General features: G+C 47.6%; 100 protein-coding genes, 3 tRNA genes, 1 other RNA gene and 2 pseudogenes (2 of these 106 only partly in view). 37 read left to right on the plus strand and 69 right to left on the minus strand.

The window, feature by feature from the left end; translation table 11 throughout:
• From coaE to mpl, 14 genes are all read right to left on the minus strand, one after another.
• Positions 1-573: the 5' portion of a dephospho-CoA kinase gene (gene coaE / locus AKN87_RS06460; RefSeq protein WP_053102855.1), read on the minus strand. 42 nt of this gene lie to the left of the window's left edge; 573 of the gene's 615 nt are visible here — the first part of the coding sequence; its start codon is at positions 571-573; its stop codon lies off the left edge, out of view.
• Positions 574-1,252: 679 nt separating this feature from the next.
• On the minus strand, positions 1,253-2,056 hold the full coding sequence (trpC, locus tag AKN87_RS06465) for an indole-3-glycerol phosphate synthase TrpC (protein ID WP_053102856.1): 804 nt from the start codon (positions 2,054-2,056) through the stop codon (positions 1,253-1,255).
• A gap of 7 nt (positions 2,057-2,063) precedes the next feature.
• Complete coding sequence (trpD, locus tag AKN87_RS06470; RefSeq protein WP_053100438.1) at positions 2,064-3,098, minus strand: anthranilate phosphoribosyltransferase; 1,035 nt, start codon at positions 3,096-3,098, stop codon at positions 2,064-2,066.
• Positions 3,095-3,691: an anthranilate synthase component II gene (locus AKN87_RS06475; RefSeq protein ID WP_053102857.1), complete on the minus strand. Its 597-nt coding sequence runs from the start codon at positions 3,689-3,691 to the stop codon at positions 3,095-3,097. The genes trpD and AKN87_RS06475 overlap by 4 nt, the downstream gene beginning before the upstream one ends.
• 46 nt (positions 3,692-3,737) lie before the next feature.
• Positions 3,738-4,724, minus strand: coding sequence for a diaminopimelate dehydrogenase (locus AKN87_RS06480; RefSeq protein WP_053102858.1), 987 nt, complete (start codon positions 4,722-4,724; stop codon positions 3,738-3,740).
• An 82-nt stretch (positions 4,725-4,806) separates the two neighbouring features.
• Positions 4,807-6,285 carry an anthranilate synthase component I gene (gene trpE, locus AKN87_RS06485; RefSeq protein ID WP_053102859.1) on the minus strand — a complete coding sequence of 493 codons (1,479 nt, stop codon included), beginning with the start codon at positions 6,283-6,285 and terminating at the stop codon, positions 4,807-4,809.
• A gap of 307 nt (positions 6,286-6,592) precedes the next feature.
• Positions 6,593-7,228 carry a phosphoglycolate phosphatase gene (locus AKN87_RS06490; protein WP_053103638.1) on the minus strand — a complete coding sequence of 212 codons (636 nt, stop codon included), beginning with the start codon at positions 7,226-7,228 and terminating at the stop codon, positions 6,593-6,595.
• 53 nt (positions 7,229-7,281) lie between these two features.
• Positions 7,282-7,953 (minus strand): ribulose-phosphate 3-epimerase, encoded by a 672-nt coding sequence (rpe, locus tag AKN87_RS06495; protein ID WP_053102860.1) that lies wholly within the window; start codon positions 7,951-7,953, stop codon positions 7,282-7,284.
• A 71-nt stretch (positions 7,954-8,024) separates the two neighbouring features.
• On the minus strand, positions 8,025-8,567 hold the full coding sequence (locus AKN87_RS06500) for a DUF3299 domain-containing protein (RefSeq protein WP_053103639.1): 543 nt from the start codon (positions 8,565-8,567) through the stop codon (positions 8,025-8,027).
• Between the two features lie 32 nt (positions 8,568-8,599).
• Positions 8,600-8,845 carry a GlsB/YeaQ/YmgE family stress response membrane protein gene (locus AKN87_RS06505; RefSeq protein WP_053102861.1) on the minus strand — a complete coding sequence of 82 codons (246 nt, stop codon included), beginning with the start codon at positions 8,843-8,845 and terminating at the stop codon, positions 8,600-8,602.
• Positions 8,846-8,912: 67 nt separating this feature from the next.
• Positions 8,913-9,995, minus strand: coding sequence for a 5-(carboxyamino)imidazole ribonucleotide synthase (locus AKN87_RS06510; protein ID WP_053102862.1), 1,083 nt, complete (start codon positions 9,993-9,995; stop codon positions 8,913-8,915).
• A 2-nt stretch (positions 9,996-9,997) separates the two neighbouring features.
• The gene (purE, locus tag AKN87_RS06515; RefSeq protein ID WP_053100455.1) at positions 9,998-10,489 is read right to left on the minus strand and encodes a 5-(carboxyamino)imidazole ribonucleotide mutase; all 492 of its coding nucleotides are present in this window, start codon (positions 10,487-10,489) and stop codon (positions 9,998-10,000) included.
• Positions 10,490-10,681: 192 nt separating this feature from the next.
• Positions 10,682-11,314: a flavin prenyltransferase UbiX gene (gene ubiX / locus AKN87_RS06520; RefSeq protein WP_053100456.1), complete on the minus strand. Its 633-nt coding sequence runs from the start codon at positions 11,312-11,314 to the stop codon at positions 10,682-10,684.
• Positions 11,311-12,666, minus strand: a complete 1,356-nt coding sequence (mpl, locus tag AKN87_RS06525; RefSeq protein WP_053102863.1) for a UDP-N-acetylmuramate:L-alanyl-gamma-D-glutamyl-meso-diaminopimelate ligase — start codon at positions 12,664-12,666, stop codon at positions 11,311-11,313. The genes ubiX and mpl overlap by 4 nt, the downstream gene beginning before the upstream one ends.
• Positions 12,667-12,816: 150 nt before the next feature.
• On the opposite strand from mpl, the gene AKN87_RS06530 reads away from it, so the two are divergent.
• The 4 genes from AKN87_RS06530 to ispA all read left to right on the plus strand — a co-directional run bounded on the left by AKN87_RS06530 (position 12,817) and on the right by ispA (position 15,148).
• Positions 12,817-13,266, plus strand: coding sequence for a GNAT family N-acetyltransferase (locus AKN87_RS06530; RefSeq protein WP_053100458.1), 450 nt, complete (start codon positions 12,817-12,819; stop codon positions 13,264-13,266).
• An 82-nt stretch (positions 13,267-13,348) separates the two neighbouring features.
• Positions 13,349-13,876 carry an inorganic diphosphatase gene (gene ppa, locus AKN87_RS06535; protein WP_053100459.1) on the plus strand — a complete coding sequence of 176 codons (528 nt, stop codon included), beginning with the start codon at positions 13,349-13,351 and terminating at the stop codon, positions 13,874-13,876.
• Positions 13,877-14,012: 136 nt separating this feature from the next.
• Positions 14,013-14,258, plus strand: coding sequence for an exodeoxyribonuclease VII small subunit (locus AKN87_RS06540; RefSeq protein ID WP_053102864.1), 246 nt, complete (start codon positions 14,013-14,015; stop codon positions 14,256-14,258).
• Positions 14,255-15,148, plus strand: a complete 894-nt coding sequence (gene ispA, locus AKN87_RS06545; protein ID WP_053102865.1) for a (2E,6E)-farnesyl diphosphate synthase — start codon at positions 14,255-14,257, stop codon at positions 15,146-15,148. Before AKN87_RS06540 ends, ispA begins: the two co-directional genes overlap by 4 nt.
• Positions 15,149-15,294: 146 nt before the next feature.
• Here the strand turns inward: ispA and AKN87_RS06550 are convergent.
• The 4 genes from AKN87_RS06550 to AKN87_RS06565 form a co-directional block, all read right to left on the minus strand.
• Positions 15,295-15,369 (minus strand) — tRNA-Lys (locus tag AKN87_RS06550).
• 5 nt (positions 15,370-15,374) lie between these two features.
• Positions 15,375-15,451 (minus strand) — tRNA-Pro (locus tag AKN87_RS06555).
• A gap of 2 nt (positions 15,452-15,453) precedes the next feature.
• A tRNA-Asn gene (locus AKN87_RS06560) sits at positions 15,454-15,529 on the minus strand.
• Positions 15,530-15,754: 225 nt separating this feature from the next.
• Positions 15,755-16,126 carry a glutaredoxin domain-containing protein gene (locus AKN87_RS06565; RefSeq protein ID WP_053100462.1) on the minus strand — a complete coding sequence of 124 codons (372 nt, stop codon included), beginning with the start codon at positions 16,124-16,126 and terminating at the stop codon, positions 15,755-15,757.
• 110 nt (positions 16,127-16,236) lie between these two features.
• On the opposite strand from AKN87_RS06565, the gene AKN87_RS06570 reads away from it, so the two are divergent.
• Positions 16,237-16,458 (plus strand): DUF3820 family protein, encoded by a 222-nt coding sequence (locus AKN87_RS06570; RefSeq protein WP_053100463.1) that lies wholly within the window; start codon positions 16,237-16,239, stop codon positions 16,456-16,458.
• Here AKN87_RS06570 and dbpA read toward each other — a convergent pair.
• Positions 16,435-17,772, minus strand: a complete 1,338-nt coding sequence (dbpA, locus tag AKN87_RS06575) for an ATP-dependent RNA helicase DbpA (RefSeq protein WP_053103640.1) — start codon at positions 17,770-17,772, stop codon at positions 16,435-16,437. The genes AKN87_RS06570 and dbpA overlap by 24 nt on opposite strands.
• Before the next feature lie 118 nt (positions 17,773-17,890).
• Positions 17,891-18,907 carry an EF-P beta-lysylation protein EpmB gene (epmB, locus tag AKN87_RS06580; RefSeq protein ID WP_053100464.1) on the minus strand — a complete coding sequence of 339 codons (1,017 nt, stop codon included), beginning with the start codon at positions 18,905-18,907 and terminating at the stop codon, positions 17,891-17,893.
• Between the two features lie 29 nt (positions 18,908-18,936).
• Here epmB and efp point away from each other — a divergent pair, with 29 nt between their 5' ends.
• The 3 genes from efp (at position 18,937) to AKN87_RS06595 (ending at position 23,389) form a co-directional block, all read left to right on the plus strand.
• Entirely contained in the window at positions 18,937-19,503 is a 567-nt protein-coding gene (gene efp / locus AKN87_RS06585; RefSeq protein ID WP_053100465.1) for an elongation factor P, read from the plus strand.
• Between the two features lie 74 nt (positions 19,504-19,577).
• Positions 19,578-20,504 carry an EF-P lysine aminoacylase EpmA gene (gene epmA / locus AKN87_RS06590; protein WP_053102866.1) on the plus strand — a complete coding sequence of 309 codons (927 nt, stop codon included), beginning with the start codon at positions 19,578-19,580 and terminating at the stop codon, positions 20,502-20,504.
• A 77-nt stretch (positions 20,505-20,581) separates the two neighbouring features.
• Positions 20,582-23,389 carry an FAD-binding and (Fe-S)-binding domain-containing protein gene (locus AKN87_RS06595; protein ID WP_053102867.1) on the plus strand — a complete coding sequence of 936 codons (2,808 nt, stop codon included), beginning with the start codon at positions 20,582-20,584 and terminating at the stop codon, positions 23,387-23,389.
• On the opposite strand, the gene AKN87_RS06600 is transcribed toward AKN87_RS06595, so the two are convergent.
• Positions 23,373-23,834 carry a MaoC family dehydratase gene (locus AKN87_RS06600; protein WP_053102868.1) on the minus strand — a complete coding sequence of 154 codons (462 nt, stop codon included), beginning with the start codon at positions 23,832-23,834 and terminating at the stop codon, positions 23,373-23,375. The genes AKN87_RS06595 and AKN87_RS06600 overlap by 17 nt on opposite strands.
• A 228-nt stretch (positions 23,835-24,062) precedes the next feature.
• On the opposite strand from AKN87_RS06600, the gene AKN87_RS06605 reads away from it, so the two are divergent.
• On the plus strand, positions 24,063-25,259 hold the full coding sequence (locus AKN87_RS06605; RefSeq protein WP_053102869.1) for an aminotransferase-like domain-containing protein: 1,197 nt from the start codon (positions 24,063-24,065) through the stop codon (positions 25,257-25,259).
• Between the two features lie 77 nt (positions 25,260-25,336).
• On the opposite strand, the gene AKN87_RS06610 is transcribed toward AKN87_RS06605, so the two are convergent.
• The 3 genes from AKN87_RS06610 to aceE all read right to left on the minus strand — a co-directional run bounded on the left by AKN87_RS06610 (position 25,337) and on the right by aceE (position 30,235).
• Positions 25,337-25,789: an OsmC family protein gene (locus AKN87_RS06610; RefSeq protein WP_053102870.1), complete on the minus strand. Its 453-nt coding sequence runs from the start codon at positions 25,787-25,789 to the stop codon at positions 25,337-25,339.
• Positions 25,790-25,925: 136 nt separating this feature from the next.
• The gene (aceF, locus tag AKN87_RS06615; protein WP_053102871.1) at positions 25,926-27,566 is read right to left on the minus strand and encodes a dihydrolipoyllysine-residue acetyltransferase; all 1,641 of its coding nucleotides are present in this window, start codon (positions 27,564-27,566) and stop codon (positions 25,926-25,928) included.
• A 14-nt stretch (positions 27,567-27,580) separates the two neighbouring features.
• On the minus strand, positions 27,581-30,235 hold the full coding sequence (gene aceE, locus AKN87_RS06620; RefSeq protein WP_053102872.1) for a pyruvate dehydrogenase (acetyl-transferring), homodimeric type: 2,655 nt from the start codon (positions 30,233-30,235) through the stop codon (positions 27,581-27,583).
• Between the two features lie 276 nt (positions 30,236-30,511).
• Here aceE and glnE point away from each other — a divergent pair, with 276 nt between their 5' ends.
• Positions 30,512-33,436 (plus strand): bifunctional [glutamate--ammonia ligase]-adenylyl-L-tyrosine phosphorylase/[glutamate--ammonia-ligase] adenylyltransferase, encoded by a 2,925-nt coding sequence (gene glnE / locus AKN87_RS06625; RefSeq protein ID WP_053102873.1) that lies wholly within the window; start codon positions 30,512-30,514, stop codon positions 33,434-33,436.
• Positions 33,437-33,644: 208 nt separating this feature from the next.
• Entirely contained in the window at positions 33,645-34,229 is a 585-nt protein-coding gene (locus AKN87_RS06630) for a tetratricopeptide repeat protein (protein WP_053102874.1), read from the plus strand.
• Here AKN87_RS06630 and AKN87_RS06635 read toward each other — a convergent pair.
• From AKN87_RS06635 to AKN87_RS06645, 3 genes are read right to left on the minus strand one after another with little or no spacing between them, the layout of a single operon-like run.
• A complete protein-coding gene (locus AKN87_RS06635) occupies positions 34,226-34,879 on the minus strand; it encodes a DnaJ domain-containing protein (protein ID WP_053102875.1) in 654 nt (217 codons plus the stop codon). The two genes, AKN87_RS06630 and AKN87_RS06635, sit on opposite strands and share 4 nt — an antisense overlap.
• A gap of 10 nt (positions 34,880-34,889) precedes the next feature.
• Positions 34,890-35,558, minus strand: coding sequence for an N-acetylmuramate alpha-1-phosphate uridylyltransferase MurU (murU, locus tag AKN87_RS06640; protein ID WP_053102876.1), 669 nt, complete (start codon positions 35,556-35,558; stop codon positions 34,890-34,892).
• Between the two features lie 23 nt (positions 35,559-35,581).
• Positions 35,582-36,604 (minus strand): aminoglycoside phosphotransferase family protein, encoded by a 1,023-nt coding sequence (locus tag AKN87_RS06645; protein ID WP_053102877.1) that lies wholly within the window; start codon positions 36,602-36,604, stop codon positions 35,582-35,584.
• A gap of 126 nt (positions 36,605-36,730) precedes the next feature.
• Between AKN87_RS06645 and AKN87_RS06650 the strand changes: the two genes are divergently transcribed.
• The 4 genes from AKN87_RS06650 (at position 36,731) to AKN87_RS06665 (ending at position 42,803) form a co-directional block, all read left to right on the plus strand.
• Positions 36,731-39,526 (plus strand): LPS-assembly protein LptD, encoded by a 2,796-nt coding sequence (locus AKN87_RS06650; RefSeq protein ID WP_053102878.1) that lies wholly within the window; start codon positions 36,731-36,733, stop codon positions 39,524-39,526.
• The gene (locus AKN87_RS06655; protein WP_053102879.1) at positions 39,501-40,817 is read left to right on the plus strand and encodes a peptidylprolyl isomerase; all 1,317 of its coding nucleotides are present in this window, start codon (positions 39,501-39,503) and stop codon (positions 40,815-40,817) included. Before AKN87_RS06650 ends, AKN87_RS06655 begins: the two co-directional genes overlap by 26 nt.
• Entirely contained in the window at positions 40,817-41,806 is a 990-nt protein-coding gene (gene pdxA, locus AKN87_RS06660; RefSeq protein WP_053102880.1) for a 4-hydroxythreonine-4-phosphate dehydrogenase PdxA, read from the plus strand. The genes AKN87_RS06655 and pdxA overlap by 1 nt, the downstream gene beginning before the upstream one ends.
• Before the next feature lie 109 nt (positions 41,807-41,915).
• Positions 41,916-42,803 (plus strand): lysophospholipid acyltransferase, encoded by an 888-nt coding sequence (locus AKN87_RS06665; RefSeq protein WP_053102881.1) that lies wholly within the window; start codon positions 41,916-41,918, stop codon positions 42,801-42,803.
• A 19-nt stretch (positions 42,804-42,822) separates the two neighbouring features.
• Here AKN87_RS06665 and AKN87_RS06670 read toward each other — a convergent pair whose 3' ends face one another.
• Genes AKN87_RS06670 through AKN87_RS06680 form a run of 3 tightly spaced genes read right to left on the minus strand, consistent with a single transcriptional unit; the run spans position 42,823 to position 47,698 of the window.
• Positions 42,823-43,929 carry an ABC transporter permease gene (locus tag AKN87_RS06670; RefSeq protein ID WP_053102882.1) on the minus strand — a complete coding sequence of 369 codons (1,107 nt, stop codon included), beginning with the start codon at positions 43,927-43,929 and terminating at the stop codon, positions 42,823-42,825.
• Between the two features lies 1 nt (position 43,930).
• Complete coding sequence (gene rbbA, locus AKN87_RS06675; RefSeq protein WP_053102883.1) at positions 43,931-46,681, minus strand: ribosome-associated ATPase/putative transporter RbbA; 2,751 nt, start codon at positions 46,679-46,681, stop codon at positions 43,931-43,933.
• Between the two features lie 51 nt (positions 46,682-46,732).
• A complete protein-coding gene (locus tag AKN87_RS06680) occupies positions 46,733-47,698 on the minus strand; it encodes an HlyD family secretion protein (RefSeq protein WP_053100484.1) in 966 nt (321 codons plus the stop codon).
• Positions 47,699-47,970: 272 nt separating this feature from the next.
• Here AKN87_RS06680 and AKN87_RS12360 point away from each other — a divergent pair, with 272 nt between their 5' ends.
• Positions 47,971-48,117, plus strand: coding sequence for a hypothetical protein (locus AKN87_RS12360; RefSeq protein ID WP_199532718.1), 147 nt, complete (start codon positions 47,971-47,973; stop codon positions 48,115-48,117).
• Here the strand turns inward: AKN87_RS12360 and AKN87_RS06685 are convergent, their stop codons facing one another.
• The 4 genes from AKN87_RS06685 to AKN87_RS06695 form a co-directional block, all read right to left on the minus strand.
• Positions 48,118-48,765 (minus strand): 5-formyltetrahydrofolate cyclo-ligase, encoded by a 648-nt coding sequence (locus tag AKN87_RS06685; RefSeq protein WP_231692596.1) that lies wholly within the window; start codon positions 48,763-48,765, stop codon positions 48,118-48,120.
• 8 nt (positions 48,766-48,773) lie between these two features.
• Positions 48,774-48,950, minus strand: a non-coding RNA gene (gene ssrS, locus AKN87_RS12115) — 6S RNA.
• 28 nt (positions 48,951-48,978) lie between these two features.
• Complete coding sequence (locus tag AKN87_RS06690) at positions 48,979-49,299, minus strand: cell division protein ZapA (protein WP_053100486.1); 321 nt, start codon at positions 49,297-49,299, stop codon at positions 48,979-48,981.
• On the minus strand, positions 49,289-49,483 hold the full coding sequence (locus tag AKN87_RS06695) for a hypothetical protein (RefSeq protein ID WP_053100487.1): 195 nt from the start codon (positions 49,481-49,483) through the stop codon (positions 49,289-49,291). The genes AKN87_RS06690 and AKN87_RS06695 overlap by 11 nt, the downstream gene beginning before the upstream one ends.
• Positions 49,484-49,809: 326 nt before the next feature.
• On the opposite strand from AKN87_RS06695, the gene AKN87_RS06700 reads away from it, so the two are divergent.
• The 6 genes from AKN87_RS06700 to AKN87_RS06725 all read left to right on the plus strand — a co-directional run bounded on the left by AKN87_RS06700 (position 49,810) and on the right by AKN87_RS06725 (position 55,799).
• The gene (locus AKN87_RS06700) at positions 49,810-50,376 is read left to right on the plus strand and encodes a UPF0149 family protein (RefSeq protein WP_053102884.1); all 567 of its coding nucleotides are present in this window, start codon (positions 49,810-49,812) and stop codon (positions 50,374-50,376) included.
• 25 nt (positions 50,377-50,401) lie between these two features.
• Positions 50,402-51,718 carry a Xaa-Pro aminopeptidase gene (pepP, locus tag AKN87_RS06705; RefSeq protein WP_053102885.1) on the plus strand — a complete coding sequence of 439 codons (1,317 nt, stop codon included), beginning with the start codon at positions 50,402-50,404 and terminating at the stop codon, positions 51,716-51,718.
• A 33-nt stretch (positions 51,719-51,751) separates the two neighbouring features.
• On the plus strand, positions 51,752-52,963 hold the full coding sequence (gene ubiH, locus AKN87_RS06710) for a 2-octaprenyl-6-methoxyphenyl hydroxylase (RefSeq protein WP_053102886.1): 1,212 nt from the start codon (positions 51,752-51,754) through the stop codon (positions 52,961-52,963).
• Positions 52,956-53,462: a DUF4442 domain-containing protein gene (locus AKN87_RS06715; RefSeq protein WP_053102887.1), complete on the plus strand. Its 507-nt coding sequence runs from the start codon at positions 52,956-52,958 to the stop codon at positions 53,460-53,462. The genes ubiH and AKN87_RS06715 overlap by 8 nt, the downstream gene beginning before the upstream one ends.
• An 8-nt stretch (positions 53,463-53,470) precedes the next feature.
• Positions 53,471-54,700 (plus strand): FAD-dependent monooxygenase, encoded by a 1,230-nt coding sequence (locus AKN87_RS06720; RefSeq protein WP_053102888.1) that lies wholly within the window; start codon positions 53,471-53,473, stop codon positions 54,698-54,700.
• 94 nt (positions 54,701-54,794) lie between these two features.
• Entirely contained in the window at positions 54,795-55,799 is a 1,005-nt protein-coding gene (locus tag AKN87_RS06725) for a Fe(3+) ABC transporter substrate-binding protein (RefSeq protein ID WP_053102889.1), read from the plus strand.
• Between the two features lie 87 nt (positions 55,800-55,886).
• Here AKN87_RS06725 and AKN87_RS06730 read toward each other — a convergent pair whose 3' ends face one another.
• Positions 55,887-56,231 carry a hypothetical protein gene (locus tag AKN87_RS06730; protein WP_053102890.1) on the minus strand — a complete coding sequence of 115 codons (345 nt, stop codon included), beginning with the start codon at positions 56,229-56,231 and terminating at the stop codon, positions 55,887-55,889.
• A 62-nt stretch (positions 56,232-56,293) separates the two neighbouring features.
• Here AKN87_RS06730 and AKN87_RS06735 point away from each other — a divergent pair, with 62 nt between their 5' ends.
• Together AKN87_RS06735 and AKN87_RS06740 are read left to right on the plus strand one after the other, a co-directional pair.
• Positions 56,294-56,662, plus strand: coding sequence for a ribonuclease domain-containing protein (locus AKN87_RS06735; protein ID WP_080995521.1), 369 nt, complete (start codon positions 56,294-56,296; stop codon positions 56,660-56,662).
• The gene (locus tag AKN87_RS06740; protein WP_053102891.1) at positions 56,659-56,997 is read left to right on the plus strand and encodes a barstar family protein; all 339 of its coding nucleotides are present in this window, start codon (positions 56,659-56,661) and stop codon (positions 56,995-56,997) included. Before AKN87_RS06735 ends, AKN87_RS06740 begins: the two co-directional genes overlap by 4 nt.
• A gap of 57 nt (positions 56,998-57,054) precedes the next feature.
• Here the strand turns inward: AKN87_RS06740 and serB are convergent, their stop codons facing one another.
• The 12 genes from serB to rluD form a co-directional block, all read right to left on the minus strand.
• Positions 57,055-58,272 carry a phosphoserine phosphatase SerB gene (gene serB, locus AKN87_RS06745; RefSeq protein WP_053102892.1) on the minus strand — a complete coding sequence of 406 codons (1,218 nt, stop codon included), beginning with the start codon at positions 58,270-58,272 and terminating at the stop codon, positions 57,055-57,057.
• 29 nt (positions 58,273-58,301) lie between these two features.
• Complete coding sequence (locus tag AKN87_RS06750) at positions 58,302-59,060, minus strand: PqiC family protein (RefSeq protein WP_053102893.1); 759 nt, start codon at positions 59,058-59,060, stop codon at positions 58,302-58,304.
• On the minus strand, positions 59,057-60,016 hold the full coding sequence (locus AKN87_RS06755) for an MlaD family protein (protein WP_053102894.1): 960 nt from the start codon (positions 60,014-60,016) through the stop codon (positions 59,057-59,059). Before AKN87_RS06755 ends, AKN87_RS06750 begins: the two co-directional genes overlap by 4 nt.
• A complete protein-coding gene (locus AKN87_RS06760) occupies positions 60,013-60,780 on the minus strand; it encodes an ABC transporter ATP-binding protein (RefSeq protein ID WP_053100499.1) in 768 nt (255 codons plus the stop codon). The genes AKN87_RS06755 and AKN87_RS06760 overlap by 4 nt, the downstream gene beginning before the upstream one ends.
• A 1-nt stretch (position 60,781) precedes the next feature.
• Positions 60,782-61,906, minus strand: a complete 1,125-nt coding sequence (locus AKN87_RS06765) for an ABC transporter permease (protein ID WP_053102895.1) — start codon at positions 61,904-61,906, stop codon at positions 60,782-60,784.
• Positions 61,907-61,922: 16 nt separating this feature from the next.
• Positions 61,923-64,184, minus strand: a complete 2,262-nt coding sequence (parC, locus tag AKN87_RS06770; protein WP_053102896.1) for a DNA topoisomerase IV subunit A — start codon at positions 64,182-64,184, stop codon at positions 61,923-61,925.
• Between the two features lie 59 nt (positions 64,185-64,243).
• The gene (locus AKN87_RS06775; RefSeq protein ID WP_053102897.1) at positions 64,244-65,188 is read right to left on the minus strand and encodes an esterase-like activity of phytase family protein; all 945 of its coding nucleotides are present in this window, start codon (positions 65,186-65,188) and stop codon (positions 64,244-64,246) included.
• 38 nt (positions 65,189-65,226) lie between these two features.
• A complete protein-coding gene (gene parE, locus AKN87_RS06780) occupies positions 65,227-67,122 on the minus strand; it encodes a DNA topoisomerase IV subunit B (protein ID WP_053102898.1) in 1,896 nt (631 codons plus the stop codon).
• Between the two features lie 55 nt (positions 67,123-67,177).
• Positions 67,178-67,759: a YqiA/YcfP family alpha/beta fold hydrolase gene (locus AKN87_RS06785; protein WP_053102899.1), complete on the minus strand. Its 582-nt coding sequence runs from the start codon at positions 67,757-67,759 to the stop codon at positions 67,178-67,180.
• 102 nt (positions 67,760-67,861) lie between these two features.
• A complete protein-coding gene (gene cpdA / locus AKN87_RS06790) occupies positions 67,862-68,677 on the minus strand; it encodes a 3',5'-cyclic-AMP phosphodiesterase (protein ID WP_053102900.1) in 816 nt (271 codons plus the stop codon).
• A 316-nt stretch (positions 68,678-68,993) separates the two neighbouring features.
• Positions 68,994-69,719, minus strand: coding sequence for a peptidoglycan editing factor PgeF (gene pgeF, locus AKN87_RS06795; RefSeq protein ID WP_053103643.1), 726 nt, complete (start codon positions 69,717-69,719; stop codon positions 68,994-68,996).
• 2 nt (positions 69,720-69,721) lie between these two features.
• A complete protein-coding gene (gene rluD / locus AKN87_RS06800) occupies positions 69,722-70,693 on the minus strand; it encodes a 23S rRNA pseudouridine(1911/1915/1917) synthase RluD (RefSeq protein WP_053102901.1) in 972 nt (323 codons plus the stop codon).
• 158 nt (positions 70,694-70,851) lie between these two features.
• Between rluD and AKN87_RS06805 the strand changes: the two genes are divergently transcribed.
• Positions 70,852-71,838 carry an outer membrane protein assembly factor BamD gene (locus AKN87_RS06805; RefSeq protein WP_053100508.1) on the plus strand — a complete coding sequence of 329 codons (987 nt, stop codon included), beginning with the start codon at positions 70,852-70,854 and terminating at the stop codon, positions 71,836-71,838.
• A gap of 69 nt (positions 71,839-71,907) precedes the next feature.
• On the opposite strand, the gene AKN87_RS06810 is transcribed toward AKN87_RS06805, so the two are convergent.
• Positions 71,908-72,390 (minus strand): FKBP-type peptidyl-prolyl cis-trans isomerase, encoded by a 483-nt coding sequence (locus AKN87_RS06810; protein ID WP_053100509.1) that lies wholly within the window; start codon positions 72,388-72,390, stop codon positions 71,908-71,910.
• 267 nt (positions 72,391-72,657) lie between these two features.
• Here AKN87_RS06810 and AKN87_RS06815 point away from each other — a divergent pair, with 267 nt between their 5' ends.
• The 5 genes from AKN87_RS06815 to AKN87_RS06835 all read left to right on the plus strand — a co-directional run bounded on the left by AKN87_RS06815 (position 72,658) and on the right by AKN87_RS06835 (position 79,228).
• Complete coding sequence (locus tag AKN87_RS06815; protein ID WP_053100510.1) at positions 72,658-73,845, plus strand: acetate kinase; 1,188 nt, start codon at positions 72,658-72,660, stop codon at positions 73,843-73,845.
• A gap of 15 nt (positions 73,846-73,860) precedes the next feature.
• The gene (gene pta / locus AKN87_RS06820) at positions 73,861-75,945 is read left to right on the plus strand and encodes a phosphate acetyltransferase (RefSeq protein ID WP_053102902.1); all 2,085 of its coding nucleotides are present in this window, start codon (positions 73,861-73,863) and stop codon (positions 75,943-75,945) included.
• A 118-nt stretch (positions 75,946-76,063) separates the two neighbouring features.
• Entirely contained in the window at positions 76,064-76,978 is a 915-nt protein-coding gene (locus AKN87_RS06825) for an acyltransferase (RefSeq protein ID WP_053102903.1), read from the plus strand.
• An 87-nt stretch (positions 76,979-77,065) separates the two neighbouring features.
• Positions 77,066-78,589 (plus strand): fumarate hydratase, encoded by a 1,524-nt coding sequence (locus tag AKN87_RS06830; RefSeq protein WP_053100513.1) that lies wholly within the window; start codon positions 77,066-77,068, stop codon positions 78,587-78,589.
• Between the two features lie 141 nt (positions 78,590-78,730).
• Positions 78,731-79,228, plus strand: a complete 498-nt coding sequence (locus AKN87_RS06835; protein WP_053100514.1) for an RDD family protein — start codon at positions 78,731-78,733, stop codon at positions 79,226-79,228.
• Positions 79,229-79,801: 573 nt separating this feature from the next.
• Here the strand turns inward: AKN87_RS06835 and AKN87_RS06840 are convergent.
• The 3 genes from AKN87_RS06840 to mrcB are packed head-to-tail and all read right to left on the minus strand — an operon-like array spanning position 79,802 to position 83,179.
• A complete protein-coding gene (locus AKN87_RS06840; RefSeq protein ID WP_053102904.1) occupies positions 79,802-80,134 on the minus strand; it encodes a YqcC family protein in 333 nt (110 codons plus the stop codon).
• Complete coding sequence (locus tag AKN87_RS06845; protein ID WP_053102905.1) at positions 80,131-80,835, minus strand: tetratricopeptide repeat protein; 705 nt, start codon at positions 80,833-80,835, stop codon at positions 80,131-80,133. The genes AKN87_RS06840 and AKN87_RS06845 overlap by 4 nt, the downstream gene beginning before the upstream one ends.
• Positions 80,836-80,848: 13 nt before the next feature.
• The gene (mrcB, locus tag AKN87_RS06850; RefSeq protein ID WP_064496082.1) at positions 80,849-83,179 is read right to left on the minus strand and encodes a penicillin-binding protein 1B; all 2,331 of its coding nucleotides are present in this window, start codon (positions 83,177-83,179) and stop codon (positions 80,849-80,851) included.
• 114 nt (positions 83,180-83,293) lie between these two features.
• On the opposite strand from mrcB, the gene AKN87_RS06855 reads away from it, so the two are divergent.
• On the plus strand, positions 83,294-84,856 hold the full coding sequence (locus tag AKN87_RS06855; RefSeq protein WP_053102906.1) for a bifunctional aminoglycoside phosphotransferase/ATP-binding protein: 1,563 nt from the start codon (positions 83,294-83,296) through the stop codon (positions 84,854-84,856).
• Positions 84,857-84,920: 64 nt separating this feature from the next.
• Here the strand turns inward: AKN87_RS06855 and AKN87_RS06860 are convergent, their stop codons facing one another.
• Positions 84,921-85,541, minus strand: a complete 621-nt coding sequence (locus AKN87_RS06860) for an NUDIX domain-containing protein (protein ID WP_053100518.1) — start codon at positions 85,539-85,541, stop codon at positions 84,921-84,923.
• 123 nt (positions 85,542-85,664) lie between these two features.
• Between AKN87_RS06860 and AKN87_RS06865 the strand changes: the two genes are divergently transcribed.
• Entirely contained in the window at positions 85,665-86,396 is a 732-nt protein-coding gene (locus AKN87_RS06865) for a DUF3298 and DUF4163 domain-containing protein (protein ID WP_053102907.1), read from the plus strand.
• Between the two features lie 60 nt (positions 86,397-86,456).
• On the opposite strand, the gene typA is transcribed toward AKN87_RS06865, so the two are convergent.
• The 3 genes from typA to glnA all read right to left on the minus strand — a co-directional run bounded on the left by typA (position 86,457) and on the right by glnA (position 91,416).
• On the minus strand, positions 86,457-88,274 hold the full coding sequence (gene typA, locus AKN87_RS06870) for a translational GTPase TypA (protein ID WP_053100520.1): 1,818 nt from the start codon (positions 88,272-88,274) through the stop codon (positions 86,457-86,459).
• Positions 88,275-88,410: 136 nt separating this feature from the next.
• Positions 88,411-89,877 (minus strand): tRNA uracil 4-sulfurtransferase ThiI, encoded by a 1,467-nt coding sequence (thiI, locus tag AKN87_RS06875; protein ID WP_053102908.1) that lies wholly within the window; start codon positions 89,875-89,877, stop codon positions 88,411-88,413.
• Positions 89,878-90,009: 132 nt separating this feature from the next.
• Positions 90,010-91,416 carry a type I glutamate--ammonia ligase gene (gene glnA / locus AKN87_RS06880; protein WP_199532921.1) on the minus strand — a complete coding sequence of 469 codons (1,407 nt, stop codon included), beginning with the start codon at positions 91,414-91,416 and terminating at the stop codon, positions 90,010-90,012.
• A 263-nt stretch (positions 91,417-91,679) separates the two neighbouring features.
• Between glnA and AKN87_RS06885 the strand changes: the two genes are divergently transcribed.
• Positions 91,680-92,186 carry a DUF4124 domain-containing protein gene (locus AKN87_RS06885; protein ID WP_053102910.1) on the plus strand — a complete coding sequence of 169 codons (507 nt, stop codon included), beginning with the start codon at positions 91,680-91,682 and terminating at the stop codon, positions 92,184-92,186.
• Between the two features lie 562 nt (positions 92,187-92,748).
• On the opposite strand, the gene betA is transcribed toward AKN87_RS06885, so the two are convergent.
• Positions 92,749-94,467, minus strand: a complete 1,719-nt coding sequence (gene betA, locus AKN87_RS06890; RefSeq protein ID WP_053102911.1) for a choline dehydrogenase — start codon at positions 94,465-94,467, stop codon at positions 92,749-92,751.
• 41 nt (positions 94,468-94,508) lie between these two features.
• Complete coding sequence (gene betB / locus AKN87_RS06895; protein WP_053102912.1) at positions 94,509-95,978, minus strand: betaine-aldehyde dehydrogenase; 1,470 nt, start codon at positions 95,976-95,978, stop codon at positions 94,509-94,511.
• 443 nt (positions 95,979-96,421) lie between these two features.
• Here betB and AKN87_RS06900 point away from each other — a divergent pair, with 443 nt between their 5' ends.
• Positions 96,422-98,464, plus strand: a complete 2,043-nt coding sequence (locus tag AKN87_RS06900; protein ID WP_053102913.1) for a choline transporter — start codon at positions 96,422-96,424, stop codon at positions 98,462-98,464.
• Positions 98,465-98,533: 69 nt separating this feature from the next.
• Here the strand turns inward: AKN87_RS06900 and phoU are convergent, their stop codons facing one another.
• The 9 genes and pseudogenes from phoU to AKN87_RS12235 form a co-directional block, all read right to left on the minus strand.
• On the minus strand, positions 98,534-99,208 hold the full coding sequence (phoU, locus tag AKN87_RS06905; RefSeq protein ID WP_053100528.1) for a phosphate signaling complex protein PhoU: 675 nt from the start codon (positions 99,206-99,208) through the stop codon (positions 98,534-98,536).
• Between the two features lie 44 nt (positions 99,209-99,252).
• The gene (pstB, locus tag AKN87_RS06910; protein ID WP_053100529.1) at positions 99,253-100,089 is read right to left on the minus strand and encodes a phosphate ABC transporter ATP-binding protein PstB; all 837 of its coding nucleotides are present in this window, start codon (positions 100,087-100,089) and stop codon (positions 99,253-99,255) included.
• A gap of 55 nt (positions 100,090-100,144) precedes the next feature.
• A complete protein-coding gene (pstA, locus tag AKN87_RS06915) occupies positions 100,145-101,815 on the minus strand; it encodes a phosphate ABC transporter permease PstA (RefSeq protein WP_053102914.1) in 1,671 nt (556 codons plus the stop codon).
• An 11-nt stretch (positions 101,816-101,826) separates the two neighbouring features.
• Positions 101,827-104,079: an ABC transporter permease subunit gene (locus AKN87_RS06920; RefSeq protein WP_053102915.1), complete on the minus strand. Its 2,253-nt coding sequence runs from the start codon at positions 104,077-104,079 to the stop codon at positions 101,827-101,829.
• A gap of 170 nt (positions 104,080-104,249) precedes the next feature.
• Positions 104,250-105,221 (minus strand): phosphate ABC transporter substrate-binding protein PstS family protein, encoded by a 972-nt coding sequence (locus tag AKN87_RS06925; protein ID WP_053100532.1) that lies wholly within the window; start codon positions 105,219-105,221, stop codon positions 104,250-104,252.
• Between the two features lie 106 nt (positions 105,222-105,327).
• Complete coding sequence (locus AKN87_RS06930; RefSeq protein ID WP_053100533.1) at positions 105,328-106,503, minus strand: SPOR domain-containing protein; 1,176 nt, start codon at positions 106,501-106,503, stop codon at positions 105,328-105,330.
• A gap of 3 nt (positions 106,504-106,506) precedes the next feature.
• Positions 106,507-107,619, minus strand: coding sequence for a 3-dehydroquinate synthase (gene aroB / locus AKN87_RS06935; protein WP_053103644.1), 1,113 nt, complete (start codon positions 107,617-107,619; stop codon positions 106,507-106,509).
• 50 nt (positions 107,620-107,669) lie between these two features.
• The gene (gene aroK / locus AKN87_RS06940) at positions 107,670-108,194 is read right to left on the minus strand and encodes a shikimate kinase AroK (protein WP_080995523.1); all 525 of its coding nucleotides are present in this window, start codon (positions 108,192-108,194) and stop codon (positions 107,670-107,672) included.
• Positions 108,195-108,199: 5 nt separating this feature from the next.
• Positions 108,200-108,322, minus strand: a pseudogene (locus AKN87_RS12235) (hypothetical protein); the annotation flags it as partial.
• Positions 108,323-108,384: 62 nt separating this feature from the next.
• Here AKN87_RS12235 and AKN87_RS06950 point away from each other — a divergent pair.
• Positions 108,385-109,468, plus strand: a pseudogene (locus AKN87_RS06950) (IS3 family transposase).
• Here AKN87_RS06950 and pilM read toward each other — a convergent pair.
• A complete protein-coding gene (pilM, locus tag AKN87_RS06955) occupies positions 109,465-110,031 on the minus strand; it encodes a type IV pilus biogenesis protein PilM (protein WP_080995524.1) in 567 nt (188 codons plus the stop codon). The pseudogene AKN87_RS06950 and the gene pilM overlap by 4 nt on opposite strands.
• Before the next feature lie 296 nt (positions 110,032-110,327).
• Here pilM and AKN87_RS06960 point away from each other — a divergent pair, with 296 nt between their 5' ends.
• Entirely contained in the window at positions 110,328-112,646 is a 2,319-nt protein-coding gene (locus AKN87_RS06960; protein ID WP_080995525.1) for a penicillin-binding protein 1A, read from the plus strand.
• Between the two features lie 79 nt (positions 112,647-112,725).
• Here AKN87_RS06960 and AKN87_RS06965 read toward each other — a convergent pair whose 3' ends face one another.
• Complete coding sequence (locus AKN87_RS06965) at positions 112,726-113,994, minus strand: malic enzyme-like NAD(P)-binding protein (protein WP_053100541.1); 1,269 nt, start codon at positions 113,992-113,994, stop codon at positions 112,726-112,728.
• A gap of 448 nt (positions 113,995-114,442) precedes the next feature.
• Positions 114,443-114,655: a 50S ribosomal protein L31 gene (rpmE, locus tag AKN87_RS06970; protein ID WP_053100542.1), complete on the minus strand. Its 213-nt coding sequence runs from the start codon at positions 114,653-114,655 to the stop codon at positions 114,443-114,445.
• A 206-nt stretch (positions 114,656-114,861) separates the two neighbouring features.
• On the opposite strand from rpmE, the gene ppk1 reads away from it, so the two are divergent.
• On the plus strand, positions 114,862-115,343 hold the beginning of the coding sequence (gene ppk1, locus AKN87_RS06975; protein ID WP_053102918.1) for a polyphosphate kinase 1. 1,696 nt of this gene lie beyond the right edge of the window; the window shows 482 of its 2,178 coding nt (coding positions 1-482); it begins with the start codon at positions 114,862-114,864; the stop codon falls past the right edge of the window.

Here is a 115,343-nt window from a genome sequence, read left to right on the forward strand (position 1 = left end):
TAACTGCTGCACTTGCTGCCGAATATGGGTTAGGTCTTGATCATTCACTAGCACATCATCGGCCTGTTCTAAACGCTGTAAACGCGAGAGCTGGGCCTGTAAAATTGCCCGCACTTGCGCTTCGGATACCCCATCACGCTGCATGGTGCGACTGATTTGTAACGCCTCTGGCACATCAATCACCAAGACCCGCTGACAAAGCTGGGTTTGCTGTGTCTCAATCAATAACGGCGAGACTAAAATCGCATAGGGCGATGTCGCTGTGGCTAAGTTAGCCACAATGCGCTGACGAATAATCGGATGCAATAATTGTTCTAGCCATTGGCGCTGTTCAGGTTGCTGAAAAATTATCGCCCGTAATGCTGCACGATCTAATTGCCCATCAGGCTGAATGACCGAAGGCCCAAAGTGTTGAGCTATCGCCACCAAGGCTGGCTCGCCTGGTTCTACCACCCAGCGTGCGGCATCATCGGCATCCACAGTGTGAACGCCAAGCTCTACAAAACAACTGGCAACCGCCGTTTTACCACTGCCAATACCACCGGTTAAACCGACAATCCAAGGTTTGTGCATACTGACCTTACCCTTAAGTTAAAGCTGTATAACTCACAGTCAACTGCTAGACTGCGCGCCTCTTGTTCCTGACTTTTGTGACTGATTTTTTGGCAAGGTTTCTAAATTTTTTCGTTCTTCATTGCTTACCCCAAGCCTTATTGGTGGTTTAATTGCTAGCCCATTTAGCCTTAGCTGCGTGCAGGCTAACCCGCTAGAGCCTATCCCCAGCACACCGGCCTTAATTAAAGCCAGCGAGCCCCATGCCGACTACTTGAATAAACTGAAGTAACTGTATCTGACTCAAGATGAGCGTCAAGCTCTGCAACGGCACCTCAATGACCCACTGGCAGCACAAGCGCTACGCGCTGAATACCAACTCAACCCAAAAAACCGCAACAGTTTAACCTACTCGGTGAGCTATACCGACAGTGCCCAGCTGAACATTTGTCGCGAAAAACGTTACATAGCAACGGGGGCAATCCAAGTTAACACTGAAAAAATTGCCGTATTTGGCATTGATCCAGCTGTGACTTATTGCTTGCCTACAGCAACACTCTACTCAGCACCCTGCGTGACCCAGCCAGCGCCCAAGAAATTAACAACGCCTTATCGGCATTAATCCGCAGCTTACAAAAAACTAAAATCCAAACTAAAAAAATAGGGAAGCCTAGGCTTCCCTTCATTCGAACTTAGCTGCTTATTTTTTAAAAAATAAACGTTGTAGCTCAGCACCCGGATCTTGTGCGCGCATAAAAGCCTCACCGACTAAAAAGGCATACACCTCGTTAATCTCCATGAGCTCAACATCCGCACGATTTAAAATACCGCTCTCGGTAATCACTAATCGATCGGCTGGTACTCGCGGCAATAAATCCATAGTAGTCTCTAACGACACTTCAAAGGTATGCAAGTTGCGGTTATTAATCCCCACCAATGGTGTATCTAGCGTAGTGAGTACCCGTTCTAACTCATCGACATCGTGCACTTCCGCCAACACATCAAGTTCTAACTCTTTGGCGCAGGCAGCTAACTCACTCATTTGCTGATCCGACAAACAAGCGGCAATTAATAAAATGCAATCAGCACCAATCGCTCGAGCTTCTATCACCTGGTAAGGATCAACCATAAAATCCTTACGGATAACTGGCAATTCACAGGCATTACGTGCTTCTTGCAAATAACGATCTGCACCTTGGAAGAAATCAATATCGGTCAACACAGATAAACAGGTCGCGCCACCTTGCTGATAGCTTTGCGCTATTTCTGCAGGATTAAACTCCTCACGCAGAACTCCTTTACTGGGCGAGGCTTTTTTAATCTCAGCGATCACCGCTGGCTTTTTTGCCGCCGCTTGCGCTTGCAGAGCAGCTGCAAATCCGCGCACTGGGCTTTGCTCTCGAATCTGCGCACGTAATTCGCTAAGGCTAACTAGCTGCTGACGCTGGGCTACTTCTTGATGCTTTCGCTGAACAATTTTTTCTAATACGGTTGGCAAACTCATAGCCGTACTACTCCTTAAACACATTAGTAAAGGCCACTAGCTCTTGCAGCTTTTCTAAAGCTAGGCCGGTATAGATGGTGTCATGGGCCAAAGCAATGCCCTGCTTTAAGCTGTCGGCAATATTAGCTGCGTAGAGCGCCGCCCCCGCATTTAAAGCAATCATCTCGGCGGCTTTGTGCGCGTGTTTTCCTTCACGTTTGCCGAGCGCATCTTTAATTAAGGCCGCTGAGGCAGCTGCATCTTCCACTTCAAAACCGATGAGTGATTGGCTATTAATGCCAAAATCTTCCGGTTGCACGCGGTACTCAGTGATTTCACCATCTTTCAGTTCAGCAATAAAGGTCGGCGCGCCCAAACTGATTTCATCCATGCCATCTTGGGCATGCACCACTAATACATGCTCACTGCCTAATCGACGCAGCACTTCGGCTAACGGCCGGCAAAGCTGCCGACTGAACACCCCTAACACCTGATTTTTAACTTGTGCGGGGTTAGCCATCGGTCCCAAGATATTAAATAAGGTACGCATGCCTAAGTCTTGGCGAGGTTTACTGGCATAACGCATGGCACCATGGTGCGCAGGGGCAAACATAAAGCCCACGCCTACATGCTCAATACAGCGCACCACTTGCTCGGCTGTTAACTCCAGATTAATACCAAAAGCTTCTAGCACATCGGCACTGCCACTTTTACCCGAGACTGCACGGTTACCGTGCTTAGCCACCTGGCCACCGGCTGCCGCCACCACAAAGGAAGCCGCAGTGGAGACGTTAAAAATGTTCATTCCATCGCCGCCCGTACCACAGGTGTCGACTAAATGCTCACCTTCAATCAGCACAGGCTCTGCCAGTTCACGCAATACCTGCACAGCGCCGACAATCTCTTCAATGCTTTCACTTTTCATACGCATGCCCATTAAAAAGGCACCAATTTGCGCATCACTGCATTGTCCGGTCATGATTAAACGCATCACTGACTGCATTTCTTCGGTGGATAAATCCAGGTTACTGGCGATACGATTCATCGCTTCCTTGATATTCACTGACGCATTCCCCCTTGTTGCTGTAAGAAGTTGGCCAGTAACTCATGACCTTGTTCGGTTAAAATCGACTCTGGGTGAAATTGCACCCCTTCAATCTGATACTGGGTATGACGCACGCCCATGATCGCCTCTAATTGCCCCTGCTCATCGCTAGTCCAAGCCGTTAACTCTAAGCTCTCAGGTAAGCTGGCCGGATCAATCACCAAAGAATGATAACGGGTCACACTTAGCGGGTTATTCAGACCCTGAAACACCCCCTGATTGACATGGGTTACCAGACTGGTTTTACCGTGCATTGGCTGCGCTGCGCGAACAATAGTGCCGCCAAATACTTGGCCGATGCTCTGATGACCAAGGCACACGCCCAAAATAGGACAAACACCGGCAAACGCTTTGATTACCTCCATCGAAACTCCCGCCTGATTCGGCGTGCAAGGGCCTGGCGATATAACGATGCGCTCCGGGTTTAGTTGCTCAATCGCGGCTAGGTCCAGTTGATCATTTCGTATCACCTGCACTTCTGCGCCTAATTCAGCAAAATACTGCACTAGATTCCAAGTAAAGGAATCATAGTTATCAATCATCAACAACATGGGCGTTCCTTAGTGCGCTGCCATGGTTAGGCAGCGCGATAGCCAATTACAACAGTTCTTTGCGCAGTTGCGCTGGACTCTTAGGCGATAGCAAACCAAAAGGAATATCAAATACCGTTTTAGCGCCAATATCCCCTACGTGATTTAACCGGTGCACAGCGCGGGCATAAGCAACCAACACACTGGAGGTAAACTCAGGGTTACTGCCAAGTGCTAACGAGAACTCAACATTTTGTTGGGTGCCTAAGCCACTTTTACCACTGCGAATCACAAAACCGCCATGCGGCATAGCACTGTGCTCACTAGCTAGCGTCTGCTCGTCAATAAAGTGCACAGTGGTGTCGTAGTCAGCAAAATAGTCAGGCATGGTGACAATCGCTTGCTTCACCGCCTCGGCATCGGCGCCTGCTTCTAGCACCACATAGCACTCACGGGTATGTTTTTCCCGAGTAGAGAGCTCTGGCTGTTCGCCGGCTCGCACGCGGTTCATTGCTTGCTCGGACGGCAAGGTATACTGCACCCCAGCTTTGACTCCCGGCACTCGTCGTACTGCATCGGAGTGACCTTGACTGAGACCTTTACCCCAAAAAGTATAGGTTTCTCCTACCGGTAGTACGCATTCACCGATCAGTCGATTCAGTGAGAATAAGCCTGGATCCCAGCCCACCGATAACAAGGCGGTTTTGCCATGTTCACGGGCGGGCTGATCGACTGCTTCAAAGTACTCAGGAATCTTAGCGTGGGTATCAAAGCTATCGACTGTATTAAACAATGCGGCCAACGCTGGGCCTTGCTCTGGCAGATCACTTTTTGAGCCACCACATAAAATCATCACATCAATTTGCTCGGTGTACTTGGCCACATCTTGCATCGCATATACCGGTACCTCAGCACTCAGCAACTGCACCGAAGCTGGATCGCGGCGACTAAATACCGCCACTAACTCCATATCTTCGTTTTGCCCGATGGCCGCTTCAACTCCACGACCTAGATTGCCGTAACCAGCAATTCCGATTCTGATTTTTTGTGTCATTTTGCTCTCCCGTTGTTTCACTGCACAGCAACAAACTGCGCACTCTAGCGACTACCCCGACTCTGCCTGGCTGGCTCGCTCATTACTTGTGTGGCTGACTGGCTAAAGCCACTGCTTTAAACATCGCACGGCGCTTATTTAAGGTTTCTTCCCACTCTAATTGCGGCTGTGAATCGCTGACAATCCCGGCACCCGCCTGAACATGCAGCTGTCCGTCTTGAATGACCGCGGTGCGAATCGCAATGGCGGTATCCATATTGCCATTCCACGCCAAATAGCCAACTGCTCCGCCATACACGCCACGCTTGACTGGCTCCAACTCATCAATAATTTCCATCGCCCGCACCTTAGGTGCGCCGGATAAGGTACCGGCCGGTAAAATAGAGCGCAGCGCATCCATTGCGTTCAGTTGTGGCTGAATTTGGCCAGTGACATTCGACACTATATGCATTACGTTGGAATAGCGTTCGATAATCATTTTTTCCGTGACCTTAACACTACCGGTTTGCGCCACCTGCCCCACATCATTACGGCCTAAATCGATTAGCATTAAATGCTCAGACAACTCTTTTTTATCGGACAGTAAGTCTTGCTCTAAAGCCAGGTCTTCTTCGTTAGTTGCCCCACGTGGCCGAGTGCCGGCAATTGGGCGCACGGTGACCAAGCCATCTTCAACACGCACTAAAACTTCAGGCGAACTACCCACTACATGGAAGTCACCAAAGTTAAAGAAGTACATATAGGGGGTTGGATTAGAGCTACGTAAAGCACGGTATAAATCAATCGGCGCAGCGGTAAACGGAATCGACATCCGCTGCGAGATCACCACCTGCATGCAGTCACCCGCGGCAATATAGTCCTTAATTTTATTCACCGAGTTTAAATAATCAGCCTGAGTAAAACTGGAAATAAACGCAGGTTCTGGCTGATTAGCTAACTGTGGATTTAATCCTGGGCGCGGCGTAATTGGCTGACGTAGTTGCTCCATCAGCTGATCCAGTTGTAATTGCGCCTGCTGATAGGCATCGTCTTGCTCGGGATCAGCCAATACGATTAAATGCAGTTTACCGGCCAAGTTATCAAACACCACAACAGCTTCTGAAACCAGTAGCAAGATATCAGGATTTTGTAGAGTGTCTTGGCTTGGCGCTGGTCCTAATTTAGGTTGCACATAGCGTACACAATCATAGCCAAAGTAGCCGACTAAGCCGCCATTAAAACGGGGTAAGCCAGCAATATGCGGCACCTGATAGCGCGCCTGAAAGTCTTCAACAAAGGCAAGCGGGTCGGTGGTTTCACATGATTCAATTAGCTCACCTTGGTGATGAATTTCCACTAACTCACCGCGGGCACTAAGAACAGTTTTAGCGGCCAAGCCGATAATCGAGTAACGCCCCCACTTTTCACCGCCCTGAACTGATTCCAAGAGATAACTATTGGGTGCATCGGCAAGTTTTAAATAAATCGATAACGGTGTGTCAAAGTCGGCGAGGGTTTCGCGGGACACAGGAATGCGGTTATAGCCTTGCTCGGCTAAGCATTGAAATTCTTCAAAATTCATAGCAACCTCGTGGTTTGAGGAGGGACAACAAAAATAAGTATGTGCAAACAGGCTCGGCAAAGTTGCCGATAGAATAAATTAGGCGCGCCAGCGCCAACGGCCATTAGCCGCTGGTACATATTTAGTCCACTGTTTGCAAATAACGACCACGAGATTCCCCTTGGTGAGCGGTATGCAGTAAAAGAATAACTAGAACACTAGCCGAAGCACCGACGCAGCGCAACTGCTTTTTTGTTCTAACAATATTATTTAACTTATTCAAAAAAAATGAGCCTTAATCGGCTCACTTTTTTATTTCAGCTAAACTTTATTGCACTAACTCAGCCAAGCTATCAATAATCCAGTCAGGATATTCTTGCTCAATCGGTAAACCATGGTTATAGCCATAGGTTAGCGCGACACTCAATACTCCAGCGGCTTTAGCCGCCAAAATATCATTTCGCGAATCGCCCACAAAGACTGCTTGCTCTGGCTGTACCTTAGCCTGCTGTAAGACCCAATTAATCCCGTAAGGATCAGGTTTACGCTGGGCAAACGTATCTCCACCCACCACCCAGTCAAAAAATTGAGTGAGTCCATGGCGCTCAAACAGCGCTGGCAAAAACTGCTCAGGCTTATTGGTTACTAAAGCCAAGGCAATCCCCTGCTGCTTGAGCGTCGTCAAGGTGGCTAGCACTTGAGGATACAGCACGGTTAAATCATGCTGCTGCTCATATAACTGTAAAAATAAAGTGAGCGCTGCCGCTGCTTCTGCGTTATCTACCGGACTTGCATCGAGCGCATCGGCCAATGCACGGCGCACTAACACCTCTGCACCATTTCCTACCCATAGGCGCACCTTATCGAGGCCCGCTGCCGGGCGTCCAAGCTGCAACAACATTTGATCAGTCGCTGCGGCTAAATCAGGTACCGAATCAACTAAGGTGCCATCTAGATCGAACATGATAAGCTGCGGTAGCTGTCCTGAAAATCGAGTAGTTAAGCCTTGCACAGCTTTTATTTCACCTCCGCTAACTCAGCGCGCATCTGCTGAATCACAGCCTGATAATCAGGCGCATTAAAAATAGCCGACCCAGCGACAAAGGTATCGGCACCGGCTTGGGCAATTTGACGAATGTTCTGCACGTTGACGCCACCATCAACTTCTAAACGAATGGCTTGGCCACTTTGATCAATTAACTGTCTTGCTTGACGCAGCTTTTCTAAGGTATGGGGAATAAATTTTTGCCCACCAAACCCTGGGTTTACGCTCATTAACAACACCATGTCAATTTTATCCATGACATGCTGTAATACATCTAATGACGTCGCTGGATTAAACACTAAACCTGCCTTGCAGCCGCCATCTTTAATCAATTGCAACGAACGATCAATATGCTCGGAAGCCTCAGGGTGAAAGGTAATGTAAGTGGCGCCAGCTTCAATGAAGTCACCAATGATCCGATCCACTGGCTTAACCATTAAGTGCACATCAATCGGCGCTGTCACACCATATTTACGCAACGCACTGCATACCATAGGCCCAATAGTTAGATTAGGCACATAGTGGTTGTCCATTACGTCAAAGTGCACAATATCTGCCCCGGCCGCTAACACACGGTCAACATCTTCACCTAAACGGGCAAAGTCAGCAGATAAAATGGATGGGGCAATAGCATAGGGTTGCATTGATTTTCCTCAAGGCGTGGGAGTCAAAAAAATTAGTTAAATGATAGCCTGAATTGATCGCCCAGCGGCAATTACTCATCATCAGTTAAGACTTGCACCTGTTTTGCGATAATTGCATAGGCAGCATCAGCCAGTTCATTACTGATCGGCTCAACCTTTAATGTACCTTCCACCCACAATGGCTCGTAGATATCGGGCAAGGCAATGCCTTTAGCATAGCGCACTAATACGATTTGATTAGGAGGCGGAGGAGGCACATGAATACATGCCCCAGGATAAGGCACTAAGAAAAACTCAATATAGTCACTTTGCTCATTGGTCTCTAAGGGCACAGGATATCCAGCAAGTGCGATTTGCTTACCATCAAGCGCAGGCACAGTTTTATTAGAAAACATGACCTCAGGCAGGTTTTTATCCTGATTTTTTAGGCCTCCAGGGCTATAAAAGCCACTCTCAGCCTCTGGGCCGGTATGCTCAATTTCTGGCATATTAAGCAACGCCTCAACATCTGAGGCAGGCATTAACTCTAACCAGTCTAATTCTTCAGCAGCCAAAACCCATTGTGCTGCGCTACTTATTAGTAGCACAGCACAAAGCAGCGATTTAAAATTTATTTGCTTAAGCACTGCATAACCATGTTACATCGTTATTTTTTACTGACCATGCCATACACCACCAGAATTACCACGGCACCTACTACAGCACCAATGAAACCTGCGCCTTCACCTGCGTGATAAATTCCCAATGCCTGACCACCATAGGTTGCAGCAAAAGAACCTGCAATACCTAAAATAATCGTCATGATCCAGCCCATAGGATCATCGCCTGGCTTAATAAAGCGTGCAATCAACCCCACTAAAAAGCCAATAACGATCGTGCCAATAATACCCATGATGTGCCTCCATTGATCTGTTTTTATATACGCTAATAAAGACTTATGGAGGCACTGATGGTTCAGATTAATTGGCAATTAACTGCTTAATTTGCTCAATACCCTGCTGTAATTGCGCCATATTGCTACTACGCAAGGTGGCATGCCCTACTTTACGTCCTGCTTTAAAAGCTTTGCCGTAATCGTGCAAATGACAATCTGCCACATTTAACACTTCTGCAGCAGCAGGTATTGAGCCAATAAAGTTAAACATAGCGCTTTCGCCCACTTTCGCCACCGAACCTAGGGGTAATCCGGCAACTGCGCGTAGGTGGTTTTCAAACTGACTGCACTCAGCGCCTTCAATGGTCCAGTGCCCCGAGTTATGAACGCGGGGCGCAATTTCATTGGCTTTAAGACCACCTTCCACTTCAAAGAACTCAAACGCTAACACCCCAACATAATCCAGAGCATCCAGCATGCGTTTGGCGTATTGCTCAGCTAATGCTTGCTGCGGATGATCAGTACTCGCCACCGATAAATACAGAATGCCATTGTGGTGCTCGTTATGGACCAGCGGATAGCAACGGGTTTCACCATCGCGGGCCCGCACAGCGATCAAAGACACTTCACCACTAAAATTGACAAAGCCCTCTAAAATACAGGGTACTTCGCCTAACTCAGCAAAAGCTCCCACCACATCAGCGGCTTCACGGAGTACCTTTTGCCCTTTACCGTCATAACCTAAGGTGCGTGTTTTTAACACCGCAGGCAAGCCAATTTGCGTCACTGCTTGCTCTAAATCAGCTTGGGATAACACATTAGCAAATTCGGTAGTAGGAATTTCCTGCTCTAAAAACAAAGACTTTTCAAACCAACGATCGCGTGCAATACGCAATGCTTCAGCACTTGGGTAAACAGGTAAAAACTGCTCAAGATAGGCAACCGTCTCTGCAGGTACGCTCTCAAACTCAAAGGTCACTAGATCAATAGATTCAGCCAACTCTTTCAGAGCAGCCTGATCACTGTAACCGGCAACGATATGCCGTCCTAAATTCGCTGCACAGGCATCCTTTGCCGGATCTAAAAAACTAAAACTCATTCCCAGTGGAGTACCTGCTAAAGCCAGCATACGACCTAACTGTCCACCACCAATCACACCCACTTTCATAATCAGGCCTCACGTGGATCGGGGTTAGCAAGCACTGTTTCCGTTTGCTCTAAACGGAATTTATTCAATGCCTCATGGTACTCAGGATAAGCCACACCTAAGATACTGGCAGCCATTAACGCAGCATTGACTGCGCCTGCTTTACCAATCGCCATCGTCCCAACCGGTACGCCACCTGGCATTTGCACAATCGATAGCAGTGAGTCAACGCCCGACAACATCGACGATTGCACCGGCACCCCTAATACTGGTAAATGTGTTTTTGACGCACACATACCAGGCAAGTGCGCAGCGCCACCTGCGCCCGCAATAATCACTTTTAAACCTTTATCGGCCGCCTGCTCTGCATAACTAAATAGCAGATCGGGTGTACGGTGTGCTGAAACTACTTGAACCTCATGGGGAATGCCTAATTGTTCTAGCATTTCCACTGTGTGACTCAAGGTGCTCCAGTCTGATTTGGAACCCATAATAACGCCAACCAATGCGCCCATGGTCTAGCCTCTTTTTCTGTGCAAGCGCGAATCCGCGCGGTATAAACAACAAGCCACGCAGTTAAGCGTGGCTAAAATGAATGTTTGTTTAAAAATCTGCTGGATACACTGCTCAAAACGTTCCGCTAAAAAACCAGCACATTTTTAAGGGTGAACAGTATACCTGATAATTTATTGTTTACGAAAAATCCGTTACTCCTGGGCCACTCCTGAGTAGCCACTCCCCCACTGCTTGAGCAAAGTTTGTGGGATGCCCAGTAAATTCAGTACCCGCGCCACAATAAAATCAACCATATCATCCACTGACTGTGGACGCTGATAAAAACCAGGGGACGCCGGTAAAATAACTGCGCCTAAATTTGATAATTTAAGCATGTGCTCAAGATGAATACTCGAGTATGGCGCCTCACGCGGCACAATAATTAGCTGCCGACGCTCTTTTAAGGTGACATCTGCGGCGCGCTCAATAAGGTTATTACAGGCACCACTGGCAATTGCCGAAAGAGTTCCGGTAGAACAAGGAATCACCACCATCGCCGCTGGTGCGCCGGAGCCAGAAGCCACGGGCGACATCCAGTCTTCTTTGCCAAACACCTTGATTTGACCTGGCTTTGCCCCCGTGTACTCAGTTAAAAAGGCTTGCATCGCTTGCGGCTTGGCCGGTAGCTGCACATCGGTTTCGGTCGCAAGTACCAACTGCGCTGCCTTGGAAATTAAAAAATACACCTCGCGCTGCTGCTCAACTAAGCATTGCAGTAAGCGTAAGCCATATTGCGCCCCAGAGGCGCCAGTCATGGCTAAGGTAATACGTTGCGGCCCACTCATGCTTCACCCAATGCTTTTAGCAATAACTGGTGCACTCCAGCAAAACCACCATTACTCATCACCACAATATGGGTATTGGGTTCGCTAGCCGTCACCACGGCATTAACCAGCTCAGACAAATTTTCGTGAACTTGGGTTGGATTAGTTGCATCGGCTACTGCACCAGCTAAATCCCAACCTAAATTGGCTGGCGCATACCAAAACACCTCATCGGCTAACGCTGCCGAAGGCGCCAAGCCTTCTCGGTGTGCACCCAACTTCATGGAGTTAGAGCGCGGCTCAATCACCGCAATAATTTTTGCCGCCCCCACTTGCTTACGCAAACCATCTAAAGTTAATTCGATCGCTGTCGGGTGATGGGCAAAGTCATCATAGACCGTGACCTGCTTAACCGTACCTAGATTTTCCATGCGCCGCTTAACATTCTGGAACTCACTTAAGCCTTCAGCGCCCTGGGCAATGTCAATCCCAACATGACGCGCCGCGGCTAAAGCAGCCAAAGCATTGGCTACGTTATGTAGGCCAGTTAAGGCCCATCTCACTTCACCTTGCACTTTACCCTCAAGCAGCACTTCAAAATGACTGCCATCTGCGGCTAATAAGTGCGCCTGCCACTGACCTTGCTCACCTGTGGTTTGCGTTGGTGTCCAACAGCCTTTGTCGATCACCCGCTGCAACGCAGTTTCTGCCTGTGGATAAATAATCAAACCTTGGCTTGGCACAGTGCGCACTACGTGGTGAAACTGCTTCTCAATATCCGCCAACGAGTCAAAAATATCGGCATGGTCAAATTCCAGGTTGTTTAACACCAAAGTGCGGGGGCGGTAATGGACAAACTTGGAGCGCTTATCAAAAAAGGCGCTGTCATATTCATCGGCTTCCACTACAAAGAAATCCGTCTCACCTAAACGCGCTGACACCCCAAAGTTTTGCGGCACACCGCCAATCAAAAAGCCCGGCTGCATGCCCGCCCACTCAAGTAACCAAGCCAACATACTACTCGTGGTAGTTTTTCCATGAGTACCGGCTACGGCTAACACCCAGCGCCCATGCAACACATGGTCGGCCAGCCACTGTGGACCTGAGGTGTAAGGCAAACCTTTATCTAGCACATATTCAACCGCCGGATTACCCCGCGACATGGCATTACCAATGACCACTAAATCAGGGGCTGGCTGCAAATGCTCCGGCAAATAACCTTGCTGCAACTCAATGCCTTGGGCCTCTAGTTGTGTGCTCATCGGTGGATACACATTGGCATCCGAACCGGTGACACGGTGTCCGAGCTGTTTCGCTAAAATCGCTAAAGAACCCATGAACGTGCCACAGATCCCAAGAATATGAATATGCATAACCACCTCATTAATAACTCTGGCAAAGATTACCACAAAGCAGCTGAAACAAGCCGCTTAAGCGTGGATTAAGGGCCGTGCTGTATTGCATATCTGCTAGTGATTAGGCAGGATGTGGACACTACTCCTAGCTGCATTAAGGGCGCTACCATGAGAATAATTCAAGCCACCCTCGAACATTTAGACGTGCTCACCCCAATGTTTATTCGTTACCGTGAGCTATATGGCGCGATGCCATTAGTTGAAGAATCCAGGGCTTTTCTTGAGCAATGCCTAAGCACCCAACAAGCAGTGGCCTTTCTAGCATTTGATGAAGCCACTGACAAGCTGATGGGCTTTAACCTGCTGTATTTAAGTCATTCGTCATTGTCACTGCGCCCAGTGTGGATTTTAAACGACATCTTTGTCTGCGAAGACTCGCGGCGTAAACAAGTGGCCCGCCATTTAGTGATTCGCGCCAAAGAAGAAGCGATTAAAAACAATGCCGTAAGAATTCGAGTGGCTACCAACAGTGCCAATGAAACCACCCGCAAAATGTACGAGTCGCTAGGCTTTTATGAGAATCATCAACTAACCAACTATATCCTGGCGCTTGAGTGAAGCATTGATTGCACACCCGCCCTGTTCAAGCTTTGTCGAAATAACCTATACTTTACGCACGTTTAACTGTGGATAAATAATCATGAGCTATAACAACATTCCTGCCGGAAAAGATTTACCTAACGATATTTATGTAGCAATCGAGATTCCAGCAAACTCATCGCCAATCAAGTACGAAATTGACACCGAACTCGACTGCTTAATGGTTGACCGCTTTATGGCAACCCCAATGTTCTATCCTGCAAACTATGGCTTTATTCCTAACACCTTAGCCGATGATGGCGACGCTTTAGATGTGCTAGTTGTTACTCCTTACCCAGTAGCTCCTGGTTCGGTGATCCGCGCTCGTCCGGTTGGTGTTCTGCACATGACTGACGAAGCGGGTGGCGATGCCAAGCTGATTGCCGTACCACACGAAAAATTGACCCAACTGTACAATGACGTACAGGAGTACACTGATTTGCCTGCCCTACTACTCGAGCAGATCAAACACTTCTTTGAAAATTACAAAGACTTAGAAAAAGGCAAATGGGTAAAAGTTGAAGGCTGGGGCGATGCAGAAGCTGCCCGCGCCGAGATCACTAAAGCAGTGGCTGCTTTTAACAAGTAAGCACTAACGAAACTGCTTGATCCCTTAAACAGCCGGCGCTCTTTTGCCGGCTGTTTGCATTTTAATGATCCGCCCCGCTTGGGTGTTAATTTAGACCTTAGCTAGCTCAAGGTCACTGCATTAGCGAGATGTTGTTATGGCCCGCAAAAAAGCCACTGCCTCTTTTGAAGAGTCACTTACCGAATTGACTGCTCTGGTAGAAAAAATTGAGCAAGGCGATTTACCCCTAGATAAAGCACTGCAAGTGTTTGAACAAGGAGTTGTACTCACCCGCCAGTGCCAAACCGCCCTCGCCCAAGCCGAGCAAAAAGTTTCTATTTTATTAGCTGATAAAGATCAGTCACCCACTGAGCAACCTTTTGTAGCGGATGAAAAAGCATGATTCAAGCCTATCAACAGCAGTGCCAAGCCTTAGTTGATCAAGCACTCAAGCAACTACTAAGCACTGACAAGCCTGAGCTGACTCGGCTCTATGAAGCCATGCGCTACAGCGTGATGAATGGCGGTAAACGGGTTCGCCCACTCTTGGTTTACGCAGCCTGTGAAGCCTTAGGTGGCGAGCTGAGCACTGCCCATGGTGCTGCCTGCGCAGTAGAGCTCATTCACGCCTATTCGCTGGTGCATGATGACTTGCCTGCAATGGATAACGATGAACTGCGCCGCGGCTTACCTACCACCCATATTGCCTTTGATGAGGCTTACGCGATTTTAGCCGGCGATGCCCTACAATCTTTGGCCTTTGCCGCCATTTGCAACCCTGAACTCTCACCACTTGAGAGCGATTTACGCTTAGCCATGACCCTTGAACTGGCTCAAGCAGCTGGCGCTGAAGGCATGGTCGGTGGACAAGCGATCGATTTAAGTGCAGTAGGCCAGCAACTGAACCAGTCCGCCTTAGAGAATATGCACCAACATAAAACCGGCGCACTGATTGCGGCCAGCATTCGCTTAGGCGCTCTCGCCAGCAACCAAGCCAACCAGCACAACCTCGCTATTCTAGATCAATACGCTAAAGCGATTGGCCTAGCCTTTCAGGTTCAAGATGACATCTTAGATGTAACCAGCGACACCGAAACCCTAGGCAAGCCCCAAGGCAGTGATTTAGAACAGCACAAACCCACCTACCCTAGCCTGATGGGATTGGAAACTGCTAAGCGCTATGCCCAAGAGCTACATCAGCAAGCAATCTCAGCCCTTGAGCAATTGCCAGAGCCGGAGCGTGCACAACCGCTGCGCTTAATTGCAGACTACATTGTGCAAAGAGCCAACTAAGCGACAACACGCACTGGTTAGCAATCCCTTCAAGCCCAGGATGATTCTCACTAAGCACTATTATTAACTTAATAAAGTGCTTAGCTGATGGCTGACATAAATGACAGGCATAAAAAAACGCCTAGCCTAAGCTAAGCGTTGTTTTATGGTGGGTCGTGTAGGGGTCGAACCTACGACCAATTGGTTAAAAGCCAACTGCTCTACCACTGAGCTAACGACCCAAAAATGGTCGGGGTAGGGGGATTCGAACTCCCGACATCCTGCTCCCAAAGCAGGCGCGCTACCGGACTGCGCTATACCCCGAGTGGCTCCGCGACCTGGGCTCGAACCAGGGACCCAATGATTAACAGTCATTTGCTCTGCCGACTGAGCTATCGCGGAACTTCAATCTAGCTTTAGGTTGCTTTCGCTTCCTCCGTGCTAGTGGCGGTGTATTTTATAGAGTTAATTCTCTTTGTCAACCTTTATTTTAACTATTTAAATTTCTTTAAACTTTGCAAAATAGTGGCAAGCAAACTTGCTGTGCTGACAGGGCGCATATACTATTAACACTACATTAACCTGTCAAGCTTTTATTTGTTTTTATTTGCTCCCACTGACTTACTATCAAGCAAACCGGTTTTCTAAAAACTCAACAATTGCCTTGGATTCATACAGCCAAGTCACTTCCCCAGTAGCAGAATCAAGCATCTTCAAGCAAGGTACCTGAATTTTACCGCCTTGCTGCTCTAGCTCTGCACGCGCCAGCGGATCATTTTTAGCATCTTTCAGCTCAATCGATACGTTTAACTCGTGCATTTTACGTCGCACCTTGACGCAAAAAGGACAAGCATGGAACTGATACAACTGGAAACCCTGTACTGCTTGATCCACTTGCTGCTGTTCAGCTGCAGAGCGTTGCTTCTTTTTCGGGCGCGTCACCCAATCAGCAAAAATAATGATTTGCCCCAACCCATTGCGTAATGCTTTAACTAACATCGACCTCACCTTACACTATTCGTTATTGTTAAACCCTAAGGAGGCGCGCAGTGTACCCTAACTAGGATTGACTGCCACACCCCTAGCCTATATCGCCTTTTGAGTGAACCATGCAACCTGCTGACTTAGAAAAACTTGTCACCCGCACTATGCCCTACGGCAAATACCAAGGTCGGCTGATTGCCGACTTACCTGGCCATTACCTTAACTGGTTTGCCCGCACTGGCTTTCCCAAAGGAGAAATTGGTGAACTATTACAGCTGATGCATGAGATTGATCATAACGGCCTCAGCAGCTTACTTATCCCGTTACGAGACAAAACGTACCGGTAAATTGCGCCCTTTAATTTTTCCCTCTTGTAACCGTTGCAGAGCCTTACGCGCCACTGCACGTTCAACCGCCACATAGGCCTGATGATCAAACAGTGAAATTTTTCCCACCTGCGCTCCTGACAATCCGGCATCACCAGTTAAGGCTCCCAAAATATCACCTGGACGTAATTTATGTTTACGCCCTGCCCCAATATTTAAACACTGCATAGCGGGTGTGTAATCTTGGTAGCTTGGTTTTAAAGCTGCTAATGAATACCACGCTAACGGCTCACTCTGCTGGGCTTCAATCGCTGCTGCACGATACGCTTCTTTAGGCGTGACCAAGCTCACGGCAATGCCACTCGCCCCTGCCCGCCCAGTACGACCAATACGGTGGGTGTGCACTTCAGGATCTCGAGCCAACTCAACATTGAGCACCATTGGCAAATCATCAATATCTAAACCACGTGCTGCAACATCTGTTGCCACTAATACCCGCGTACAACGACTGCTAAACAGAGTTAAGACTTTATCGCGATCGCGTTGTTCTAAATCGCCATGCAAGGCCACCGCAGCAATACCTTGTTGCTCAAGATGGGCGACCAACTCATTACACTGCTGTTTAGTTTGGCAAAATGCCACACAACTATCCGGAAGATAATGCCGTAGCAGCTGCTCCACAGCCGTTAAGCGCTGCTCTGGCTGCACCTCGTAAAAGTATTGTTGAATCTGGCTAGCTTGATGCTGACTTTCAACCTTAATCGTCACCGGCTGACGCAAAAATTCTGCCGCAAGCTGCTGAATGCCCACGGGGTAAGTGGCTGAAAATAATAGGGTTTGGCGCTTACTTGGGGTGGCTTGGATAATTTCTTGCATAATGTCAAAAAAACCCATATCCAGCATCCGGTCAGCTTCATCAAGTACTAAGGTTTTTAAACCATTAAAGCTCACCGTACCTTTGCGCAGATGATCCTGAATGCGCCCCGGTGTGCCCACAATAATGTGCGCACCATGCTCCAACGAGCCCACCTGCGGACCAAAAGGGACACCACCACAGAGCGTTAAAATTTTAATATTATCCTGCGCTCTAGCTAAACGGCGTAGCTCTTTAGCCACTTGATCCGCCAGCTCACGAGTTGGGCACAATACCAACGCCTGACAACCAAAATAACGTGGATTTAACTGCTGCAATACACCCAAACCAAAGGCTGCAGTTTTACCACTACCGGTTTTAGCCTGAGCAATAACATCTTGACCTTGCAAGATAGCAGGCAAACTGGCCTGCTGAATCGCTGTCATGGATTGATAGCCCAGCTGCTGAAGATTCTCCAGCATCGCGGGCGAAAGATTAAGAGTGGCAAATGCCGAAGATTGGGACACAAGTTTACCTATTAGATAAAGTATTTATTTAGCTTAACGCTGCTAGCTTTCTACTAGCAGCAACTAAACTGGATTACCCCTGTAAAGGGGTTTTATTTGGCTCACCCGCTATCTCACGCACCAATTTAGGCACCAAATAACCAGGTAAGTTAGCTAATAATTGTTGATGTAACTGTTTGGCTTGAGTTTCTGCCACTTCAAAGTGATGCGCACCCTGCACGCGATCTAAGACATGCAAATAGTACGGCAGCACATCCAGCTCAAATAAGCGTTCACTGAGTTCGATCAGCACCTCAGCGCAATCATTAATATCTTTCAGTAACACACTCTGATTTAACAAGTGAATTCCGCTGCGATGCCAAATAGGCAAACGTTTAGCATGCTCAGTCGATAACTCTTGGGGATGATTTACATGCAACACTAACGTAGTTTTTAAGCGGCTACGTTGCAATAGCGTTAACAGCTCATCGGTTAAGCGCTGCGGAATCACCACCGGCAAACGGCTATGAATTCGAAAACGCCGCACATGGGGAATCGCCGCGATTTGCTCAAGCAGCTCTGCTAAAGCACTATCACTCAGCATTAACGGATCTCCCCCGCTCAGAATCACCTCGCTAATGCTGGAATCCTCTGCAATATATTGCAATTGGTGCTGCCACTGCTCTCGTCCGACTCGATTTTCCTGGTAAGGAAAATGCCTTCTAAAACAATAACGACAATTAATTGCACAACCACTGGCAGCAATCAGTAGCACTCGGCCCCGATATTTGTGGATAATACCTTTCTGCACATTAGTGACTTGTTCACCTAGCGGATCAACGCCAAACCCCTCAACCTGCTGCAGCTCGTGCTGCACAGGCAGTATTTGACGCAGCAGTGGATCATTCCAATCCCCTTTTTGCATACGCGCGACAAAGGTTGGCGGCACCAATAAAGGAAACGCCAACTTTGTACGGAGCGTGCGCTCAATCTGGCTTGTATCAAGCGCTAACTGTGTGATTAGCTCGGCTACGGTTTTTACCGACTGAGCTAATATCTGCTGCCAACTCATGCCCTGATATTCATCATGAGTTTGCGTTATAATATGCATTTTGCAGGACCTTAAAACAGGACATTGGAATGGCTAACTATTCTACCAACGAATTCAAACCAGGACTTCGCGTACTGGTGGAAAACGAACCATGCATCATGATTGATGTTGAGTTTGTTAAACCAGGTAAAGGCCAAGCTTTTACTCGCGTTAAAATGCGTAACATCCGCACCGACCGTGTTTGGGAGCGTACGTTCAAATCAGGCGAGAGCGTAGAAAGCGCCGATATTAACGACCGCGATATGGAATACCTCTACACCGACGGTGAGTTCTGGCACTTTATGGCAACTGATGGTTCGTTTGAGCAAATCGCTGCGAGCGAGCAAGCCTTAGGCGACACCAAAAAATGGTTAAAAGAGCAGGAAGTATACAACATCATGCTGTTCAATGAATCAGTTGTTAGCGTCACTGCACCTAACTTTATTGAGTTAGAAGTGACTGAAACTGATCCAGGCCTAAAAGGCGATACAGCGCAAGGTGGTACTAAGCCTGCAACCTTAAGTACAGGCGCGGTGGTACGGGTTCCACTGTTTATTACTATCGGTGAAAAACTAAAAATTGATACCCGCTCTGGCGAATACGTCAGCCGCGCGTAAGCAGTTAGCCTTTCCCGTTTTTCCTAAAGGGAGTCTGTTGACTCCCTTTTTTGTGTCTTGAGTACGAGTTTTCTATGCACAACTGGCAACCCTCGGCCACTCGCGAAGCACTCTTCGCTCGCCAAGCCCTATATCAAACAATTCGCCATTTTTTTGCCCAGCGCAAGGTGTTAGAAGTCGAAACCCCACTGCTGACTTTAGCGCCAGTAGCTGATCCCAACATCACCCCAATGCACTGTGAAGGCCGCTGGCTACACACCTCCCCAGAGTATGCAATGAAGCGCTTACTTTGCGCTGGCTTTGGAGATATTTACCAAATTTGCAAAGTGTTTCGTCAGGGCGAAGCCGGCCGTCGCCATAACCCCGAATTTACTATGCTGGAATGGTACCGCGTCGACTGGTCATTAGCGCAACTTATTGAGGAAGTAGCAGAGCTTATGCAACGGCTACTCAAGCCACGCTTTACCGAGTTACCTATACTGCACCTGAGCTATGCAGAAGCCATGCAAGCCTATGCTGATCTAGATGTGCATCATACCGATGATCAAAACATTGCCTCATTGGGCCAGCAACTGGCCAATGCTGATTTAGCACTGAGCCGCGACGGCTGGCTGGATATCATTATGAGTCATCAGGTAGAGCCTAACCTTCCGGCCAATACCTTGGTCTTTATTGATTACTTTCCAGCCTCACAAGCAGCATTAGCCAAAGTTATTGAACGGGACGGCATCGCTGTTGCCGAGCGGTTTGAGCTGTTCTTTAATGGCATGGAATTGGCCAATGGTTACCATGAGCTGACTGATCCAAAAATCCAACGCCAGCGCTTTAACCAAGAATTACAAGGCACCGACCGGCCTTGCGATGAGCTGTTACTACAAGCCTTAGAAGTAGGCTTACCCGACAGTTCTGGCGTTGCCCTAGGTTTAGATCGGGTGCTGCTGCACCTATTAGATTGTAAAGAGATCGCCCAGGTACTCAGTTTTGACTGGAGCCGTGCCTAACTGTTAACCGATTGCAGCTTTTAGTCAGCGATTGTTTTACAGTGCAAGGACGCACCTATTGATTATGGAGCTGCACCATGAGCCTTCCTGCTGCCTTTCTAGCTGCTATTGAGCAACGTCTACCGCAACAGCGTCTATTTACTGACCCGTTAAGCACCCTCACCTTCGGTACCGATGCCAGTTTTTATCGACTGATTCCCAAGCTGGTCATTCGAGTTGAGAGCGAGGCAGAGGTGGTGTTTATTTTGCAGCAAGCCAGCTTACATCAAGTACCCGTAACCTTTCGGGCTGCGGGCACCAGCTTATCAGGGCAAGCGATCAGTGATTCAGTACTTATTGTGCTGGGTGATCACTGGAATGCTAAACAACTGCTAGAAGATGGCAGAAAAATCCGCCTACAGCCTGGCGTAATTGGCGCCCAAGCCAATGCCGCTCTGGCGCACTTGCAACGCAAAATAGGGCCTGATCCAGCATCGATTAATGCGGCTAAAATTGGCGGGATTGTCGCTAACAACTCCAGCGGCATGTGTTGTGGTACTGCACAAAACAGTTATCACACACTGGCTGGTATGCGCTTGGTACTAGCCGATGGCAGCATTTTGGATACGGAGTCAGAAACCAGTCGAAAACAGTTTCGCCAATCTCATCAAACATTATTAGACCAGCTTGCTCAATTAGCTACTGAGACTAAAAGCAATCAACAGCTGGCAAACAAAATTCGCCATAAATATCGGCTAAAAAACACCACCGGTTTGTCGCTCAATGCGCTCATCGACTTTACTGATCCGCTGGATATTTTAATGCACTTACTGGTGGGCTCTGAAGGCACCCTTGGTTTTGTCAGCTCAGTCACCTATCGCACCGTTCCCGACTACCCACATAAAGCCGTGGCGTTAGTGGTATTTCCTGATATTGATACCTGCTGCCAAGCGGTTGTTACACTAAAACAGCAACCCGTCTCCGCCGTTGAGTTATTGGATCGGCGCAGCTTACGTTCTGTGCAGTTTATGCAAGGGATGCCAACGTGGATTCAAGAACTGTCGGAGAGCGCTTGTGCCTTACTCATTGAATCCAATGCGCCCGATCAAGCCACCTTAAGCACACAACTGGAGCACATCACCGATAGCCTAGCTAGCTATCCACAAGAGCAGCAGGTTGCCTTTACTCAAGACCCCAGCACCTACCAATTATTGTGGCGGATGCGTAAAGATACCTTTCCTGCAGTCGGCGCGGTACGCGAAAATGGCACTACCGTCATTATCGAAGACGTTACTTTTCCACTAGAAGTCTTGGCCCAGGGGGTTAAGCGCCTACTCGCCTTACTCGATAAACATCAATATGACGAAGCGATTTTGTTCGGCCATGCGCTCGAAGGCAACCTACATTTTGTATTTACTCAGCGCTTTGATAGCCCAGAAGCTATCGCTCGCTACTCCGCCTTTATGCAAGAGGTCAGCCAGTTAGTGGCAGTGGAGTTTGGTGGCGCACTCAAAGCTGAGCATGGTACAGGACGTAATATGGCTCCTTTCGTTGAGCTGGAATGGGGGCATGATGCTTATCAACTGATGTGGAAAATTAAACATCTGCTCGACCCACTGGGAATTTTAAACCCAGACGTGGTGCTTTCTAAAGATCCACAGATTCACTTAAAGCATCTCAAGCCACTACCTGAAGCGGATCCGATAGTGGATAAGTGTATTGAATGTGGCTTTTGCGAGCCGGTATGCCCATCTAACGGACTCACGCTCACTCCGCGCCAGCGTATTGTTGCTTGGCGTGATATCCAACAGAAAAAACGCCAAGGACAGAACACCCAAGCCCTTGAAACGGCTTATCAATATCAGGCTATTGACAGCTGTGCAGCGACCGGATTATGCGCGCAGCGTTGTCCGGTAGGGATTAATACCGGTGAGTTAATGCGTCAATTGCGTACACAACAAACCCAAAGCCCGCGCCTTGCACAAACCCTTGCCCGTCACTTTAGCGCGACAGTTACGGCTACGCGCTGGCTATTAACTAGCGCTGAATTAGCTCGCAAGGTGCTTGGCGCACCACGGCTTAATCGCTGGACCACACAACTCCATCAGCGCTATGCTTCAGTCCCTGTATATTTAACTGCTATGCCCACGGCGGCTAAGTCTGTGCCGTTGGCGCGACCAACAACAGCTGATAGCGCACAGGATAAAGTGGTTTATTTTAGCTCGTGCGTTTCCAATAACATGGGACCTAGTCATTTAGATCCAGAACAAACTCCACTACGTGAAAAAACGCTACAGCTGCTCACTAAAGCAGGATTTGAGGTAATTATTCCAGAGCAGCCCGGCAGCCTGTGCTGTGGTCAACCCTTTGCCTCAAAGGGCTACCCTGAACAGGCCCAGCAGCATCTCAATCAACTGGCATTAGCCTTGCTGCATGCCAGCCAACAGGGCAAGTACCCGATTTACTGCGATACCAGTCCTTGCAGCTTACGCTTAATTCAGCAAGTGGCTGATCCACGCCTAGCCATTTATGACTCACCGGCTTTCTTGCAACAATTTGTTCTGCCTAGGTTAAAGATCACTCGGCAACAAGCCCCGATTAGCTTACACATCACCTGCAGCTCTCAACATTTAGCCCAAAGCAGCGATCTATTAGCCATTGCTCAGGCCTGCGCTGAGCAAGTGATCGTGCCTGAAGGGATTTATTGCTGCGGCTTTGCTGGCGATAAAGGCTTTACTGTGCCAGAACTCAATCAGCATGCACTGCGCAACTTGGCACCCCAAGTGCAAGGCTGCCAGCAGGGTTTTAGTAGCAGCCGAACCTGTGAAATTGGCTTATCTAGTTACAGCGGACTGAGTTATCAGCACTTAGTGTATTTGCTAGATAAGATTAGTCAGCCGCTGTAGAGCGGCGAAATACCACGATCTTGGTGGTGTTTTTTTGCACCACTTGATCGTGCTGATTTTTAGTTTCGCTCTGATAGGTCACAATTCCCATCTCGGGTTTAGAGGCGGAAGGCTTGATCTCGGTGATACAAACTTCGACATGTAGCTGATCACCTGCACGGGTGGGCATCGGCCAACTGACCTGACTCTCTAAACCAATCAAGCCATTAGCCACCGGAAAACACTCACTCCATAAACGCATGGTGATGCCAGCGGTTTGCCAGCCACTGGCTGCCAAACCATTAAACACGGTGACTTGTGCTGCTTGCGGGTCTAAATGAAATGGCTGCGGATCATACAGATTGGCAAATTCTAATAAGCTGTCTAAGGTTAATTCATAACTGCGACTGGTAAAACGATCGCCTACGGCTAAATCGTCTAAGTACAAGGGGGTAAGATTGGTCATTGAGTTCTCCTATATTTGCCCTAGGATAAAGCAGCTTTAATAAAACTCGCACTGCACTTTAGCGTAACCGCTGACTCCAGAGTCGCAATTTTGGCTAATATCACTGATGGCAAGCGGGATAAAGCACCCTAGCTATTCACCCTTGAGATTTAATCCTGTACTCTAGCTCAGTACTGTTCTCTTCTTGGGGTTATTCACCCCTCTTTTTATCAGGATCACTGTCATATCATGGATTCTCAGCATTCATATACTTTTTCTAACCGAGCCAATCAGCTCACCAGTTCCGCCATTAGAGAAATCCTGAAAGTCACCACTCGACCGGAAATTATCTCCTTTGCTGGCGGCCTTCCTTCAGCTGATGGATTTCCTATTCCTGAATTACGTCAAGCCTTTGATCAGGTACTCGCTAATGATGGCCGTGAAGCACTGCAATACGGCCCAACCGAAGGTTATACTCCACTCCGTCAATGGGTAGCTGATGATCTCAGTACCGACGATGTCAAAATTAATCTTAATGAAGTATTAATTGTTTCCGGCTCCCAACAAGCCTTAGACATGCTGGGTAAATTATTTATTGATAATGGCAGTAAAGTACTGGTGGAGTCGCCAACCTATCTCGGCGCCCTCCAATCTTTCTCTGTGTTTGAGCCTGAATACGTAGCGATGGATACCGATGAAGGCGGCTTAATTCCTGCGGAAGTGTCCACTGCTAAAGCTCAAGGCGCGCGCTTTATTTATGCGCTGCCGAACTTCCAAAACCCTACTGGCCGCACCATGAGTGCTGAACGTCGCCAAGAGTTTGTTGAGCGTTGTGCTGCCGCTAACTTACCGATTATCGAAGACGACCCCTACGGCGAACTGCGCTATATTGGCAGCCCACAGCCCAGCTTGCTAAGCCTAGGCCGCAAAGCGGGTGCAACCGTGATCCGCCTAGGTTCGTTCTCTAAAGTATTAGCGCCTGGTTTGCGTCTAGGCTATATCGTGGCACCTTCAGCAATTATCGATAAGCTGGTGCAAATTAAACAAGCCACCGACTTACACTCACCAACCGTTACGCAAATGGCCGTTTATGAAGCGGTAAAAAATGGTTTCTTAAAACAGCATTTACCAACGGTGCGTGAACTCTATAAACGCCAATGCCAATTTATGCTGGACGCAATGCAGCATTACTTCCCTAAAGGCGTGCACTGGACTCGTCCCGAAGGAGGAATGTTCCTCTGGGTCACCTTACCTGAGCATATGAGTGCCAATGAGTTACTGCAAAAAGCTATTGAGCGAAATGTAGCCTTTGTTCCTGGCGAACCCTTCTACGCCACCGCCGAAGCTAAAACGAATACCTTCCGTCTCAGTTTTGTGACGGTATCTGAAGAGCGTATTCGTCAAGGCATTGAAATTTTAGGGCAACTGATTCGCGAACAACTCTAAATTTCAGCACCATAACACTAATCAAGCCGCATATTCTGCGGCTTGATTATTACTACACTAACAACTCCACGCCTTTGCTATAGCACTTGTTGATTTAAGTGCACTCCATTTAACGACAGCGCAACACCCTGAGCCAAACTATCCCCCACCGGACACTTTTCAGCCACAAACTTAATTAAGGCTGCAACATCCTCTTTCGCCGAAGGCGACTCAATCCAATACTGGTAACGAATCGCTGAATAGCCAGGACGCACCTCTGACTTGCCTAAAAACCCATCAAGATCCAAATCGCCCTCTAACTTAACGTTAAATCCGTCCAATACCACATTAAACTTGGCGGCATAGACCCGAGCTACAATGGCCTGGCAAGCACCTAAAGCGCCCAACAATGCTTCCACAGGATTCATTCCAGTATCCGTACCGCCTAAGCTCTTGGGCTCATCTAGCATGAGCTCAAATTGACGCGCCTGCACCTTAACTGCAACCCCTTGTTGTAACTCAGCACAGACATTGACCTGCTCTACTGCCATAACCCGCTTCTCCCTAACTCGTCGCTAAAAAATCAATCTAACGCTATATCTGCCGAACCATAAATAACTAATGGCTATATAACCCATAAAAAATGCCCAAGGCTAGGCTTGGGCATTGGCGCGAACTTCGCTAGTTTTACAATAGCAGACTGCGAATTTCTGCTAACAGATCACTTAAGCGCCGGGTAAACTGAGCAGCCGCAGCACCATTAATTACTCGGTGGTCATAGGATAATGACAACGGCAGCAGCAGGCGCGGCTTAAACTTCTTGCCATTCCAAACCGGCTGCATGGTGGCGCGCGATACACCTAAAATGGCTACTTCAGGAGCATTCACAATCGGAGTAAAACCGGTTCCACCAATATGTCCCAAGCTTGAAATAGTAAAGCACGCACCTTGCATTTGATCAGGGCTAAGTTTTTTATTACGGGCTTTGTCGGCTAACTCTGCTGCTTCAGCGGCTAATTGCAGCAAACTTTTTTGATCCACATCCCGAATCACTGGTACCAATAAGCCCTCAGGCGTATCAACTGCAAAGCCTAAATGCACGTATTTTTTGCGAATTAATGCCGTACCACTCGGTGCTAATGAGCTATTAAAATCTGGCATTTCTTTTAACAAATGAGCACAGGCTTTTAGTAAAAACGGCAGAATGGTTAATTTGACCCCTGCTTGTTCCGCTACCACTTTTTGTGCCACTCGAAATTTTTCGAGCTCACTAATATCTGCCGACTCAAACTGCGTAACATGTGGCACGTTCAGCCAGCTACGATGCAAATTAGTCGCCCCAATTTGCTGCAAACGGGTCATGGCGACCTCTTCTACTTCACCAAAGCGTGAGAAGTCAACTTCAGGAATAGGCGGAATACCTGCGCCCGGCGCTTCTCCACTCGCAGCCTTTTGTTTGCTAAGGACAGTTTGCACATACAACTGCACATCTTCTTTAACAATCCGATCGTGCGGCCCAGTCGCAGTCACTAAGCCTAAATCCACCCCAAATTCACGGGCTAATTTTCGTACCGCAGGGCCGGCATGTATTTGGCTTTTGGCTTTTACAGGTTTAGTCGGTTGACTAATCGGCGCAACGGATACAGAGGTAGCCGTATCAATAGGCTCTGCTGGTGCCATTGACTCTGTTGCTGGGGCGGTTGTATCAGGTGTAGCTTCTGCTTCACTTGCAGCAACTTGAGTTTTAATTTTAAAAATTAAATCGCCTGTACCCACTTCAGCATCTAAGCGCACCAGCACTTCAGTTATCTCACCGGCAACGGGTGATGGAATTTCCATACTGGCTTTATCTGATTCCAGCGTCAGCAGTGAATCTTCCGCTTGCACCTGATCACCCACCGCCACCATCAGCTCAATCACCCGTGCTTTACCAGTGGAACCAATATCTGGCACTTTAATCTCTTGCTCTTCAGCACTTATTTCAGTTGCTGACTTAACAGCGGGCGCTACTGAAGATTCAGCCTGCTCTTCACTCGCTTGCTCTGTCGTTGACTGGCTTTGCTCTGCAGACTCAGTAGCTTCAACCGCTGCCGATTCGACCTCCAACTCCAGTAATTCATCGCCTTCTTTTAAACGATCCCCTAGCTGTACCTTTAAGCTTTTAATAATCCCTGCTTTCGGCGCTGGAATTTCCATACTGGCTTTATCAGACTCCAGCGTCAGCAAACTTTGCTCCGCTTCAATTTCATCGCCGACTTTGACAAATAACTCAATTACCTCACCTTCACCATTACCGATATCAGGCACGCGAATTAATTCAGTGGTCATCGCCTTACTCCTTCTTAGCAGTCCAGTGGGTTGGGTTTGTTGGCATCAATACCAAATGTTTGCATCGCATCCAGCAGTACTTGTGCCTCTAGCTGTCCATCTTTTACTAACCCTTCAAGCGCCGCTAACACCACCCAATGCCGATCCACTTCAAAGAAATCGCGCAGTTTTTTACGTGTATCACTGCGGCCAAAGCCATCGGTTCCTAAAACTTTATAAGTGGTTTGTGGAATCCATTGCCGTACCTGATCAGCGTACAGTTTCATATAATCCGTTGAGGCCACCACTGGACCACGCCGCTCTGTCAAACACTGCTCAAGATGGCTTAAACGCATCGGCTCACGGGGATGTAAACGGTTCCAGCGCTCCACCTCTAAACCATCGCGGCGTAGCTCATTAAAACTGGTCACACTCCATACGTCAGCACCTACTCCAAACTCATCCCGTAGAATTTTCGCTGCCTCGCGTACTTCACGCAAAATCGTACCGCTTCCCAATAACTGCACATGCAGCTCTGATTGGCGCTTATCTTCTTCAAGCAAATACATGCCGCGAATAATGTCACGCTCAATATTTTCCTGCTGAGGAATGGCAGGCTGCACATAGGATTCGTTCATCATGGTGATGTAGTAAAAGCAATCTTTTTGCAGCTCCAACATCTGATGAATACCCTCTTGGATAATTACCGCCATTTCATAGCCATAGGCCGGATCATAGCTGTGACAATTAGGAATAGTGCCTGCCAAAATATGGCTATGCCCATCTTCATGCTGTAAACCTTCGCCATTAAGCGTAGTGCGCCCCGCAGTACCGCCCATCAAGAAACCACGCGCTCGAATGTCCCCAGCTGCCCAAGCCAAATCGCCTATACGCTGAAAACCAAACATCGAGTAGAAAGCATAAAAAGGCAACATAGGCTGATTGTGGGTGCTGTACGCAGTGGCTGCGGCGATCCATGAAGACATCGCACCCGCTTCAGTGATTCCTTCTTCTAGAATTTGCCCTTTTTTATCTTCCTTGTAGTACATCACTTGCTCATGATCCACCGGCTGATACAGCTGCCCGACTGCCGAGTAAATGCCTAACTGCCGAAACATGCCTTCCATGCCAAAGGTACGAGCTTCATCGGGAATAATGGGCACAATACGACTGCCCAAATCTTTGTCTTTAACTAGATGCGATAAAATTCGCACAAAGGCCATGGTGGTTGAGATTTCACGCTCACCGGTACCATCTAATATCGCTTTTAGCGTTTCTAATGGAGGCGTTGGAATGCTAATACTTTTGCTGCGCCGCTGCGGGACAAAACCACCGAGCTTTTCGCGGCTTTGCTTAATGTATTTAATTTCTGGACTGTCCTCGGCAGGCCGATAAAACGGCAAGCTTTCCAGCTGGTCATCATCCACTGGAATCCCAAACCGATCACGGAATGAACGTAAGCTAGGTAAATCGACCTTTTTCACATTATGTGCAATGTTTTGCGCTTCACCACTACCGGTGCCATAGCCTTTAATCGTTTTCGCCAAAATCACACTAGGCTGACCTTTATGGTTCACCGCGGCATGGTAAGCGGCATACACTTTAAAGGGGTCATGGCCACCGCGGTTGAGCTTCCACACCTCATCATCACTGAGGTCTTCCACCATTTTTAACAGCCGTGGATCAGTGCCAAAAAAATCGCTGCGGACAAAGGCACCGTTATTGGCTTTATAGTTTTGATAATCTCCATCGACGGCCTCTTCCATACGCTGCTGCATGACCCCTTCAGTGTCTTTAGCAAATAATGGATCCCATAAACGTCCCCACAACACTTTAATCACGTTCCAGTCGGCACCGCGAAAATTCCCTTCTAACTCTTGAATAATCTTGCCGTTACCACGTACGGGGCCATCTAAGCGTTGTAAGTTACAGTTAATCACAAAGATTAAGTTATCCAGCTTTTCACGCCCAGCCAGCGAAATTGCACCTAAGGATTCTGGCTCATCGGTTTCCCCATCGCCTAAGAAACACCACACTTTTTGCTTACCAGGCGTAATAAATCCACGGTGTTCAAGATATTTCATAAAACGTGCTTGGTAGATTGCCTGAATCGGTCCAAGTCCCATAGAGACTGTCGGAAACTGCCAGAAATCAGGCATTAGCCAAGGGTGTGGATAAGAAGATAAACCCTTGCCATCAACCTCACGGCGAAAATTACTCAGCTGCTCTTCAGAAATACGCCCTTCTAAAAATGCCCGCGCATAGATTCCGGGCGAGGCATGGCCTTGAAAGTAAATCAGATCACCGCCGTGTTCCTCTGTCGGGGCCTGAAAAAAATAGTTGAAGCCAATATCGTACAAGGTAGCACTTGAAGCAAAGGTGGCAATATGTCCACCTAAATCAGGATCAGCTTGGTTAGCTCGCATCACCATCGCCAATGCATTCCAACGCACGAGCGAACGAATTCGCCGCTCCATAAACAAATCACCCGGCATTCGCGCTTCATGGGTCACCGGAATCGTATTACGATAAGGGGTGGTAATGGCATGGGGTAAACGGGTACCGTTACGGCTAGCATACTCACCAAGACGCTCTAATAGATAATGAACGCGCTCTTCTCCTTCACGCTCATGCACCGACTCTAAAGAGTCTAGCCATTCTTGGGTTTCAACTGGGTCTAAATCCTGCATAACCTACTCTCTCCAAAGTGACTTCACGCTTTATTGAAGCCTGCTGTACAGTTGACTGGATAAGTCATCGTACTTGGTAAGAATCACTAAAGCGTATTTAGTTTCTTGTAGTTTTACTACAAATAGACCAGCAAGTCAGCTGCTATTTAGCGGCTTAGATCAATCTTTTGTCGAATAGGTATTCGGCCAGTTTTAGCCCAAGCAAAGTACGCCTAAGCCAGCTAAACTAAACAGCTTATTTATTTTCACTTATCATTTGCTCACAGTAGGTGCGTCATGATTCCAGCTTTTATCGAGCCACTACCCGAGGCTTTATTACCGCTTCAGCAGCGCGCCAAACAGCGTTGGCTGAATGCCCTAGCTGAACATCAACTGCCTGCTGTTCCTTGGTCTGATGAACGTCAAGCACTGTTTCTCCACCTGGCTACGCTCAGCGATTTTATTTTGGAATATGCCGTTCGCTGTCCTAATAAAACCATTGCATTAGCTACCTCAGGTGAGCTAGATCGCACTTTGGTGCCCGGCGAAACCCGTTATCAACTGAATCAATGTCTGGCCCACTGCGAAACCGAAGAGCAACTCATTTTGCAGCTGCGCTTATTTCGTAATCGTCAGCAGTTTCGCATTATTTGGCGCGACCTTTCCCGCCAAGCCGAACTGGGGGAAACCTGTCGAGATGTTTCAGCCCTAGCCGATGCCTGTATTGATGCTGCCTATCAGTGGTTGTACCAACAACACTGCGCCCTGTTTGGCACCCCAATTGGCCGTTACAGCCAACAACCACAGCACTTAGTAGTACTGGGCATGGGCAAACTCGGTGCTTATGAGCTGAATCTGTCCTCCGATGTGGATTTAATTTTTGCTTACCCTGAAGCCGGTGAAACCCAAGGTGCCAAACGCAGCCTAGACAACCAAGAGTTTTTTACTCGGCTCGGGCAAAAACTGATTAAAGCGCTAGATGTGATTACTGCCCAAGGCTTTGCTTTTCGGGTCGATATGCGCTTACGTCCTTATGGCTCAGGCGGGCCACTGGTCTATAGCTTTACGGCTATGGAGCAGTACTACCAAAATCAAGGCCGCGACTGGGAGCGCTACGCCATGATTAAAGCGCGCGTGGTGGGTGGTGCGCACAGTAATGGTGCAGCGTTATTACGAATTTTGCGCCCCTTTGTTTATCGTCGTTATCTGGACTTTTCGGCAATTGAAGCGTTGCGCTCCATGAAGCAATTAATTCAGCAAGAAGTTCGCCGCAAAGACATGGATGACAACATCAAACTTGGCTCGGGTGGCATTCGCGAAGTTGAGTTTATCGCCCAAGCCTTTCAGCTAATCCATGGCGGTCGTGATCTCAGTTTACAGCAGCGGCCACTACTTAATACCCTCGATACCTTATCAGCCCAAGGCTATTTAACTGCAACCGATGTTACCGAGCTGAAAGAATCGTATCGTTTTTTACGTTACACCGAGCATGCACTACAGGCAGTGGCCGATCGACAAACCCAAACCCTGCCCGATACTCCAATCGAACAACAACGTATTGCCACCATTATGGGCTTTGCTAACTGGACTGAGTTTTTACAGCGTTTAGCTTACGAGCGTAAAGACGTAGAAAAACACTTTCGTGAAGTGATTGCCGATCCAGACTGCGAAGAAGATGAAGAAATCATCGGCGGTGAATGGTTACCGGTTTGGGAACAAACTATTGATGATGAAAGCGCCAGCCAGCAATTTATCCAAGCCGGTTATAGCGATGGCGTTACCGCGGTGCAACGCCTGCATCTGCTTCGCAATGGCTCGCAAGTGCGCGCTATGCAACGCATTGGCCGTGAACGTTTAGATGCGTTTATGCCTAGGCTGTTAAGTCAAGCCGCTGAACATGACACGCCAGATTTAGTGCTAGAGCGCGTCTTACCACTGATTGAAGCGGTGGCTAGGCGTTCAGCATATCTGGTGCTACTGACAGAAAATCCTGGTGCTTTATTACGCCTAATTACTTTATGTGCCGCTAGCCCTTGGATTGCCGAGCAAATTACTCGCTTTCCTGCTCTGCTGGATGAGTTGTTAAACGAGGGACGCCTCTATCGCCCACCGCTTGCTCCCGAGCTGGCAGCAGAACTACGTGAGCGCTTAATGCGCGTCCCGGAAGAAGATGTCGAGCAACAGCTCAACGTCCTGCGCCACTTTAAATTGGCGCACCGTTTACGCGTAGCTGCCTCTGAAATTGCTGGAACCTTGCCGTTAATGAAGGTCAGCGACTATTTAACCTGGCTAGCTGAAGCAATTTTAGAACAAGTCATGCTCTTAGTTTGGCAAGAACTCGTGCGCAAACATGGTTATCCGAAACAATTAGATGGCTGCCCCTGCGAGCTAAACTTTATTATTTTGGGCTATGGCAAATTAGGTGGTATTGAACTAGGACATAGTTCAGACCTAGATTTAGTGTTTATTTACGACTGTGATCCCCAAGCTGAAACCGATGGACCGCGCCCAGTAGATGGTGCCCAGTTTTATACTCGTCTAGGTCAGCGCATTATTTCTATGCTCACCACCCGCACCACTTCAGGCGGGCTCTATGATGTAGATATGCGCCTACGCCCCAGTGGTGACGCCGGGTTATTAGCCAGCACCTTAACTGCGTTTGAACGTTATCAGCTACAGGAAGCTTGGACATGGGAGCACCAAGCCTTAGTGCGTGCCCGGGTCGTAGCAGGCTGCCCACAGCTTGCCGAGCGCTTTAATCAAGTTCGGCAAACCGTACTCGCTAAACAGCGTGACTTAATCGAGTTACGTTCAGCGGTCAGCGAGATGCGCTGGAAAATGCGTGATAATTTAGCCACACAGATTACCGATGGTGGGCGTAATGCCAACGCCTTTGAGGCGAATATGCCATTTGATCTAAAGCAAGACGCTGGGGGCATCGTCGACATTGAGTTTATTGTGCAATATGCGGCCCTAGCTTGGTCATGGCAATACCCAGAACTTGTCACCTATACCGATAACATTCGGATTTTAGATGCACTGAATGCCAGCCAGTTATTTACCCAAGATGATGTACTACTATTACAGGAAGCCTATAAAAGTTATCGCGCCGCCGCACACCGCTTTGCTCTGCAAAAACAGCGAGCAGTAGTCGGTGGGGAAAGCTTTCATCCCGAACGTCATGCGGTGTTACGTATCTGGCAAGCACTGGGGTTGGAGTAAGTGCCCTTAGCGCCTTACTCTCGTGCTGTAAAATTAGTCTAAAAAGTGCCATTTTCTGATTAAAGTTGCTTTATTGCATGGCTTTAGCTAATTAGCCGTTGCAATCTGCAGGGCCGCCCTGTAACTTTTATCCGCGCAAACCTGCAGTTAATCTGACTTAGCAGAATCTTTTTTATTTACTTGGCAAATTCGAGGTTATCTCACTGAAATGATTATTTTCAGTCGTACTCTAGTGATGGGTTTATTACTAAGCGTTCCCTTCATCAGTCGTGCTGAAAGTAACAGCCTGATCGTGCCACAAGCCAACTGCGAACTCAGTGCCACTCATAGCCAACTGCAAGAAACTGCCGACCCAAATCAGCCTTTATTAACCCAAGCCCTGACTCAGCAGTTAAATTACTGCACCCGTTTAGCTGAACAAGGTGATGCCGATGCCCAATATCAGCTCGGTTGGTACTTTGAGTCACGCCCTGAGCCTAACCTAAATCAAGCTATCCATTGGTTCGAACAAGCCTCACTGCAAGGCCATGCCACTGCACAATGGCGCTTAGGCTTGCTGTTTTTCCATGGCCAAGGGGTGCCGAGCAATAAAGTGCAGTCATTTATTGTCTTAAAAATGGCCTCAATTAATGGCGAAGAGCAAGCAATTGATGATGCTGACCGCGTAGCCAGTAGCATGCAAAGCCAAGAACTTGAACTGGCTAACCAAATGCTGAGCCAAATTTTCTATAATTATATGCAAGAGTTGCTGCCTGAGCCTGAGCTCTCTACCCCACTAAAGCTAACTCCCTAAACACCGCGCTGCACTTGCTGCTTTAAATACTGATAGGCCTGCTGTACTGCAATGAGTCGAGCAGTGATCTGCTGCACCTGTTGGGCATCTGCTACTGCAGCATATTTATCTGGATGCAACTGACTGGTTAAGCGCCGATACGCCCGCTTAATTTCTGGCCACTGTGCTGCATAATTCAACCCCAGCACCTGTAAAGCTGCTTGCCGCCCCTGCACTAGGCGACCTTTAGCTTGTTGCTGAGCCTCGTGCTGTAATTTTAAAGCAACTATCGGACTCATCTGCCAACGCTGGGCTAACTGTTGCAAAAAACCCAGTTGAGCCATGGTAGGTGAGGTTGAGGCATATACCATCCGCCAGCCAGCAGCCAACCAATCGGATTTATCCTGCATTGCAAGCGTGAGTCGCTGCAACTGAGCGCAAACCTTATCTGAATTTAGCTGTTTACCTTGGCTACACGCTGCAGCAATCCAGTCTACCGCCATACTACCTAAGCTAAGCCGACGCATTTCTTGCTCTAACTGCTGAATCTGCGCTGCTTGCACCGCCCCTGCCAACTTAGCCACATGCCCCAAATAAAGAAAGAATAACCGCTGCAGCGCACTTTCACCGTGCAGCGGCCGCGCTCTTCGTAACTGACGCCAATTGAACACCAAGCTAACTCTACTGCCGTGCTGCCAATTCAGCTTCAGCCAAGCGCTCGACGGTACCGACGTCAATCCAGCGTCCGGCATAATGCTCGCCGCTGACCTTGCCAGCGCTAATCGCTTGTTTTAATAACGGCGCTAACTTAAAAGCACCTGGCACACAGTCACTGAGTAAACGGGGATCAAGCAGCGCAATGCCACTATAAGTTAAGCATTCGCCCTTTAATTGCACTTGCCCTTGGGTCAGAGCAAAGTCACCTAAAGGATGGTGCTCAGGATTATCTACCAGCACCAAGTGAGCTAATTGCTGCCCCTCTAGCAACGCTGTCTGCCGCAAATGACTAAAGTCATAATCGGTCCATACATCACCATTGAGCAAAATAAAGGGCTGAGGCCCAAGCAGCGGTAGCGCCTGTAAAATGCCACCACCGGTTTCTAAGGGTTCTGCTTCAGCCGAATACTGAATCGACACTCCCCAGTGTGCACCATCGCCTAAATAGCGCTCAATTTTTTCACCCAACCAAGCATGGTTAATCACCAGTTCTGTGATACCAGCAGCTGCTAAGCGGCGGATATGGTGCTCAATCAGCGGGGTATCGGCAACTTTAATTAATGGTTTAGGCGTAGTTAAAGTCAGCGGGCGTAAGCGCTCTCCTTTACCTGCAGCCAGAATCATTGCTTTCATGCTTCACTCCATCCTTGCCTGAATTAAAGGCCCAAACTATTGAGCAATTGCTGTAATGGTTTTAGCTCAGGGCGGCGTGCAATCACCGTATTTAAATAGTTAAAAAAGCGCGGGGTATCAGCCAAATAACGCGGCTTACCATCACGGTAATTAATTCGGGCAAAGATCCCAATCACTTTAAGATGACGTTGTACGCCCATTAAATCTGACCAGCGCTGGAACTCAGCAAAATCAGTACCTACATTTAAACCCACAGCCTGCGCTTGCTGCCAGTAGTGGGCTAACCACTCGCTCACTTTATCGTCCGGCCAACTCACAAAGGCATCTTTAAATAAGCTCGTAATATCGTAGCTAATCGGCCCTTGCACTGCATCTTGAAAATCCAGCACGCCAGGATTAGGTGCACTCAGCATCAGGTTGCGCGGCATATAATCGCGGTGAACAAAGGCAGTGGGTTGCTCAAGTGCACTGTTAATTAGCAGTTCACATACCTGCTGCCATAATTGTTGCTGCTGTGCAGTGAACGATTGTTTTAATTCATGCTGTACATACCACTCAGGAAACAAATTCAGCTCGCGAGCTAACAGCGCCCGATCGTACCTAGGTAAGTTTGCTGTGTCGGTGTTCAATTGCATAGTAATTAAAGCCTGAATTGCCAAACTAAATAACTGATCAGCATTCTCAGTGGTTAACACTTGCAACCAGGTCTCTAGGCCCAGATCTGATAAAACCAAAAAACCCTGCTCAACATCTGCGGCTAAAATTTCTGGTACATTAAGCCCTGCTTTAGCCAGCTGCTCTGCTACCTTAATAAACGGTCGGCAATCTTCATTGGGGGGCGGTGCATCCATTAGTACTAAACTGAGCGCACCACTTTGCCAGCGAAAATAACGGCGAAAACTAGCATCACTACTGGCTGCAGTTAAGCTGGGCTGATTCAGTTCACCCCACTGGCGCTCAGCGGCTAAGCGTGGAATTTGTTGTTGCAACCAACTGTTTAACTGCTGTAAACGATGATCAGCGATGCTATCTGTAGATTCTGGCATTCATATTCTCCTAACGGTGTAGCCGTTCTGCATTGGTTGCTTTATTATCGCGTATTCACTTTCCAGCCCTTAGGGGCGTGCGGCTATAATACCAGCCAATGGCACTCAGGAAGCACGGACATCACAATGGCAGCTAAAACACCTTTATTTCGTCGAAAATTTCCCCTGCTAGTTACTAGCAGTTTACTCGCTATTCAGACTTTTTCTGCCAGCGCTGCATCCGAGCAGTTTGCTTGCCAGGTGTCTGCTTCAGGCCAATGGGATTGTAGTGCTGCGGCACCTAGCCAACCCCTACCGCCCAGACCCAAGCAAATAAGCACCCAAGCTGAACCTTTATTGCTGCCTACCCAGCCGGCCAAGACAAAAGTAGAAACGCCCTTAGCTGAGTCATCAGCAGAACCTGCGCTACGTCTTGATTCAACCGTTGCCAATGATTATCAGGGCGTACCCTCAACCAATGATTACGCAATTTTAGACTGGGTACCTCGCGAGCAACTAACCGCTGCCCAATTAGAAGAAATTAGCCCTTACTGCGCAGGCGACTATATTGAGCCCTTGCGCCCGGGTATGGATGATAAAACTCCTGCCGATGAGTCGCCGCTCTATATCTCTGCTAAGGCATCACGTTACGAGCAAACCAGCGATGTGGCTATGCTGGCCGGTGATGTGGTGCTACGCCAAGCCAGTATGCAAGCCGAAGCCCATGAGGCTAAGCTTTACCGTCAAGAGAATCGTGGTGAGCTAATTGGTGGCGTACGGTTACGCGATACCGGTGCGTTATTGGTCGGTGATCGTGCAGAAATTCAATTGGATACCGGTGCAGCCAAAGTTGAAAATGCCCAGTACGTTATGCACCAAGGCCGCGTACGTGGTGAGGCCCAATACGTTAAGCGTCAAGAAGACGGCATTATCCGCCTCAAAGATGGAACCTACACCCGGTGTACACCTGGCAGCAACACTTGGCACGTACGGGCCAACAATATCACCCTAAATAATGAAACAGGCTTTGGTACCGGGACTAACGTAACCTTAAGGGTTAAAGACATTCCTGTGTTCTATACGCCCTATATTCACTTTCCGCTGGATGATCGCCGGGTATCGGGCTTCTTAGTGCCGAGTATTTCCTATAGTCGTAGAAAAGGCGCTGAAGTTACTACCCCTTACTATTTCAACTTAGCACCGAATATGGATGCTACCTTGTATCCGCAGTTGATCAGTAAGCGCGGCCTGTTAATGGAAGGTGATTTCCGCTACCTCAGCAAAAACAGCGAAAGTAAGGTCAGTGCCTCCTGGTTAAATGACCGCGAAGATGAGCGTAAACACCAATCAGAATACAAAGATACGCGCTGGCTCTATCGCCTTGAGCACACCCATGGCTTAACTTCGCGCTTACGTGCTGATTTAGACTATACCGACCTCAGTGATCCTTACTTTTTTGATGACCTGAATACCTCGCTGGATATCAGTTCCAAAAACTTTGTTGATCAACGCGGTAGCCTGACTTGGCGCGGCGATAGCTTTACTGCCGGCCTGAATGCCCACGCCTATGAGCGAGCCAATATTGCCGATGTAACCCCCTATAACCGTCTACCGCAGTTAACCCTCAATGGGCGTGCACCCTTTGAGCTAGCTGGTTTAGATATGGGCTACCAAACCGAGCTGGTTCGTTTTGAGCGCAGTCTTAAAAGTAGTGAATATCATGATCAAGATGGAATAAGTAATCACAACAAACCTTACTGGAATGATCACTATATCCAAGGCTTAGCCCGAGCAGAAGGTAATCGCTTACACCTTGAGCCTAGCATTAGTCTGCCGCTGAACTGGTCATGGGGTTACATTAAACCGGCAATTAAATACGCCTATACTAAATATGACTTAACCTTAGATAGCCGTGGAAAAGACACTTTAGGTGGGCAGAAATTTCATAGCAATCAATCACGTAGTGTGCCGATCTACAGCGTTGACAGCGGCCTATACTTTGACCGTGACGCCCAGTGGTTTGGCAAAAACTATCGCCAAACTTTAGAGCCACGCCTGTTCTACCTCAATGTGCCATATAAAGATCAAAGTGATATTCCGGTATTTGATACCAGTGAAAGCACTTTCAGTTACGCTGGCATGTTCCGCGACAACCGCTTTAGTGGCCGAGACAGAATTGGTGATACCAACCAGTTCTCACTGGGGGTAACAAACCGCTGGATTGATGAAAGTGGCTTAGAGCGCCAACGCTTCTCGATTGGCCAAAGCTACTACCTGCGTGATCGCAAGGTGCAGATGCCAGGGGTTAACTATGAAGATAAGCCTGAGTCTAAGCACAGCCAATCGCCTTATGCAATGGAATATATGCTGCGCTTTAACCAAGACTGGCGCCTAACTTCAGACTTTGTATGGGATAAAAACAGCCACAGCACACGCTCAGGCAGCTTAATGTTCCATTACCAAGATCATGCTGATCTGAATAAAATTGTTAACTTTGGGGTGCGCTACCGCGCTGACCGCACCTACTACGACAGTGAAAAAGGTGAATGGGTAACAGGTACCGATTACGGTAGCCCAGGCAGCAGTGACTACGTTAAAGACTTCTACAAAATCAAACAAACCGATATGTCGGTCATGTGGCCCGTGGTTCCACAATGGAGCGCGATTGCCCGCTGGCAGTACGACTACAACCGTAATCGTACCTTAGATGCCTTTGCCGGTTTTGAGTACGACAGTTGTTGCTGGAAATTACGCCTAATCAACCGTTACTGGTTAGATTATGATGAGAATAACCAGCGCCCGAATGATAACCGTGAAGCGGATCGTGGCGTATTTTTACAAATTGTCTTTAAAGGCTTAGGTTCAGTCACTGGCCAAAAAATAGACACATTCTTAGATGAAGGCATTAAAGGGTATCGTGAACGTGAAGATCAAGCTTTCTAACTCTCTGCGCCCTAAAATGCTGGGCGCGGCATTATTACTTGCTAGCTCCCTGCTTTCAGGTACGGCGCTGGCGCAAGTACAAGCGATTGATGGCATTGCAGCTATCGTCAATGACGATGTGATTATGCGTAGCCAGTTTCAACAACGGGTCAAAGAAGTAACCAGTGCCATTCGTAATCAAGGTGCTGAAGCTCCGCCAACCGAAGTACTGCACCAGCAAATTCTGGAGCGCTTAATTTTAGATAGCATTCAGCTACAAATGGGTGAGCGTGCGGGCATTCAAATCAGTGACGAAGAGCTAAATAACTCCATTGAAATGATTGCCCAAAGCAATGGCTTAAGCGTTGCACAGTTTCAGCAAGCACTCACTGAAGATGGTTTGTCCTTAGCCGAGGCGCGCGAGCAAATCCGTAAAGAAATGATTATTTCTCGGGTTCGCCAATACCGCGTATCGGAGCGGATTCAGGTTTCTGACCAAGAAGTGAAAAACTTCTTGGCCTCAGATCTAGGCAAAATCCAGCTCGGTGATGAATACCATCTGGCCAATATCTTAATCCCACTACCCGATGCACCGACCCAAAAAGATCTGCAGGCAGCGGAGCAAAAGGTACAAGAAGTTATGGGCAAACTCGAGCAAGGCACTGACTTTGCTCGGTTAGCCATTCAATTCTCGGCCAGTGAAAATGCCCTCCAAGGCGGTGATATGGGCTGGCGTAAAGCAGTACAGCTGCCTTCACCCCTGGATCAGCAAATCGGTCAGATGCAAGTCGGTCAGGTAACCCAACCGGCCCGTACTGCAGGCGGCATTGTGCTGATTAAGCTATTGGATAAGCGTAGTTTAGAGGCCAGCACTCGAGAAGAAACCTTAGTGCGCCATATTCTCATTAAGCCCAGCGCGATTCGTAGTCCAGAAGAAGCAAAGCAGCTAGCCCAGCGTATTTATGATCGCTTACAAAATGGCGAAGACTTTGCCGAACTGGCGAAAAATTTCTCAGAAGACCCGGGCTCGGCGTTAAATGGCGGCAGCCTCAACTGGATTGATCCAGATGTGTTGGTGCCTGAGTTTAGAGAAACCATGGCCAGCGCTCCGATAAATGCAATCAGCAAGCCATTTTCTACTCAATTTGGCTGGCACGTCTTGCAAGTGTTAGATCGCCGCACGACCGATAGCAGCACCCAAGCCCGCGAGCAACAGGCGCTAAATATCTTACGTAACCGCAAATTTGAAGAAGAAGTGCAAACCTGGTTACGTCAAATCCGTGATGAAGCTTATGTGGACATTAAAATCTAATGGCTAAACGTTTCGCCCTCACCGCCGGCGAGCCGGCGGGCATCGGTCCAGATTTATGCCTAATGCTGGCTGCGAAAGCGCAGCCCCATCCAGTCATTACTATTGCTAGTCAAGATCTATTAGCACAACGTGCTACAGAATTAGGACTAACGGTCGAGCTATTAGCAGTTAACCCACTGGCATGGCCAGAACAACCCGCACCAGCCAACAGCTTGTATGTGTGGGATATTCCCTTAGCAGAGCCTGTAGTTACTGGTCAGCTCAATCCAAACAATGCGCAGTATGTGCTCGATACCTTAAATCGTGCCGGTTACGGCTGCCTAGGTAAAGACTTTGCCGGAATGATTACTGCTCCTGTGCATAAAGGCGTGATCAATGAAGCCGGCATTCCGTTTTCTGGGCATACAGAGTTTTTAGCTGAGCTCACTCATACCCCGCAGGTGGTAATGATGTTAGCTACTGAAGGCTTACGCGTAGCTTTAGTCACGACCCACCTGCCATTACGTGAAGTGGCCGATGCCATCACTGCTGAGCGGTTAACCAAAGTTACCCGTATTCTGCATCAAGACTTAGTTAGTAAGTTTGGTGTTGCACAGCCTAAAATACTGGTCTGCGGCTTAAACCCACATGCCGGTGAAGGTGGTCATCTGGGACGCGAAGAAATTGAAGTGATTGAACCAACCCTCAAACAGCTTCGAGCTGAGGGTATGGATTTAGTCGGACCACTGCCAGCTGATACCCTGTTTACTCCTCGCTTATTAGCAAACTGCGATGCGGTGTTGTCAATGTTCCATGATCAAGGCCTGCCAGTGTTAAAACACAAAGGCTTTGGCGCTGCAGTGAATATCACCTTAGGCATGCCAATTATTCGTACTTCGGTCGATCATGGCACTGCACTAGATTTAGCTGGTACCGGACAAATTGATTTAGGCAGTATGCAAGTAGCTCTTAACACTGCTTATGCCATGGCTGAAACCCAGCAAGCATAAATACCCTCTAGCCATACTCGCTTTATAAAATTTAGTCCTTAACTACAAAATAAAACGTATAATCTGCGTTTTATTTTGTATTTTTTGTCTAACAATGTTCGGAGTTAGAGTGAAAACCATCAAAGGTTTTATCGCAACATCTCTGCTGCGCCTTATTGCAAAGCTTCCTTGGCATACCGTACAGTCAGTGGGTCGTTTAATCGGTTGGAGCCTATGGGCGCTACCCACTAAAGCCAAGGAAACTGTGCGTATCAATCAGTCTTACTGTTTTCCTAACCTACCCTTTCAGGAACGGCAAGCGTTACAAAAACGCACCCTTAGCCATATCGGCAAAACGATGACTGAAAGCGCTGCTGCTTGGCTCTGGCCTGTAGAGAAAACTCTAGACTTAATTATTGAAGTTGAGGGTGAGGAAATACTGCAAACCGCACTAAATAGTGGTTTGGGCGTCGTTGGAATTACCAGCCATCTAGGCAACTGGGAAGTGCTCAATCATTATTTTTGCTCACAGTGTAAGCCGATTATTTTTTATCGCCCACCCAAACTTAAAGCCCTAGATGAGCTAATCAGTGCCCAACGTGTGCAACTAGGTAACCGCGTGGCGCCTTCAACCCGTGACGGCATTTTAAGTGTAATCAAAGAAGTGCGTGCAGGTGGTGCGGTAGGCATTCCAGCCGACCCCGAACCTAGCGAGTCAGCAGGGTTTTATGTCCCCTTCTTAGGTACCACGGCATTAACCAGTAAATTTGTACCCAGCATGCTCAAGGGTAAAAAAGCCTTAGGGGTGTTTTTACATGCTATCCGTTTAGAACACGGCCGTGGTTTTAAAGTGATTATTGAAGCAGCGCCGGAAGCAATGTATAGCCGCGATAGCGAGCAGGCAGTGGCGGCAATGAGTGCTGTCTTAGCAAGATACGTCGAACGCTGGCCAGAGCAATATATGTGGAGCATGAAACGCTTCAAAAATCGCCCGAATAATGAGCAGCGCTGGTATTAACCAGCGCACTCTATACTACTTAGCTCAAGCTTTGTCTAAAGCGTAGCAAAGCAACGGTAAAGAAACTCACACCCACGGCTAATAAAGCTAATATCTCAGGCCAAACCAACGACCAGCTAGCATCCCTAAATAAAATCGCCGTGGCCAAGCTGACAAAGTGTGTGGTTGGCGAAATCTGCATCGCCATTTGCAGCCATTCTGGCATGCTATCAAGCGGAGTGGTACCTCCAGAGAGCAGCAGCATTGGCATCACCACCGGAATTGCCAATAAGCCAAATTGCGGAATTGATTTAGCCAAGGTCGCTAAAAATACCGCCAATGCTGTACAGGCAAATAAGTACAACGCGGTAATGCCTAAAAATAATGGCATAGAACCTACTAAAGGCACACCTAAGGCTTTTTTAACAATTAGCTCTAAAGACACCCAAGTACAAAACACTACCACTAGAATGTTAGTCCAAACCTTGGCTAGCATAATTTCTGCAGCAGTCAGCGGCAGCACCAATAAGTGCTCAAGGGTCCCATGCTCGCGTTCTTTCAGCAGTGCCGTTCCGGTTAACAACACCGCCAAAATTGTTACGTTGTTAATAATCTGGATAATGGCTAAAAACCAGCCGCTTTGCAGATTACTGTTAAACAGCGCGCGCGTCGTTAACTTAACCGGAGCCACGGCAGCTTTAGGTGCGGCACGCGCCAGCTCAGTTTGTAGAATTCGTCCAATATAGCCAGCCCCCATAAAGGCTTGGCTCATGGCGGTGGCATCCACGTTCACTTGTAATTCTGGCTGCTTATTGGCTAACAGGTCAGCCTGAAAATTACGCGGCACATTAATTACAAAGGTGTATTGCCCCGAATCCAGCGCCTGATCGACTTGTTGATAATTAATCAGTACTGGTGGCTGAAACTCTGGTCCGCGCAGCACCTCAAGCAACTGCCGAGAGATTCGAGAGTTATCCTCATCTACAATGGCGATACTGGCATTATTCACCCCAATGCTTGAGCCAGAGGCTGGCATATAAATCGCCACACTAAAGGCGTACAACATAAATAAAATCAGCACTGAGTCATAGCGTAAGCTAATCAACTCTTTAATACCTAAATTAAAGATATGCGATAACTTGTGCATTTTATGCCTCCTGCTTTTTCAGTAACAGCAAGCTAATGCCAGTAAATAAAATAAAGAACCCTGCTAGCGCGACAAACTGCGGCCAAAGCTCAGTAAATCCAAGGGCTTTAGTAAAGGTACCCACGGCAATATCTAAAAAATACCCGGCGGGAAAAAAGTCACCCATCAGCGCCGAACCACCCTCTAGCGAAGAGCGCGGAACAATCAGGCCGGAAAATTGCACCGTTGGCAATGCGGTTAAGATCATCGTACCTAAGATGGCTGCAATCTGAGTTTTGGTTACAGTCGAGATCAATAACCCAAAGCTGGTAGTTGCCAAGACATATAAGGTACCGCCAGCAAATAAAGTTAACCCACTGCCTTTCAGTGGCACATTAAATAACCATTTATTAAGCGCTACTAATAAACCCAAGTTCAATAGACTAACTAATAGATAAGGCGCTTGCTTGCCCAGTAAAAACTCTAAGCGAGTTAAAGGCGTCGCGTAAAAGTTAGTAATCGATCCTAGCTCTTTTTCACGCACAACTCCTAACGCGGTAAGCATGGCCGGAATAAACACCAAAATCAGCGCCATCACTCCAGGTCCAATTGCATTGACACTGATAACGTCTTGGTTATAGCGAAAACGCGTTTCTAAATGAATCGGCTGCCTCACTTGGGGCAAGGCTAAACTACTTTCTGTTTGCAAACGCTGCATACTTTCAGCATGCACTGCCTCAACATAACTGCGGCTAGTTTCGGCCCTGAAAGGCATGCCACCATCTAACCAAGCGGCAACTTCTGGCTGCTTACCCGCCAACAAATCACGCCCAAAATTGGGCGGTATTTCTAGCGCCAGCTTGATATCAGCACGCTGTAAACGCCCATGCAGCTCTTGGATACTGTGCAGCGGTGCTTGCTCAGAAAAATAACGAGAGCCACGAAAAGCCTCTAAATACGCCCGACTTTGTGCACTGTCATCCTCATCAAGCACGGCAAAGGCGAGATTCTCAACGTCCAACGAAATCCCAAAGCCAAAAATGATCATCATAAACACCGCACCCAAGAGCGCAAATGCCATCCGCACTTTATCCCTTAGTAACTCTTTGCTTTCACGCATCGCCAAAGCATAGGTTCGGGTTAAGCTAAACCCCTGACGCGGTGCTTGGATCTCCTGATCTTCTCCCGCTAGGGTACTGGCCTCGCTAGGCACTTCATCCTGGGCTTGCTGCAAACAAGTGACAAAGGCATCTTCTAAAGTTTCACCGTCAAACTGCTGCTGTAGCTGTGCTGGTGTCCCAACGGCTAATACTTCACCGGCATGCATCAGGGAAATACGATCACAGCGTTCCGCTTCGTTCATAAAGTGGGTGGATAAAAAGATCGTGACGCTATCTTCTCGAGACAGCTGCAATAAGATCCGCCAAAACTCATCTCGAGCTGCAGGGTCTACGCCTGAGGTTGGCTCATCAAGAATCAATACTTCTGGCTGGTGGATAATTGAGACTGCTAATGATAAACGCTGCCTAACCCCTAAAGGTAAAGCCCCTGCCTGTTCTTGTGCATAAGGGCTGAGACCAAATTGCTCAATTAATGCTTGGGCGCGCTGCCGGCCTAAATCACGCGGCATATCAAATAACTTGGCATGCAGCTCTAGGTTTTGTCGCACACTCAACTCACCATACAACGAGAAACTTTGCGACATAAAGCCTACTCGTTTGCGAGTGGCTAAGTCTTTGGCATCCACTGGCTGGCCTAACAACCAAGCCTCACCAAAGGTTGCTGGCAATAAGCCGGTGAGCACCTTCATGGTGGTGGTTTTACCGCAGCCGTTGGAACCTAGAAAACCAAAAATCTCGCCCTTTTCAATGGCAAAACTCACCTCTTTAACCGCAGTAAAGTCGCCAAACATTAAGGTTAAATCAGTGGCTTTGATCGCAATGGGTGCATTTTCTAACGTTCGCGGCGGAATCTGTAACTCACCTGACTCTGCCGCCTCAGCACTGGCTTGACCACTAGCAACTAGCCGTTGCTGCTGATAATAGGTAAAGGCCGCATCCAGCTTTTGGCTCGGCACCACCTGTGCCAACTCTGCAGTCGCACCTTGAGCAATAATCTGTCCCTGATCAAGCATTAGGCAGTGCTCAAATTGCGCGGCCTCTTCCATATAGGCCGTGGCCACTAATAAGGTTAAGTGTGGACGCTCAGCCCGCACTCGCTCAACCAACTCCCAAAAGTGACGGCGGGATAAGGGGTCAACACCAGTGGTTGGCTCATCTAAAATTAACAAATCAGGATCATGAATCAAGGCGCAACAGAGCCCTAGCTTTTGCTTCATCCCGCCGGATAGCTTACCTGCTGGACGCTGGGCAAACTTTGTTAAGTCGGTCGCAGCTAACAGGCCCACCATGCGTTGATCACATTCTTCGCGTGATAAACCAAATACCGTAGCAAAAAAACGAATATTTTCTTCAATGGATAAGTCAGGATACAGGTTATGCCCTAATCCTTGGGGCATAAATGCAATGCGCTGATACAGTGTTTTACGGTGACGGCGTTGATCTATCGGCCCACCCAGCACCGACAGCTCGCCCTTTTGTAAAATCTTAACCCCAGAGATCAACCCCAGTAAGCTCGATTTACCCGCCCCATCAGGACCAATCAATCCACACCGTGCGCCCACTGGCAACTCAAAACTAATCGAGCGTAGTGCCTGCTGTGTACCGTATTGATGGCTAATATTTGTTGCTTGAATGGCTACTTGACTACCCATGGCTCCCCCTTAAGCGTGGCTTTCCCTCCAATTGTCATGTGCTTGGCATCACTACTTAAGTTTGTCAGGCCATTCTATCTGCTCTGATTTACGCACAAAACCAGAACCTGGCATGCCCGGCTTAGCTTGTGGGCTTGCTTGAGGATCAGTAAGACGAAGCTTTACTCGAAACACTAGCTTCTGACGCTCATCACGGGTTTCCACCTCTTTAGGGGTGAACTGCGCTTTATCAGCCACAAACTGCACCTTAGCCGGTAATGCTTGATCTAAAGCATCTAGCAGCACCATCGCCGAATCGCCAGTCGCTAATGCTCCCGCCACTGCGGAAGGCAAATAAACGTTCATATATTGATCTGTAGGATCAATCAGTAATAACACTCGCCCGCCAGCGCCTAAGACTTCACCAGGCTCTGCTAAACGCATTTGCACCACACCATCCATGGGGGCACGCAAGCTGCTGTCTTCAATCTCACTGGTCAGCTGCGCTACAGTGGCTTCGGCCGCACTAATCGCTGCCTCTGCTGCAGACACTTGCGACTGCGCAGCAGCTACTGCCGCACGTGCGGTATCAAACTGGGCTTGGTGTTGATCAATCTGCTGACCACTAGCATGACCACGGTCATACAGCTCTTTAAAGCGAGTTAAGTTTTGTCTAGCTAATTTTTGCTCACTACTACGTAGCGCAACGGTGGCTTTAGTAGTAGCTAGGTTTTCTTTAGCCCGCGCTACTTCAGCTTGTGCTTGATTTTTCTGAGCTTCTAAGGTTTTCGTATCCAACTTAGCCAATAACTGTCCCTTAGTAACTTTGTCGCCCTCTCGCACTAATACAGTTTCTAAGCGCCCTGGATACTTGGTAGCAATATGGACTTCAGTCGCCTCCAGCCGCCCATTGGCTTCATAGACTCCCTCTGGCAACTTCACTTGCAGCGAACGCCAATAACCAAAACCTGCAGCTGCCACTAATACCAGCAGTACCGGCCAAATAAAATGACGTGCTAACGACTTTTGAGCAGACATAACATCCCCTGAAATATGACTAAAACTAAAAAATCGGCCTTAAACGGACTGATTCCATTCATTTGATTGTAATCAATTAAAGTAATTTTCCTACCATTTCACAAAAATATCATTACTCTATTGTTTTTGTTTTAAGTTAAATCAGCCCACCGTATAATATAGAGCATTAATTTGAACTTAATGCTCAAATGTAAGTCTTGTTAAGCCAACTTAAACTACCGATCACTATCGATCTTGCCTAACTTCTATTTATTACATGGATTTTTGCGTTCATGCGTCACAAAAAACCTGACTTGCTCGTAGTATTAGCGATTGTTTTAGGCTTAGGCATTGTGACTACCAGTTATGCGTCAAGCCTCTGGGAAAGACACAACTCCAGCAAAGAGTATCAGCAAGCCTTAGAGCTGAGTATTCGTTAACTAGTCAGTGGTAAAAACAGTTAATTGCTGCTCAGTAAGCACTGCATCTAAAGGCACATCCCAAGCAGCGGCAGTTAACTGCTCAACCTGCTGAACACTATGGGCAACCCCCATCAACTTAGGCTGTTTCACCCGAACGGATGCAAATGCACGATCATAAAAGCCTCCGCCCATACCTAAGCGGTTACCCTGTTGATCAAATCCGACCAAAGGCATTAATACCAAATCCAATGCCCATGCTGAACGCTGCTGACTAGCGTTACTTAAAGGCTCAGCCAGTCCAAAACGGTTGGCTTGATAGCAACTATCTGCGGTAATGCGCTGAAAGGACATCTGAGTACGTGGCCACTTAGCCAACACGGGCAGATAAACCATTTTTTTATCAGCCAGCAATACGTTAATTAAGGGCGCTAAGTTTAACTCACCATCGGCTGCTTGATAGAGCGCTATATGCTGAGCACTCCAATACCAAGGATGACTACGTAGATGCTTAATTACCTTAAGCGATGCCTGCTGTTGTTGCACCGCACTTAAACTGCGGCGTAATTTACGCAGTTGAGCACGTAATAAACGTCGATTGGATAAATCAGTAGGTGCGAGGTTTAAATTCAAGACAGGTTTAATAACCGAACAAAAAAGTGACGACAAACGCAGAAAGGTTCCCCGGAAGTGCCGCTGCCTGCATGACCCTTGAACCCGAACAGTTCAAGGTGGAAGTCATGATTGATCTTTAGGCTTTCCGTCTAGCGGACCTGCTCACCGATCGTGTTACAACTTCCGGGTTATGAGAATCGGCTCCGGGCGTAGCAAGCTGGCCAACACTCTAGGGATGCCTTCAGTATACACACTCACTGCTGAGGCTCAAGCCTTTTTCGCTTGCTCTGCAAGGACCGCATTAACTTGATGCAATGAAGCTTCAATTTTAGATTGCACTTCCGCTGTAGGGAAATTCTCGACCACTGCACCTTGTTTATTTTGTAACTCGTAAGCCATGTTTAGCGCTGCCATCACTGCAATGCGCTCTGTTCCCATCACTCGTCCAGTACGACGGATCTCACGCATTTTCTGATCCAAATACTCTGCTGCCGTAGTTAAAGCCGGCGCAACCTGCGCCTCACAGGCGACATGATAGTCCTTATCGAGAATCTGTATTTTCACTACATCTTTTTGCTTAGAAGTCATCGCTCTGCTCCAGTGCATCTAAGCGTACTAATATCCGCTCGATGGTTGCACATGCTTGAGTGTGTTGTTGAAGTAACTGTTGATTTTCCTCACTCAACTGCTGATAGCGCGCTTGCAAATCTAAGTGCTGGGTCACTAATTGATCAACCCGCTCTAGTAGCTTCTGTAAGTTATCTTGGCTCACTCTGCCTCCTGTTTGCTAAAGGAGGTATTTAGACTGACAGCGCTTACATCAAACAGCAGTAACTGTGGGATGAATGACAGTGCTTGATACCCATGGAAGTAAACGCCCAGTTTTGCAGGTTATTTCACCTAAAAACTAAACAAAGCGCGTTTTGCGCTTGATTCTAACAAAGATTTACGCTAAGTGGCAGCCTATTCCTTTAGGTAATTCTTGCTTTTTCTAAGGATCTGCACATCGTTAAGCAATTGGCTGTAGTAACATAAGACGGTATATAGTATCGGCTTAGTCATTCACTACTTATTTTCTGTCTTTGCTTTAGGTTTCTTATGTCTGCCCAACAGTCTGCTTATCACTCCTTTGCCACCTTACTTACTAGCCTGCAACAACCGGTGACACCGGCTGAATTACAAGGTTTTTTACTCGGCCGCAGCTGTGCAAATGCTAATTTCGATCAGCAACAGTGGTTAATTGATGCAGCAGAACTGTTTGCAGGCGAACTGCCTGAGACGCTACACAGCGCCTTGCAGGGCTTACAATTAATGACCTATCAAGAACTGACTAACACCGAAACCATGGCTCTGACGTTATTGCTACCTGAAGATGAGCTATCACTCAGTGAGCGCTTACAAGCTTTGAGCGAATGGTGCCAAAGTTTCTTAGCAGGCTTTGGTTTAAGCATTGGTAGCATTGTCGTGACTGAACAAGCAGCTGAGGTACTTGAGGACTTTGTCGCCTTAGCCAATATTGCTGACGCCGAAGAGGGTGAAGAAAACGAGCAAGATTATATGGAAGTCAGTGAATACCTAAGGGTTGCCCCATTGCTGCTATTTGCTGAGTGCGGAGCCAAGCAAACCATTGTTGCTCCGCAAGATCGCGCACCAGTGACTCATTAATCTTCAATTAGCCATAGGTTTACTCATGCTTAATTCAACTGCTCAACATTTTCACCAGCGGCGCCAACAGCTGTTACAAACCATGGCGCCTAATAGCCTACTCCTTCTGCCGGCCTCTCCAGTGGCTACACGTAATGGCAGCGTTGAATACAGCTATCGACCAGACAGTCACTTTTATTACCTCAGCGGTTTTAGCGAGCCTGAGGCGTGTCTGGTGTTAGTTAAAGATGCGCAGCATAGCACCCAAAGTATTTTATTTTGCCGCGAGCGCCATCCCGAACAAGAACAGTGGGAAGGAAAACGAGCAGGCCTTGAAGGTGCTGTTATCCAGTATGGCTTTGACCAAGCATTACCGATCACCCAATTAGCCGAGCACTTACCGCAACTACTCAATGGCAAACAGACTCTCTATCAATTATTTGCCTACGCCGAGCGCTCAGAAACACTTGTCAGTACGGCACTGCAACAGCTAAGACAACAAGCCAGAGCAGGGGCTAGCGCACCCACGGTGATTGAAGATATTACTCAGGTGCTCGATGAGATGCGTCTGATCAAAAGCCCATTTGAAGTAGAGCAAATGCAACAAGCTATGCAGATCTCAGCAGCGGCACACTGCAATGCGATGCGAGCTGCTACGCCAGGTATCTACGAGTATCAATTAGAAGCCGAGCTAGACTATACCTTTCGTCAAGGCGGCGCCCATCACAGCGCCTATTCCTCGATTGTGGCCGGTGGCGACAATGCCTGTATTCTGCATTATGTGGAAAATAACCAATTAATTCCTGACGGCGCACTAGTACTGATTGATGCTGGCTGTGAAATCAATGGTTATGCTAGCGATATCACTCGCACTTTTCCAGTGAATGGCCGCTTTAGTCCTGAACAAGCCGCGATTTACGATATCGTGCTCCAAGCGAACCAAGCAGCAATCGAATCTGTTGCCCCAGGGCAACGTTGGAATGTGCCCCATGATGTTACCGTACGCGTGATTACTGAAGGCCTAATAGCGCTTGGAATCTTGCAAGGTGAGCTAGAGCAACTGATTCAAAGCCATGCTTATCGCCCTTACTATATGCACCGTGCTGGTCACTGGTTAGGTTTAGACGTGCACGATGTAGGTGCTTACCAAGTAGAGGGCAACTGGCGTGAGCTAACTCCGGGAATGGTATTTACCATCGAGCCTGGGATTTATATTGCGCCCGATGATCAGAGCGTGGCTGCGAAGTGGCGTGGCATTGGTGTGCGCATTGAAGATAACGTACTCGTTACCGATAGTGGATACCAAGTACTAACCCAAGGCGTTCCAAAACAACGTGCAGACATTGAAGCGTTAATGGCGTAAGCGCTGCATTTTACCAAGTGAGAAGGCATTTCCATGAGTACACGGCAAGCATCTAGCTCTTCAACCACCCAGATTGCTATTATTGGCGGTGGCTTGGTGGGTGCCAGTCTCGCCTTAGCCCTGCAAGCTGGAGCCAAGAAAAAGGGTTGGCGCATTACGCTGATTGAGCCCTTCCAACCAGGCCATGCCTTTCAACCTAGTTATGATGCCCGTGGCTCCGCGCTCTCCTATGGCAGCCAACAAATTTATCACGCTTTAGGTATCTGGCCACAACTCAAGCTGCGCAGCCAAGCGATTAGCTCAATCCATGTGTCAGAACAAGGCAAGTTTGCTAACACGCGCCTCCTCGCTAGCGAATCAGGAGTGCCAGCCTTAGGTTATGTGGTAGAAAATGCTTGGTTAGGGCGCTGCCTGTGGGATGCTCTCGACCCAGAGGTGGTTGAGTGGCGCTGTCCTGCTCAGGTCGAGCACATTAAAGTCCATCAACAAGGCTATCAACTCAGCCTTAATGATGGCTCGCAATTAACTGCCGAGCTCACTATTTTAGCCGATGGTGGGCGCTCGGGTTTACGTGAGCAATTAGGTATTTATGCCAAGGTAACACCTTATCAACAGACTGCCTTAATCAGCACCGTTACCCCGCAACAGGATCACCAAGGCCAAGCCTTTGAACGCTTTACCGCGACCGGTCCCTTAGCTTTATTACCCTTAGTGGATAATCGGATGGTGCTCATCTGGACTCATCCACCAACGACTGCCGAACAGCTAAGCCAATTGCCTGATGCTGAGTTTAAACACGCTCTGCAACGTGAGTTTGGTTATCGCTTAGGCGCTTTTAATAAAGTGGGCACACGGCATCTGTATCCTCTGAACCTGATCGAAAGTAGCGAGCAAGTTCGCCCTCACCTAGTAGTGCTAGGTAATGCTGCCCATAGCCTGCACCCAATTGCCGGACAAGGCTATAACTTGTCACTGCGCGACTGTTTATGCTTAGCCAATACTTTATTAGCCAGTAATCAGCCACTTGGCGACTTTGCCACTTTGCAACAGTACCAACGGCTGCAGCAGCAAGATCAAGCCTTAACCATTGGTTTCTCTGATCAGGTGACGCGGCTATTCTCACACAGCCGCGCGCCCTTGGCTCAGTTACGCAGCTTAGGGCTCTTGGGCTTAGAATTAGCCTCTCCTGCGAAACAATGGTTTGCGCAACAGGCCATGGGCTTAGGTGGACGCCGCTATGTCTAAATCTGTTCAATCTAAACACGCACGCGCCTTAGCTAAAAAAGCGCGCTGGTTGAAATGGGGCATCAGTCTCTATCCTCCTTACTTGGGCGCTGGCATCTCAGTTAAGTCAATCTCCGCTGATTTTCGCCAAGTTCAGGTACAAATGAAGCTACGCTGGTATAACCGCAATTATGTTGGTACCCAGTTCGGTGGTTCGCTGTACTCGATGACCGATCCTTTTTATATGCTGATGCTCATGCAATGCTTGGGTCCCCGCTATCTGGTCTGGGATCAGGCTTCACAGATTGATTTTATTAGTCCTGGCAAAGGCTATGTGCAGGCCCAGTTTCAATTATCCGATGAACAATTGCTAGATATTCAGCGCCAAACAGCTCAAGGTGAAAAATACTTACCAGTGTTTCAGGTCAATATCCTCGACTCACAGCAACGCGTGATCGCACGGGTACAAAAAACGGTGTATGTGCGCCTGAAACCCGAGTATCGCCCAGCAACTCAATAGGATTGGTTATGCACGCAGATATCGTTATTGTTGGTGCCGGTATGGTTGGTAGCGCCTTGGCACTAGCCTTACAGTCACTTCCGCTGAAGATTGTATTGCTAGATGGCAGCTCTTTAAGCGCCCAACCACTGGATTTTCAACGCCCTTTTGCACCGCGAGTGAGTGCCCTATCCTTGGCCTCTGAACGGATTCTAACTCGACTTCAGGCCTGGTCTGGCATACAGCAGCGCCGTGCCTGCCCCTATTATCAGATGGAAGTCTGGGATGGCGACGGCACTGGCAATATTCAATTCTCTGCAGCTGATGTACATGCTGAGCACCTAGGGCATATCGTAGAGAATGATTTAGTCCAAGATGCGCTGCTTGAGCAACTCGCAAACTCACCCATTCAGCTCTTAGCGCATACTCGTTTAGAGCAACTCACACGCAGTCAAAACGGCTGGCAATTAAGCTTATCTGATCAAAGCCAGTTAACCACGCCACTATTAATCGCAGCTGATGGTGCGAATTCTGCCGTGCGCCGCTTAACTCAAGCAGCAACCCGTGAGTGGGATTATTTACATCACGCCATTGTCACCAGCGTACAAACCGAACAGCCGCATCAACACACTGCTTGGCAACGCTTTACTGCTACTGGTCCCATTGCCTTACTACCACTGACTGGCCAACCGCTAGCAGGCCATTGGTGCTCACTAGTGTGGTCGACCACACCTGAACATGCCCGTCAATTAATGGCACTTGATTCCCAAGCCTTTAATCAAGCTCTGGGCCAAGCCTTTGAATATCGTTTAGGAAAAATTATCCACAGCGATCAACGCTTTAGCATTCCACTACGCCAGCGCCACTTGAAACGCTATGTGCAACCAGGACTGGCCTTTATTGGTGATGCCGCCCATACCATCCACCCACTAGCGGGCCAAGGGGTGAATATGGGTTTTTTAGATGCAGCATCCCTTGCCGAAAACTTAATAGCCGCTGCCCAGCGTGGTGAACAACTGGCTAGCGAGCGTGTACTCAGTCGTTTTGAGCGCCAACGTATGCCCCATAATCTAACCATGATGGGAGCAATGGAAGGCTTTCAACACCTTTTTCAAAGTGATCACCTTGCCCTGCGTTTAGCTCGCAATTTTGGTTTAAAGCTGATGAATGATACACCTCTGAGCAAAGCTTTGATTACCCGCCAAGCCCTTGGCGAAGGCAGCTATTTACCCGCACTTGCTCGGCCGTTACCCAGTTAATGACTAGCCTTTAGCTATTTATTGAAAACATTTGCCAAAGTAAATGCAATTCAATATCATTTGGTTTTATCTCACACATGGACACGAGGCTGTTATGCACAAACGTACCCCCTTACTGGCTGCTATGGGCTTAGCTGTACTAGCGAGCAATGCCTTTGCCGCTAACGATGAAGTGGTGGTGTACTCATCACGTATTGATGAGTTAATTAAGCCAGTATTTGACAAGTACACTGAAGAAACCGGCGTTAAAGTTAAGTTTATTACCGACAAAGAAGCGCCCTTAATGGCCCGCCTAAAAGCCGAAGGTGCCAATACTGTTGCTGATATGCTGATCACAGTTGATGCGGGTAACCTGTGGCAAGCAGAGCAAATGGGCATCTTACAGCCCATCGAGTCTGAAACCATTCAAAACAACATTCCTAGCCAATATCGCTCCAGTAATAACGAGTGGACAGGCTTATCCCTACGCGCACGTACCATTGTTTACTCTACAGAGCGTGTTGATCCTAAAGAATTGACCACCTATGAAGCGCTTGCGGATAAAGAGTGGAAAGATCGTCTTTGCTTACGCACCAGTAAGAAAGTATATAACCAGTCACTAACCGCCACCTTAATGGAAACCCATGGCGAGCAAAAAACTGAAGAAATCGTTAAAGGCTGGGTAAGTAATCTAAAAACTGATCCTTTCTCTGACGACACCGCTTTACTGCAAGCAATTGATGCGGGTCAGTGCGATGTAGGTATTGTTAACACCTATTACTACGGCCGTTTACACCAGCAAAACCCAGACTTAAAAGTAAAACTATTCTGGCCTAACCAAGAAGATCGTGGCGTACACGTCAACTTATCAGGTGCTGGCATCACTAAGCATGCACCGCATAAAGAAGCTGCGGTTAAACTGTTAGAATGGATGACTGGCCCTGAAGCGCAGGCGATTTTCGCTGGCGTAAACCAAGAGTTCCCAGCGAACCCAGCAGTTAAGCCTTCAGCAGAAGTAGCTGCTTGGGGCGAGTTTGAAGCCGATAAAATCCCTGTTGAAGTAGCAGGTAAGCGTCAAGCAGAAGCGATTCGCTTAATGGATCGTGCTGGCTGGCGTTAAGTTTTACTCTGCCCTGTAACAACAAGCCGAAACCTTTTAGGTTTCGGCTTTTTTATGGCCTGTGTTTTGTTTAAAGATTACCCCAATCTATTGAAACTCAAGCACATTGCTACTAAACGGTAATTCTTCTTGGGCCAGCTCTTGCTGCACCCGCCCTGGATCCCTTAAGTAAAAACTCACTCCCTTAATCAAGGCGGGTAAACGCTGCTCATACTCGGGAAAGCTCACCACATAATTAGTCCATAACTTAAAATAATACACCAATACCGTATCTTGTAAGTTACATAGCAAATCAGGGTGTACGACCTCGGTTAGCTCCTCAATACAGCTAAGTAACAAATTCTCCATTAACTCGGCATTTGTTTCGTCATATTTATTATAATGCCGAGTTGCTTTTCTCAGCTTACGCACTAATGCTGCCTGCTTATTCATCTATACCTTCTACTTAACTGCGCAAAGGCCTTACTGCCTGAGTGATTCACCTTGGAGTTATTATGCGCACTGCGCCTAAAAAAATCCTGAGCACTATTATCGGTCTAGCTTTGCTCTTACTGCTGGCTTGGCTGCAGCTAGAGCCTAGCAATTCAAAACAAACCCAATACTCACAGGAGCTTAGGCAAACCCTCGCGCTTATTCAACAAGGTGGCCCTTACCCTTATCGGCAAGATAATAGCCTGTTTCATAATCGCGAAAAACGCTTACCTCTCAAGCCGCGCGGCTACTACCGAGAATACACAGTTCCTACGCCCAATCTCAAACATCGCGGTGCCAAACGTGTAGTTACTGGCGGGCAACCGCCAGAAGTGTACTATTACACCGAAGATCATTATCAAAGTTTTATTCAATTAAAGGTGCAGCCATGACCACTGCAAGCGGTTTATTTTGGGTCAATCAACGCCCTGCTGTAAGTGTTGATTATGAGTTTACCCCTACCGCAGTGAATCGCTGTACGCTCTTGAGCTGGTTGAGCGAAACTTTTCAGTTTGCCGAATACTTTGGCAATAACTGGGATGCCGCTTGGGACTGTTTAAGTGAAGTCCCATGGAACCCACAGCAGCCATTACGGCTGTATATTTCCTTTGCAAAAGCCACTGTAATTGAGGCCGATGCCCTAGAGCAATTTATCCAGTTGCTAGCAGATGCTGCCTCTGAATGGCAGAGCTTAGCTGTCTACTTGCAAGCGCCAGTTAACCCTTAAGCAAAAACGCCTTACTCCTAAGAGTAAGGCGTTGAATCAAATTGAGCGCAGGCGAACTTAGTCCTCAATGCTTTCCCGTTCACGATAGCCTAGTAGATACAAAATGCCGTCCAGACCTAAGGTTGAAATCGCCTGACGGGCACTTTGCTTAACTAAGGGCTTTGCCCGAAAAGCCACACCCAGACCTGCTAAACCTAGCATCGGCAAATCATTCGCCCCATCACCAACAGCAATTGTCTGTTCTAAGCGTAAGCCTTCTTTAGCAGTCAACTCTTGCAGCAAATCAGCTTTGCGCTGGGCATCGACAATTGGCTCAATCACTCGCCCAGTCACCTTGCCATCAATAATTTCTAGCTCATTAGCATAAACATAATCAATGCCTAATTTAGCTTGTAGCTGCTTGGCAAAGTAGGTAAAACCACCGGACAAAATCGCAGTTTTGTATCCCAAACGCTTAAGCTCGGTAAATAACACCTCAGCACCTTCGGTAAGCTTCAAACTATCGGCAATACCTTGCAGGCTAGACTCTGGTAGACCTTTTAAGAGTGCTAAACGCTCTTTAAAGCTGGCTTTAAAATCCAGCTCACCCTGCATCGCGCGCTCAGTAATAGCTGCTACTTTCTCGCCAACACCAGCCGCTTTAGCTAACTCATCAATAACTTCGGCCTCAATTAACGTCGAGTCCATATCAAACACTGCTAATCGACGGTTACGCCGAAAAACGGTATCGCGCTGGAAGGCAATATCAACATTCAACTCTTGGGCGACACTTAAAAACTCAGCTCGCAATGCCGCCACATCTTCAGGCTCACCACGCACTGAAAACTCAATACAGCCTTTGCTTTTATCCAAAGGCAAATCAAGCGGACGACGACCAGACAAACGATCAATATGATCAATATTTAGGTCATATTTAGCAGTAATTTCACTGACTCGTTGCAGCTGTAAAGCAGTTACCTTGCGGGTTAACAGGGTAACGATATAGCGCGATTTACCCTGTCCTTGTACCCACAACTGATAATCTTGCTCAGAAATAGGAGTAAAGCGCACTTGCTGATCTAACTTGTAACCAGTAAACAGCACATCTTTAAGCGCGTCGGCAGAACCTTCTGCCTGGGGAATTTCGACTAAAATCCCAAAAGATAGGGTGTCATGAATCACCGCCTGCCCAATATCAAGAATATTTACCCCCGCATTAGCCAGCACTCCCATGATCGCCGCGGTTAAACCCGGGCGATCTTCTCCGGTGATATTAATCAATACTATTTCGCGCAAGGCGCTATCTCCACTCGATAAGGTAATGGTTAGAAACGAAATACTTCAACTTGCTCAGCCGATGGTTTCACTGGTGCTTCAGGTAAGGTTGCAGGCGTCGCTAACCTCTTAGTCGGTGTTGTGCTAGCAGATTCGACTGCCGTCTTAGTTGGCGTCTTAGCTGGGCGCACGCTAGATTGATTATAAGCCACTTGCCGTTTAGCTGACTGCTGGCGCATTTGCTGACTTAAAGCTTTACTTAAGCGCTGCAACAACGCACTTTGCGCTTTAACTTGTGAGTCTAAGCTATTTTGATGCGGCTCATTGTCGGTATATAAACCACTGTCTAAAAGCTCACCGTTGGCATCCAATAAACGCCACTGCGCCTCAATCAGCGCGGGTTGTTGTACACCTGAATCTAAACGACTAATACTCAGCACTAATTGCTGCTGAGGCTCAACCCCAATGCGATCAGGATATAAAGAAATTTTACTAGTATTGAGCTCCGCTGCTAGCTGCCGCACGAGGTACTGACCAATATTATCTTGTAAACTGCCAGCCCAACGTCCTCCCTTGGCCATACTAAAACTGCCATTGGCGTCACGCTGTAAAATACTTTCGCGCTGCAAATAATCAGCCACCTTCAATGGCCCAAGTAATACGGTTAAATCATGCTCTTTGGTGTTTTTAGCCGCCACCGCCGACTGCAACTGATAAAACTGAACTGGCTCAGTCGTGGCGCAGCCACCTAAGCCTGCCATTGTAAGCACAGCCAAGACTGCAGGTAATACGGGTAGGTGCTTAATCATTGTTTTTTCCCAAAAATTAATGACTCTGGATTGCGCTCTAAACCTTCAGCAGCGCGCTGCATAGCTTTACTTGCCTGACTCAGTTCTTGCAGAGCATTGAGCATCTCATATTGTAATTCAGATTGCGGACCAATGGAGCGACGGCTATCTACGACAAAGCCATTCATCTGCTCGATAACCTGCTGAGTATTTTTCGCGGTTTGGCGTAACTCTTTCATCACTTCGGTTAGTTCATTACCACTGCCGGTCACCGTACCCATTAACTGCGGTACATCTAAGTTTAATTGGGCTGTCAGCTGGTCAACATTGGCTAAAATTTTATTCACCCCTTCCAGCCCCTCACTGAGCGCTGGTGAGCTGGCTAATTTATCCAATGAGCGCATCGCACCACTGGCAGTTTCCATTAGTTCAGCAATGGGCACATCTTTCAGACCTGACACTAAATCACGCAGCACATCAGCAGCCTGATCAATTTTCGACGGCACACTAGGTATTGCTGGCACATCAAAGCGATGGGGTTCACGAATATACCCTTCATGCCCCGGAAAAAAATCCAGCGCGACAATGGCCTTACCCGTTAACAAACTAGGGGTTTGTAATTGTGCACGCAGACCACGCTCAACCAAAGGCTCAACCACCGCATCAAAACCTTTGCCACCTAAACTGGCTGCTTCGTTTTCACCTTGGTTGATGCGAATCACCACCGGCATGATCACATCTTGAATACTGCGATCATAGGACAAACGAATTTCACGCACACTGCCGACCTTTACTCCACGGTAAGTAACATCAGCGCCAACATCCAGCCCATCGAGAGTACCGGTAAAATAAACCACGTACTCAGCAGGTTTAGTAAATAAACTGTCTCGACTTAAAATCATCACCCCACTGACCAATAAAAAAATACCAGCCAGCACAAAGGCGCCAATTAAAAAAGGTTTTCTTGAATCACTCATAGTGCCTCCGTGGCTTTTGCACCACGACGTAAAAAGCGTTGTACGGTTTCTGGGCCATTATCTAATAGCTCGGTTAAGGAACCAAATGCGATTTGGGTACGGGTTTTATTATCGAGAAACAAGCAGGTGTCAGCCACTGCATAAATACTGGGTAACTCGTGGGTAACCAATACAATGGTTGAGCCTAAACTATCACGCAACTGTAAAATCAGCTCATCCAATGCTTGTGAGCTTAGCGGATCAAGTCCTGCCGAAGGCTCATCAAAGAACAACACTTCAGGATCTAAAGCTAAAGCTCGAGCTAAAGCAGCTCGTTTACGCATCCCCCCCGAAAGCTCAGAAGGATACAAATCAGCGCAGCCTGTTAGCCCAACTAAGGATAACTTAAGTTCAGCTAATTCATCTTGCTCAGCACGACTTAAATTGGGACGCCACGCGGCCAAGGGTAAGCAAATATTTTGCCGTAAGGTCATCGAACCCCAGAGCGCGCCGTTTTGGTACAACACGCCAAAATACTGCTGCAAGTTAGCCCGTGTATCTTCATCTTGCGCCCAAAAGTCTTCGCCATGAAAGTAACTGGTTCCTGCCAGTGGCGCCTGCAAACCAATCAGATGGCGCAACAAGGTGCTCTTACCACACCCACTACCACCCATAATGACAAAGACTTCGCCCTGTTTAATTGAAAAATTTAGGTCGCGCTGAATCACTAAGCTGCCATAACCTGCACTTAAGTTTTCAGCAACTAAAATGCCTGAGTTTCGCATATTAAATCCCCAACTGGGTGCAGATTAAGGTAATCATCGCATCACTCACTACCAGCGCGACAATAATGCTAACCACCGCACCGGTGGTGGCTTTACCAACCGCCTGGGCATTACGACCACTGTTTAAGCCGTAATAGCAGCCTATTAAACCGATCAGTACCGCAAACACTAAGCTTTTAAATAAACCAATCATAAAATCGGTTAAGGTCAACATCGATAAGCTTTGGTTAATGTATTGGGTCGCAGAAATATCAAATAAGCCCGAACCAATCACGAACCCGCCAAAAATCCCCAAGGCATCGGCAAATACCGTTAAAATCGGCATACTAATCAAGAGCGCTAACAAACGCGGCAAAACTAAAAACTCTAATGGTGGAAAACCAAAAGTTTTTAATGCATCGACTTCTTCATTTGCCTGCATACTGCCCAGCTCTGCCGCATAGGCCGCCCCGGTTCGGCCGGCCATAATCACTGCGGTCATTAACGCGCCCATTTCTCGGGTCATACCAATTGCCACCATGTTGGCAATATACAGTTGCGCACCAAAGGCTTCTAACTGCGCGGCGCCAACAAAGGCTAGAATCAACCCCACTAGACTGGCAATCAGAGCCACAATCGGTAAGGCTCCTGGCCCGCACTGTTGCAGGGCATCCCAAAAATCGCTCATACGCATGCGCCCCTTTCCAAGCAGCATGCGCCAGCAGGCGATTAATACTTCGCCAATAAACTGACAACTTTTACCAATCGCAGCAAACACCGCCATGACCACTAAACCAAAGCGGGCAATTCTGCCAAAGGCCTGAGGCTCCTGTGCTTTAGCTTGCACCGATGGCGTATCCGCCATCACCAAGAGCCTACTAACTGCTGGCGGCAACTCGGCAAATTCAACACTTGCATTTTGCTGCTCAGCTAAGCGACGAATCCGCCGTAGCATCGCCAGTAAACTGCTATCCCATTGCTCTACTTCAACCTGCACAGTGATGTGCTTAGCCGACTTAGGTTTAGCTTTCCATACTTTGGCTAGATTCGGTTTGGCTTGGTGTAAAGTCCAAGCACCACGCAAGTTTAGCCTGGCAGATTCGGTGCCATCCCACTCTAAAATTGCTTGATCTGGCACGCTTGCCATAGCTGTTTACCTTTTATTAAGAGGTTGCTTGATCGGCCCATATTTTTTCAACACGCTGAAAGCCGCGCGGTAGTTTGCTGCCACGTCGACCTCGCTCGCCATAGTAATGCTCTAGGTCATCAGGTTTTAACGTCAAGGTGCGCTTACCCGACTGCACAATTAACGAATCACTAGCAGTAACGAGTGCACAACCAACTACCCACTCTTCACGCTTAGCCGCGCGCTCAGCAGTAATACCAATAATTTTATTACCCTTGCCTCGGGATAAAATGGGTAACTCTTTTAAGGCAAATACCAATAATCGTCCCTCATTCGTCACCACCGCTAGCAACTGCGATTCTAGCGCCTGAACTTCCATTGGCGGCAATACCTTAGCAGCAGTAGGTAAAGTGATTAAAGCCTTACCGGCTTTATTCTTAGTGTGTAAATCGGCACCCTTCACTAAAAAGCCATAGCCGGCATCGCTGGCCATTAAGTACAGTGCCTCATCTTCAGCGGCAAGAATCCATTCAAAACTAGCGCCCATTGGTGGGGCTAAGCGGCCAGTTAAGGGCTCACCTTGGCCTCGGGCCGAAGGTAAGGTATGGGCAGCTAGCGAGTAACTACGTCCTTCACTGTCTAAAAAACTCACCTGCTGATTGGAGCGAGCAGGCTGTGCCTGTTTTAATCCATCTCCAGCTTTGTATGACAAAGCTGCCGCATCAACCTCATGTCCTTTCGCCGCACGCACCCAGCCTTGTTCTGATAAAACAATCGTTAGTGCTTCTACCGGCACCAAAGCACTTTCATCAAGCGCCTTCGCTTCCACTCGCTCAACCAGCGGTGAACGGCGAGAATCACCATAGATTTCAGCATCTTGCTGAATTTCTTGTTTGACTAAGCGCTTAAGCTTCGTCGGGCTAGCCAACAAGCCCTGCAACTTTTTCTGCTCTTTCAATAGCTCAGCCTGTTCCCCCCGAATTTTCATCTCTTCTAGGCGTGCCAATTGACGCAAGCGCGTATCTAAAATGTAGTCTGCTTGGGTTTCAGTTAAGGCAAAGCATTGCATCAACACACTTTTAGGCTGATCTTCCGTTCGAATAATCTCAATCACCTGATCGAGATTTAAAAAAGCGATCAGCAAGCCATCTAACAAATGTAAGCGACGCTCAACTCGATCGAGCCTAAACTGCAGACGACGGCGCACGGTTTCCAGTCTAAAACTCAACCACTCGGTTAAAATCTGCAACAGATTTTTTACTTGGGGCTTGCCGTCTAGGCCAATCACATTACTGTTAAAGCGGTAACTACTTTCTAAGTCCGTGGTGGCAAATAAATGCTGCATCAGGGCCTTGCTATCAATTCGGTTAGAGCGCGGCACAATCACAATGCGGCAGGGATTTTGATGATCTGACTCATCACGCAAATCCGCCACCATCGGCAGTTTTTTGGCCTGCATTTGCCCGGCAATTTGCTCCAAAACCTTGGCCCCTGAAACCTGATAAGGCAGTGCCGTCACCACAATCTCGCCATCTTCTAGACGATACACGGCCCGCGCGCGAACCGAACCCCGCCCCGTTTGATAGATTTTTAATAAATCAGACCGTGGGGTAATAATTTCAGCTGCGGTTGGAAAGTCTGGGCCTTGGATATGCGTTAATAGCTCTTCTAATGTACTGTTTGGCTGATCTATCAGTTGCACACAGGCATTAGCTACTTCTAACAAGTTATGCGGTGGAATATCGGTAGCCATCCCCACCGCAATCCCAGTAGTGCCATTGAGCAGCAAATTGGGCAGCCGTGCCGGCAGCACCGAAGGCTCTTGCAAGGTACCGTCAAAGTTATCTATCCAATCAACTGTGCCCTGGCCTAACTCAGCCAGCAAACTATCGGCATAGTGTGCCAGTCTGGCTTCGGTATAACGCATCGCGGCAAAGGACTTAGGATCATCGGGCGCACCCCAGTTCCCCTGCCCATCGACCAACGGGTAGCGATAACTAAAAGGTTGTGCCATTAATACCATCGCCTCATAGCACGCTGAATCACCATGGGGGTGAAACTTACCCAACACATCACCCACGGTTCGAGCAGATTTTTTATGCTTCGCTTCAGCATTTAGACCTAGCTCGCTCATGGCGTAAACAATACGTCGCTGCACCGGCTTTAAGCCATCACCAATATGCGGCAAGGCCCGGTCCATAATCACGTACATCGAATAATTGAGGTACGCTTTTTCAGTAAAGTCGGCGAGCGAGCGTTGCTCCACCCCTTCAAAACTTAAATCGACTAATTCACTCATAACTTTTCTACTTTACCTGCCTGTTAATGCCTGTACGTCTACGCTGTACAGTGCTGCACTCAATGCAACCAGCCCTTGGCAGGTGCTTTAAATTGCCAAATAATAGGATTTTTTAGCTGGTCAGCTCGGACTTTGTCAGCCGTATCTAAGCCAACCCACGCCGCACCCTCTTCAATCACTAAAGCTTCTGCCATCCCTAACTGAGCGCCACCGTAGCGCTTCTCGGGCAGGCTTTCAGTGCTCGCAAATGACCAACATCGTTCAACTTTTCCGTGTTTTAACTCTCGTCGACACAGCTGTCGCTCGGCGCGCTCCAAGGTAAACAATTTATCGCGATACATACTTAATCCAGAGAAGTCTGCCGCCGTGCGACCGCTATAAGGCGCGGGCAATGGCACCTGATGTTGCTCGGCTAAGACTACACAGTTATCAATACAACGCCACTGTAGTTGATGCTGGGTTAAACGAATTAAGCCACGACCCTGCCGCTCCGCGGCTAACCAGAGCTGACTGCCATCTTCCGCTAGCGCAAGGCCTTCTAAACCCGCATTGTGCCGCAACAATAAACCGTTAGCGCGCGCCATCGAGTGCAAGTTACTCGGTAAACGAATCCAGCGTCCTTCGCCTTCTCGATTAACCTGTAACACGGCAGAATATGCTTCACTTACCAAATACAAGTTGTGCTGGCTATCGCAGCTAATACCTTCAAAATCTAGCTCACTGCCTCTGACCTGACTGACGACGCTCTGTAATAGGCGATTGGCTAAAGGTTTGCGATTAATTGGTGGTACTTGAATCGCATAGGGTTGAGCCAGAAACTGTTGCTGCGCGCTATCTAAAATCAGCTCAAACACTTGATTATCCACACGGTCTGACACCGCCCACCAACGACCTTGGCACTGGCTAAGGCCTGATAAATGACCTGCCGTTAATCCCTGTACAGGATACTCTTGGGCTAACTCCAGTACGGTTTCGTCGGCCCAGACCAGCTGCGTCAGACTCAACAGTAGCCAAGTAGTAAAGAGGGACCAGCAACTAGCTCTCAAGCTAAGACCTCGGCCAGATTCCCTTTATCTTCTAACCAACTACGACGATCACTGGAACGCTTTTTCGCCAATAACATATCCATCAACTCAATCGTTTGTTGACTGTCTTCCAAGGTGAGCTGAACTAAGCGCCGAGTATTCGGATCCATGGTGGTTTCTCTTAGTTGCCCAGGGTTCATTTCACCCAGCCCTTTAAAACGAGTCACCTGCAACTTGCCACGTTTATTTTGCTGCTTGAGCTGCTCTAGAATTGCATCACGCTCTCCTTCATCAAGGGCGTAATGCACTTCTTTACCCAAATCAATCCGAAAGAGTGGCGGCATTGCCACATACACATGACCTTGCTCAACCAAAGGCCTAAAGTGCTGTAAAAACAAAGCACAGAGCAAGGTGGCAATATGTAAGCCGTCAGAATCGGCATCAGCCAGAATACAAATTTTGCCATACCGCAGTTGACCCAAATCCTTAGCTCCAGGATCAACCCCAATGGCTACAGCAATGTCATGCACTTCCTGAGAACCAAGCACTACACTGCCATCGACTTCCCAAGTGTTAAGAATTTTACCGCGCAGCGGCATAATTGCCTGAAACTCTTTATCCCGTGCTTGCTTAGCACTGCCACCAGCCGAGTCACCCTCAACTAAGAACAATTCGCCCCGCATCGGGTCATGCCCTACGCAATCGGCTAACTTGCCTGGCAACGCAGGACCTTGGGTAATTTTTTTGCGCTCCACCCGTTTGGCTGATTTTAAGCGCTTACCGGCATGGGCTATCGCTAACTCTGCCAACTGCGTGCCTAACTCAGGGTTGGCGTTAAGCCACAAACTAAAGGCATCTTTAACTACGCTGCCAACAAAGCCGGCAGCGTTGCGTGAGGATAAACGCTCTTTGGTTTGCCCAGAAAACTGTGGTTCTTGCAGTTTAATCGACAACACAAAGCTAATGCGCTCCCAAATATCTTCTGGCGCCAGCTTAACTCCACGTGGCAATAGATTACGAAACTCACAAAATTCGCGCATCGCATCCAGCAAACCCTGGCGCAAGCCATTTACGTGAGTTCCGCCTTGGGCGGTAGGAATTAAGTTAACGTAACTTTCTTGAATTAACTCTCCGTCTTCCGGTAACCAGCATAATGCCCAGTCAACTTGCTCGGTCTTACCTTTTTGCTCGCCACAAAATAGCTCTTCTGGCAAACGTTCAGTCGTACCCAAGGTCTCCGTCAAATAGGAGCGCAAGCCATCGACAAACTGCCACTCCAGTTTTTCATTAGTATTTTTATCAACAAATACCACTTGCAGCCCAGGGCACAGTACCGCTTTCGCTTTCAAAATATGCTTTAGCCGCGGTACCGAGAGCTTGGCTGAATCAAAGTACTTAGGATCAGGCCAAAAACGGATTGAGGTTCCGGTATTGCGCCGTCCGACAGTCCCGACTACGGTTAAAGCCGAAGCGGTAAAGCCATCGTTAAAAGTCATCAAGTACTCTTGACCATCACGTCGTACACGGACCTCTACTTGGCTCGACAAAGCATTGACTACCGACACCCCAACCCCATGCAAACCACCAGAGAACTCGTAGTTTTTATTAGAGAACTTACCGCCTGCATGCAGCCGAGTAAAAATCAACTCTACCCCTGAGATGCCCTCTTCAGGGTGAATATCCACCGGCATACCGCGTCCATCGTCAATCACTTCGAGCGATTGATCAGTATGTAAGATCACCTGAATTTGCTTTGCATGCCCGGCTAACGCCTCATCCACGCTGTTATCAATCACTTCTTGGGCTAGGTGATTCGGGCGAGTGGTATCGGTATACATGCCTGGGCGCTTACGCACCGGATCCAGCCCCGATAACACCTCAATCGCATCAGCGGTATAGGTCGTATTAGTCATAACTGCCTTTTAAATCAAAATATAAACGTACTGCAGGAGGTAAAACATCAGCCAATTAGGCATTAGCTATGCCAGCTAATGCTAAAATTTCGGGAATACGCTGGGCAAAGCCTTGATAAGCATGATCGCCACCCTGCTCTACCTCTACCACACAGTCTTGATAGTAGCGTTCAGCTACGCGGTAATCTAAAGTTTCGTCATCGGTTTGTAACCAAACCTGAATCTTTGCTCCTGCCTTTGGCGGTGCCACTGCTAACGGAGTTAACTGTTTAATCTGCTCTGCAGTGAGGTCCCAGGTTTCGCCGGTATGGTAGTTAGTTTGCGGCCCAACATAGTGTTCAAAACGCAGATGCGCCTCTACTGCAGGATTAATCAACAGGGCTGGATTAGCATAGCGATCATGTAAATAGGTAGCATAGAAACCACCCAGCGAACTGCCCACTAACAAGGCCTGTGGGTTGGCTAGCACCAGCTCTTCAAGCTGTGCCATAGCCGCACTAAAGTCATTAGGCAAGTCAGGAATAATTAAGGCATCATGTGGCAGATTTAATTGCTGCCAGTACGCACGAAGTTGCCGCGCCTTAGTTGAAAGGGCCGAGCTATTAAATCCATGGATATAAATAATTTTTGCCGACATAGCATCCCTCTTACACTAGACATCAAGCACTCAATTCGTGGCGTATATTATCAGCAACCATCTCTTTGCGTGAGCTCACAATCAATTATTTCATAGAGCCTATTAATAGCCTGCAGCCTCTGGATCTGGCACAAAACAAGGCTCTTGCAAGCGCTCCACGTGCGTCTCTACCCGACCATCGGCATACAAGGTCAACCAACGATAACCAGGTTGCAAGGTATCCACAGCAAAGTCTTCGGCCTTGGGCAAAAATTGCACGCAGCTCGATGGTGTAGTCAACACGTCGAGTCCTGCCACTTGCTGATGACTGGCTTGATGCACATGCCCAGAAATAATCACTTTAACCTGTGGATATTTAGCACACAGCGCCAGCAGCTGATCGGCATTACGTAAACCAATCTGATCAATCCAAGCACTGCCTACAGGTAAGCAGTGATGATGCACTGCCAATAACACATGCTCTGCGCTTAGATTAGCCAGTTTGTGCTCTAGCGCCATCAACTGTGCGGTATCTAACTGGCCATAGGCACAGCCAGCTACCTGGCTGTCTAACAACAATAACGCCCAATTGCCGAGCACGTATTCTGCCTGTAAATACAACGCCCCCTGAGGATGCTGCGTCATCACTGCGCGCTCATCATGGTTACCTAATAGCCAAAACTGTCGCTTAGCTAAAGATTGCGTTAACTGCTCAACATATTCATAGCCCTCTGGGCTGTGGTCTTGCACTAAATCACCGGTCAGCAACAGGGCATCTACAGGCTGCGTCAGACGCTGGGCTATCTGTTGCGTGAGTGCCGCTAAACTAGCGTAGGTATTAATTCCTAACAGATGCTGGGAGCGATCGGCAAATAAATGTGTATCGGTTATTTGCAGCAAGCGAATGGCTGGCTGCTGCGCTGTGGCTATCTGTGGCAATGCTTGAGTCCCCCACTCAATACGGCAAGCGTACGCTGCAGTCGTCGATCCTTAATTACAACTTTACAGCCCAGCACCTAGTTCTCACTTGATGCGCCTAAGACTGTTTCAGCCATCTTAAAAAAGATTAGCTAAAACGCTTGCAATGATAATGATTCTCAATTACAGTAACAACCACTGACAGCTCGTCAGTGATAACCAACCAAGTTTTACGGTTATCTCCTCATCAGGCTAAACACGGTTTTGACCCGCACCTTGTGCGGGTCTTTTTTTATCCACTGTGCAATTGGTTAGCCTTGTTTTATCCACCGACAGGTTACTCAGTCAACCAAACTAAACTAGCAAAGCGTCCCGTTACCGCCTGTTGCCGATAAGAGAAAAAACGCTGCTGGGCATCAGTCATGGTACAAAACTCTCCGCCATACACTGCTGTCACTCCCACGCGCTGTAAGCGCAAACGCGCTAACGCATAAATATCTGCATACCAATGCCCCGCACGCGCGGCAGGCACAAAGGCTAATTTGGCTTCCGGTTGTATCGAGACAAAAGCCTCAAGCACCTCAGGCCCTACCTCAAATACTTCAGGCCCAATGGCAGGTCCTAGCCACGCCATTAACTCACTCGCAGGGACCTGCATCTGCTGCACCGTAGCCTCCAAGATGCCCTGCGCTAATCCACGCCAACCGGCATGGGCCGCTGCCACGGTACTGCCTTGCCGATCACAGAATAGTACAGGTAAGCAATCAGCTGTCATCACACAAGCAGCGAGATAAGGCGTAGTTGAGTAACTTGCATCGGCTGTTACTAAATCATTGCTGGCAGCGACTACGTCACAACTATGGACTTGATTCAGCCACGTGGCCTGGCAGCCCAGCAACTGATCGACCAGTAAGCGATTGCGCTGCACCTGAAGTGAATCATCGCCGACATGCTCAGCTAAATTTAACTGGGCATAAGGTCCTTGGCTGTACCCACCATTACGGGTGGTAACGCAAGCTCGTACCCGAGCGGGGGCCGGCCAATCAGGAACAATCCAGTCCAACACTAGATAAATGCCTCGCTATCTTGCCGCAACAAACTGAGTAACCATGCAAAGTCTTCTGGAATGGGCGCTTCCCACTTCATACGCTCCCCTGTGACTGGATGGGTCAGCTCTAAAAAGCGCGCATGCAAGGCTTGCCTTGGAAACGTTTTTAAGGCCTCAATTAAGGTCGGGTTAGCGCCTGGCGGAATGCGAAAACGTCCACCATAGGTCGGATCACCGATCAACGGAAAACCAATATGTGACATATGCACCCGAATTTGGTGAGTACGTCCAGTTTCTAAAATCACTCGCGTATGGGTATGTGAACGAAAACGCTCCAGAACGCGGAAATGACTGACTGCTGGCTTAGCGCCTTCAACCACTGCCATTTTCTGTCGCTGCTGGCTATGACGGCCAATCGGCGCATCAATGGTATCGCCCGATACGATCACGCCATAAACAATCGCCTCATAGATGCGTCCCACGCTACGTGCTTGCAGCTGCTCAACTAAGTGGGTTTGCGCCTCTAAGGTTTTTGCCACCACCATCACCCCAGTGGTGTCTTTATCTAAGCGATGCACAATACCGGCCCGCGGCACTTTAATCAGTTCAGGTACATGGTGCAGTAGCGCATTTAGCAAAGTACCGTCAGGATGACCCGCCGCCGGATGCACTACTAAATCAGCAGGTTTGTTCAACACTAAAATATGCTGATCTTCAAATAAAATATCCAACGGAATTGCTTGAGCAACCCACTCGCCCTGCGCTTCACGCTCTGCTTCTAGCTCCAACAACGCCGAACTATGTACCTTATCTTTGGGCTTGGCTGGTTTGCCATCAACGGTTAGTTGACCTTCTTTAATCCACTGGGTAATACGTGAACGTGAGTGGTCACTGAACAATTGGGCCGCTACAACATCCAAGCGTTGCCCGCCTAACTCAAAAGGAACTTCTGCACTCAGCTGGATGGAATCATTGCTATTTACTGGCATACTATTTATTCAATTGGCGCAGGCTTTGGTTTCAGCCTTGCGCTTGTGGTTAAATACAGCATCGATGCTTCTTTGCTGAAACGAAAGATGCTCACTATAACAGGACGACTTATTCTAAGTCAGCCAAACAGCCAACCGTCACTAGGACGTCAGCCATAATGCATGTAAAGACTTTACTCTTCATTGCTGCCTTTGCTCTGGTCAGTGCCTGCTCATCAAATAAAAAGCTTGATGAAAACCTCACTGAAACAGAACTTTATCAGCAAGCTCAGACTGATTTAGAAAAAGAAAACTTCAGTTCAGCCGCAAAAAAATTAAAAGCGTTAGAAACTCGATATCCTTTTGGCCGTTATGCCGAACAAGCACAACTGGACTTAATTTACGCTCAATATAAAAGCTCCGAGCCTGAAGCCGCACGGGCATCAGCGGATCGCTTTATGCGCCTTAATCCAGCCAACCCCAATGTTGATTATGCGCTTTATATCAAAGGCCTAACTTCATTTGAGCAAGACCGCGGAATTTTATCGCGTTTTCTGCCGCTAGATATGACTAAGCGCGACCCAGGCTCTGCGCGTGACTCGTACAATCAGTTTGCGCAGCTCACCAGCCGCTACCCAAACAGCCAGTACGCACCAGACGCCAAACAGCGGATGATTTATCTACGTAACTTGCTTGCAGCCCAAGAGGCCTATGTGGGCTATTACTATTTAAAGCGTGAAGCCTATGTTGCCTCACTAAACCGCGGCCAATATATTGTCGAAAACTTTCAGGGCACCCCTGCTGTTGCTGATGGTTTAGCCTTAATGACCGAGTCCTATCAGCATTTAACTCTCAATGACTTAGCTGCTAATAGCTTAGCCACTCTTAAGCTGAACTATCCCGATCACCCCAGCCTAGCCTCTGGCGAATTCAAGCCATTAGTAAAAGAGGAAGAAACCCGTAACTGGTTAAGTAAAGCAACCTTGGGCTTGATTGACTCCAAACACGATACCCGTCCAGTACAAACCCAAGCCAGCAAAGATATGCTCAATCAATATCAAGATGCGGTAGATGCTCTACCACCTGAGCTATATAGTGAGGACATGGAGCTGCAAAAACCCAAACGCAGCTGGTTAAACCGACTAACATTTGGACTATTCAAATAACCCTTTCACTCATCATAGAAACGAATAAAGGCACCCTAAGGTGCCTTTATTCGTAGTGACCACCACAGTTTAGTGCTGACAACCTGCCGTGTGGATATGACCATGCTGAATTTCATCAGCCGTCGCATCCCGCACATCCATTACTTTCACTTTAAAGTTTAAAACCTGTCCGGCTAATGGATGGTTACCGTCTACCGTTACTTCATCACCTTCAACATCACGTACAGTCACAATTTGCATGCCACCATCTGGAGCCGATGCATGGAACTGCATACCTACTTCTAAGGTATCTACGCCCTCAAACATGCTGCGACTTAATGTCGCAATTAATTCAGGCGAATATTCACCATACGCATCTTCAGGCTCAATACTGACCTCAAGTTCGTCACCTTTAGCTTTTCCTTCTAAAGCATTTTCTAAGCCCACAATAATGTTCTGCGCACCCTGTAAATACTCTAAAGGAGCCGATCCTACTGAGCTGTCAATCACTTCACCTTGTTCATTGGTTAAGGTGTACTCAATGGATACTGCTTTATTTTTTGCGATTTGCATTAGAAAGAACCTTCGCTGGGTAAATGTAAACGGCAGTTTACCTGCAGATGATTTTGAATGCGACTTTAGAATGACAAGACCTTTGCAGGGTTGACCAAGCAATTGTCGAACAGGAAGATTAGCCGAATATTTTACTTATAAATGTCGTTTTTCTGATCTCTTCTGCCTCCAGATCGGGTAGTAAGCCGCTTTAGATCAATACTTTAACAACGACTAAATACTAGCTTTCCTTTACCTCGTGTTTATCTCTTATTTTAAGGACATCCCATGTCAGGTCGAAATATCTTAGTTATTAACAGCGGAAGCTCTTCTGTTAAGTTCGCTCTAGTAAATGAAAATTCTGATGAGTTCCCCCTCCAAGGATTAGCAGAGCGCTTAGGTTCAGACGATGCTGTTTTAAACTGGACCTTTGAAGGCGAAAAACACGTAACCTCGCTACATGGCGCTACTCACAAAGAAGCCTTTGAGCGCTTATTGCCCATGGTACAAAAAGCCAGCCATGGTTCACTCCATGGTATTGGCCACCGTATTGTGCATGGTGGTGCGCACTTTACTAAAGCCACACAACTACGCCCTGACGTGATTGAAGTGATTGAAGCGGCGGCAGTACTAGCGCCCCTACATAACCCCGCCGGCCTAATTGGGGTGCAAGCGTCACTTGAGCTCTACCCTGATTTACCTCAATTTGCCGTATTTGATACTGCCTTCCATCAAACCATGCCAGATCACGCTTTCCGCTATGCTGTACCGGAAGTGCTCTATACTGACCATCATGTACGCCGTTATGGGTTCCATGGCACTAGCCATATGTATGTCAGCCGTAAAGCTGCTGAGATAACCAACTTACCGGTAGAAGATAGCTGCTGGCTCATCGCCCATTTGGGTAATGGCAGCTCAACCTGCGCTGTGGTTAATGGTGAAAGTCGTGACACCAGCATGGGTTTAACCCCGCTGGAAGGTTTGGTTATGGGTACGCGCAGTGGTGATGTCGATCCAAGCCTGGCTAACCACCTAAACCGCACCCTTGGTTGGGACTTAGCCAAAATTGAAACCGTCCTGACCAAAGAAAGTGGTTTACTGGGTTTATCTGGCTTATCCAATGATATGCGTACTCTGCTTGAGGCCAGCGCCCAAGGTAACGAAAAAGCCACTTTAGCCATTGAGGTGTTCTGCTACCGTTTAGCCAAGTCGCTAGCGAGCATGTCTTGTGCACTGCCGCGTTTAGATGGTTTAGTCTTTACTGGCGGAATTGGTGAAAATGCGGATATCGTCCGTAGCAAGACCATTGGTTATCTGCCATTCTTTAACATCACTTTAGATGAAGAAGCTAACCAACGGTGCGTACGTGGAGTTGCAGGACAAATTAGCGCAGCTAACTCAACCCGTGTACTCGTAGTTCCCACCAATGAAGAGCGTCAAATTGCAGTTGAAACACTCGCTCTACTTGATGCTTAAGCGCAGGATATTTGCATGCATTCATTTTTATTAGCGCCCACCGGTTTTGGTGTGGGCTTAACCTCAATTAGCCTTGGCCTAATTCATGCCTTAGTCAGTAGTGGACTGAATGTTGGTTTTTTTAAGCCCATAGCCCAGCCTCATCCTGGCGATGCCGGTCCCGAGCGGGCTAGCGAGCTAGTGCAGCGCACCTTAGGCTTATCCCAGCCCACTCCCTTATCAGTGCACTATGTGGAGAAAATGCTAGGTAATGGCCAGCTTGATGAACTCTTAGAAGAGATCATTAGCAATTACCAAGCCGTCGCTGAACAGCACGATATCGTCATTGTTGAAGGCATGACGCCAACTCAGCAAGCCAACTATGCTGAACGGATCAACGCGCACCTTGCAAAAACGCTAGATGCAGAAATCATTTTAGTCAGTGCGCCACAAAGCCAAGCCATTGATGAACTGGTAGATCGCATTGAAATGCAAGCCCAAGTTTTTGGCGGAGTAAAAAACGCTAAGGTACTTGGAGTCATTGTTAACAAAGTCACTGACCACGAGCCACAAGCTTTTTGCACGCAGCTCACCGAAGCAATGGCTGCGCTAAAAAAAGGCGACCTCAAACTCTTAGGCTGCATTCCTTACTCTGAAGAGCTCAATGCGCCCCGCACGCAAGATATTGCGCATCTGCTCAATGCCCAAGTGTTGAATGCCGGTGAAATCCAGCAGCGCCGCGTACAAAAAACCGTACTCTGTGCCCGCGCTCTACCTAATATGATTTCACTGCTGCAGCCTGGCACGCTCATTGTGACCCCAGGCGATCGCGATGACATTATTGTCGCTGCAAGTTTAGCGGCAATGAATGGCGTGCAATTAGCAGGCTTATTACTCTGCACCGACTTTACCCCTGATCCACGCATCATGGATCTTTGCCAAGGCGCATTGAAAACCGGTTTGCCGGTGATGACCGTCGCCACTGGCTCTTATGATACCGCCAATAATCTAACCCGAATCAATAAGGGCATTCCGGTTGATGACCAAGAGCGGGCTAAAGCAGTCACCGAGCACGCTGCCAGTTTCTTACAGGTTGATTGGTTGAAAGAACGCTGCGGTACCGCACGAGAACTACTACTGTCACCACCGGCTTTCCGTTATCAACTGGTGCAACGAGCTAAGGCTGCAAATAAACGCATTGTGCTCCCAGAAGGCAATGAGCCGCGCACTATTCAAGCGGCTGCTATTTGCCAGCAACGCGGCATTGCCCGCTGCGTACTCTTAGCTAAACCTGAAGAAGTTCAAGAAATCGCTAAAGCCCAAGGCATTGAACTGCCGGCTGACTTAGAAATTATTGATCCAGACAGCATTCGCCAGCGCTACATTGCGCCAATGGTTGAGCTACGTAAAGACAAAGGCCTCAATGAAACCTTAGCCGCCGCTCAACTCGAGGACACCGTAGTTCTGGCCACCATGATGCTGGCAGAAGATGAAGTCGACGGTTTGGTATCAGGCGCAGTTCATACCACCGCTAGCACTATTCGTCCTGCATTACAGTTAATTAAAACTGCACCTGGCTATAACTTAGTCTCATCGGTGTTCTTTATGCTGCTGCCTGATCAAGTACTAGTATATGGCGACTGCGCAGTTAACCCTGATCCCAATGCTGAGCAACTGGCAGAAATCGCGTTACAGAGTTCGGAGTCCGCTCAAGCCTTTGGGATCGACCCGCGAGTGGCTATGATCAGCTACTCAACAGGTGACTCAGGTACCGGTGCTGAGGTTGAAAAAGTACGCACTGCAACTCGCTTAGCCCGCGAATTACGCCCTGAGCTATCGATTGATGGCCCGCTTCAATACGATGCTGCAAGCATTGAAAGTGTCGGCCGACAAAAAGCACCAGAAAGTAAAGTCGCAGGTCGCGCTACTGTGTTTATTTTCCCCGATCTAAATACCGGTAATACGACCTATAAAGCGGTACAACGCAGTGCCAACGTGATTAGCGTTGGTCCCATGTTGCAAGGCTTGCGTAAGCCAGTCAATGACCTGTCACGCGGTGCATTGGTCGATGATATTGTGTTTACCATTGCCCTAACCGCTATTCAGGCAGCTAGCCAGTAAGCGGGTTAAACATCTGTATTAAATACAGGCTATAATCAGGCTTAACTCGTTTAACTCTGACGACTGAAAAGCACGACACCCGTCGTGCTTTTCATTTATTGAAAGGCCTTATTCGCTGATGTTACGATTTCTACCTGCATTTATCCGCGGCATCATTTCTTCGCTGATCCTAACCCTCAGCACTCTAATTCTCTGCTGGCCGCTCTTTATTGCAGCGCTACTGAAGTTTCTGCTGCCCTTTCCGACTACCCAACGGGCACTGCGCTTTGTCATGCACTGGATTGCTGAAACCTGGATTGGAATTAATAACTTTTGGATCGATTTAGCCCAAAAGATTGACTGGAACGTAGAAGGCGTTGACTTGTTGGATATGCAATCCTCACGTTTAGTAACCAGTAATCACCAAAGCTGGGTCGACATTTTAGCGTTGCAGTATCAATTTAACCGCCGCATTCCGCTGCTTAAGTTCTTCTTAAAGCAAGAACTAATTTGGGTACCGGTGATTGGCTTATGCTGGTGGGCACTCGAGTTTCCTTTTATGAAGCGCTATAGCAAAGCCTATTTAGCTAAACACCCTGAAAAACAAGGTCAAGACTTAGCCACCACACGCAAAGCGTGCGAGCGCTATAAGACCAATCCAGTGTCGGTGTTTAACTTTTTGGAAGGCACTCGCTTTACCCAAGCTAAGCATACTCAGCAACAGTCACCTTATCAGTACCTGCTTAAGCCCAAAGCCGGCGGCATTGCTTTTGTCTTAGATGCCATGGGCGAGCAGCTAAAAAGTTTAGTTAACGTAACTATTTACTACCCTGAAGGTAAGCCAACAATTTGGTGCCTACTCAGTGGTAAAATCAAACGTATTGTGATGCGCGTTGAAACCCTAGAAATTCCACCGCAGTTTATTGGCAAGAGCTACGATACTGACTTAGCTTATCGCCAAGAATTTCAGCAGTGGGTCAACCAATTATGGAGCGAGAAAGATCAACTGTTACAGCAGCTCCATCAAAGGTTTCCACGTACACCGCATAACTAGCCTGTTTGGCTAGTCTGCGTGCTACCTATAATAACCCGTTAATCACAGCATCAGCTGTGAGCTTTCGCCACAACCAAGGAGTGCTCCATGACCGTGATAAAGCAAGATGACCTTATTCAAAGCGTCGCCGACGCCCTGCAGTTTATTTCTTATTATCATCCCGTAGACTTTATTCAAGCGATGCATGAAGCCTACCTGCGCGAAGAATCCCCAGCAGCTAAAGATGCTATGGCGCAAATTCTCATCAACTCTCGGATGTGCGCCACCGGCCATCGCCCACTCTGCCAAGATACCGGAATTGTCACCGTATTTGTCCGTGTTGGTATGGATGTGCGCTGGGATGGTGCGACCATGAGCGTTGATGACATGATTAACGAAGGTGTTCGCCGCGCCTACAAACTGCCAGAAAACGTCTTACGCGCCTCAATCCTGGCTGACCCTGCTGGTGCCCGCAAAAATACTAAAGACAACACCCCTGCTGTTATTCACTATTCCTTAGTGCCAGGTAATACCGTAGAGATTGACGTGGCAGCTAAAGGTGGCGGCTCTGAAAACAAAGCCAAGATGGCGATGCTTAACCCTTCAGACTCAATTGTTGATTGGGTGCTCAAAACAGTTCCAGAAATGGGTGCGGGCTGGTGTCCACCAGGTATGCTCGGTATTGGTATTGGTGGTACGGCAGAAAAAGCAGCTGTGATGGCAAAAGAAGTATTAATGGAGTCCATTGATATTCACGAGCTGCAACAACGTGGCCCACAAAACCGCGCAGAAGAACTGCGCCTAGAACTCTTTGACAAGGTCAACCAACTAGGTATCGGCGCCCAAGGTTTAGGCGGTTTAACCACTGTTTTAGACGTCAAAATTAAAGACTACCCAACCCATGCCGCTTCTTTACCGGTGTGCATTATTCCAAACTGCGCCGCCACTCGTCATGCTCACTTAGTGCTCGATGGCTCAGGCCCAGTCAGCTTAGAAGCACCGCCATTAGATGCCTACCCAGAAATCGTTTGGGAAGCAGGTCCTTCAGCGCGCCGAGTGAATTTAGATGAAATCACACCAGAAGAAGTAAAAAGTTGGAAACCAGGCGAAACTGTACTGCTCAACGGTAAAATGCTCACCGGACGTGATGCTGCCCATAAGCGTATGGTCGATATGCTAAACCGAGGTGAAAGCTTACCGGTTGATCTAAAAAATCGCTTTATCTACTACGTTGGCCCAGTGGATCCGATTGCCGGTGAAGTAGTAGGCCCTGCAGGCCCGACCACCGCCACCCGAATGGATAAATTTACTCGCCAAGTCTTAGAAAGTACTGGCTTACTAGGCATGATCGGTAAGTCTGAGCGCGGTCCTATTGCAATTGATGCAATTAAAGATAACCAAGCAGTGTACTTAATGGCTGTTGGTGGAGCTGCCTACTTAGTTGCTCAAGCGATTAAGAAAGCCCGTGTTGTAGCTTTTGAAGAGCTCGGGATGGAAGCCATCTATGAGTTTGAGGTTAAAGATATGCCTGTCACCGTGGCAGTAGATACCCAAGGTGAGTCAGTGCACTTAACGGGCCCTAAACTTTGGCACGAGAAGATTGCAGAGAACCTTGCAGTCGAGATTAAGTAAGCTTAAGTCGGTACCTCAGCCGCTATTAATGATTAATAGCGGCTTTTTTATGTCTAGTACTTATCTCAGAGCTAGGTTAACAACACTGTACTCCTTTTTTAGCTAGAATAAGCTCTAACCTTTTTGTTGGATGTAACCCACATGGCTAAACCGTTGCTCAAACCGTCTGGAAACTTTCCGCTTGCAGGACTTGGCAAACGTCTGGCGGCAATGTTTTACGACTCATTATTAGTCATTGCCTTAGTGATGGTACTGACGCTAATTTATCAGCAAGTTGTGCTGCGTTTAATCTATGGCGCAGATAAGCTGCAGCAACTTTCAGAAAGCGGGCAGCTAGATATTGATCCGCTGCTCTCAACCTTACTATTATTCAGTGTATTCGCTTTTTTTGCCAAGTTTTGGACTCACACCGGACAAACCCTAGGCATGCAAGTTTGGGGAGTACGAGTGCAAAATAAAGATGGTTCAGCGATTAGCCTATGGCAAGCGTTACTGCGTTTTTTTGTGGCTATTCCTTCACTACTGCTAGGCGGCCTTGGCTATTTTTGGTTAGTATTCAGCGCAAAAAAAGCCACTTGGCATGACCTATATTCAGACTCAGTGGTGATCCAATTGCCAAAAAACGCACATAAAAAATAGCTCAACTCTTTACTATCCATGTTAGTAACGAACAGCGTTTATAGTTGACAGTTGAATCTACCTTCAAAGAGTCACCATGCGATCTACTGCTTGTGCTTGGTGTCTTGCGCATTAATCAGTCTATGCGCATCGTAGATGATGGTTTCTGCAGCAGACTTTTATCGCAGGGTTGATCAACAAGGCGTTCAGCACAATGATGCACAACCACCTGCCAACTACCCAGCAGAATGTGTAACTACTGACGCTACACCTAGCAAGTCCCAACAGAAGTCGCCATAGACGCAGCAGAGCTTATAAAACCTAGTTAACATCCTCACGGCCCGAAAGCATGAGACTCCTAAGGCGCTCAAGTGCAGGGTTGAGCCACTCCTGAGGCGCTTCAGCCGGTTCCTGCTGCTGGCGGCATACTGCACTGCTCACTTCACAGGCTAACCGGGCGCGCGCCCCCTTAACACAGTAATCGCGCCGACCACATCAGTGCGTTCCTCTAAACCACACTCCACACCCTCGAACCGAGCCTGTGTCTGTTGGCTAGCCGCAGACACTTCGCATCAAAGTGCTGGCGATACTGACTTATTCTCGAGTTAATAGCTGGTCTATAAGTCGAAGTTTCGCCAATAACGCAGCCACTTTCTCAAGCTCATGCTGATGCATGTATTCAGCCATCGGCTCAATGCTACAGCGAGTCGGCAAAGCACTCTCTGGACTATCCAACAACGCCTGTAAGCGCTCAACAAACACCCAACGTAACCATTGATTAAACGCCATAGTGTCAGCAGCAAAGGGCTGCTCGCTGGCTAAGGCTGCCAGCGATGGCCTGGGTAAAGTCCACCAGTCAAGGGCTTGCATTTCAATAACTAGTTCTTCAAAAGCGCTGGCTAACTGCGCACGAATTTCGGCACTCATAACGTCACTCGTGCTTTATCACGGGCTTGCTGGGCCCCTTGCTGATCATTTTGCATATCCCGAGCTTGGGCAATAATATCCCACAGACTTGCTGCTAAGGGGGTATTACTAGGCACCGCATTCAGCCCTTGTTGCGCCAACTGTTCTGCTTGCGCTGGATTACCCTGCTTCAAGCGGATATCGGCTAAGCGCATTAACACCTCAGGCTCTCGCGGTGAAATACGCAGTGCTCGCTCCAAGTTAGCTGCTGCACTATCTAAATTACCTTGGCTTTTAGCCTGATCAGCGCTTCCTAGTAACGCTACCACCGGCGCTTTTAACTGCGCACCTTGCTGCTTAACTTCTGAGTCAAAACGCTGCTGTACCTGTTGCTGGCGTTGCTGGTACTGCTGCTTGATCTCTTCACCACTAATCACAGGTGAAGTTTCTAGCTTCCCAGTATCTACCCCCTGAGGAATTGCCACTACGCCTGAATCAGTCTCTCTCGGCCAAGCATTTGACGGAGCGCTGACTGGCGCACGCGTGGGAGCTTGAGTCGCGTTACCTGCGGCCATCCGAGCATCACGGTCACGCAATACGCCTGCAGTTAACGGCCCACCTGCCTCTACTACCGGTACCTGACTGCGCTGATAAGGATTAGTGGTATTACAGCCCGCTAACAATAATGAGCTGCCTAATAGTAGCCAAGTTATATTTTTCAACGTTATATTCCCGTCAATTAAAAATGTCGTGCAGCCAACTATTGGTTGCTGGATTATCAATATTTTCTGTATTCCAGCACGGCACTGGCGCTGGATCGCTACCTAAAATATAAGGCATTTTCACCGCATTTGGACAACCCTGCTCTGTTCCCTCACCGGTTTTAGAGTTTACCCAAGCATAGGTAATATTGCTGGGTGCCACAGGGTTTAACGACACCAGGTTTGCTTTAGCCATAAAACTACTCCACAGTTGTAAGGCACCGCTAGCCCCGGTGAACGCCGTTTTGCCATTATCGTCTTGCCCCATCCACACCACCGCTAACAGATTCTGACTAAAACCGGCAAACCAACTATCACGTAAATCATTACTGGTTCCTGTTTTTCCAGCTAAATTAATGGCATTACTTACCTGCTGATAGGCACTGCGTCCAGTACCTTCGCGCATCGCTTTTTGCATTGCCTGTTGGGTTAAAAATACCGCACCCGGATCAAAACGTTGCTCAGTGGTAAATTGGTAACGATTCAGTGGCTGATTATCCGCCGTTAACACATCACGAATCGCTCGCAGAGGCGTATTAAACCCACCATTGGCTAAGGTTTGGTACATACTGGTGACTTGAAAAGGAGTCAAGTCTCCTGCCCCCAACATCATCGAAGGATATGCTGGCCACTGATGAGCAGCGCCCAGTTTACGTACTGTATCCAGCACCTCGCCAATGCCCACTGCCATGCCTAATCGAGCAGTGGAAAGGTTGTAAGATTTAGCCAACGCCTGATATAAAAACACCTCACCATGTTCACGGCGGTCATAGTTTTTGGGACTCCAACGTGAGCCATCTTTACCTTGCACCACCAAGTTGGTGTCTTGCAGTAACGTGGTCAAAGTAAACTGCTCTGATCGTTGCAATGCGGTTAAATAAATCGCGGGCTTAACCAGTGAGCCAATCGGCCGCGAAGCATCTAGCGCGCGGTTATAACCGGAATAGCGCGGCGCTTTACTACCCAACAATGCTTGTACTTCACCGGTTTCAGGGTTAGTTACCAGCATTGCTGCTTCTAACTTATCCAGCCCGGAGCGCCCGGCTAAACGTTTATAGGTATCACTAATTGCTTGCTCGGCTTTACGCTGCAAAATCGGGTCAAAACTGGTAAAGACCCGCAGGCCTTCGTTAGTTAGGTCCTCATCTCGGTAATCTTCCCGCAGCTGGCGTTTCACTAAATCCATAAAGCCTGGATAGGTCGTATCCGCTAAGCTTCCGCGCTGCGTTACGCCTAAGCCTTTGGCCTTAGCCGTGGCTGCTTCTTCTGCGGTTAAGGTACCTTGCTGCGCCAGCAAATCTAATACTAGGTTACGTCGAGTCGTAGCAGCTTCTGGATTACGCCGCGGATTCAGCCCCGATGGACCCTGCACCATGCCTACCAATAAAGCCACCTGCTGTACCTCTAGCTCAGCAAAGGGCTGACCAAAATAATACTGACTAGCCAATCCAAATCCATGGATCGCTCGCGAACCATCTTGCCCGAGAAATACTTCGTTCAAATAAGCTTCTAAAATTTCTTCTTTGCCGTAATGCAGCTCAAGTAAAATCGACATTAAGGCTTCATTGGCTTTACGCGACAAGGTTCTTTCATTGGTTAAAAAGAAGTTTTTCACCAACTGCTGAGTCAAGGTACTCCCGCCTTGGCGCATTTTTTTGCCTTGCGCATTAACCCATACTGCACGGGCAATACCCCGCGGTGAAACGCCGTGATGACTAAAGAAGTTACGGTCTTCTACCGCCAATAAAGACTCAACTAAGTACGCCGGAGCATCTTTTAGCTGAATTAGAATTCGATCTTCTTGATGGGCCGGGTAAATGCCACCAATGGTCAACGGCTCTAAGCGCAAAATCGGTAACGCTTGCCCTGCCGCTTGGATTTCGGCCACTTGTTGCTGACTAAAGCGCACCCGAACCTGTTGTGCCGGTTCTGTGCCATCATAAAACTTAAAGCCACGGCTATAGAGCTCAACACTATTACCATTAACCTGCATATCACCAGGACGCTTAACCGCTTGCCCTTTACGATAACCAAGCGCCGTCAATTCGATTAAAAAGTCTTCTTGCTTTAGCGGCAGACCTGCATAAAGTTCTAAGGGGCGCGCGTACACCTTGGCTGGAACAGTCCAACGCTTACCAGAAAATTTGCTCTGAACTATCGCATCCAAGTACACCATATAGCCAATTAAAATGACGCCAGCGGCTAAGGCTAGCTTCCAACTCACTCCCCAAATCTTGCGCAAAAAAGATTTCTGTGGCTGCGATTTTCGGTGTTTACCACGGGAGGTGGTTTTTCTTTGCGTCATAACTTCTCTCAACTACTCGCTTTAGGCCGAGGTAAAATAGCACAGCAATCAGTTTGCAAGGCGCTCAATTGCAGCCATAATGCTATTAATTTTCAGTGACTCCAAGGATTTTCCGTGACTCAAGCTCTTATCAATGCATTGCAGAATCCCGATCTATATCCGCACCCAGTAGATGAATTTCAAGTAATTGAAACCCATATCTCCTGGGTGATTTTGACCGGCTCCTATGCATATAAAGTCAAAAAGGCGGTCGATTTCGGGTTCTTAGATTTTACTCAAGTTGCCGCCCGTAAACACTTCTGTGAAGAGGAGCTGCGCCTTAACCAACGCCTTATCGAAGACCTCTATCTAGAAGTCTTGCCAATTACCGGTAGCCTTGAAGCCCCGGTCATTAATGGCGAAGGACCAGCGATTGAGTACATGCTAAAAATGCGCCAGTTCCCACAAACCCAGTTATTGGGTGATATGCAAAAACGTGGCGAACTCACCGAAGCCCATATGGATGCCTTAGCTAAACAAATCGCTGACTTTCACCTCAGTGCGCCTCAAGTACCAGCTTCACACGCACTGGGTGATCCCCATGCGATTATGGCACCGATCCGCCAAAATTTTGAGCAGATCCGCCCGCTGCTAAGCGACAAAAAAGACTTACAGCAATTAGATGCCTTAGAAGCTTGGGCCGAAACCTCCTTCGAGCGTTTACTTCCCCTGTTAGAGCAGCGCCGTCACAATGGTTCAATCCGTGAGTGCCACGGCGACATCCATTTAGGTAACGTTACCCTATTTGAAGGCAAGGTCGCGCTGTTTGACTGCATTGAATTTAACGAGCCATTTCGCTTAATTGACGTTGCCTCAGATGCCGCCTTTTTAGCCATGGACCTTGAAGACCGTGGTTTAAAAGCCTTATCACGACGTTTTATTAACGCTTGGATTGAGCATACCGCTGATCACCAAGCGATGCCTTTGATTAACTTCTACAAAGCCTATCGCGCCATGGTACGCGGTAAGGTTAATTTATTTCGCTTAGCTCAAGAGCAAGACGCGGTACAACGGGCAGCGATTATTCAGCTGTATCGTAACTACGCAGCGCTCGCAGAAAGCTACAGCGCAATTCCCTCACGCTTACTGGCCATTACTCATGGTATTTCTGCCGTTGGCAAAAGCCATGTCGCCATGCGCTTAGTGGAAGCCTTAGGTGCCCTACGCTTTCGCTCAGACATTGAGCGTAAACGATTATTTGGTGAGCAACCTTCTGATCAACAAGAGGTGATGGGTGGCGGTATCTATAATCCTAATGCCAGTGCTGAAACCTATGCGCGCTTACACGAGTTAGCCACCCAAGCGTTACAAGCTGGCTATCCGGCGGTCATTGATGCAACCTATTTAAAACATGAGCAGCGTCAAGCGGCGGCACTGATTGCTGAAGAGTTAGGCGTGCCCTTTATTATTCTGGACTGCCAAGCACCGGATACCGTCATTGCCAAGTGGCTCGAGCAACGGCAAAACGAAGGCTTGGATCCTTCCGATGCCACTGCAGAAGTTATTCAACAACAGCAGCAAAACCGTGAACCACTCACCGCTGAAGAGCTCAACTCACGTTATCCAGTTGAAACCAATGAGCCAGCCTCTTTGGATAACTTAATTAAGCATATTCGCGCGCAGTTTCCAGGATTTTAAGCCTACTATTTAGTTTACTTCGCGCCAGCTTGCTGTTGCGCGAAGTAAACTTATCAGTTAAACCTTAACTCAGCCATAAACTCCGCACTTTTTCTCGATTCAGTGCCAACCACTGTAAAGTAATAATACTGGCCGCGTTATCAATCCGCCCATCATTGACCGCAGCTAACGCTGCATCTAACGCCCACACATGGACGCGAATATCCTCACCTTCTTCCGCTAAGCCAAAGACGCCACCTGCCCCTTCGCTATCACAGCGCCCAACAAACAACTGTACCCGCTCATCAGAACCACCGGGCGATGGGTAATAACTGGTAACTGGCCATAATTCATGCAGAGTGAGTCCCGCTTCTTCTACCGCTTCACGTCGAGCAACCTGTTGCGCTGTTTCATCGGTATCAATAATTCCCGCCACCACCTCGAGCAACCAGGGATGACGGCTTTTATCTAACGCACCGATACGAAACTGCTCGACCAAAATCACCGTATCACGCTGCGGATCATAGGGCAGTACACAGACCGCATCCGGACGAACAAATAACTCACGGGTGATTTCAGGGCCCATTTCTCCAGAAAACTGGCGGTGCTGAAGCTTGAGGCGATCGAGCTGATAAAACCCTTTGAAACATACTTCTCGCTGATTGACCGTTACATCTTGGCTAACGGCTGTTGGCTCATCTTTCATTGTGCTATTTAGCTCCCTGAGGTTCACTTACCGGTGACTTGACGTAAAATGCCATGATGCCTGCAATGGCCCTTACTTTTCTAGCCTCATCTGTATTGGTTTTATCGAAGGAGTTTAACTGCCATGCTACGTGCTGGTTTTTTAGTGTTTATCAGTTTATTGCTCAGTGCTTGCCAAACCTTTAATTCCGCTAGCGGTAAAGTAGTCAAACCTGAGCGGATTCAATGGGAGCAGACCAATCATCAATGCCGTGGAGAGCAATGCAGCTTGGTCAATATGGATACCTTGGTTTTCCCCAAGCAACCACACTTGAATCAATTAATTACCCGCAATCTGCTAAAAATGGCCAATGATGAAGGAGCCAACTTAGCCAATCGTACCCTCGAGCAATACAGTCAGCGCTTTTTAGCTACGGCTGAGCCGGGCTGGCAGGCTTGGTTACAAGCGAGAGTACTAGATCAGCATAATTCGATCGCCAGTATCGAGTTTTCTAGCTATATCTATACCGGTGGCGCCCATGGTATGCCAGGCCGAGCCACCTTAATTTATGACTGGAATAAACAGCAAGTGATTACCTTGCAAGATATGCTGCGCCCAGGACAAGAAGCCGCTTTTTGGGAGTTAGCTGAGCGAGCGCATTTACGCTGGCTAGACTCAAAAAATCTGCAGCAAGAGGATCCTAATTTTCTACAGCAGTGGCCGTTTCAGAAAACCGATAATATTGCGCTGACCAAATATAAGGTACAGCTGATTTACCCAGTCTATGCACTTGCGCCTTATTCCAGCGGACATCCGGTACTGGATATTCCAAAAACAGCGTTGCTCAAGATTTTTAAACCCGAATATCTACGCTAATTTTCTCAACTCAAACAACAAAGGAGCCATCAGGCTCCTTTGTTAATGACGCAGCTTAACTTAAGCTTTTGAACGCTCGTGACGCTTACGATCGTTTTCCGTTAAGTGTTTCTTACGTAAACGAATCGACACCGGCGTAACTTCCACCAGCTCATCGTCATCAATGAACTCTAGCGCTTGCTCAAGGGTAAAGCGAATCGGTGGTACTAACGCGATGGTTTCATCTTTACCAGAGGCGCGCATGTTATCCAGTTTTTTACCCTTAGTTGGGTTAATCACTAGATCGCTATCGCGGCTATGGATACCGGCCAACTGGCCTTCATAGATTTCATCACCTGGCGATAAGAATAGCTTACCGCGGCTTTGCAAGGTTTCCAGCGAATAGCTCAACGCTTTACCGGTTGCCATAGACACCAGCACACCGTTTTGACGCGCAGTCACTTCAGAGGAACGAATCGCGCCGTAGTGGCTGAAGGTACTGGTTAAAATACCGGTACCTGAAGTAAGGGTCATAAACTGGTTACGGAAACCAATTAAACCACGTGCAGGAATAACGTAATCTAAACGTACACGGCCTTTACCGTCTGGCACCATGTCTTTCAGATCACCTTTACGCAGTCCCATTTGCTCCATAATGGTGCCCTGGTGCTGCTCTTCGATATCAATGATCACGTTTTCGTAAGGCTCTTGCTTTTCGCCATCTACTTCTTTGATCACCACTTCAGGGCGAGAAATAGCCAACTCAAAGCCTTCACGGCGCATGGTTTCAATTAAGACCGATAAGTGCAGCTCACCACGGCCTGACACTTTAAATTTATCAGGATCTGAACCTTGTTCTACACGTAACGCTACGTTATGCAGCAACTCTTTTTCTAGACGCTCTTTAATGTTGCGGCTAGTAACAAACTTACCTTCTTTACCGGCAAATGGAGAGTCGTTGACCTGGAACGTCATGCTCACCGTTGGCTCATCTACGGTCAGTGCTGGCAATGCTTCAACGTGTTGCTGATCACACAGGGTGTCAGAAATAAACAGTGGCTCAAAACCGCTGATACACACGATATCACCAGCGTGTGCTTCTTCTACTTCAACCCGCTGTAAACCATGGTGACCCATGATTTTTAAAATACGACCATTACGACGCTTACCATTGGCATCAATCGAGGTCACTGGGCTATTAGCGTGAATGCTACCGCGGTTAATACGGCCTACACCGATAACACCTAAGAAGTTGCTGTAGTCCAAGGCAGAGATTTGCATCTGAAATGGGCCATCAACGTCAACCTTGGGCGGCTCTACGTACTTAACAATGGCTTCAAATAACGGATCTAAGTTATCGGCCATTTCTTCTGGATCAAGTCCTGCAATACCATTTAACGCACTGGCGTACACAATGGGGAAATCCAACTGCTCGTCGGTCGCACCTAGGTTATCAAACAGGTCAAAAATTTGATCAACTACCCAGTCTGGACGCGCGCCCGGACGGTCGATTTTGTTAACAACTACGATTGGGTTCAAGCCAGCTTGGAAGGCTTTTTGCGTCACAAAACGGGTTTGTGGCATTGGGCCATCAATAGAGTCAACCACCAGTAGCACACAGTCAACCATGCTCATTACCCGCTCAACTTCACCACCGAAGTCAGCGTGGCCTGGGGTATCGACGATATTAATCCGGTAATCATTCCAGTTAATCGCAGTGTTTTTCGCCAAAATGGTAATGCCACGCTCTTTTTCTTGATCGTTAGAGTCCATGACTCGGTCAGAGTCTAGTTCTTTACGATCCAAGGTGCCGGAGGCACGTAATAGGGCATCAACCAAGGTCGTTTTACCATGGTCAACGTGGGCAATAATGGCAATGTTGCGTAATTTATCAATCACAAGTTTTATCTCTAATAGAAAAGCAAAAAATTGGTTAACACTCGTTAAACACTCAGGCAGCAGTCAGGCGGTCGTAACTGATACATCAGTATCAGACTACATCCAGCACACAGCCATACTAAGAAATACATGGAGCTTACTGCTGACCAGGGAGCGGACGATAAACCCGCACGTTGTCATAACCTTCATGCAATAAGTGATGAGTATGTAGCCGGCTCATCACACCCTTTTCGCAATACAGTAAGTATTGACGATTGGAATCTAATTCTTTGAAGCGATTATTCACTGCATAAAATGGCAGCTCAATCACTTCGATACCACTCACCGTTAAAGGCTTATCTTCTACCTCATCGGGATGGCGAATATCGACTACTACCTGTCCGGCTAAAGCCTGAGCCACTTCTTCTACCTGAACATCTTCACCTAGCTGCTCTAGCACTTGATCGATAGTAATTCGAGTCGCGCGTTCTACCGCACGCTCAAGAATCGCCATATCAAAAAACGACTCTTGTTTTTCTACCCGCGGCAACTTAGCGCGGGTGGTTGGGTTAACCGAAATCACCCCGCAGTATTCCGGCATATTTTTCGCAAAATCTTCGGTACCAATCTCACGGGCGGTATTGATAATATCTTGTTTATGGCTAGCAATCAGTGGACGTAGCACTAACTTATCAGTGGCGCGATCAATCACAGCCAAGTTTTTTAAGGTTTGGCTTGAGACCTGTGAGACCGCCTCGCCGGTGACCAATACTTCTAAGTCTAACGAGTCGGCCACCTGACTGGCCGCACGCAGCATCATACGCTTTAGAATGACGCCCATCTGGCTGTCATCGACTTTATCTAGAATCTCTGCCACAACCTCTTCAAAGGGCACACTGACAAACAACACACGGTGTGAGCGGCCAAATTTTTGCCATAAATAATGACTGACTTCCATCACCCCTAACTCATGGGCACGGCCACCTAAGTTAAAGAAGCAAAAATGACTCAGCATACCTCGACGCATCATCCGATAAGCTGCCACGGTTGAGTCAAATCCGCCAGACATCAGGACTAAGTTTTGCTCTAGGGCACCTAATGGATAGCCGCCAATTCCTTGCTGACGTGGGTGCTCCACCAGTAAGCGGTCAAAGCGCACTTCAATGCGCACCTCAACTTCAGGTTTACCTAAGATAATACCAGCGGCCTGACATTGTTGACGTAATTGGCTACCCACATATTTTTCAACATCCATCGAGGTAAACTCATGTTTACCCACACGCTTACAACGCACAGCAAAGTATTTGCCTGGCAGAATATTGGCGTAATAGTCGTAGCAGTGCGCCACAATGCTGTCTAAATCACCTAGCGGATAGTCTTCAACACGATAAAAATGCTGAATACCTGGCATATTGCGCAGGCGCTCAAACATTTCTTGGACCGCATCAAAATCTTCAACTGCAGTGGTCACCTCCACGTTATCCCATTCGCCCTTTAAGCTAATATCTGGCGCCAGATCTTTTAAGATCGTACGGATATTTTTACTCAGCTGGCGAATAAATTGACGACGCACGGGGCGACTTTTAATGGTGATTTCCGCAAAGGGCTTAACAATCAGTTTCATGGAGGTCGATGTGTTCTGAAGCGCTAGAGACTAGCTAAAAATAGGGTGCGAAGTATAACAGCTGTTCTGCTGCTTTACCTAAAGCTCAAATCAGAGAGGCCTAAGCCTCTCTGCTCATCGGAAGTGAAAACCTTAGCAGCTGTAATACAGCTCATACTCCAGTGGGTGAACAAAGGTGCGAACCCGTAACTCTTCAGCTTTTTTCACTTCAATAAAGGCGTCAATAAATTCATTACTAAATACGCCACCACGTAATAAGAAGTCACGATCCGCATCCAGTGCTTCCAACGCTTCTTTTAAGCTACCGCATACTTGAGGAATCTGTTTTGACTCTTCTGGCGGTAAGTCATACAGGTTTTTATCTGCTGCATCGCCTGGGTGAATACGGTTTTGAATACCATCTAAACCGGCCATCAATAGCGCTGCAAAGGCTAAGTACGGGTTGGCTGCAGGGTCCGGGAAGCGAGCTTCAATACGCCGTGCCTTAGGACTAGTAACGTACGGAATACGAATGGATGCTGAACGGTTACGGGCTGAGTAAGCCAGCATCACCGGGGCTTCAAACCCTGGCACTAAGCGCTTATAGGAGTTAGTGGATGGGTTAGTTAAAGCATTTAACGCCTTACCATGCTTAATGATGCCGCCCACAAAATACAGCGCGTTATCTGATAAACCGGCATAGCCTTCACCAGAGAAGGTGTTTTTACCCTCTAAAGCAATCGACATATGCACGTGCATCCCAGAGCCATTATCGCCGTATAAGGGTTTAGGCATAAAGGTGGCGGTACGACCATAGGCATCGGCAACGTTTTTCACTACATATTTAAGCGCCTGCACTTCGTCGGCCTTAGCAACTAGGGTGTTAAATTTCACCCCAATTTCGTTCTGCCCCGCAGTGGCTACCTCGTGGTGATGGACTTCTACCAGCTGGCCCATTTCTTCTAGGGCATTACACATGGCCGCACGAATTTCGTGGTCATGATCATTCGGTGGCGTTGGCATATAGCCGCCTTTTAGTCCCACCCGGTGACCACGGTTACCGCCTTCAATGTCGGCATCACTGTTCCAACAAGCCTGCTTGGAATAAATTTTAAACATAGAGCCTGAAGTGTCTGACTTAAACTTCACTTCATCAAAAATAAAAAACTCAGGCTCTGGCCCAACAAACACTTGATCGCCAATTCCAGTCGACTTTAAGTATTCTTCGGCGCGGCGGGCAATCGCGCGAGGGTCACGGTCATAGCCTTGCATAGTGGACGGCTCAATCACGTCACAGACTAAAATCAGAGTCGGCTCTTGGGTAAAGGGATCCATGACCGCAGAACTATCATCGGGTAACAAAATCATGTCTGAAGCTTCAATGCCTTTCCAACCGGCTAAGGAAGAGCCATCAAACATTTTTCCCTCTTCAAAGAAATCCTCGTCGGCATCACGAGCGGGCATCGTTACGTGATGCTGTTGGCCACGAATGTCGGTAAACCGTAAATCGATCCACTTTGCATTGTGTTCCTTTATGAGTTCGAGGGACTTTGACATCATTTTCTCCAGGAGGGGTGCAAGACAGTTACAAGATTAAACCCACATTATGGCGGATAGTTTAACCCTGCGACTAAAACAAGGGGGCTATTTTCGCGCGTATCGGCGTTGGTTGCTAGTACCTAAGTGAGCAAACCACAGATTAAATGCAGTTATTGCGTTACAAAAACAATAATTCTTCAACCTAAGAATCATGATCTAGACAGACATCACTATACTGAATAGCACTTAACCAGATTCATTCAAGTAAAGAAAAGGAGCTACCTATGCGTTTACTTATGGCGGGCATCCTACTGTTATCGGGACTGACACAGGCTGCTGAGATTTATCGCTATACCGATAAGCAAGGTCACACAGTGTTTACTGACCAGCCCAATCCCACTCGTAAAGCACAAAGTGTAGAGCTGAGCACGCCAAATCAAATGCAGTCCTCCATACAATCGTTGGACAACTCTGTTTCCCCAACCCAACTCCTACCGACCCAGCCCACCTATCAGTTAGGCTTTGTTAACTTGCCAGAAGGCAATGCCTTTCGCGCCAATGATGGCAATATCGTCCTACAATCCAGTCTATCGCCAGATCTACTTGATGACCATCAGCTACAGCTATTAGTTAATGGCCAGCCTTTAACTGCTCTAACTCAATCATCTATATTTTACATAAATAACCTAGATCGCGGTGCCCACTCGCTAACCTTACAGGTGGTGCAGGGTGAGCAAGTAATTGCCTCAAGTCCAGTTATCACTATTTATGTGCTACGCGCCCATCAGTAACGGGAGAGATATTAATTATGTTTAGTTTGTTGCGTACTGTACTACTCAGCAGCCTTGTCCTTGCAGCCCTAGCGAACACTCATTTAAGTTACGCCGAAATCTATCACTATCCCGATGTACAGGGACACACGGTATTTACCAATACGCCAGCAAAAGCATCAACAGCCAACCTACACTGACTGACAGCCACCTTTATCAACTGTACTTAGATAGACAAAGCGTAGAGCAGCCACAAACCAGCGCGGCGTTTTATCTCAGCGAAGTTGACCGCGGCAGCCACAACTTAAAAGTTGCTGTGATTAATACTCAAGATAAGACTTTGCACACCTCAGCCACCAGTCGTTTTCACTTGCGACAAACCACTTTGCAAGACCGAAAGCGTATGCAACCCTGCACGCTTGAGGATTATGGAATACGCTTAGAGTGCCCACTGAGCGAAAAACCCAAACCCGAAGCCAAGCCGTTTTATAAGAAAACTCCCGGCACTGGGAAATTATTTTAAGCAAAAAAATGGCCTTGTCGGTTACTACCCACAAGGCCAAGTAACGTACGCCAGCTCGACTTAGTGTTCAGGCGCCGTAGTTACTTCACGCATGGGGGTACCCCGCACTGCTGCTCCTTGTGCTTTGTAGTAGCTTGCGGTACTGGGCGCCAATGGCGTTCTTCCACGAATTTTGTCGGCAATTTTCTCTGCCATCATGATGGTCGTGGCATTGAGGTTACCAGTAATAATTAACGGCATCAGGGAAGCATCCACTACCCGTAGATTCTCTACGCCATGGACACGACCTTCACCATCAACTACAGCCATTTCATCAGTTCCCATTTTACAGGTACCGCACGGATGATAAGCCGTTTCAGCCCGCTCACGGACAAAGGCATCTAACTCTGCATCGGTTTGCACCTGTTTACCTGGACTGATCTCTCGGCCGCGGTATTCATCCAGCGCCGGCTGAGCAATAATTTCCCGGGTAATTCGAATAGCGTCACGAAACTCTTGCCAGTCTTGCTCGCTCGACATGTAATTAAACAGTAGGCTCGGATGAGCATGGGGATCGGTTGAGGTAATCTTAATCCGCCCACGACTTGGTGAGCGCATTGAGCCAACGTGGGCCTGAAAGCCATGCTCGTTTACGGCATTACTGCCATTGTAGTTAATCGCAACGGGCAAGAAATGGTACTGAATATTCGGCCAAGCAAACTCTGCGCTAGAGCGAATAAAACCACCGGCTTCAAACTGATTACTGGCGCCAATTCCGGTGCCATTAAATAACCACTCAGCCCCAATTTGCGGCTGGTTATACCATTTCAGCGCTGGGTATAAAGACACAGGTTTTTTACACTCATACTGCAGATACATTTCTAGGTGATCTTGCAAGTTTTGCCCAACGCCAGGTAACGCATGCACCAGCGGGATATTAAACTGCTTTAACAGTTCTGGATCGGCTACTCCCGAGCGCTGTAAAATTTGCGGCGAGGCAATCGCGCCCGAACAAATTAGCACTTCTTTACGCGCTGTTACTTGCTCTGGCACGGTATTTTTACCTTTTAGGTACTGCACGCCAATGGCTTTTTTGCCAGAAAACAGAACTTTATCAGTCACTGCGTGGGTAATAATCGTCAGATTAGCGCGCTGTTTGGCAGTATCTAAATAACCACGCGCGGTACTGGCTCGACGCCCTTTAGGCGTCACCGTACGATCCATTGGCCCAAAGCCTTCTTGCTGATAACCATTAAGGTCATCGGTGCGCGGATAGCCAGCCTGTACCCCCGCTTCAATCATGGCGTGAAACAGCTCATTGTTGCCTGCTTTAGGGGTAGTCACACTGACTGGACCTGAATCACCGTGATAATCATTAGCACCAATATCACGGGTTTCAGCCTTACGGAAATACGGCAAACAGTCGGCGTAACTCCAGTCTTCTAAGCCTGGCAATTCCGCCCAGCCATCGAAATCCATGGCATTACCGCGGATATAACACATCCCATTAATTAGCGACGATCCTCCCAGCCCCTTACCACGCCCACACTCCATACGGCGATTATTCATATAAGGCTCAGGATCGGTTTGATAAGCCCAGTTATAAAGCCGACCCTGTAAGGGATAAGCTAAGGCTGCGGGCATTTGTGTACGAAAATCAAAACGATAGTCGGGACCGCCAGCCTCTAATAACAACACACTGACCTCAGGATCTTCGGTTAAGCGCGTAGCTAATACGTTACCGGCTGAGCCAGCTCCGACAATAATATAGTCAAATTCAGACACTAGGTTCTCCTTCATTCTTTAATTTGGTCGCGACGTTACTGCTCATCGTGGCTACGTTAAAAAACTGAACTAAATCCCCCTAGCTCAACTTCAATTGATTTGGTTTGGGTATAGTTTTGCAAGGTGGCCACCCCATTCTCACGGCCAACCCCTGAGTGCTTATAGCCCCCCACCGGCATTTCTGCAGGTGATTCACCCCAAGTATTAATCCAGCAAATACCGGCTTGCATCTGATGAATAATGCGGTGTGCGGTGTTTAAGTCTGGAGTGACTACCCCAGCAGCCAATCCGTAAATTGAACTGTTGGCACGCTCGACTACTTCCGCTTCAGTGGCATAACTTAAAATGCTCATCACTGGGCCAAAAATTTCTTCTTGAACGATCTGCATGTGATCTTGGCAGTCAGTAAATACCGTGGGCATCACATAGGCGCCAGCGGCACAAGCGCCCTCGGTATAACGGCCACCACCGGCTAACACCCGCGCACCCTCGACCTTGCCCTGCTCGATATAGCGCAGCACATTGTCCATATGCGGGAAGCTGACCATCGGACCAAAATTGGTTTGCGGATCTAACGGATCACCTACTTTAATCCGTGCTACTCGAGTTAAGATCTCTTGCTCAAAGCGCTCTTTTAACGCCTCTGGAACAAAGACCCGCGTGCCATTGGTACAAACCTGACCGGAGCTATAAAAGTTAGCCATCATGGCAATATCTGCTGCCCGTGCTAAATCAGCATCCGGACAAATAATTAAGGCTGATTTACCGCCTAACTCCATGGTCACTTCTTTTAAGCTTGAAGCTGAGGCGTTGGCCATGACTTTTTTACCGGTAGGCACACCGCCAGTAAACGAAATTTTAGCAATACGTGGGTGCTCAGATAGCCATTGACCCACTTCACCTTTACCCGATACCACGTTAAATACACCATTCGGTAAACCCGCTTCGGTGTAAATTTCTGCCAGTTTGAGCACACTTAAGGGAGTCATTTCGCTGGCTTTGAAAATCATCGCATTGCCTGCGGCTAGCGCTGGCGCAGATTTCCACAGGGCAATTTGAATTGGATAGTTCCAGGCGCCAATACCAGCCACTACACCCAAGGGTTCACGACGTGTATACACAAAGGCCGTGTCACGCAGGGGAATTTGCTGCCCCTCTAAACCAGGAATAAGTCCTGCGTAATATTCCAGCACATCCGCACCCGTTACGATATCAACGCTTTCGGTTTCGCTATAGGCCTTACCTGTATCTAAAGTTTCTAAATGCGCTAATTCCGCATTACGCTCACGCAATAAATCAACGGCTTTACGCAACACACGCGAGCGCTCCATGGCGGTATAACTGGCCCAAATTTTCTGACCACGTTCTGCCGCTACCACTGCACGCTCAATATCTTGTTGCGTGGCAATTTGCACCTCAGCTAATACTTCACCGGTGGCGGGGTTAATGCTCGAAAAACACGCATCACCACTGGCATCCACATAGCACCCATCAATATATAACTTACAAGGTTCTTTATATAGCATGTGTTACTCCACATTCTAAACTGCTATTAAGGAAGCCCATTTAATTCAGTTGATTGCACTGATCACAGCGCTAACTAGCACGCCTAATCAAAAACCAAAAAACAGATATAAGCACTTGATTTACAAGAATTAAATTTACGAAAATCAATATAAAGGTGACTTTACAGTCATTGCTAAACAGCTTCTTTATGCTTGGCTTCACTCATTATTCATTTATAAAAATACCCTTTTAGCCTAACATTACCTTTAATAAAAATTCAAAAAAAATTGATTATTTTTTTCTCAGCTGATAGGGTTTATCGCTTTTTTAAATATTAAAAAACACTATAAGAAATTAATATCTCTTATTATTTAATGGGATTATTTATCCACAGCGGTGATTAATAGCACGCGTTAATTGGCCCTGTAAAAAGCAACTTTATTCTATCCTTAAGAGGTTTATTATGAGCGTACGTGGCGAGAGTTTAACGCCTCCACGCGATCAGCTAAATCATGTGGTGTTCTTCATTTCCGCAGGCCTGATTTTGCTGTTCTCCATTCTCACTATCTTGTTCAATGAACAAGCCAACGCCGTCATTGGCAGTGCCCTCAACTGGGTCTCCAGTACCTTTGGCTGGTACTACCTGCTGGCTGCCACGCTCTACATCGTGTTCGTGATTTTGATCGCCTGCTCCCGCTATGGCGATATCAAGCTTGGCCCTAAACACTCAAAGCCGGAGTTTAGTTTGCTTAGCTGGTCGGCCATGTTATTTGCCGCTGGGATTGGGATTGACTTGATGTTTTTCTCGGTCGCTGAGCCGGTCACTCAATACATGCTGCCACCAGAGGGCGCAGGTCAAACCACGGAAGCCGCACGCCAAGCAGTGGTCTGGACCTTGTTTCACTATGGTCTCACCGGTTGGTCTATGTACGCCTTAATCGGGGTGGCCTTGGGCTACTTTAGCTATCGCTATAACCTGCCACTGACTATTCGCTCTGCGCTTTACCCCATCTTTGGTAATCGTATTAATGGTCCCATCGGTCATACCGTAGATATTGCGGCAGTACTGGGCACTATTTTTGGGATTGCCACGACACTGGGAATTGGTGTCGTGCAGTTAAATTATGGTTTAACTGTGCTGTTTGGCGTGCCAGAAGGATTAGCGGTGCAAATTGGACTGATTTTACTTTCAGTAATTATTGCTACCATTTCCGTCACCTCTGGTGTCAATAAAGGCATTAAAGTACTCTCAGAGCTTAACGTCTATCTGGCAATGGGGCTGATTCTATTTATTTTATTGGCCGGCAATACCGAGTTTCTACTTAACGCTTTAGTGCTGAACATTGGCGACTACATTAATCGTTTCACCGGCATGACCCTTAACAGCTTCGCCTTTGACCGCCCCGACGAGTGGATGAATAGTTGGACGCTCTTTTTCTGGGCATGGTGGGTTGCATGGTCACCTTTTGTCGGTTTATTTTTAGCCCGTATCTCACGTGGTCGAACCATTCGCCAGTTTGTGGTTGGCACGCTGATTATTCCGTTTATCTTCACCCTGATCTGGTTGTCGATTTTTGGCAATAGCGTGCTCAATGAAATCATTGGTAATGGCAACCTCGCCTTAGCCGAAGAAGTCATTAACTATCCGGCGCGGGGTTTCTACCGATTACTTGAGCAATACCCAGGCTTTATGTTTACCGCTTCAATCGCCACCATTACGGGGCTATTGTTTTACGTTACTTCAGCAGACTCAGGCTCGTTAGTGCTAGGTAACTTCACCTATAAACTGCAAGACATTAATAGCGATGCACCTAACTGGATTCGAATCTTCTGGTCGGTCGCCATTGGCCTACTAACCTTAGCGATGTTAATGGCTAATGGTGTTAGCGCCTTACAAAGCACTACCGTGATTATGGGGCTGCCCTTTAGCTTTGTTATTTTCTTTGTCATGGCGGGGCTCTTTAAATCTCTGCGGCTAGAGGATTTTCGTCACTCCAGTAATACCCTTAGTGCGGCACCGGTGGCTGGTAATGCTGATGCACTGAACTGGAAACAACGAATCCGCCGTGTGACTCACTACCCTGGGGTCAAGTACACCTTAAATATGTTGGAAACCGTGTGTAAACCGGCCATGCGTGAAGTGGCTACCGAGCTTGAACAGCGGGGTGCTAAGGTCCATATCGAAACGCTCCCTTTAGAAGATGAGCCTACGCTATACCATCTTGCCTTAAGCATTGACTTACAAGATGAGCAGCACTTTATTTATCAAATCTGGCCCGAGCGCTATAGTTCGCCGTCCTTTAGTTACCGGGCCAAGCGCGGCAAAGATCATTACTACCGCCTAGAAACTCACTTACTTGAGGGGAGCCAAGGCAATGATTTGATGGGCTATAAGAAAGAACAGGTGATTAACGATATCCTAGACCGCTACGAGCGCCACCTGACCTTCTTGCATTTAAATCGTGAAGCGCCGGGTAATACCCTTAGCTTTCCAACCCCGGAATAACTCCGGCCCCCAAAAAAGGGATAAGCGCGACTTATCCCTTTTTTTGCGGCTGAACAATGCACTCATGTTTTAGAGTTTGTCGCCTTCCACCAAGTAGATCACTAAACGGGCAATGTTACGTGCGTGATCACCAATCCGTTCTAGCGAGCGCAGCGCCCAAATCACGTTTAACACCCGCGAAATTGAGCGTGGATCTTCCATCATGTAAGTAATCAGCTCACGCAGCGCGGTTTTGTATTCACGGTCTACGGTTTTATCATAAGCCACTACTTCCCGAGCTTGGGCACTATCAAAACGAGCAAAAGCATCTAAGGCTTCTTGCACCATTTTGCGCACCTGATCACCAATATGCCGCACTTCCACGTAGCCCTTGGGTGACTCGCCCTCTTCGGTCAGTTGAATCGCGCGCTTAGCAATTTTGCTGGCCTCATCACCAATCCGCTCTAGATCAATCACCGCTTTTGAAATACTGATAATTAAGCGCAAATCTGATGCCGCTGGCTGGCGGCGCGCCAAAATACGCACACACTCTTCATCGATGGTGGTTTCCATGCGGTTGGTATGTTTATCCGCCTCACGCACCAATTGAGCTAATGCCGTATCCGCTTCAATCAGCGCCGTGACCGCTTCGTTAACTTGCTTTTCCACCAGCCCGCCCATGCCTAAAAAGCGGCTGCGCAGCTCATCCATTTCCGCGGTAAATTGCTGGGAAATATGCTGACCTAAGGTTTCTTTTTGCATCATATGCTCCAAATTTATTCTTGGTTAAAACAATTGATCAGCCGCTACTAGCCATAGCGTCCAGTAATATAGTCTTCGGTTTGTTTTTGCGCCGGATTGGTAAACAGTGTGTCGGTATCGCCATACTCAATCAATTTACCCATATACATAAAGGCGGTGTAATCCGACACCCGCGCCGCCTGCTGCATATTGTGGGTCACCATGACGATGGTAAAGCTATCTTTGAGCTCATAAATCAGCTCTTCTACTTTTAAGGTGGAAATCGGGTCAAGGGCTGAGCACGGCTCATCTAACAACAAGATTTCGGGGCGTACTGCTACGGTGCGGGCAATAATTAAACGCTGCTGCTGACCACCGGATAAGCCTAAGGCTGAATCATGTAAACGATCTTTTACCTCATCCCAGAGAGCAGCGCTTTTCAGTGCCCACTCGACGGTTTCATCCAGCACCCGCTTTTTATTAATCCCTTGAATCCGCAAGCCATACACCACGTTCTCATAGATACTTTTAGGAAACGGATTGGGCTTTTGGAACACCATTCCCACCCGACGACGCAGCTCAGCAACGTCTTCCCCCTTAGCGTAAATATTTTTTCCATCTAATAAGATCTCACCTTCTACTCGGCAGCCATCAACAAGATCATTCATCCGATTAAAGGTACGCAATAAGGTTGATTTACCGCAGCCACTGGGGCCAATAAACGCGGTGACGCGATTTTTGGGAATGTTCATCTGTACATTGTGCAGCGCTTGTTTTTCGCCGTAGTACAAATTTAAGCCTGGGACCTCAAGCGCCACTGCTTCATCGGCTAAATTTAAGGCTTGACGGGCACGACCAAGGGCTTCTAGATCTATGCCTAAGGCGTGGTTTGTTTCAGTGTGCATACTTGACTCCAATTTCTTAAACATGGCTGGCTAATAGGATGGCTCAAGCCTTCACTTAGTTATCCAACGCCTTATATTTTTCGCGTAAGTGGTTACGAATCCACACCGCACTAAAGTTTAAACTGATAATGACCAGCACCAGCAGTAAGGCCGTGGCATACACCAGCGGACGCGCTGCCTCAACGTTCGGGCTTTGGAAACCTACGTCATAAATATGAAAGCCGAGGTGCATAATCTTCTGATCTAGATGCAAGTACGGGTAGTTGCCATTCAACGGCAGCGCTGGTGCTAACTTCACCACACCCACCAGCATCAAGGGCGCGACCTCACCGGCAGCGCGGGCTACAGCTAAAATTAAGCCGGTCATCATCGCTGGGCTTGCCATTGGCAACACTACCTTCCATAAGGTTTCTGCCTTAGTGGCTCCCAGTGCTAACGAGCCTTCACGCAGTGAGCGGGGAATCCGCGTCAACCCCTCTTCGGTCGCGACAATCACTACTGGCAAAGTTAAGATGGCGAGGGTTAATGAGGCCCAGAGCAAGCCTGGCGTGCCGAAAGTCGGCGCTGGCGCCGCCTCTGGGAAAAATAACCGATCCAGTGAACCACCTAACACATAGACAAAAAAGCCTAAACCAAATACGCCATACACAATCGATGGCACACCCGCTAAGTTATTCACCGCAATTCGAATGACGCGAGTTAACGCTCCTTGCTTGGCGTACTCGCGCAGATAAACCGCGGCAATCACGCCAAGCGGCGTTACCATAATCGCCATAATTAAGGTCATCAGCACCGTACCAAAAATCGCTGGGAAGATTCCGCCCTCGGTATTGGCCTCACGCGGCTCATCGCTCACAAATTCCCATAACTTGGCAAAGTAAAAGCCAAGTTTATCCAGCAAGCTCATGGCATTGGGCTGATAAGCACGCACCACCTTGGCTAGATTAATTTCCATTTCACGGCCATCAGCAGTCACTGCGACGAGGCTGTACTGACTTAAGGCTTGATTGACCTCGGCCAATTGCTGCTCTAACTCAGCATAACGGGCATTGAGCTCAGCGCGCTCGGTCTCAATATCCGCTTGCGCCGTTGCGTTTAAGCGATCATTTAACTCTAATTTACGCGTCTTTAAGCGCAGGCGTTCTAACCCATGGTTGATTCGTCCAATTTCGCCTTTTTGAATCGCCATTAGCGTTTGATATAACTCACTACTGCGCTCAATCTGCTGCTGTAACTGGCTCCAAGCCGCATCACCGGTGGCAATTTCCTGACCATTTTCTTTTAACTGGGTGAGGTAACCATAAAAGTTACCCCATTCACGGCGCTCAACCACCATCAGGTTTTTAGGTTGCTCTTGTTGCTCCAACCATTCACCTACTACCCAGCTAAAGTCCGCCCCGTACAGATCACGGTTACCCACTTTTAACAACTCGCGGGTCATAAACTCGCCACCTTCAACGTCAACCGGCAACCCAGAGCTGACTAAACGTGCACGCGGTACTTCTTCAATCTGTACCGGCTCACCAGCCACAATCTTTGCTGGCTGCCCTGGAATCACGTACTGCGCCTGAATCACGTTTGAAGGCCAAAAGTGAGCTAAACCTTTGCTGGCAATCACGCTTAATAGACCCAAGGTCATAATCACAGCAATAGCTACAGCGCCAGCATTTAACCAAATCCAAGGGGCACCGCTTTTAAACCAACTACTAAAATTTTGCTTTTTCACGTTCTTAACCCTTAGAGAGACGCATACTTGCTGCGTAAACGGCTACGAATCAATTCCGCTACGGTGTTCATCACAAAGGTGAACATCAGCAACACCATGGCTGCGAGGAACAACACTCGATAATGGCTACTGCTTACCTCAGACTCTGGCATTTCAACAGCAACGTTGGCAGCTAAGGTGCGTAAGCCTTCAAAAATATTCACTTCCATAATCGGCGTGTTACCGGTGGCCATTAACACAATCATGGTTTCGCCCACCGCACGCCCCATCCCAATCATCAGTGCAGAGAAAATGCCGGGGCTGGCGGTTAAAATCACCACTCGAGTTAAGGTCTGCCAAGGCGTTGCCCCTAGGGCTAGCGAACCAAAGGTGAGGCTGCGCGGCACGCTAAATACCGCATCTTCGGCAATTGAGTAAATATTGGGAATCACTGCAAACCCCATGGCCAAGCCCACCACTAATGCGTTGCGCTGATCAAAAGGAATCCCTAAATCATTACTCAACCACAGGCGCATATCGCCGCCAAAGAACCAGTTTTCTAAATGGCCACTGATACCAAGGGAAAATAAACCCACTGCAATCACTACCGGAATCAGCAGCGCAGCTTCCCAACCGTCAGGAATCGCCAAACGTACTTTTTCTGGTAAACGGCTCCAGGCCCAAGCAGCCAATAAAATACCGAACGGCATTAATAACAGTAAGCTGAAAATTCCCGGCAGATGGCTTTCTAAAAAAGGCGCTAAGAATAAGCCAGCAAAGAAGCCCAAAATAACAGTCGGCAGTGCTTCCATTAACTCAATCACTGGCTTGATCCGACTACGCAGCGCCGGGGCCATAAAGTAGCCGGTGTAAATGGCAGCACAAATGGCTAAAGGGGCGGCCAGCAGCATGGCATAAAAAGCCGCTTTTAAGGTACCAAAGGCCAGTGGTGCCAGACTAAGCTTAGGCTCAAAGTCGCTATTAGCTGAAGTGGACTGCCACACATAATCAGGCTCTGCGTAACTTTCGTACCACACCTTGCCCCAGAGCGCGCTCCAAGAGATTTCTGGGTGCGGGTTATCTAAGCGCCAGTTCTGTAATTGCCCTTGCTGCTCGACCAGTACTAAGTTAGCCCGCGGCGCTAAGCTAGCTAAGGCTGCACCTTCGGCCACCGACTGTTTTAGCAAGGTGCGGTGCGCCGTGCTGTGATAGACGCCCAAGGTACCGGCTGCATCCAACGCTAAGAAACCTTTGCGCCGCTCTTCAGGCAGAATTTGGGTAATCGCACTGTCGCCTTGCTGAAAGTCGCGAATCCGCTGCAAGCTCGACAACCCATCTTCACCGCGCACCATAAACCACTGGCTAATGCCACCCTTTGAGTCACCGACCAATAAGGAGATTCCGCCAAGCAAAAAGCTACTGGCAGTAATCTGGGTATCGGCTTGATTGGCCATTTTGTAGCGGCCATTTAATGTATTACGGCGCAAATCAAACACATCTAACGTCGAGTTACCGCTAAACACATACAACCACTGGTGGCGTGGATCAATTAGCAGCTGCTTAATGGCCGCATCCATGGTCGGAATTGTCAGCGCCTCATCGGCTAAGGTCACCTCACCGGTCATGATGTTTTCATCGCGGGTGATTTTTAAAGCATGTACCGCGGCGCCCACTGAACCCACCAGCACTAAACCGTTACTACTGGCACTCATTCCGACTGTATCTAAGGTAGTATCAGCTAAGGTTAGCGCTTGCTCACCATAGGGATAATCAATGCTTGGCTGAATGGTTTTAACGTTATTTGGATACGACACCTTATAGTTATGCTCGACCACCAACACCTGGCCATTGCTTAAACCCAAAGCCAACGTTCGGCTGCCTGGCTGATCTTGAGCAATAGCTGTTACTTCTGCATCTGCAGGCAATGCTAAGTTAATGCTCTCTAGGAGTTGTCCGGTTTGCGCGTTAAAAAACTGTGCCTGTCCTTGCTGGTTCAAGCGCAACCCTACTTGGTTCTGCTCTTCTATCGCTAAATATAAGCCTTGGCTATCTTGGCTCCAGGCGATCGCCTGCGGTTGCTCTTGCTGCAACTCAGCGCCCTGAAACATAGGCAAAATCACGCTTCCCAAATAGAAAAAAATCAGGGTAATCGCCGCTAAAATGGCCAAGCCACCAACCGTAACATACCAGCGAGTCAGGTGGTCTTTCAGTTTTCGCATGCGCCGATGACGCTTCAGCGCCGGCGTGTCGAAATCAATATGATGAGTGGAGGTTTCTGTGTTCATAGCCGTTCAACCAGATGAAGGAAGCTTTATCCTGCACGAGTTATATGACAATAAAATGACACTGCCATAACAGTGCAAATAAACTGTCATAATCCCACTAAAGCGGATCAAATCATTCAAGCAAAAAAATAGCCCCGCATCTTAGCGGGGCTACTGTGAGCAGCAAACGGTTAGTTCAGCTCAAGCTCTTTTAAGGTTTTTTCAACCACTTTGGCCGGCAGCGGGATGTAGCCATCTTTAACCACTACTTCCTGGCCTTCTTTGGATAACACGAGTTTTACAAACTCAGCATCGATTGGGCTTAATGGCTTGTTCGGAGCTTTGTTAACGTATACGTAGAAGTAACGCGCCAGTGGGAACTTACCCGCTAATGCGTTTTCCTCGTTAGCTTCGAAGGCTTCACCACCTTTTTTAGCTAATGGTACAGCACGTACTGATGAGGTGCGGTAACCAATGCCTGAGTAACCGATGGCATTCAGGGTGCTAGAAATTGACTGTACCACCGAGGCTGAACCTGGCTGCTCGTTCACGTTAGATTTAAAGTCGCCTTTACATAAAGCCGATTCTTTAAAGTAACCATAAGTACCCGATACCGAGTTACGACCAAACAGTTGCACTGGTTTATTCGCCCACTCGCCGGTTAAGCCTAAATCGCCCCAGGTTTTTACATCTTTCTCGGCACCACACAAACGGGTACTGGAGAAAATTGCATCCACCTGTTCAATATCTAAAGATTTAATCGGGTTATCTTTGTGCACAAATACCGCTAAGGCATCAATCGCAACTGGAATTGCCGTAGGCTTATAGCCGTATTTTTCCTCAAAGGCTTGAATTTCGTTATCCTTCATCGGACGACTCATAGGGCCTAAGTTAGCTGTACCTTCGGTTAGCGCTGGAGGTGCTGTTGAAGAACCCGCCGCTTGAATTTGAATGTTTACGTTCGGGTAGTTGCGCTTATATTCTTCGGCCCACAGCGTCATTAAGTTAGCCAGTGAGTCTGAACCCACGCTAGAAAGGTTGCCGGATACCCCAGAGGTTTTACTGTAGGCAGGTAGCGCTGGATCAACCGCTGCTGAAGCAGCCATTGTGCCTACACCCGCAGCGACAAAAGTCAGGGCTGCCATCAGACGTTTCAGTTTCATACATTGCTCCTTGAAGCCATAATCGTTGTAAGTTGCAGATCAGTGTTGTTTCACTACAACGCTACTGTATGGCTTCAAGATGACAACTAGATGACAGCCAAATAAATTACTCGATTTCCTGCTGAATACTGCCAAAGGTGCGAGCCCAAGGCTGATCGTTACTGCTTGCCTTAACATCATCCGCACGTTTTTTCGCCGCTTCAGCGCTGTTAAAAGCACCGTAAGTAACAACAAACAACTTATTATTTTGCTGGTTTTTAATAAAATAATGGTAATCCATGCCATGCAAATTAATATAGTTTTTCGCCGCAGTTTCAGAACGGGTAGCTAAGATTTGTAGCGTGTAATGATTAGGGTTTTGCTTCATGTACCAAGCCGCATCTGGTGTGATGCTGGACTCAGGTACATTTACCTCTAGCGGAACTTCTAACATTTGTGGCGCACTAGGAGAGGTGTTACTGCTGTAATTCCACAGACTAATGGTAACCCCAAGCAAAATCAGTAAAGCAGCAAGTGCTAAGCCAATTTTTTTCAACTCAAGGATTTTTTTACCTCGCTCTGGTGGCTGACTATCGGCTTTCACATACAACAGCTCTTCTGCTTCTTCATGTAAACGCCCTGGCCATCCTTCAGCTGCTCGATAAATAGCCGCCTGTTCTTGATCACTGAACAAATCAACACTTTTACCAGCCATCGTTAGGCGAAAATTGAGGTAATCCATACTTTCGATGAAATCCCACGCCTCTAATGCGAGCTGTTGATAGAGTGACTGATTGTCACTGACTAACTTTAAGTTAGCCAGAATGCTGTCTTGAGCAAAAACAATCACTTGAGCACTAGCGCCCTGACTACCTTGTGCTAAACGTAACAAAAACAACAAAGCAGAATCGTCTAGATTTTCCGCATTGTCGACCACTAAATATAAGGTTTTATCTTGCTGTTTGAGCAGCACTAAACGATCAAGAATCTGCAACAAATCATCGGCTACTTCGAGCTTCTGTGCAACTTGGTACTGCAATCCGCCGGCATCAGACACACCATTAATACTTAGGTGCAGGCAAATATCAGTTGTCGCGCAGGTCGCTAAAAACGCCGTGGCTAAGGTACTGCGACCACTACCTTGAGGGCCAGTTACCAATAAAAAGTGCTGACCTTGTTCGGCCAAAAAGTGCAACTCCGCTAATACTGACTTACGTTTTGGATTATAAAACTGCTGTCCTGGCAAACCTTCGACAAAAGGGTCTTGGCTAAAACCGAAGTACTCGATTAACTGTGGGTCCATAACTTAGCTTCCACTCGACCGCTGCACCGCAGTCGCCAATGCTTGATAATCAGTAGTTAACGTTTGCTGCAAACACTCTGCTGAATACTCGGCGGTGACTATTGCTTGTCCCAGCTCAGCAAGTAATACCAAGCGAATCTGTCCATCTTGCACTTTTTTATCTAACGCCATGTGCTGTAAAAATGTCGCAGCCGACATATTCTGTGGCGGCACAACCGGCAACTGGGCCGCAATAAATAAAGCGATGCCACGATCACGCTGCGCGGCTGAAATATTACCCAGCAAATAGGACATCTGTAACGCCATTACAGTGCCCGCAGCAACTGCCTCACCATGCAACCACACACCATACCCCTGTTCGGTTTCAATAGCATGACCAAAGGTGTGGCCCAAGTTTAAGGTGGCACGCACCCCGTTTTCTCGCTCATCAGCGGCAACAATACTGGCCTTAATCGCACATGAACGCTCAATCGCATAACGACAGGCTTCAGCATCTAACGCTAACAGAGCCTGCATATTATTTTCTAGCCAAGCAAAAAAGTCTGCATCATAAATCAGCCCGTACTTAATCACCTCTGCTAGACCTGCAGAAAACTCTTTAGCCGGCAAGGTGCTGAGACTATGGGTATCAATGATTACCGCTTGTGGCTGATAAAATGCACCAATCATATTTTTGCCCAGCGGATGGTTAATGGCAGTTTTACCACCTACGGAAGAGTCAACTTGGGATAATAACGTAGTAGGCACCTGAATAAAGTTCACTCCGCGCTGGTAGCAAGCAGCAGCAAACCCAACCATATCCCCAATAACACCACCACCTAGGGCAATCAAAGTCACCTTGCGATCACAATGGGCCTGCAATAACTGATCAAAAATAAGCTGCAGGGTCTCCCAAGTTTTGAAAGATTCACCGTCCGGTAAAACAATCTCTAACACTTGATAAGCCGCTAATTGCTGCTTAATCGTGGCTAAATACAAAGGAGCCACTGTGGCATTGGTCACGATAACCACTTGCTTGCCTTTTATATGCTCAGCCCAAGGACTTATTTGATAGCTTTCTTGACCAATATATATCGGATAGCTGCGCTCAGCTAAATCAACCATTAGGGTTTTAATACTCGCGAGAGTCATGATGTTTAGTCCTTATAGCTAATCAAGAATAAAAATTAATCCTGCAAAATCGCGCACTGCTTTAAATAACTGATGATTTCTTGCACTACATATTTAGGTGGTCGCTCATCAGTTTCAATCACTAAATCTGCCACCTCTTGATACAACGGGTGACGTATCTTAAGTAATTCCGTCAGTACTTGTGCAGGATTGTCTGTTTGCAATAACGGACGATTGCGGTCACGACTGGTTCTAGCTATTTGATGCTCTACGGACGTACTTAAATAGATAACGAAGCCATGCTGGATGAACTTTTCTCGATTTTCAGTGCGCAAGATAGCACCACCACCTGTTGCAAGTACAATTCCATCTTCTTCACACAAGGATGCTAAAACTTGCTGTTCACGGTCCCTAAAGCCTGACTCACCCTCGAGCTCAAAAATTAGTGGAATACTCGCTCCCGTTCGTAGTTCTATTTCACGATCCGAGTCATAAAAAGGAAGGCTTAATGCTTTAGCAAGCAAACGCCCGATGGTGCTTTTTCCAGCACCCATTGGGCCAACAAGAATAAAATTTTGCACAGATATTAACGATTCAAGGAAATACTTTGATTATTCATGATTCTTGGCGTAATGAAAACTAATAATTCAGTTTTATCATCTCGCCTCATCTTACGGCGGAACAATCCTTTAAGGCCTGGTGTAATCCCCCCTCAAAACCACGGAGGCTATTTGTAGAAAATTCCATTAATATAAACTCAAGGAGTTTTCTATGCGCAAATCAAAATTCACTGAGAGCCAGATTATGGCAATTCTCAAACAAAATGAGGCTGGAGTTCCAGTCCCTGAGCTATGCCGTGAGCATGGTATTAGCTCGGCTTCGTTCTACAAGTGGCGCTCAAAATATGGTGGCATGGACACTTCGCTCATGAAGCGCATGAAAGAGCTTGAAGAAGAGAACCGTCGACTCAAAAAAATGTATGCGGAAGAGCGCCTTAAAGCTGAGATTCGATTGGAAGCTCTTGAGGGAAAGCTCTAAAGCCATCCCTGCGCAAGGAGATGGCGAAAGAGGCGATAATCAAACATGCCATCAGCATTCGCCTTGCTTGCAGCTGTCTAGGTATTAGCGAGAGCTGTTTTTACTATCAAAGCAAGCTCAATGCTGAGAACGAGCAGATTGCTGATTGGCTGCTTCGATTAACCGACAATAAAAGCGCTGGGGATTTGGCCTATGCTTCTTGTACCTGCGTAATGTCAAAGGTTTTAAATGGAACCATAAGCGCGTTTACCGCATTTACTGTGAGCTGGAGCTGAACTTGCGTATCAAACCCAGAAAACGCATCAAGCGAGATAAGCCTGACGCGCTGAGCGTTCCAACGACTATTAACGATGTCTGGTCAATGGATTTTATGTCAGACAGTTTAGCCAGTGGCCGCAGCATCAGAACCTTTAATGTCATCGATGATTTTAATCGCGAATGCTTGGCTATAGATGTTGATTTATCTTTGCCTAGCGCACGAGTTATTCGATCGTTAGAGCAAATCATTGAGTGGCGCGGTAAGCCAAACGCAATACGCTGTGACAATGGTCCTGAGTACATCTCTGAAACAATAAAGGACTGGGCTAAAGAGCAGCAAATTACCATGCAGTATATCCAACCAGGCAAACCGACACAGAATGCTTATGTTGAGCGTTTTAACCGAACAGTGCGTCATGAATGGTTAGATTTAAACATCTTTGACAGCATTGAACAGGCTCAAGAACTTGCTACACAATGGCTTTGGACTTATAACAACGAACGCCCTCACACTGCTATCGGAGGAGTACCGCCAAGGCAGCTATTACAGGCAGCTTAAATTCTACAAATGAGCACTGTGGAAAATGGGGGGATTACAGTCTGACCATGTGAAAAAACCGATAAGGTCATCATCACACCGCCAAGTTTCACTAATGCAACCACTGTATTTTTATTTGCTTTAGCTAGTTGAGGCACGATTAGATGATAAACACGCTCAAGCGCATAGGCTTCTACATCAATGGCCTTCGGCTCAAGACCAGCAATTATTAAACAATCTTGCAGTTGCTCTACGCTCTCTTTTCTACACACTGCAACTAAAACCTGAATACGCTCTAAAGCTTCTTTGCTCTGCCCTAAAACATGAAAATCAATCGCTGCATTTTCTAAAGGAAAAGGAATGTGCTGATCTGCTTTAAAATAGATAATGCTTTCCATCTGCTCTTCACTTAGCCCCTGCTCTAACTCAACAACCATGGTGAAAACTGATGAGCCAGCTACTGCTGCGATGGATTTTTTAGTGGTAATGCCTGCCTTTATAATTGTCCTCTGAATGGCTTCAGCTACTCCTTCAGCATGCCTGTCTCTTTGTTCATTAACCGCCCCATCCGGTAAAGGCGCTATTGCCTACGCCTCAAGACAATAGTTGCTCTCAACACAGCTCAACTCAACGATCTTGATAGAGGTAGAATCAATATCTATTCCAAGCAATTTGCTGGGTCTTTTTTTAAAAAGCGTTAGCACAATCAAACCCCTATTGCTGTAGGTGAAAAATATCCATTTCTCACAACGTTAACTGTAAGCTGTTCCTAAGTCGCAAATAGCACACCTTATATAAACACACTATAATGCTGCCTAAGTTATTATAGGCCCCCATAATTTTTAAGCTTAAACTCACTCCCCACAAAGTAGCTAACACCTTGATTAATCTAATAAAATTTATTTTTTGGTCCACTACTAGCGTGCTTGGCAGCCTAGTCGCTCTATTCACCGGGGCTTATTTATATTTAAGCCCTCACCTGCCATCTGCAGAAGCTTTACGTAGCATGGAATTGCAAATGCCCCTCCGTATTTACAGCCAGGATGACAAACTTATTGCTGAGTATGGTGAAATGCGTAGGACTCCCATTAACTTCAATCTTATTCCAGAAAAGTTTATTCAGGCTCTACTGGCTGCCGAAGACGATAACTTTAAAACTCACTCTGGCGTTGATTTTATTAGCTTAATGCGTGCAGTTTCAGAGTTGATTAAAACCGGGCGTATTCAAAGTGGTGGTAGCACCATTACCATGCAGGTGGCGAAAAACTTTTTCTTGACCAGTGAAAAAAGTTTCACTCGCAAAGCCAATGAAATTTTATTAGCTTTGCAAATTGAACGTGAGCTCAGTAAAGATGAAATTTTAGAGCTATATGTCAATAAAATTTATTTAGGTAACCGTGCTTACGGTATTGAAGCAGCAGCCCAGATCTATTATGGCAAATCCATTGGCGAGCTTAGCATTGCCCAATTAGCCATGATTGCTGGCTTACCTAAAGCGCCCTCTCGCTACAATCCTATTGCTAATGAAGCGCGCAGTATGATTAGACGCGACTGGATCTTAGGCCGCATGTACAAACTCAATTACATCACCGAAGCCGAATATTCTACCGCGCTTGCCGAGCCACAAACGGCCAAGCTCCATATTGCCCAGCCTGAATTTCAGGCGCCGTATGTTGCTGAAATGGCCCGTGCAGAAATGGTCGAGCGCTATGGCGGCGAAGCCTACACTGCTGGTTTTACGGTTAAAACCAGCATTGACTCACAGCTACAACAATACGCTAACTCAAGTTTACAAACAGGCCTACTAAACTACGAATATCGCCATGGATTTCGCGGCCCTGTAAAATCCTTTGCTAAGTATCCAGAAGAGCAATGGCAAAAGTTGCTGCACAATGAGCCTGATTTACATCCCCTAAAAATAGCTGTAGTGACTAAAGTAGACCAACAGTCTGCTCAAGTACTGCTACGCAATAAGGCAGCTGCAACTCTTAATTGGCAAGATATGCGCTGGGCGAGAAAATTTATTAATGTTAACAGTCAAGCCGCTAACCCACGGACAGCACGGGATATTATGCAACCCGGAGATCTTGTTTATGTACAACAAAAGACAGATGGGCAATACCGCCTTGCACAAGCGCCCGAAGTACAAGGTGCTTTAGTCTCTCTAGACCCTCGGTCTGGCGCAATCGTAGCTATTACCGGAGGGTTTTCTTTTGAACAAAGTAAATACAACCGTGCTGTCCAAGCTAAACGTCAAGTCGGTTCAAGCTTCAAACCTTTTATTTATAGTGCGGCCTTAGATAAAGGTTACACAGCCGCTAGTATTTTTGCCGACACTCCCACTACCTTTCCTGCATCGCGCTATGGAAAAGCCTGGACACCAAACAACTCAGACCGCTCTTTTCTCGGTAATATAAGCCTGCGTACAGCGCTCTATCGCTCAAGAAATATTGCCGCTGCCAAAGTGCTTGAGGCCATTGGCATAGACTATGCCGTAGATTATATAAGTCAGTTCGGCTTTCCTGCCGACGAGTTACCGCGTCACCTCCCCCTAGCTTTAGGTAGTGCTGATTTTACTCCTCTCGAAGTAACTACAGGCTGGGCCACTTTTGCTAATGGTGGCTACAAAATTACTCCCTATATCGTGGATGAAATCTACGATCGGAACGGTGTTTTAGTCAGCAAGACTCAAGCGGCCGTCACCCCCGACTCTCCACGCTATCAAACTGATAATGCCCAGCCAGCACCGCAAATTATTGATAGTCGCACAGCTTTTATTATGACCGATATTTTGCAAGATGTGATTCGACGCGGCACCGCTTCGCGAGCAAAATCTTTAGGCCGCTCAGATCTTGCTGGTAAAACCGGCACGACTAACTCCGCTAAAGATACATGGTTTGTTGGCTATAATCGGCAATATGTCACCACTGTTTGGACCGGATATGACCAACCTAAAAGCTTAGGTCGGCGCGAGTTTGGCAGTACCTTTGCGCTACCCATTTGGATTAACTACATGGCCCAAGCTTTACGTGATCAGCCTGCTCAACCTATTCTGCGCCCTGAGGGACTACAACAAGTGCGAATAAACGCCCAAGGATTACGCTCAGATAGCGGCAGTAACGAATACTTTAAACAAGAAGACACCTTGCCACCCTTTGCCACTGAGTACTATTACGAAACCCCAATGGACTTTTTCTAATTAGGTACGCACTACTCGCAATAAAAATGCCCGCAATCAGCGGGCATTTTTATACTTCAAATTATTAAGCGACTAATAACTAGCCATTAAATACTTCGTCAACTGAGGTCAGTGGGTAATGCTTTGGATAGGGTTTAGTTGCTACGCCGCTATCAATAGCTGCTTTAGCTACAGCATCAGGCACTAAATTAATTAAACGTGCGTCCATTGGCTTAGGAATAATATAGTCACGACCAAAGCTTAAGTCTGACAAGCCGTAGGCTTCACACACTTCTTTAGGCACGGGCATTTTAGCTAAATCTGCTAAAGCATGTACTGCAGCTACTTTCATTTCTTCGTTAATACGTGTAGCACGCACATCCAATGCACCACGGAAAATGAATGGGAAACCTAAAACGTTATTCACCTGGTTGGGGTAGTCCGAGCGACCCGTTGCCATAATTACATCTGGACGCGTTTGGTGTGCTAGCTCTGGGCTAATTTCCGGATCAGGGTTTGAGCAAGCAAACACAATCGGATTTTCTGCCATTAGCGCCAAGTTTTCTGGGGATAGTAAATTAGCGCCCGACAAACCAACAAACACATCAGCACCAGTAATGGCATCAGTTAAAGTGCGCTTATCGGTTTCATGGGCAAATGCTGCTTTGTACTGATTCAGATCGTCACGCCCAGAGTGGATCACTCCCTTGCGATCGATCATAAAAATATTTTCAACTTTAGCGCCCATACTGATTAACAGTTTCATACAAGCTGTAGCAGCAGCACCAGCGCCTAAGCAAACAATTTTTGCTTCTTCTAGCGTTTTACCTGCAATTTCTAAGGCATTGATCATTCCAGCGGCAGTAACAATCGCAGTGCCGTGCTGATCATCATGGAAGACTGGAATATCACACTGCTCAATCAAAGCACGTTCAATTTCAAAACATTCAGGGGCTTTAATATCTTCAAGGTTAATGCCACCAAAAGTAATCGAAATACGCTTAACCGTATCAATAAACGCCTGCGGACTTTCTGCATCGATTTCAATATCGAATACATCAACCCCTGCAAAGCGCTTGAAAAGTACACCTTTACCTTCCATTACTGGCTTAGAGGCTAAAGGCCCTAGGTTACCTAGACCCAAAATAGCTGTACCATCTGAGATCACCGCGACAAGGTTTCCTTTGCCCGTGTATTGGTAAGCAAGCTCTGCATCACGTGCAATTTCACGGACCGGCTCAGCCACACCAGGGCTGTACGCTAGCGCTAAGTCACGCGCAGTAGCTGTAGGTTTTGTCAACTCGACACTTAACTTGCCTGGACGAGGCTCAGCATGGTATTCGAGAGCGGCTGTTTTTAAATCAGACATATTGGCTATTCCGCTAAAAATAATGAACTAATAAGCCATTGAGCATACTCAAGAACCCGCCATGTCACAAGACACAAGTCAGTTTAGCCCTAGCATCTAAAAAGATTGCACTTTTATTCTAAAAAACAAACAAAACCAAGAATATTTAACCTTAAAAATAGTAAATAACAGCATTTAAGCTCGAGTTATATTTTACGCACCTAAAGTGACTGAACAGCAACTCATAAACAACCGATAGTTTTTAATTTTTGCTAACTCTATTGAAGCTAAGCAACGGACCTCTTAGCTTCTGCCCTACAGAATCAATTGTTTACGCGACCTAAACATACAAACCACTAAAGTTATCTAATCTGCTCAGATGTATCCTTACAAGACGCCTCAAACAATAGGCATAAAAAAAGCGCTCATCAAGAGCGCTTTTTTAAATTGCATCGCAGTGCAGTAATAATTACTTATTACCGAAGCCACCAAAACGCTGTTTGAAGCGATCAATACGACCACCCACATCCAATACTTTCTGCTTACCGGTGTAGAACGGGTGGCACTCAGAGCACACATCAATGTTGATGTCTTGGGCTAAAGTAGAACGTGTTTTAACAACGTTACCGCAGCTGCAAGTAGCGTTGATATCTGCGTAATTTGGGTGAATACCAGCTTTCATGATGAATCCTCATTGTGTTCGTGCCGCCACCCAACACCATTGCTGAGTACCGCACGCAAAATATAGGGGCGAATAATATCAGAAGGTAGTAATTCTTGAAAACCTTTTTTTCAGTTACTTTAAACCCTTAGCGTCATCAAACTGTCACATCCAATACCTATCGTTTAATCTATTTTTATTGCTTATTAATCCTGCTGAGGTTTTTCATGGAGACATCCCCCCCTAGCCCTGTGTCCGCTGCGAACGCAAACTCGGCACCGACTGTAGAAAAAACATTGCCGACGGCAATCTCACTGGAGCCAACAGAGATCAGTTTGGATGACAGCTCGCTCTACATTAATCGTGAACTGTCCCAGTTACAGTTTAATATCCGTGTGCTAGAGCAAGCCCTTGATCTCAGTAACCCATTACTTGAACGATTAAAGTTTTTACTCATTTTCTCTAGCAATCTCGATGAGTTTTTTGAGATTCGGGTGGCTAACCTTAAGCAGCAAATCACTTTTTCTAGGGAGCGTGCCGATGCCGATGGCTTGCAACCTCAACAAACGCTACAAAAAATAGCCGATATTGTGCATGAGCAAGTCAACCGCCAATATAAAATATTAAATGACATCCTATTGCCTGAATTGGCAAAACAGAATATTAAGTTTATTCGACGCCGATACTGGACACCTAAAATCAAAGAGTG

The sequence above is a fragment of the Thiopseudomonas alkaliphila genome (assembly GCF_001267175.1).
In the GTDB taxonomy this organism is placed as follows: Bacteria; Pseudomonadota; Gammaproteobacteria; order Pseudomonadales; family Pseudomonadaceae; genus Oblitimonas; species Oblitimonas alkaliphila.

Coding starts and splice junctions, on each gene's coding strand:
- trpC (WP_053102856.1), bottom strand. CDS start 2,056: ATGAGTTTGCCAACCGTATTAGAAAAAATTGTTCAGCGAAAGCATCAA.
- AKN87_RS06475 (WP_053102857.1), bottom strand. CDS start 3,691: ATGTTGTTGATGATTGATAACTATGATTCCTTTACTTGGAATCTAGTG.
- AKN87_RS06480 (WP_053102858.1), bottom strand. CDS start 4,724: ATGACACAAAAAATCAGAATCGGAATTGCTGGTTACGGCAATCTAGGT.
- trpE (WP_053102859.1), bottom strand. CDS start 6,285: ATGAATTTTGAAGAATTTCAATGCTTAGCCGAGCAAGGCTATAACCGC.
- AKN87_RS06490 (WP_053103638.1), bottom strand. CDS start 7,228: ATGTTCGATCTAGATGGCACCTTAGTTGATTCGGTACCTGATTTAGCC.
- rpe (WP_053102860.1), bottom strand. CDS start 7,953: ATGCAACCCTATGCTATTGCCCCATCCATTTTATCTGCTGACTTTGCC.
- AKN87_RS06505 (WP_053102861.1), bottom strand. CDS start 8,845: ATGGGTATTATTGGCACGATCGTTATTGGCTTTTTAGTGGGGTTGATT.
- AKN87_RS06510 (WP_053102862.1), bottom strand. CDS start 9,995: ATGAAAGTGGGTGTGATTGGTGGTGGACAGTTAGGTCGTATGCTGGCT.
- purE (WP_053100455.1), bottom strand. CDS start 10,489: ATGGGCGCATTGGTTGGCGTTATTATGGGTTCCAAATCAGACTGGAGC.
- ubiX (WP_053100456.1), bottom strand. CDS start 11,314: ATGAGTGGGCCGCAACGTATTACCTTAGCCATGACTGGCGCCTCTGGG.
- mpl (WP_053102863.1), bottom strand. CDS start 12,666: ATGCATATTCATATTCTTGGGATCTGTGGCACGTTCATGGGTTCTTTA.
- AKN87_RS06530 (WP_053100458.1), top strand. CDS start 12,817: ATGAGAATAATTCAAGCCACCCTCGAACATTTAGACGTGCTCACCCCA.
- ppa (WP_053100459.1), top strand. CDS start 13,349: ATGAGCTATAACAACATTCCTGCCGGAAAAGATTTACCTAACGATATT.
- AKN87_RS06540 (WP_053102864.1), top strand. CDS start 14,013: ATGGCCCGCAAAAAAGCCACTGCCTCTTTTGAAGAGTCACTTACCGAA.
- ispA (WP_053102865.1), top strand. CDS start 14,255: ATGATTCAAGCCTATCAACAGCAGTGCCAAGCCTTAGTTGATCAAGCA.
- AKN87_RS06565 (WP_053100462.1), bottom strand. CDS start 16,126: ATGTTAGTTAAAGCATTACGCAATGGGTTGGGGCAAATCATTATTTTT.
- AKN87_RS06570 (WP_053100463.1), top strand. CDS start 16,237: ATGCAACCTGCTGACTTAGAAAAACTTGTCACCCGCACTATGCCCTAC.
- dbpA (WP_053103640.1), bottom strand. CDS start 17,772: ATGCTGGAGAATCTTCAGCAGCTGGGCTATCAATCCATGACAGCGATT.
- epmB (WP_053100464.1), bottom strand. CDS start 18,907: ATGCATATTATAACGCAAACTCATGATGAATATCAGGGCATGAGTTGG.
- efp (WP_053100465.1), top strand. CDS start 18,937: ATGGCTAACTATTCTACCAACGAATTCAAACCAGGACTTCGCGTACTG.
- epmA (WP_053102866.1), top strand. CDS start 19,578: ATGCACAACTGGCAACCCTCGGCCACTCGCGAAGCACTCTTCGCTCGC.
- AKN87_RS06595 (WP_053102867.1), top strand. CDS start 20,582: ATGAGCCTTCCTGCTGCCTTTCTAGCTGCTATTGAGCAACGTCTACCG.
- AKN87_RS06600 (WP_053102868.1), bottom strand. CDS start 23,834: ATGACCAATCTTACCCCCTTGTACTTAGACGATTTAGCCGTAGGCGAT.
- AKN87_RS06605 (WP_053102869.1), top strand. CDS start 24,063: ATGGATTCTCAGCATTCATATACTTTTTCTAACCGAGCCAATCAGCTC.
- AKN87_RS06610 (WP_053102870.1), bottom strand. CDS start 25,789: ATGGCAGTAGAGCAGGTCAATGTCTGTGCTGAGTTACAACAAGGGGTT.
- aceF (WP_053102871.1), bottom strand. CDS start 27,566: ATGACCACTGAATTAATTCGCGTGCCTGATATCGGTAATGGTGAAGGT.
- aceE (WP_053102872.1), bottom strand. CDS start 30,235: ATGCAGGATTTAGACCCAGTTGAAACCCAAGAATGGCTAGACTCTTTA.
- glnE (WP_053102873.1), top strand. CDS start 30,512: ATGATTCCAGCTTTTATCGAGCCACTACCCGAGGCTTTATTACCGCTT.
- AKN87_RS06630 (WP_053102874.1), top strand. CDS start 33,645: ATGATTATTTTCAGTCGTACTCTAGTGATGGGTTTATTACTAAGCGTT.
- murU (WP_053102876.1), bottom strand. CDS start 35,558: ATGAAAGCAATGATTCTGGCTGCAGGTAAAGGAGAGCGCTTACGCCCG.
- AKN87_RS06645 (WP_053102877.1), bottom strand. CDS start 36,604: ATGCCAGAATCTACAGATAGCATCGCTGATCATCGTTTACAGCAGTTA.
- AKN87_RS06650 (WP_053102878.1), top strand. CDS start 36,731: ATGGCAGCTAAAACACCTTTATTTCGTCGAAAATTTCCCCTGCTAGTT.
- pdxA (WP_053102880.1), top strand. CDS start 40,817: ATGGCTAAACGTTTCGCCCTCACCGCCGGCGAGCCGGCGGGCATCGGT.
- AKN87_RS06670 (WP_053102882.1), bottom strand. CDS start 43,929: ATGCACAAGTTATCGCATATCTTTAATTTAGGTATTAAAGAGTTGATT.
- rbbA (WP_053102883.1), bottom strand. CDS start 46,681: ATGGGTAGTCAAGTAGCCATTCAAGCAACAAATATTAGCCATCAATAC.
- AKN87_RS06680 (WP_053100484.1), bottom strand. CDS start 47,698: ATGTCTGCTCAAAAGTCGTTAGCACGTCATTTTATTTGGCCGGTACTG.
- AKN87_RS12360 (WP_199532718.1), top strand. CDS start 47,971: ATGCGTCACAAAAAACCTGACTTGCTCGTAGTATTAGCGATTGTTTTA.
- AKN87_RS06690 (WP_053100486.1), bottom strand. CDS start 49,299: ATGACTTCTAAGCAAAAAGATGTAGTGAAAATACAGATTCTCGATAAG.
- AKN87_RS06700 (WP_053102884.1), top strand. CDS start 49,810: ATGTCTGCCCAACAGTCTGCTTATCACTCCTTTGCCACCTTACTTACT.
- pepP (WP_053102885.1), top strand. CDS start 50,402: ATGCTTAATTCAACTGCTCAACATTTTCACCAGCGGCGCCAACAGCTG.
- ubiH (WP_053102886.1), top strand. CDS start 51,752: ATGAGTACACGGCAAGCATCTAGCTCTTCAACCACCCAGATTGCTATT.
- AKN87_RS06715 (WP_053102887.1), top strand. CDS start 52,956: ATGTCTAAATCTGTTCAATCTAAACACGCACGCGCCTTAGCTAAAAAA.
- AKN87_RS06720 (WP_053102888.1), top strand. CDS start 53,471: ATGCACGCAGATATCGTTATTGTTGGTGCCGGTATGGTTGGTAGCGCC.
- AKN87_RS06725 (WP_053102889.1), top strand. CDS start 54,795: ATGCACAAACGTACCCCCTTACTGGCTGCTATGGGCTTAGCTGTACTA.
- AKN87_RS06730 (WP_053102890.1), bottom strand. CDS start 56,231: ATGAATAAGCAGGCAGCATTAGTGCGTAAGCTGAGAAAAGCAACTCGG.
- AKN87_RS06735 (WP_080995521.1), top strand. CDS start 56,294: ATGCGCACTGCGCCTAAAAAAATCCTGAGCACTATTATCGGTCTAGCT.
- AKN87_RS06740 (WP_053102891.1), top strand. CDS start 56,659: ATGACCACTGCAAGCGGTTTATTTTGGGTCAATCAACGCCCTGCTGTA.
- AKN87_RS06750 (WP_053102893.1), bottom strand. CDS start 59,060: ATGATTAAGCACCTACCCGTATTACCTGCAGTCTTGGCTGTGCTTACA.
- AKN87_RS06755 (WP_053102894.1), bottom strand. CDS start 60,016: ATGAGTGATTCAAGAAAACCTTTTTTAATTGGCGCCTTTGTGCTGGCT.
- AKN87_RS06760 (WP_053100499.1), bottom strand. CDS start 60,780: ATGCGAAACTCAGGCATTTTAGTTGCTGAAAACTTAAGTGCAGGTTAT.
- AKN87_RS06765 (WP_053102895.1), bottom strand. CDS start 61,906: ATGGCAAGCGTGCCAGATCAAGCAATTTTAGAGTGGGATGGCACCGAA.
- parC (WP_053102896.1), bottom strand. CDS start 64,184: ATGAGTGAATTAGTCGATTTAAGTTTTGAAGGGGTGGAGCAACGCTCG.
- parE (WP_053102898.1), bottom strand. CDS start 67,122: ATGACTAATACGACCTATACCGCTGATGCGATTGAGGTGTTATCGGGG.
- AKN87_RS06785 (WP_053102899.1), bottom strand. CDS start 67,759: ATGTCGGCAAAAATTATTTATATCCATGGATTTAATAGCTCGGCCCTT.
- rluD (WP_053102901.1), bottom strand. CDS start 70,693: ATGCCAGTAAATAGCAATGATTCCATCCAGCTGAGTGCAGAAGTTCCT.
- AKN87_RS06805 (WP_053100508.1), top strand. CDS start 70,852: ATGCATGTAAAGACTTTACTCTTCATTGCTGCCTTTGCTCTGGTCAGT.
- AKN87_RS06810 (WP_053100509.1), bottom strand. CDS start 72,390: ATGCAAATCGCAAAAAATAAAGCAGTATCCATTGAGTACACCTTAACC.
- AKN87_RS06815 (WP_053100510.1), top strand. CDS start 72,658: ATGTCAGGTCGAAATATCTTAGTTATTAACAGCGGAAGCTCTTCTGTT.
- pta (WP_053102902.1), top strand. CDS start 73,861: ATGCATTCATTTTTATTAGCGCCCACCGGTTTTGGTGTGGGCTTAACC.
- AKN87_RS06825 (WP_053102903.1), top strand. CDS start 76,064: ATGTTACGATTTCTACCTGCATTTATCCGCGGCATCATTTCTTCGCTG.
- AKN87_RS06830 (WP_053100513.1), top strand. CDS start 77,066: ATGACCGTGATAAAGCAAGATGACCTTATTCAAAGCGTCGCCGACGCC.
- AKN87_RS06835 (WP_053100514.1), top strand. CDS start 78,731: ATGGCTAAACCGTTGCTCAAACCGTCTGGAAACTTTCCGCTTGCAGGA.
- AKN87_RS06840 (WP_053102904.1), bottom strand. CDS start 80,134: ATGAGTGCCGAAATTCGTGCGCAGTTAGCCAGCGCTTTTGAAGAACTA.
- mrcB (WP_064496082.1), bottom strand. CDS start 83,179: ATGACGCAAAGAAAAACCACCTCCCGTGGTAAACACCGAAAATCGCAG.
- AKN87_RS06860 (WP_053100518.1), bottom strand. CDS start 85,541: ATGAAAGATGAGCCAACAGCCGTTAGCCAAGATGTAACGGTCAATCAG.
- AKN87_RS06865 (WP_053102907.1), top strand. CDS start 85,665: ATGCTACGTGCTGGTTTTTTAGTGTTTATCAGTTTATTGCTCAGTGCT.
- thiI (WP_053102908.1), bottom strand. CDS start 89,877: ATGAAACTGATTGTTAAGCCCTTTGCGGAAATCACCATTAAAAGTCGC.
- glnA (WP_199532921.1), bottom strand. CDS start 91,416: ATGATGTCAAAGTCCCTCGAACTCATAAAGGAACACAATGCAAAGTGG.
- AKN87_RS06885 (WP_053102910.1), top strand. CDS start 91,680: ATGCGTTTACTTATGGCGGGCATCCTACTGTTATCGGGACTGACACAG.
- betA (WP_053102911.1), bottom strand. CDS start 94,467: ATGAAGGAGAACCTAGTGTCTGAATTTGACTATATTATTGTCGGAGCT.
- betB (WP_053102912.1), bottom strand. CDS start 95,978: ATGCTATATAAAGAACCTTGTAAGTTATATATTGATGGGTGCTATGTG.
- AKN87_RS06900 (WP_053102913.1), top strand. CDS start 96,422: ATGAGCGTACGTGGCGAGAGTTTAACGCCTCCACGCGATCAGCTAAAT.
- phoU (WP_053100528.1), bottom strand. CDS start 99,208: ATGATGCAAAAAGAAACCTTAGGTCAGCATATTTCCCAGCAATTTACC.
- pstB (WP_053100529.1), bottom strand. CDS start 100,089: ATGCACACTGAAACAAACCACGCCTTAGGCATAGATCTAGAAGCCCTT.
- AKN87_RS06920 (WP_053102915.1), bottom strand. CDS start 104,079: ATGAACACAGAAACCTCCACTCATCATATTGATTTCGACACGCCGGCG.
- AKN87_RS06925 (WP_053100532.1), bottom strand. CDS start 105,221: ATGAAACTGAAACGTCTGATGGCAGCCCTGACTTTTGTCGCTGCGGGT.
- AKN87_RS06930 (WP_053100533.1), bottom strand. CDS start 106,503: ATGGACCCACAGTTAATCGAGTACTTCGGTTTTAGCCAAGACCCTTTT.
- AKN87_RS06965 (WP_053100541.1), bottom strand. CDS start 113,994: ATGTCTGATTTAAAAACAGCCGCTCTCGAATACCATGCTGAGCCTCGT.
- rpmE (WP_053100542.1), bottom strand. CDS start 114,655: ATGAAAGCTGGTATTCACCCAAATTACGCAGATATCAACGCTACTTGC.